The organism is Algoriphagus marinus (assembly GCF_001936475.1).
Taxonomy (GTDB): domain Bacteria; phylum Bacteroidota; class Bacteroidia; order Cytophagales; family Cyclobacteriaceae; genus Algoriphagus; species Algoriphagus marinus.
Genome location: NZ_MSPQ01000007.1, coordinates 57,672 through 173,014 on the forward strand (window position 1 = coordinate 57,672; position 115,343 = coordinate 173,014).

Genomic DNA, 115,343 nt, shown 5'->3' on the forward strand with positions numbered 1-115,343 from the left:
GAAGTGGTGTCGGTGAGCGCTTCTTTGGTGTCTAAATTCTGATAACCAAGGGCGTTGAGGTAAACCACTTTTCCATCTTTCACCAAGGCTACCGAAACACCCGGAAGCCTATATTCATTTATGGCTTGAAAAAGGATAGAATCAAGCTTTCCTTTCATCCCTTCCTCTGGAGCGAACTTCACAAGATTTACTTTAGGGAAACTATTCCACCACTCCCAAGCTAAAAACGCCGCCACCCAAAAGATCAAAATGAAAAGAAAAAATTTGATTTTTTTGGCCATCAGTTCATTTTAAGAATGATTCAGTTCCTTTTCTTGAGACTTTGCCACGACCATTTTAGACACGTAGTTTTTCGGCAATTGCTTTTTCAATTCTTTTACAAAAAGGTGAAAATCCACCGTAATGGTATGTCTTGGAGTATCAATTTGTTTGTAATGCGGGTTACTGACTTCTTTTTGACAAAGCTCCTGAATATTTTCCGGTCGCTTCCATTTTCCAATGATTTCCTGAGCCATCAATTTGCTCTGAAGCTCAGCGCCTGGCCAAATGCATCCCAGCGGCTGAAACATGCCGATAAAATAAACATTCGAAACAGTCGGATGAAACATCTTCAACCAAAGTGGAACCGGTCCTTCGGAATAATTGATAAAGTCACGATTGAAAAATGGATGACTCAACCAATACCCCGTGCAGGCAACAATGGAATCATATTCTTCCTCTTTTCCATCTTCAAAAACTACTTTCTTTCCTTCAAATCGTTTGATATCCAATCTCGGCTTGACTTTGCCATGTCGGATTTTAAGAAGTAATTCGTCGTTGATGGTGGGATGTGTAGATCCAAATGGCTCAGTGACGGGCCGAAGTCCATAGAGTTTATTGTCGCCGAGCATGATCTTCAAAAGCAGCTGATTAAAAAAAGACCTCACTTTCACAGGAAGCCATTTTGTTTGCTCTGCGACGACGTCCGAAGGCTTTCCGAAAAAGAATTTAGGGACAATCCGATATCCACGTCGCCAGGAAATCGCAGTAAGCTTTGAAACTCGGCTGGTCTCCACGGCCACATCACAAGCAGAGTTACCCCCTCCGATCACCAAAACTTTCTTTCCAGTGAAAGGCGCAGCTTTTTTAAAATTATGCGAATGAATAAACTCCCCTGAAAACTCTCCAGGATATTCCGGAAATCTGGGTTTCCAATGATGTCCATTACAAACTACCAAATGGGTGAAGGTTTCGGTTTGGGAGACTCCGCCTTTTTCAAAAGTCACTTCCCAAGCTTCTGGACCTTTCCATTCGCAATGGGTAATCAAGGTCTCAAATTGGATGAATGGATAAAGGTTGAATTTTCTTGCATAAGCCTGAAAATAACGGCGTAACTCAACATGAGAAGGGTAATCAGAAACAGCAGGATCAAAGTCATCAAAAGTAAAATCCTCGTATTGCGATAGCTTCTTGGAAGAAATAATATGAGTAGTCTCAAAAACACTGGAGTGACTTTCATTCTCTGAATAGATCCAATTTCCTCCCACTTCAGAGTTTCTATCAAAGGCTGTCACATCCAAACCTTGGTCAACGAGATTTTTTAATGCGGTTATTCCAGAGGGGCCCGCTCCGATTACAGCAATCTTTGGCTTCATTCAATAATTCATTTTTTCTGATCAAAATGCGAGAAATCGCAATCTAAACTCTCCCGATCCCAATTTCCAACCTTTGTTGCAGCTTCGTAAGTACTTTGCAGAAAAGATCGAAGTGTTTCTTCAGGATTTGAGGACTTCTGTACTACCTCATACGGAAGTAAAAACTCTCCCATGTCTGAACTCCAATAAGCTTCTTTTGGCTGGACAGTCTCTTCTTTAAATTCCGGGTGATTGGGGTAGCAATAGGCATAAAATGAGGGAGTTGGAAAAGACTCATTTCCCAGCCAAAAGCCAACGCTGAACACCTCATGGGAATAGGATTCCTGCATGACAGCCTTTGGGATATTAGGAACATCTGCTTCAAAAACAGGAGCTTTTTTACCCGAAAACCGTGTATATGCCAAATCAAAAGAGCCCCAAAAAAAGTGGACGGGGCTACTCTTTCCAGTGAATTTGGATCTAAATGAATTGAATTCCTTATTGACATAAACCAACGCTTTCCAGATTTTCTGAGCAGCATTTGCCTGGTAAATGAATTTCTTATTGTTTTTGGCAAAAGCGATTGGATCGGGCATTTCATTGGGAATCGGATGAATCTTAACCTGAATCCCAAGGAATTTCAGCTTTTCCATCAACTGCTGATAAAAACTAGCCACCGTCTGCCCTGCTAAAGAAAAACGATCCTGTGTACCGTTGGTGGTCTTAATCCTCAACTCATGGTGAATAAAATCCATTCTGATCTCGAAAGACCCGTTTTCATAGGGAATCAATCCAGTAGTCAATCCTTGAGATTCCACATAAAGTGTCACATGCCAGGAGTGATTTTGCCATGGAGACTTTTTCAGACGAACTTTCCCTACGATTTGAGTCCAATGATGTAAGAGATAAATCGTATCCTTCAGCTCATCAAACTGAAGTATAGGCCAAGTATTTTTCTTATTTGCCATAGCTAAAAATTAGAACTCCAATTTATGCTATTTATATGACGTGAAAAATATTATTGTAAGAATGTCGGGGATTGGGAGAATGGATATTAGGGAAAAGGGATTAGGAGAATAGAGATTAGGAGTTAAGGGATTTGGGGATTATTATTTTTAGATTCTATGTGGTAAAAAAATCTCAAAGGTTTCCCATCAATATCGCTTTCACTTTCTCCATTCCGGAAGTCGCATTTTCAGAAAAGACCTTCACGCTCCTTCGCATACTTAACGCTGCCCCGTTCGGGTCAATTAGGAATAATTTCGCCTGATTTGGCACATAATCCACCAATCCAGCTGCTGGGTATACTTGTAAGGAGGTCCCAATCACCAAAAAGAAATCAGCTTTTTTTGCCAGATTGATTGCAGGAATCATCATCGGAACTTCCTCTCCAAACCAAACTATATGTGGACGAAGCTGCGATCCTTTTTCGCACTTATCTCCTGCTTTGATCTCCCAATGATCCAACTCATACACAAGCTTTGGATCCATCGAACTTCGGGCTTTACTCAACTCTCCATGTAAGTGGAGTACTTTGGTGGAACCTGCACGCTCATGTAGATCATCGACATTTTGGGTGATGATATCTACCTCAAAAAACTCCTCCAAATCCGCTAGGGCGCGATGCGCAGCATTGGGAAGACATTCCCGAGCTTGCTTTCTCCGCTGATTGTAAAAGTCTTGAACTAGTGCCTGATTTCTCCGCCAGCCTTGAGGTGAAGCTACTTCCATCACATCATGCCCTTCCCAAAGTCCACCCGAATCCCGAAAGGTCTTGATCCCGCTTTCGGCAGAAACCCCCGCCCCGGATAATACGACTAGTCTTTTTTTAGAATTCATGGTTTTATAATGGGAATGGTGTAGGCATTATTCCTTTATCAATCGGATACCCGCGCCGACCTGAATGGCGGCATCGTCGAACCAGATGGTTTTTTCTTTAAAAAGGGAAACCAAAACCCTTCTTTTGGAAGGGAGACTCTCTCCAGATACATCAGCAGTTGCCCAAGTGCAAATCCCTTCACTAAAAGTAGAAGTCCCGAAAGCCGATCCATAGCCATTAGGCAATCCATCAAAGCCATATAAATTGGTGCCTCCTCCACTGCTTGTTAGCCATCCTGTCGCTGTTTTGAGTACGGCAGCTTCGTCGCCGGAATGCCCCTCACTTGCCAGGAATTTCTCCAATTCTCTAAAATCAGCTTCAGTCGGGATGCGCCAGCCTTTTGGAGCGAGTTTTCCACTTTCAATAGCAAAATGGTTATACATAGCCCCATAGTAATCAAAGGGCATCTCTTTGTCTACCACATTATTTAAATCTTGGGTTGCGGCCCATTGGTAAAAAGCTTCCTGGTTATTGATACTTCCCCAATTATTTCCATGTTTTTCTACCGTGTATAAGGTGATCGGGCTACCATCGTTGTATTTGGTGGTTTTTAGATTTTCAGCCATCCAAATCTGCTTACCCATTTTAATGGTCTGATAAACATTGCCATCCGCATCGATCAGCGTCAAGATCGAATCCTCATCCTGATCCTTTTCCCCACATCCAAAACTGGCTAGAAATAGAGAAAAAATAACAAATAGGCTAATCAGAGGATTGATTTGATGTTTGGGGTACAGATTCATTCGCTTTGGTTTTTCTAAAACTAAATCCAAAACTAGATTTTTACAAGGTTTGACGGCCTTTTCCAGATTTCCGAATATTTTGATTTTGAATCACTTATTTTTTTATATAAGCCATACACTCTATTTCCACTCGCGCATTCAATGCTAATCCATTTGTACCAAAGGCACTTCTTGCGGGTTTGTTATTTGGGAAGAATTTTAGGTATTCATTATTCAAAACCGGCCATTCACTCATATCAGCCAGCATGCAGGTGCATTTTATGACATTGTCCATCGACGAGCCATTTTCTTCTAAGATATTTTTAATATTCAACATGGTTTGCTGGGCCTCTGGAATGATCCCTCCTTCAACAAGTTTTAGACCTATGTTTCCAATTTGTCCTGACACATAAATAACATCACCGTAGATGACAGCTTGCGAAAATGGGAGATTGAGGGCTGAAAATTCCTCAGATGAAACATAGATTGCTTCTGATTTGGAGTTGTTTACCTGCGCAAAACCTAATGACACAGAAAAAAAAGCTACTGTTAATAATGTAATGAGTTTCATAAAATAGTCATGTTTTAAAAGAGGGAACTTAGGCAGAGAATCGATTCAAAAATAAGCTTTGAGTTTTTCTACCCCTGCTGATCTAAAGCTAAAATGGTATGCAAAAGCACATTCGCTCCATTCTCCATGTCTTCCCCTTTGGTGAATTCATTAGGCGAATGGCTGATTCCTCCGACGCTTGGGACGAAAATCATTCCTACTGGAGCAATCAGAGAAATTTGCTGGGTATCGTGGCCTGCCCCACTTTGCATGTATTTGGTTTTGAGTCCCAGAGCTTTGGCAGCCGCATTTATTTTTTCCTGAACTGCTGAATCGGTCAAGGCAGGAAGATTGAAACTCGGCTCTCGCCGGAAGTGAATACTCGTCTGAGTTTCGGCTGCGATAACTTGTGCACGCTTTTCAATTTCTCCCAAGAGCATTTCGATTTTTTCAAATGACAAATCTCGGATCTCCAAACCCATCATTACCTTGCCGGGAACAACATTGTAAGCTCCGGGAAAAGCTTCGATTTTTCCAACAGTTCCCACTTGGGTCCCTTGAACACTATTGATGACTTCATTGACGGCTACCGTCAGTTTGGATGCGGCCAGCAAGGCATCTTTCCGCAGTTTCATTGGGGTAGTTCCTGCATGATTGGCAAATCCCTCCACGGTAATTTCACAATCCAGAATCCCCACAATTCCTTCTACCACTCCAATTTGAAGGTTTTCGCTATCCAGAATTCCTCCCTGCTCAATATGCAATTCCAACCAGGCATGAAGGTCTCCTTTCTTGCGTTCCGCACTTCCTATGTCTTCTGGATTTCCTCCAATGGCTCGAATTCCTTCTCCCATGACCAAGCCACTTTGACTGATTTGTTTTAAACCATCCGAGCTGAGTTTCCCCACCATCGCCTTACTACCGATCAGTCCACCTTCTTCATTGCCAAAAACAATAACCTCCAAAGGATGCTCGGTCGTCATCTTGTTTTCATTCAGTATTTCGATGACTTCTAATGCAGCAAGTGAACCTAAAGTCCCATCGTAATTTCCCCCATCCGGAACCATATCGATATGTGAACCGAAGGCGATAGGCTTCAATGCCGAGTTGTTCCCTGCTCGTCTTCCTATGATATTTCCTCCTGCATCGATGCGGGGATTTAGTCCTGCCTTTTGCATCAGGTCCATAAACCATTTTCTACCTTCAATATCCCCTTGGGTGTAAGCTACCCGATACCCATGTCCATTTTCATCCTGCCCAAACTTCGCCAGCGCCTGAATCCGATCTTCAATCCGCTGGCGGCTTACTTTCGGAAGGCTTTGGGAAAAAGAAATTGCTTGGGAGTCCAGCCAACCAAATGCGGTCAATCCAAAACCGGTTAGTGCTGTTTTTTTAAGAAAGGATCTTCTGCTCATGTTGAATCAAGTATCGTTGTGGGATAAGTTAAAGATTTTTGGAGAAAAAGAGAATGTAGACTGTTTGTATTCTAATTCCTTTTTAAATGCATTATTGCTTGGTTAGGAAGGCATTTTTTTAACTACGTCAATGATTCGATTCTAAATTGCTTTTATTGAGGTTCTACGTTTAAGAAAGGATTACAATTACTACTACTCTTTATAAATCAGTTTTACCGCAGTATCAACATATAAATCTTTATCGTAGCCTATCGCACTTTCTTTTATTTCCATATCCAGCTTTAGTCCATTTCGCTGCACTCCTTCACCGGATGGGTAAAAGGCTCCAACTCCGGTAAAATCAATCGATGTACCATCGATGAGAGGTATAGGGTTTCTATTCATCACCGCACCAAAAGTCTTTTCCCCAATTGTCATACAATTGGGAGAAGCCTGAATAGCCATGCCAATCCACTCGGCCTTGCTGGCAGTTCCCCGATCCACAAGAAGAATGACTTTGCCCTTGAAATAGGATTTATTTCGTTTTCCGGCCTCGAATGGGTTGCTTATAAAACTTAACGCTGTACTCGTGATGAACTCTCCATAGGATGGTGCTAGTGAGGTAAGTGCATTCATGAAAATCTTTTTTTCTGGATAGAGGTATTTTGCGATATCATCTGCATCAATATTCCTTGGATAGTTTCTTAAGTCGACAATGATGCCTTTGAAATTCTCAAAATGACCGAATGCTTCCTCCAATTGCGACTTGTCAATATTATTCAAATTGATGTATCCGATTTCTGAATTTATTTCTTTCCATGCCTCCGTTTCTGGAGGCCACATGCGAGAATATTTTTCGGCAGGATATTGCAAGGGGTTTAATCGAATGAATTGCTTGAAGTTTCGACCGTCATTTTTCAAGACATTGACTTGAATAGAGTCTTCATTTGAAGCCAATAAATAGGTCTTTTCAATAGCATTTCTCAAATAATTTTGATTGGAGGCACTGATGACTTTCGAAAACTTGGCGGTATAATATTCTTCAAGAGCGGTATCATTCACCGCATAAATCACATCTCCTTTAGCCAAGGAATCCACTTCATAAAATTCCTGACGATATACCGAAGTAATCACCAAGGAGTCATTGATTATTCGCCCTCCGAAATTCGGGAAATGACTTATGGCATTGAGCGTATAACTGTCGCTATAATCTGAATGCGAATCATTCAAGTGGCTAAACAAATGCTCTTTGGATTGCTCAAAATTCACCTTCCCGCTTTCCATAAATTCTGGAATTAATTCAGTGATCACCTCATCCCAAGGAGTAGCTGTTAGGTAAGTATTGACATTCCAATAATTCATCGCATTCCAAAAGGATGCAAGAAATAAGAGTCGATGTGCTTCTAGCAAAGCATCAAAATCTAACAGAGGGAGTTCATTGCTGAAACCCACTGAGCTGCTTAACTTATTGGCTTTGGCGTAGTGATTTTGGTAGTTGCTGTTAGTAGTAAGTTGATGAAGTAGATCCGTAAGCGCTGGGCTAAATGTAGATTCATCGATCCATTCGTATCTAAAGTTTGAAGTAAAGCTATTGTCCGAGGCGTGCTTTTTCTTTGATTCGAGATGGTTTAATCCAAAACCCCCGATCCAGTCAAGCATTTCATTATCAAAAGCTTCGCTGGTTTCTAGTGTTTGCAGCTTTTGATATTCTTTTAAAAACACTTCATTAATATCATATTTCCCATCACTGATCTCAGGGTGATGATATTTCAATACTCCCCAAATCCGAATAAAGCGTTCATTTTTTTGAAACTCGTTTATTTGACTCGATGCATTGGTAAGGTGAAAACAGAGGACAAGAGAAAAAATATATTTCATGGATTGAACAAGATTACTGAAGTGCGTTTAGCGTTTGGATAATTTTTGATGAGCCGATTTATGACTTTTACTAGTCTTTCATCCTATCCGCAAGATCTCCTAAATCTCAATTCCCACCATAACTCCATCTGCTAATTTTTCATAAAAATGCTTTCTAGGAAATTCTGTTGAAACCATCTTTTTGTCCCAATATCATAAAACGAAAGCTTCCAAAAAGCGTAATTGAGTAAGCTCGATCAACTATTGAGATTTTACTTTATCAAATCCTACATTTATTCTTCTGACTTACTTCCCAATATTGCATATCTTTAGTTCGTTAGGTAAATCAATAAGCTTAATGCAATATTCGCCAAGGCATATAATCAAACGATCGCTCGATATGAAGCAAATTTTAATGGGTTTTATCGTTTCACTTCTTTGGGTGGGCTGTTCATCTGAAGAATACCTTCCACTAGGATATCAACTTATTGCGAATACTAATCTATCCTCAGCTGGAGGCTCAATACTTCCCTGGCAGATGGATCAATCAGGCGGTACAAACATGGGAGTTAGCAAGGGGATTTTTTTCACTGGAAACCAATCTCTATTTATAGAAAATCAGGATAGTACGATGAGTGGTACAGGCACTTGGACCCAAAAATATACCGGACCTATGCCAGCACCTGGAAGCAGCTTAGAGCTGACGGCTTTTCTCAAGGGGGAAGAAATCAGGAACTTTACGCCAGACCGTAATATTTTTATTTATTTTAAAGTATTTACAAAAAGCGATGCTAGTGGAGCCACCTATTCAGCCAGCAATCAGATTAAATTTGGAGGCAACTTTGATTGGACGCCATTAACTGCAAGGTTGGAGAGTTTCCCAAAGGATGCACAATCTGTACAAGTATATCTGTTTATGCCTTCGCTCCTTTATGGCAAAATATACTTTGATGAAATTCAGCTTAGAGTAAAGAAAAACTAACACTCCCCGTTCTCAAAATCCAATTTTCGTCGCTGTCTCGTTGTGAACTCTTGTATTCGGATTCCAGCTTTAATCTAGAAATTGAAAGTAAATCAGATTGAAAAGGACTTGTTTTTAATTGCATTTCAAAATTGATTTCTACAAAAACTCAATCGTCTCCACCTCTATCACGCAGGCTTGGTTTTCCACAATAATTGAGGTGACTATGAAAAGTTCCTCCAAGCGGGTTGGCGCAAAGCTGCTGAGCGGGATATCATAGATTTGCCACTCATTCGTCAACGTCAGCGGTACTTTGGTTTCGCTTCCATCCGTCGGATTGGATTTGTCTTTCAGGCTGATTGCTATTTTTTCTCCTCCTTTCACCCCTCTCAGCTTGAGCCGAAGGGTTTTGAATTTTGAATAATCTTTGACCCGATTGGGGTCCACTACCCCATTTCCCAAAAACCAGTAGGCAACAGCCCAGGGTTCCAAATCAAACTGAACAGCCATATGAGTTCCTAGGAACTGTATATTCACCCCCTGATTGTTATAAGCACTTGCTGCTGCATAATTATAGCTATCGGGGTTCACACCATTTCTCATGACTTTAGGATAAGGAGCTTCTCCGTATTCATCAAAAACCTGTTCCAGCTGCTGCTTGATCTCCTTGGAAAAGTCTTTTTCTCCTTTTACAAGCATCTCATGCAAGGCTTGCCCTTTGATCATGAGGTTTTCGTATTTCACAATGAGTTTATAAGGCCAAAAGTAAATAGGTCTTAAAGAAGGATGCTCAATTATCCCATCTACCATCGCCGGTAGCTGCCCTCCTAACTCTCGTTCCCATTCCCGAATACCTGGACTGAAAAAAGCATAGGTGCCAGGCAAGTCGGCATTGATAAATTGCTCAAAAGAATTCTGAAGGCCTGTATTGTAATTGTTCTCCAGGGTGGTGAGCTCTTCCAGTAAATTATAGTAATTGGAAAGCAGTTTCTCCAAGTCAGTGCCTTGAAGTTGACTCAGGAAACCGGAGTTTTTCAAGGACTCAAATCCGCTGAGGTCGGGGGTCAAATAGATATTGGTCCACGCATCATTGATGGCTCGGGACATAAAATCCAGGTTTTCTACACTGTAGCGGTACTCCGGGCTGATGTTTTGGCCATACACTTCGGACAGGATTTGATAATAGTCCGAAGCCATCCTTCGATTGATCAAAGTGATTCTGGGAAAAAGCTCAAGTCGTATTTCATTGATCTTTTGAGCTTTTTTCAGATCGCTGTCAATGTTCTGGGCAATACTGTTGAGGTAGCCTTCCAAAGCTTCACGATCTAGACGCTTTTGATTGGAATTATTGATTTGGATGGCAATCAGGATTCCAATTACCACCAGCAAAATCTCTCCAAAAGCATACTTCAGGTACCTACCTACCTGTGAGACGGGCTTCTCCAGTTTGTTTTTATTCATCAACTCAAAGCGAATTTTTCGAAATAAAGTAATCATGGCTTTTCTACCAATGCGGTGTATTGATCTTTTAAGCTAATCAAGATCAGTTAATTTCCATTGGCTTGAGGGGTTTTTTGGCTGAAAAAATATGGGCTGGATAGGAATCGTTTGAAATTTTAGGGAAGGTGAATGGATTGGAAATGAGATTGATTTGGGGGATTGGATAACACCTAGGCAAGCTAAAACTCCCAGAGCGGTACTACGCCCATGGATACGACCTGACTACACCGAGAAGTAGCACCTTTATTTTAATTCGACCAATATTGAATGGAGTACAGTATTACCTCTGTTATCGATTGAATGGGAAAGTGCCGGGGCTAGGAAGTTTTGTTCCTTTTTCAGCGACTCTGATGTTTTGTTTCCGTCAGGCCCAATTATTTCCACTTCCGCATCTTCCAGAAAGTACACATACATGGAGGGATGCTGATGCATTGGCTCAGTTTCGCCGGGATTTAATTTATGGTCAATTACTCGAATATGTTCGTTCTCAAATAAAACACTGTAGAATGGTGTAGGTAATTTCTCGAGTTTTTGTCCGCTTGTCTTAGTAAGGAGATTGAACAAAACTGTTAACACTACTCCTATCAGGAGTCCTATGGTCAAATAAAGTATTTTCTGTTTCATGCGATTTATTTTATTCAAATTCGAACTTCAGTCTCGTAATGGATTTTTTTTACGCTGAGATGGAGATTAGTTTTCTCAATAATTCTTAGCAAATTTTTCGAAATAAAGTAATCATGGCTTTTCTACCAATGCGGTGTATTGATCTTTTAAGCTAATCAAGATCAGTTAATTTCCATTGGCTTGAGGGGGATTGAACAAAACTGTTAACACTACTCCTATCAGGGCTTTGCGTTCGGGCGGGATTACGAAGCACCAAGTTTCAATTTATTACTAAGTTCATAAGAGGCACAAAGCTACAAGTTTACAATTCAGCCTGTATTACGCAAAACTCGTGATGGCTGCTGTTAGTCACCTAAAGCGATTTGTTTTATACTTGATTCAATTAATGCAAGTTTACTATAGTCGGGAAAAGCTTTCTTTATTTCTTCTTCTCTTGAGTTTGGTAAAATCTTCGCTCCTCTGTCTATCAAATCTGCTGTTGTTTCTAAGGATAATTTTAAGCGAGCGATTGTTTCTGGGTCTTTAATGTCATAGTGCTTTGAAGCAATTGCCTCTGCTTCTCCTTGAATTATATTTTGGAGTTGTCTTTTTTGCGCATCGACTAAAGCTGTTAAAACCTCATTTTTTAAATCCAAAGTTTTAACATGAGCTTCCAAAATACTTGCCTCCGCCATTTTCTTTCTAATTACAGCGGCCGCCCAACATATAGATGCAACTAAATTAACTGCAGCAAAAGTTCCTACAGAAACTATAATCCATATTGAGCCATTTTCTGCAGTTAGAATTTCTACATTACCGCCAGTGTTGCTGTCCAAAATTGGAAATTCAATTGCTTTTTTTAGGTCAATTGAAACCTTTGACAACTCATCAAAGCTATTTGTATCAGGTAGTTTAATTTCGATAACATTGTCTTTACCTATAATTGCAGAATTGTAATATTTGAGTAAAAAGGTAAGCCCAATTTTCAATTCTTCAACCATACGATTGATTTTTCCATTTTCTAATGAATTAAAGGCATCTTCGTCTCTGTAGTTTTTAAAAAGTGCAGAAGATTTGAGCGTGCCAATTTGCTGTCCAATAAAATCAATATCTGAAAGCTCGTTAACTGCGTCTTTTAATGTTATCAGATTTTTGGCAGTATAATTTAAATCTGAATTTTGGGTCGATACATATGAAGATGTATAGTTCAATTTACTAAGGTTCCTTTCAATTTTATCAAGTGTCTCTTTAATATTCATAAAATTTTATTAATTAAGTGCATCTTTAATGATAGCCAAGATTTTGCAGATTTGCGATGGCCTTCTTCTGTCGTCTGTCTGCATGTTAGATAGTTAAGAATTGTTCATACAGAATTTTCGCATAGTATTTCCCATATTTGTCTATAATGACTTTACTAAGTAAAATTGGTAAAAAGTAAATTGAGGTTAAAATCCAACCTAAACTCCTTGTTTCAATATCTCCTGTGTAATATGAAGAAATAAGAATAATTATTGAAATTACAAACCCCAGAAATGAACCACCAATTAGGTTTCTGAAAAATCCGTATTCAATGTTGTGTTGTAATAGTAAAGAATTGTCTCTAAGCACATTTCTAATCTGTGAAACAGTAGTCGCAATTAGTTTTCTTGCTCTTGGTTCGTCATCAGATTCTTCAATTTTGGTCAAAAGATTTATGTCAAACTTACTTTTTATTTTGTCTTCAATTTTTTGCTTTATACTCGTTTCAAGTTCGTTACTTGATTTCAGTAATAAGTTAGTTGTTGGCATATAAATTTCATCTTTGAAATAAAGTCTTTGAAATATCTCTTTGGAAAGGAAACGATTTATTTGAACAAGCAAAAACACAATGGCAGATGATAATATAATGTCAGTAACCGTTGGAAGTGCAGTGTATATGTTTGCCAGCTTGTCGTGATAGATAGATGATACAAACTTATTGTATAGTATTATCGCTGGTATTGATGTCAATACAGTTGGGAAAAGTCGTGCTTTTAAGTAATAACTATTTATTGCCATGATTTATTTTGCTGTTATTTGACATAAAAAATATGCTTGATGTATAGTATTAAATGTTGATATTTCCCATCCACGTTTAGCACGGAAATCTTTTGCAAAATCAACGTTTTTGACATATAGTTTTATGTGTTGGTCTGAAATGTCTAAAACTACATAACCTGCTTGATTGTTAGTAATTCTTGTCCCAGGATATTTTGCATAAGCTAAGTGCTTAGAATTAGCATTTCCAAAAAGAGTAATCGAAGGTGTTAGCGATTTTAGAAAATCAAAGTTTCTATCCGAATCTCTGCCATGATGAGGAGCAAATAGAATATCAATATTTTTAACTTTCTCTGAATGATTTTTAACTATATGTTCCCATGTCAAATCTTCGCTGTCCCCTGCAAATAAAATTTTCCAATGTCCTCCATTAGCTTTTGGTGGAGTATAAAGTAAAACATAAGATGAATCATTCCAATCTCCTTTTTCATTACATGATTTTATTATTGCAGGAGTTGGTGATAAAATTTCAATGTAATCTTCGTTAAAGTATTGGTTAGAGTTTCCTGAATAATATGTCAATCGTGTACTTGGTGTAATTTTTCCATCTCTAATACTTTTATAAAACTTCCAATCTTCTATGTTATATCCTCCAGAGTTAGCCTTATCAGATATTTCCTTTTTGTTGTTTGTATCCCAAATATTACCAACATTAAATTCTTCAAAAAGGTCTTTAATCCCATCCAGATGGTCCATGTCTGGATGTGAAACAATAAACCTAAAAATATTTTTTATCCCTTTTTGCTTAAGATAAAATATAGGATTATCAGGTTGTGCTTTTTGTTTATAGTCTTTTTTATCTGAAGGAACTTGTGTCCTTAAGTACATGTCTTTTCTAATATGTGAATTTTTAACAGCAATTTCTTCTGCTGTGTCATAGTCATTATAGCCATTACTTATGTCAATAACAGTAGTCCTGTTTGAGTCATGTTGAATAATATTACAGTCTCCTTCAAGTACGTTTAAGAAATGTATTGTCGCCATATTTTATATTTGTCGGTTTAATGTTGTGATATCGGTTTTAGGCTTTCGCATAACTTATTTATTGCCATACCTTTTGTTTATCTATTTCCTCAATTTGGTCAACTAAATGCACCTTTGGTAATTTTATATTTTCTTAAAAATCAGGTAAGGCTACCTTTTTTGACCCTGAAAAGTCTTTGAAAATAAGGAGGGATTAGTTTCCAAACAAGGGTTTTTAGGTAAATCGACGAAAAATGTCGGATTATTTTTTTTGAGAGGGCTTAGGAATTGATGATTAGGGATTAGGAGGGCTTAAAAAAGGAGCTCTCTTACAGTTTGATGCTTGTTCTGCTAAGCCATTTTTTGATCGATTGAGTCTTTGAGACCTTAGCTTATTCATAAGCACCTTAAGTTGAGTGTTGAAGACCTTATTTTAAATGATCAAGACCTGATCTTGAGTCTTGAACACCTTAAGTTGAATGAAAATCAATGAAACTTGAGTCATAATCACATGAACTTAAGTGTTGAACACCTAAAGTTGAGTGAAAAAGACTTAAACCTGAGTCCTAAACACCTAAAGTTGAGTGTTGAACACCTGAATTTGAGTGAAAATGACTTAAACCTGAGTCTTGAACACCTTATGTTAAGTGTTGAACATTTTATCTATGCTATTCGGTATTTTCAATGTCGAATTCCTATCCTCGGATTTTTAATCCGTAGAAAGAAATGTTTTCATCCTCCCGCACCAGCTGTCGTTTTCCAGATTGAAATTCTGCGCGGGAGGGGAATGAAATGGGGTTTTATTTTACCATGGGTTGCACCCATGGCTACCGAGCTTCAGCACCTACGGCGCTGGTGCTAGATCAGAATTGGAATAATTTTTCAATTCAAATTCCGCTGTGAAAACCTGTGTGGCCTCTGTGGCTTTGTGGTAAAAAAAAATAAAAAATAACGTTTCCATCCTCCCGTATCGGATGACGCTTTCCAGATTGAAATTCTGCGCGGGAGGGGAATATGGTGGGATTCCTGTTACTACGGGCTACGCCCATGGTCATGAATGGTTTGGTACCTTCGGCACTTGTTACCAGTTTCGATTGGAAGTAATTTTTCAATCCACCACAGCGGACAAGTATTTCAAATCTTCTAATCTTATTTCCTGTGAAACCTTTGTGTCCTCTGTGGCTTTGTGGTGAAAATAAAAAGACGTTTCCAACTGCTATTCGACAGTTGCAATGGCGAATTTCTATCCTGGGATTTTTAATTTGTGAAAAGAAACGTTTCCATCCTCCCGTATCGGATGACGCTTTCCAGATTGAAATTCTGCGCGGGAGGGGAAAATGATTTTACACCTAATACCCCGGGTTAAAACCCGGGGCTACCCATATCACGCTCCTATGGAGATGTTTTTTTTTTTTTGCAAGTGAGGAAGTAATTTTTCAATCCACCACAGCGCACAAGTATTTCAAATTTTTCAATTCAAACTTCGGATCAATTCCCCTCCAATTGAATCCAATATTTTTTCAAAGAATCCCCTCTACCCTATCAATCTATCCCCAATGACTGCCAAAATACCCGAGCTAAGGATTAAATAGAACAGGTAAGTCAAGCATGAACGGAGGATATTGACTGCTCGATTGCCGGTATCGAAAAACTGCCAAAATACCCAGAAGGCATATGTAATAGAAAGAAAGAGGGGTATTACTTCCAAAATATCACTGGTAATGAATATTTCTAGTGAAATAAAAATTGAATATAAAACTGCCTGCTGACCGGTGATGTAGGCATTGAGAACGATATGCTCGAGGTAATTTCTCCGAAACCCAAAAAATGCGAGCTGTGAAGCCAAGGAAAAAATCGGAATAAGCAGTAAGGTAGTGTAGGCGTAGTTTGCAGAAAACCATTGCAGTGACGCCGGCAATTCGGACCCCTCTGTTGCTTTATAGGCAAAGAAGCCCGAGATCACATCTTCGATTAGGGTGTTCTGCTCGGCAAGCTGAGATATCAGAAAATAAACAGTAGACAGCACCAATACAAAGGGAATCGGTTTGTAGTAATTTTTCCGCTTACCGTCCAGAAATTCCCGAATGGTATTTCCAGGTCTAAAAAATAAGGCCCAAATCGTGTGAAAAAAACCTCTGTTTACTTGAAAAATACTCTCAGAGAGTTCATTTAGAAAATTTGGAAGATTGATTTTAGTGACTTTTGAAGCTTGCCCGCAATTGCTGCAATAATTCCCTGTCACACTTGATCCACAATTCTTACAATCCATTCTTTGTTCAATTAATCTTTCCCTTTAGCCCTTGAGTTTAGGCCTCAGTAAAATTATTCCCTTTTAGGCGATATGGAATTCAAAATATCAAATAAATATAAAGAGGGAAAGGGAGATTTGGAGAATAGGGAAAGCGAGATTAAGAGAATGGGGATTGGGGAAAAGGTATTATACAAAGCGGCACTTCAGGTACTTGATCTTTTCGCCTTTGTCAGAAAACATCTTTTCGTAGCGGGTTTGAATCCCGAAGTGATCGTCCTTCCATTCGCTTTGGTAGAAATCATGAGTAAAGCCAATCAGGTCGATGTCTTCGCGACTTTGGAAGAGCTCCAAGGTATAGTCAAATAAGCCAGTATTGTCAGTCTTGAAATGAATAATACCCTCCTGCTTCAACAGGGGCTTGTACATCTCCAAAAAGCGCGGAGAAGTTAATCGGCGCTTCTCGTCTCCATCTCGGGGAAATGGATCGGGGAAGGTGATCCACAGTTCAGAGATCTCGTCCGGAGCGAAGGAAGCATCCAGCAACTCGATCTGCGTGCGAAGAAAGCCCACATTGCTGATGCCCTCTGCAGTGGCGATGGAGCTGCCTTTCCAGATTCGACTGCCTTTGATATCTACACCGATAAAGTTCTGATGAGGGAAATTCCGAGCCAAGCCGACGGTAAACTCTCCTCTGCCGCAGGCTAATTCGACGACTAGTGGATGATCATTTTGAAATTGGATTTCATTCCAATTGCCTTTGATCGTTTCAAAAATTGCTTTTCCGGGCTGTACAACATTGGGATTAGCCTCATTTTCCTTGAAGCGAACCAGTTTCTTTCTGCTCATTTAGATCTCGTCGATTTCTGCGACCACAAAAGTACTCCCTCCAATAAATATAAGGTCATCCGTACTCGCTTTTTTTCGGGCAAAAGCAATGGCTTCATTCACATCGGGGATGATTTTACCTTTTAACCCAAAACTAGCAGCGGTTTCAGCCAAAGTTTCGGCAGGCATTGCTCTCGGAATTTGTGCTTTTACAAATACATATTTAGCATTGGTCGGGAAAAGAGCCAGAATCTTTCGAATATCCTTATCCTGCACCATTCCGATAATCATCCAAAGTTGGCGGTAAGAATAGGTTTTCAGCTGTTTTAAAATCTCTACCATTCCGGGTTCATTATGCCCCGTATCTGCGATCATCAGCGGATTTTCCTGAAGAATCTGCCAGCGCCCTTTTAATTGAGTTAGCCCTGTGACATTAGAAAGACCTGCTTTCAGTTGCTCATCAGTGATTTCCCAACCCAGGCTGCGGAGGGTATCGATGGATTCCAAAATCCCCGGTAGGTTGTAGCGCTGATAGGCTCCGATCAGATCCAGTTGGATTTGATATTCCTTCTGCTTCTTTTTCGCGATAAAATTCGCTTTACCATTTAGCAATTGGGAGGCTGAAATAGACCAGATTTGATCAGCAAAACTGATGGGAGAAGCCGCATTTTTTGCTTTCTCCAAAAAAACTGCGCGAGTCTCCGGATGAGTTTCGGAGATGACTACATGAACTTTCGGCTTGATGATACCTGCTTTTTCCCCTGCGATCAGGGCTAGGGTATCCCCCAGAAACTGCATGTGATCGTAGCCGATATTGGTAATCAAGCTCAGTTCAGGTATAATGACATTGGTGCTGTCCAGTCTCCCTCCCATCCCCACTTCGATGACGGCAATATCTACTTTGGCTTTTGCAAAATACCAAAAGGACATGGCGACGGTCATCTCAAAGAAACTTGGCTTCAGCTCTTCCATGAAGGCCTTATTTTCGGCAACAAATAGAACCACTTCTTCTTCAGGAATATCGATCCCATTCACGCGGATGCGCTCCGTAAAAGACTTTAGGTGCGGAGAGGTGTAAAGTCCCGTTTTGTAGCCTGCCGACTGCAAAATCGCTGCGATGCTATGCGAAGAACTCCCTTTGCCATTTGTCCCGGCGACATGCACGGATTTGAATTGGCGTTCCGGATTCCCCAGATGCGCACAGAGGGCCAAGGTATTGTTGAGGTCATTTTTGTAGGCTGGAGCGCCAACTCGCTGGAAGTTGGGCAAAGAATTGAACAGGTACTCCAGAGTTTCCTGATAGTTCATATTGAGAAGCGAGATCGAGGATTAAAATTACTAACGTAAAGCTAAGGAATGATTCTTTAGGCTGAATCTTATAGGGAGAGAATTTAAGGGAAAAGGGATTGGGTAATAGGGATTAGGAGAATAAGAGAATAGAGAATGGGGATTAGGGAATGGGGATTTGGAGAGGAAGAGAATAAGAGAAAGGAGATTGGGAGCCGCCATTGCTACCGGGGGAATTTGAATTAAAACTATGTTTTCTATGATCTCTATGCGGTTAAAAAACCTTTTGCCCTTTGTGTTAACCTTCGTGTACCTTGTGGTTAAATACCTTTCGGGGTTTTGGAGAATAGAGAAATTAAAATGGCGATTAGGAGAGTAAGAGAATGGAGAATGGGAACCGCCATCGTTATCGCGGGGATTTGAATTAAAACTATGTTCTCTATAACCTCTATGTGGTTAAAAAACCTTAGTGCCCTTTGTGTAAACCTTCGTATACTTTGTGGTTAAAAAAACCTTTAAAAAGCCACTGAAAAAAAAATCAATCGATCTTAATCACAAAAGTGATTTTGCCTGAGGAAAAATCCGCTGCGGCCCCACCTTGCTTTTTGAAATTGATCTGATTGACTACTTGTCTGTAGTAAGCCAAGACTTCATTGGAGACATTGTATTCCAAAGGAACTGCCTGAACAATCTTTCCAGCATCGTCAACGGTAATCTTAAATACGATCTTTCCATTTCGAGTTGATACCCGATCATTGATCGCAGGTTTGGAAGCGAAGTCCCATCCTGCCAGATCCAAACTGTATCCAGCACCTGAGGCCACTCCTTTTCCTGAACCTTCGCCCATAATCGCTCTGCCATCTACAGTCCCTTTTGGATCTCCGGCATCACCTTTTTCGGTAGAAGATCCCTCTGCCCCACCGGAAGCTGCTTTTGTTCCTTTTCCGGAAGTTCCCCCCGCTCCAAAGATCGCTCGTTGATCCACTTTAGGTTTTTCAGGAGCTTTTTGAACTGTCTCCTCAGCTTCTGCTTTAGCAGGAGTGGTTACAGTTTTGGCAGGTTCAGTTTTCACTGGCTCTGGCTTTTTGGTGTTTTCAGTTGCTTTTTCTTCTCCTCTGATTGGGGAAGGTTTCGTAGTTACAGCTTGATTTACAGTAGGTTTTGAAGCCGTTTTTGGTTTCGCTGTTTCTGTTTTTGGACTTGGTGCAGGAGTTGCCGGTTTGGTCACTGCTTCAGCAATCTCACCCGGAGCAGCGGCTTCTGTCACTGGAGTCTGTACCTCAGAAGGGGCATTGGGACTATTTCGATCTCCAGAACCAGTTGGGGTAAAGCCTAGGTTTAATTCTAAACCAAATGTCGGCAAAGGTGGGATTTGTTCTTTCCAAACAACGATGAAGTAAAAAGCCAAAAGCAAAGCCACATTGAGGATAATGGTTATTATCCAAGACTTTTTCTTGCTTTCACTCTCTATTTTATCTGAATCCCAATACTGCATTTTAGTACGGTTTTGTTGCTATGGAAACATTGGCTTCAAGCCCGGCAGCAATACCACCGATCTCTACTAAATATTCAACAGGCACTTCCTTATCAATATGAAGTACCACCTGACCTTTTTTACCAGTCAACAAGGAAGTAAGCTCAGCTTTGATTTGTTCCCGAGAGACAATCTTATCATTCACTGAGTACTTGAAATCTTTGGTAATCGTCACCGTCACTTCCTGCATCACAATATCTGAAGTCTCACTGGAAGGTAAATTGACCGGTAATCCTGAAGGCGTGATAAATGATGAAGTAAGCATGAAGAAAATCAAAAGCAAGAAGATAATGTCCGTCATGGAGGACATGCTGAATGCTGGATCTACTTTGTTTTTCGCTTGAAGTCCCATCTTATTTATCTTGAAGTAAGTCGATAAATTCTATGGAAGAGTATTCCATATTATGCACCAATTTGGAAACTTGAGCTACCAAATAATTGTAGCCTAGGTAAGCTAAAATACCCACTACCAATCCTGCAGAAGTGGTGATCATAGCTTCGTAAATACCGGTGGAGAGCAATTTCGGAGAAACCATTCCCTCCTCTTGTGCCACTGCAATAAAGGCCTGAATCATACCTGTCACTGTACCCAAAAATCCGATCATCGGCGCTGCTCCGGATACGGTGGCTAATAAGTTTAGGTTTTTCTCCAGTTTGTAGATTTCGATTTTTCCTACATTCTCAATCGATACCTCAATGTTTTTTAAAGGGGAACCTATTCGTTCGATTCCTTTTGCGATCATATTTGCCACTGGGGTATTCTCGCTTGCGCAGAGAATCCTAGCTTTTTCGGTATTTCCACTTTGCACGAGCACCTTAACCTGATCCATCAAATGTGAAGAAGTCGTAGACGCTTTCTTTAAAGTCAAAAGTCGCTCAAAGAAGATGAAAATGGCAAGAATAAATAATAGGTAAAGCGGGATCATCATGTAGCCACCTTTGATCAAAAGGTCTAGCAAACCAATGCTTTCCGCTGTTGCGCCCATTGAAAGGCTATCTGCTGCTGATAAAGGATCAGCAGAGAGGGTTTGAAGTAGAATCATATTAGTATTTCAAAATCCATAAAGCTTCTGTGTAGTCTCCTTTGATTCGTTCCAATTCTTCGTTTGCTTTTGTAAAGCTTGAAAAAGAACCAATTGCTAAACGATAGTTTTTGACATCATCGTATGGCAGAATCAAATAAACAGTAGATGCTCTATTGCTGTATTGCGGATATTCTTCCAGTGCCAGTCTTTCATTTGGCAAACTTCCAACCACAATAAAATAAGTAGGGCGATCTGCTTTTGATTCGATTCGAACCAAAGTTCCTTCTCCCTTATAATCAATAGTTGTACCAGTTTCGGGCTTTTCTAAAGTTACTGTAGCGGAATTCGTAGAATCCACAATAGGATCTTGATTTTCAACCTCTTGGATTCCTGTATTTGTATTATTATTTATAGGATTTTCTTCTACTACAGTTGGCATTTGATTGGACGCTTTAGCAACCACCTCAGCGGGTTCACTAACAGTAGAAGACATTTGCCAAATGATGACCAATATGATTCCAACCGCAATAGTTAAAACCACCCAAATCCAACTGGAAGAGCTCTTTTTAGCAGCTTCTGATGGTTTGTTCGGAATTGTTTTAGGGCTTTTATCCTCGGCTATCGGAATAATTATAGGTTCTATCGGAACTTGATGTGTTACAATAGTTTCTAATTCTTCAGAAACTATGTGTTCTTCAGTTTCTTCAGGCCCCTTGCTTTCCACAGGAGCTCCGGATTTCAAAGGTGAGATCTCCACATAAGGGAGGCCATAGTCTTTTGGATCGGACCAATTTTTATCAGGATTGTCTTTACTGCTCATTTGATATCTAGGAAACCTACGAAACTAACCGAATTGACTGTAAACCCCAACCACTATTCCAGAAACCTTAGAATTTAAAGGAAGCTCCACCCACCAATTGAATACCTCTGACAGGATAATTGAGCCATCGGGTATTTTGTCCATTCAACAGGTTATTGCCTTCGGCAAAAATAGATATCCGCTCAGTGATTCCGTAATCAGCTTTTAACTGAAGGTCTGCAATAGATTTGAGTTTGACTACTTGATAAGTTTCTGGACCTCCTATCTCAACACCCAGTGAAGCTCCTCTTGCTTTGATTCCGCCCATGAAATTTAAATTTGCCTGAACAATCAGTCGCTCAATCGGTGTCACCTGATTATTGACTCTAAACTCCCAAGTAGGTCGATGCCAAGCCTCTGCCTGCTGATTCAGGTCATATTGATACAAATCCAATCTTGATCCTAGAGTGTAAATATCTGACATCTTGAATCCAAGTTCTGCATTGATGTTGAATACGGCTACTTTATCATCATAGACCAAATTGAATCGTTCTTCATCCGAAAAATCTATGACTTTAATCCTGTAATTATTGACGAAGAAATACAGCTGATTATATCGGCTGACATCTATTCCTGCTCGATAATGAAAGGACTCCTGAAACTGTCCTTCAATTCCTGCTTGAATTTTGTAATTATTGACCGTATTTAACAATCTATTTGTCGGACCCAGGAATGGATTCTCCATCACGAAACTATAGTAAGTATTTCGATTGACATCGCCCGTGAAAGAACCATAAAATCCGAACTCAGGTGCGAATTGATAGGAAGCTTTCAACACAGGGAAAACCCTTAAATTGCTTGACTTATCAGCGATTGAATCATTTTCTGAAACTACATTCAGTCCCGCGGTAAAGTTGAATTCGCCGTAGTTATAAGAAACAGTAGGTTTGATTCCAAAATAGGTTCTGGTTTCAGCGTAGTTGAAATCTTCGGGACTGGTACTGTAAAAGTCCAGATCCACTTTTCCGGACCAGTCCTCATTTGCCCTAAATTTCCCACTTCCTTTTATTCCAAATTCATTTTCAACAGCCAGATAACTGTCTTTGAAATTTCTAAAACTCAGTTCTCCTTCGTAATAAAAAGGACCTACTTTCTCTATTTCCCGAATTCCAGCTTTCACTTCTACAGTATTCAATACGTTACCGGGAATTTGCGTCAAATCAATATCCATATTGGAGGCTAGTGTAGTATCAAAGCCATAAAACTGATAGGAATCTTGCTTCCATTTCAAACCTCCATACACTTCAAAAAGATCTGCGAAATAACTTCCATCAACTCCAAGGTTGGTGTGCGACTCCTTGGATTGCTCCGCTAAAACAGGACCTTGTCCAAAGCTCTGATGATTGAGTTGAACTGAATAATTGAAATCTTCAACCTGTGTTCCCATATACCTCACCTCTAAAAGTGGTGAAACAAAGTTCCCGTATCCAGCCCGGATAAATCCGGGATACAAGTCCATTCGAGGCGCTTGATAGTTTTTTTGAGCGGGCGTAGCTGCAAGTTGTAAAGGCTGAAGATTCAAATTATATCTTGAAACCATATAATTAAAATCAGTCAAACCCTTAGGCTGCGGAAGTACCGGAAGTTTTTCAAAAATCCGCGGCTGTGCCGGTAATGTCAAGACCCGGTCTTTACGAATCACAAACTCCTGATCCTGAACCTCACCTCTTGATTGCGTCTGAGCAGTAGACAACATTGGAAGTAATCCAAACGATCCGCCCAAAAGAATTGGAAATAGTAGCTTCTTCATGGATTATTTAATGGTTTGAAGTTTGGATTGTGCCATTGCTTTAATTTCTGCATTGGTAGATCGCTCTACGATTGATTCCAGTGTCGCTTTTGCTTGGAAGTCCTCCCCTGTTTTCAAATAGTTGTCGGAAAGCAAAAGAAACATTCTTCCATACCAGTAGTCGAAGTCCACAAAAGGTCCTGAATAATCAAATATAGCATCATTCGATCGGTTGATATCCCCGTTTTCTTGATAGGCTAATGCCAGCAGATAAAGCCCTTCAGCTCCTTGAACGGTCTTATATTCATTTACCAAAGCCAAAAGCGTTGTTTCAGATTCCGGTTTTCGATTCATTTCCTTCTGTGATTTTGCTTTGGTCAAAATTGCATTAGGAGTAGATTCAGGGATGATTCCATCCAGAGTCAATAAGCGATCTGCCTGAGTTATCGCATCCATGAATTTCTTGGTCTGGAAATTTGCGATCATCAGGCCTTGAACCGCTTCAGCTTCCTCCACTTTATTTCTTGAATTCTCCACCGATGTCTGCAAGTAAGGAATTGCCTGAGCAAAGTTCCCTTTTTCCAATTCCATAGCGCCTATTCGTTGAATTGCTCGAATTCGCTGCGGAGAAGCAGGCTCTTTTTCCAAAAGCCTGAATTGTGCCAGCGCTTGATCTTTGTCTCCAAGTTGGGAATAACTATCTCCTAAGAAATATAATACATCAGCTCGCTGAGCAGCATCCGGATAGCTTCTTAGGTAGTTTTCAAAAAGCCGAGTTGCCTGTGCATAGTTTTTATCAAAATAAGTTCCTTTTGCAGCTTCGTATTCAAGCGTTTGCACACTGCCACTGCTAGGATTAGCTCCTTTGTAGTTTGACAAGTAAGAAGCAAACTCAGCAGATCTTCCCTGTAAAGCCAAGGTCTCCTGAAGTCCCTTTAAGGCAGTTTCAGAGTTTTCTGAATTTGGATATTGGTCTAAAATGGTTTTGTAATCTGCAATGGTCTGATCGTAGCTTTGCAGTGAAAAATTAGCCACTGCACGTCCTTCCAAGGCATAAGGAACAAATGGACTGTTTGGCTTGGAGCTGATCAAATCAGAAAAACTAACTGCAGCAGTTCGATATTGGGTTTCCTCCATATTGATCTGACCACGCTGAAACAGTGCATCTTCGATGTAAAGACTATTGGGATATCTGGAGATCAAAACATCGAGCTGTCCGAGTGCTTGCTGGTTTTTCGATTGAAAATTCTGAACTACAGCCAATCGGTAATAGGCGTAATCGATTCCTTTATTGCTTTCATTAATCGCACGTTGGAAAGTAGCCTCAGCTTCTGAAAACCGTTTTTGGACATAATAGCAGTCTCCCAATCGAAGAAGCGCATCGTCATAATTTTCCTTGTTCTCTCTTGTTCTGAGACGGTCGGTATAAGTTTTAAATTCCTGCTCCGCCTTTCCATACTGTTGCGAATTAAAATAGGCATATCCCAAGCCATAGAGACTTTTGGTCAAGTAGGCACTGGAAGTTTTTTTACCCATTGCAATCGCAGCATCATAGGATTTGATGGCCTGAGCCAGATTCCCGGATGAGGAATTGATTTCTCCTTTCCAGAAATGTGTTTCTAAAGCTATGCTTGGATCTTCAGGGTATTGCAGCGATTTGTCCAAATAAGCTAAGGCGGGATTATACTTTTGATCCCGGTAATAGACCATTCCCTGGTAGAAAGCTACTTTCTGATAAGCTGCTCTGATTCTTGGAGATTTGGTGGAGAGCTTGTCCATTTGCTCTATCGCTCGTAGGTAATCATTGGTATTGACTAAAGCCTCAGAGAGTAAGTTTTCTGCCTCAACCTTATTTTTTCCGGAAGGGTAAGTGTCCAAATACTCATCCAGCGCTGAGATAGCAGCTTGAAAACTACCTTTCTGCAAATTGACTTTCGCAAAGTTGAAAAGTGCATCCTCCTTGATTTGAGGGTTGAAGTCAGTTTTGGAAGCTGCACTGAAACTGGTGGATGCGAATTGGAAATTTTCGACTTTCAAATAAGAATGGCCCAGGTAATAACTAGATGCTTGTCCGAGCTCATCAGTAGCTGAAGCAGATACCTTAAGGTAATCCGTAGCTCGCTGGTAGTTTTGAATTTCAAATTGAGCGATTCCCGCCTTGTAGATTTCCGGTCTCGATAGCTCCCCCTTTTTTGAATTTATAAATGCATCGTAATTCTTTGCTGCATTTTGGAAATCTTTCTTGGCATAATATGCTTCCGCCAAATACAAATAGATGACTTCCTTTTTCTCCAGGTTTTGGCCCGAACTTACCAAAGGCTCGGCATAAGAAATTAATTGCTCATAGCTGCCTTGCTGGTAGTACATCGCAGCCAAGAGGTATGGAACCTTGTTGGCATAATACGGAGAAGTCGCCGCCAACTGTAGATCTGAAATTGCCTTTTGAGTATTGCCATTTTCGAGCGCAATAAAGCCGCTGTAATAATAAGCATCTGCACTGATCGGCTGATTCATTGTTTTAGCCTGATCAAAAAATGGAGCAGCCTGTCCGTAATTTTTTAATTGAAAATGAGCATAGCCCTGCTTGAAAAGCACGTCTGCCTGATTTGCCGGCGAGAGTTTTCTAGCGTCTACCAGCTGATATCCTTCCAGCGCTTCCCGATAATTTCTTTTGTAAAAAAAATGATCTCCGAGATATAAACCTGCCGTAGCTACAGAGGGATGATTTCCATTTTCCAGAATATAACTCTTCATCAAACCTGGCCCATCAGGGCTTTCGAGCTGAAGTGCCGACATAGCTCGATGGAGATCGGCTGATTTGTATTGTTCAGAATTGATGTTTTGGTTGAGCAATCTGGAATTGTCAAACAAACTTGCTGAAAAAAGCTGTTTGTCAAAAAGCTCCAGATTATGATCCAGCGATTGCTGCGGACTGGTTTGATAAAGGGTTGACTGTGCAAAAGTCCCAGTACCAAGTCCAATGCTCAATAAGAGCAATAAGGGGTATCTCATAGATTTAGCTCCATTTTTAGCCAATTGGAAGAGACTATCCCAGGTGGAAAACCACCGAGCACAGCCACTATTATTATTCCAAAATGGCCGGATTCATAGTTTGGCTTAGGTAATCAATGTAAGATCTTGTAAACGAGCTCCCGGAGAATCTCAGCATGAGACATGTCTCCGGAATCAACTCCTTTATAACGAAGATCGGCTTCTTTTATGTGTTCAAATACATCAATTACCTTGCCCAAATTGTAGTTCCTGGCAGCGATCACATATTCTTTTACCACAAAAGGAGGCAGTCCAAGCACGCTCGCGAGTTGCTGATCACTGGCTCCCTTTTTCCGCTCTTGGTGGATGATCATGATTTTTGAAAAGTAATTATACATCAGTGAAAAAAGAGGAATCACCGGATGTGCTTTGGAATTTAACCCAAAGTATTGGATGATCTTGTTTGCTTTGAGTACGTCTCGGAATCCGATAGCTTTCAAAAACTCGAAATTGTTATAATCCTTATTAATCCCAATGTATTTGGAAATATCATCGGTGGTGAATCTGGTAGACTCCTTAAAATTAATCAGCATCTTCCCCACCTCATTGGTCAGCACTTCCAGATTATTCCCAATCGAATCCGCCAATAATTGTCCGGCACGTGGATCAATACTGTGTCCCAAATCCTTAAAGTAACCTTCGATCCACTTCAAAAGGTTGTATTCCGTAACTTTGTCTGACTTGACATGGATGGTCCGCTTTTCGATTTCTTTTCCTAAAGCCAAGCGACCATCAATTTTTTTATACTTATGAGCCAACACCAAAATGGTACTGGGAAGGGGGTTGACCAGATAGCTAATCAGCAATTGCTGGGCTTCTTCTTTTCCCAGATCAAGAATACTTTGCGCTTCTTTAACAATAACTACCTGGCGCTCGGCCATCATGGGGAATTTCCGGGCATTATTGAGAATCGCCCCAACAGTCACATCCTTTCCATAGAGAATAATCTGATTAAAACTTTTCTCGTGCTCTGCAATCGCATGCTTTTCAATAAAGTCAGTAATCTGATCGATAAAGAAAGGTTCATCGCCGGATAAAAAATAAATCGGAGCAAACTTTTTCTCTTTCAGGTCCTTGAGGACAGCTTGGGGTGTATGGGGCATGGAAATCTGGATTCTTCAGCCTTAAAGATAGTAAACCCAAACTTTCACCTGCAAAAAGCCACAGAAGATTATTTGTTAAACTATTCTGGGGTTAATTTTGTCTTGTAAATAAAAAATCAGTGATGAGTTTCGAGCAGGCAATAGAATTTTACAAAGCAGGAAAGTTTCAGGAGGCATTAACCCTTTTTAATGACTTGATCAGCTCCAATCCCAATCAAGCCCAACTCCATTTACATAGGGGAAGAGTTCTTTCAAGATTGGGGAAGACTGAATTAGCAATTTCCGATTTTGATTTAATAGTCGAATTAGAACCCTATAATACCGATTTTATCAGTGATCGAGCGGTAGTACTCCATTTGCTAAAGCGAAATGAAGAAGCGCTATCAGAATTTGATCGTGCAGCGAATTTGGATCCTGGGAATCCCTATCGCTACAGCAGCAGAGCCTATTTCAAGGATCGGATTGGGGATTTGGAAGGTGCAATTGAAGATTATGATAAGGCCATTGAACTGGATCCTGAGGATGCCGTGGCTTATAATAACCGGGGTCTGGTTGAAGAGAAAGTTGGCTATCAAGCAAGAGCAAAGAAAAGCTTCAAAAAAGCAGATGATCTTGTAGGGTACAAAGCTCCTGAACCTAAGCCTACCACTCCAAAAGAAGAGGTCAAAATTGAAGCTACTCAAGAGGTTGAAAAGAAAATGACTTTTTCACATTTTGTCCAAATTCTAAAATCGGTTGCAAGCAATCCGAAAACTCAAAAGGAGTTTTCTACTTATCTGAAAAATCTTTTCTCGGGTAAGAAAAAGTGATCCTTTACCAAACGGTTGCTTTTCCTAATAAATTTAAGGGAAGTTATAAACCCGGATTATTAATTAAAATTCGGAAAGAAGAATTAAAATGTCTTAATCACCCAAAGTGGCTTATTGATAAAATAGGCCATTTTTTTTGAGAGGTTATTGGAAAAAATCTTATCGAAAAAACTCTTCTTCTTACTCAGCGTGATCAACATATCTCCCTTGGCCACATTCAAATAATTCTCCAATCCTAAAGCCAAATCATTCCGAAAGGATTTCAATACAAAATTGACTTTATCGTATTTGATAAATGGCTGCATCTCCTCAATAGTGACAAGGTGAAGGGATTTATCAATTGCCTTTTGAGTAGAACTGATATGTACCATATCAATTTCCGAATCAAAGAAACGGGCCATTTCAACAATTTTCTGAATAGCCAACTTATCCTCCTCCATGTAATCTGTAGCATAGACCATCTTTCTCGGAGGTTTAAAAAACACCCTTCTTGGCACCACAAGTACATCCCGGTCGGAAGACTCCACGATTCGACTGGCCCGTGAACCGATGATATTTTCACGAAGATCATTCATCCCCTCAGTCCCAATGACAATCAGATCAGCTTTGATTTCTTGGGAGAAGCTGACCGTTTCATTTACGATCTTCCCTTCTATAAAATGATAGCTACAGCTTTTTAATCCCTTTTCAAGACTCTCTGTCTGAACGGCTTTCTGGAGATTCTGAAGCTTCTCTTCTACAAATGTTCGTTGATTTGTACCTGAATAGTCCGAAGGAGAAAGCTTAGCATAGTCTGTTTTATTGAGCACATGAAACAATATTAAATCAGCATTATATTTTTCACCAAGCTTTGCAGCGTATTCGATCGCATTCAGCGAACACTCGGAAAAATCAGTCGGACAAAGAATAGTGAAAGCAGTTTTCATATGATTATAATTTCATTTTCAATTGTCATAAAGCCTGCCCCGTCCCGATAAATCGGGATTGATTCGGGGGAATCTCGCTGGTTTGTCCCGAAATCTTTCGGGACAAACCAGTGTGTATCGCTTGCGTCATGCTCGATTTCATATCATTTTAGTAACCTCTATTTCGATCTACGAGATTTAACAACTCCCTGTTTGATTTAATCCGCTCGATGTTTTCGATTAATTGAGGTGCAGCCGCCCGCGGATTGGTTACGCTTGCAATATGCGGAGTCATAGTTATCCGATCTTCTTCCCAAAACGGATGGTCCTTTGGCAATGGTTCTTCCCGGTACACATCCAACATAGCTCCGGAAAGGTATCCCTTTTCAAACGCTATAATCAGATCTTCGTCAACCAAATGCTTTCCTCTTGCCACATTAATGAGGTAAGTTCCAGGATTACATTTTTCAAAAAGATCCAAATTGAGAATATTTTCTGTCTCTTTGGTGAGGGGAAGCAAACAAACCAACACATTGATTTCCTTGAGAAATTGATCCAAATGATCTTTTGAAAAATAAGGGAATTGGAAATCCTCTTTTTCTGAAAACCCATATCCAAAAACAGGTATATCCATCATAGAGAGCTTTTCCAATACATCTGAACCCAGTGCTCCCACTCCCATCACTCCTACTTTCACCTCAATTTCAGGATTACTCATATCCCAAACTTTCCGCTTTTGGTCCGCCTGATATCGCGTAATCTGACGATGAAAATTCAAAACGGCCATGATCACATAATTAGTCATGGACCAAGTCAATTTTTCATCTACAATCCTTACAATAGGAATATCAGGAGAAATGGTTTTGTCTCGAAGGATATGATCCACACCAGCTCCCATGGAACTGATTAATTTGAGATTGGGAAAGCTGGAAAGCAAGCCCTCAGGATGCTGCCACAGAAAAGCAACTTCCACTTCTTCAGGATCTGAGATGTCGGGATAGACCTGAATCTTCAAATCTGGATTCAATTGATTAATTACTTTAATCCAAGCATTTGGATTCTTGCCAGGACTGATTATTGCTAAACTCATGATATTTTAAAAATATATTTAGAATCAAAGTTGAATGAAAAACCAGGATTTCACTTCTATCCTTCGATTAAAAAAGCCAATTACTACTGTAAAAATGCATTAAAATATCCCAAATTGCAGGCGATTTTGAAATAATCTTCATTATCTAAAAGTTATCAATTACTTCAAACAGCATATTTATCTATCAAATGAAACAAAAATCAGGATTTCTAATTTTGGCTTTTCTTATTTTTGGAACAGTCGCATTCGCGCAGCAAATCCAAATGCCACAAGCCTCTCCTTCAGCTAAAATCGCACAAAAAGTGGGGCTGACAGATGTCACTGTGGACTACAGCAGACCCAGTACAAAAGGAAGAAAAATCTTTGGGGAACTAGTTCCCTTTGGTCAAGTATGGAGAACAGGTGCCAATGGAGCAACGGTTCTGACCTTCTCCACAGATGTGATAATTGACGGAAAAAATGTACCAGCAGGTCAATATGCTTTGTATGCTATCCCAGATAAATCAGAATGGACCATCATACTATCCAAAAACACAAAACTTTGGGGAGCGATTGGTTACAATGCTGAAGAAGACTTGATGCGTTTCAAGGCTACTCCTGCGAAACTGAGCAGAAAGTATGAAACCATGGAAATCACTTTCGCAGATATGACCGATACGGGTGCAGATCTCTCGATCAAATGGGAAAACACACGGGTAAATTTCCGTATCGAAACAGATGTAGATCCGATCGTGATGGCTCAAATCAAAGAATTAGTCATTGAGGCAGAAACTGACAATCCGGGTTTACTTTACTCCGCTGCCAATTACTACTACACTAATCAGAAGGACATGCAACAAGCTTATCGTTGGATCAGTCAATCTGTAGAAAGTGACAGTAAGTATTGGACAATGCACTTGAAAGCTAAAATTGAAGCTACTCTTGGCATGAAGTCAGAAGCAATTGAATCTGCAAACCAATCTATGAAAATGGCTAAAGAAGCAGGGAATCCAGATTACGTTGGCTTGAATGAGCGATTGATCAAATCATTGAAGTAAACTTGTTTGATTAAACCTTGATTTATTTTTGAGCAAAAAAGGTCTGTGCATGCGCAGACCTTTTTTAGTTCACAATAAATGGAGTGATTCTAAATTGATTTCCACTTAAATCAAATGGTTATTTTTCTCTTTTTTTGGTTGGTTATTTAATATTCAACTTCTGAATAATCATTCCAATCAGCATCACAGCAATACATCCGATCGCATTATACCAAAGGAATCCTATATCCCAAACAAAGCCAAAAAGCCCAACGCCATTCCTAAAATGGATAAAAAGAATTAATAATTCAGAAAGTAAAGCTGCAATGAAAACTGCTCTTCCTTTGACCCATTTTATAAAAAATCCAACCATAAAAATCCCCAATATAGTGCCATAAAATAAGGACCCGAGAAGATTTACCGCTTGAATAAGGTTTTCAAAAAGTGAAGCATAGGTCGCAAAGAGAATTGCCCCGAGTCCCCAGAAAGCAGTGAATAATTTTGAGGAAATTAAATAATGATGATCACTCCCCTCTTTTTTAATGGATCGTTTATACAAATCCACAGTAGTAGTTGAGCCTAAGGCATTCAATTCGGAGGCAGTAGAAGACATCGCCGCTGAAAAAATCACAGCAAACAATAAACCGATGATTCCCTCCGGAAGGTTATCCATCACAAAACGCATAAAAACGTAATCTGTATCTCGGGTTTCTGCAACAGGGTCGTTTGCCACAATCAGTGATTTCACTTCGTCACGTATTTCATTTTGCTCGGACTTCAGGGTTTTGATTTGCTGCTGAAGCTGGGTTTCCCTTGGCTCATCTTTTTTATCTATGGCATCCAAAAGCTCCAAATAGGAACTTTTACTTGATTCAAAATTCGCTTCGTATTTCTTTTCTAAGTCTTCAAACTCACCTGCATATTCACTTTGGCGTAAATTATCTGTCTGTACTTTATTGAATACCACAGGAGGCAAAAAGAACTGGTAAAACACAAAGACCATCACACCGATGAATAGAATCACAAACTGCATTGGGATTTTCAAAAATCCATTCATAATCAACCCCATCCGACTTTGGGAGAGTGTTTGACCTGATAGGTAGCGTTGTACTTGGCTTTGATCCGTTCCAAAATAGGAAAGAAACAAAAACACCGCTGCGGTCATTCCAGACCAGACATTGTATCGATCGGCGAGGTCAAACTCAAAATTTACCATGTTGAGCTTATCCATTTTGCCGGCTACGTGAAGTGCTTCCTGAAAAGAGATCGGAAGCATTTGAATCACGATAATTCCAGCTAGGATCATCCCGCCCATCATCACTGCCATTTGTTGCTTTTGCGTAATGGAAACAGCCTCAGTACCGCCTGAAACTGTGTAAATAATCACAACAGCTCCGATCACAATATTCGTCAGCGTGAGATTCCATCCCAATAAGGTAGATAGAATAATCGCGGGTGCATAAATCGTAATCCCTGCTGCCAATCCTCTTTGGGTGATGAAAAGTAAAGCTGCCAGTGTTCGGGTTTTTAGATCAAATCGATTTTCGAGAAACTCGTACGCCGTGTAAACTTTGAGTTTATAATAAATTGGAATAAAGCTGACAGAAATAATAATCATTGCCAGTGGAAGTCCAAAATAGAACTGAATGAATCGCATTCCATCCTCATAGGCCTGACCCGGAGTACTAAGAAATGTAATAGCTGAAGCTTGGGTTGCCATGATAGACAAGCCGATCGTCCACCAGTTCATGGAGTTTTTGCCCCTGAGATAAGAGTCTAAGTCTTTCGGCCCGTAGGTTTTATAAACTCCATAAGCCGCAATAGTAATGAGTGTACCAAACAGTACAATCCAATCTAAATTGCTCATGAATAAGCTACTTTAAGCCAATAAAATAAAGCAATCAAAACCACCAAAGTCAGTAATAAACCTATATAGAAATACTTCCAACGAATTTGTTTTTCCTCCATGATTATTGTTCAATCAGATTGATGAATAATTTAATCGCTCCCGGAACTCCCGCCGGCAATTGCCTAAAAAATGAAATTCCAGTGTAAGTATAAGTTCCTTCTCCGTATTTGGTATAAATCAGCGCACCCTTGCTTGGATCTTCTTCAGGATCATTCATGGTAAATGGCGTTTGATATTTCTCATCCATTTGACCAACAAAGTATAGACCTCGCTCCTGTACCCAGCCCTCAAAATCCGACTCTTCAATTTTGTTGGGAGTAGTTAGAATCGGAGAATCCCAGTCAGATGTTATTGGAGCTTCCTGCACGGCCACTCTTGTTCGGCTGAGTACAAATGGATAAGGTCCAAGTTGATTAGTAAGCAAAGGCGAACTGGTATTATATTGAACCACTAGATTACCTCCTGATCTAACATACCCCATCAAGACTTGTTGATTAGAAGCTAGCGTCTCATTGGTATTGTAAGCACGAATACCGACCACAATAGCCTTGTATTGATTGAGCTTTTCTACAGAATAGTCCGCTTCTCCTATCTCCTCTACCTGATAACCCAGCGAAGTCAAAACTCCGGGAATATCGTCACCCGCGCCTGGAATATAACCCACTTTTGCTCCTGAAACTTTCCAGTCCTCCTGAATCAGTCGAATTGTGGCAGGTTGAAAATAAGTCAAATTTGGAATGTGTTTATAGAGAATTCGGTTGGTGATCTGATCAAAAGTTTTGCCTTGGCTTGTCACATATCGAGCGGTGATTTCTTTTAATCCATTTCCATTGGGAACAAACTCCACCTCATATACTCGCTCTTTCAAAAACGCATTATCCGTAATAGTCAAAATCTTATATTGATCTGCTGGCAGATTTATAAAATCCAAGCCTCCATCGATAAATTGGTTTTTGAAATGAACAGTCACTTTCAACTTAGGATCTGATCCAGGAATAAGAAAAACAGTTTCCTTTGATAGGGTTAAATCAACTTCTGGTACTATTGTAAAAGGTTGTTTTATTTCTCCATCTACCTGATCATTGTATTTAAACAAAAGGGGAATAACTGTTTTGAATTCCTGCCCATCAATCTTAAAACTCAAGTCTCCTCCAAATTTTAAATCATTGAAAGGCTTACCAATCATCGTTTGATCTCGTACATCGTAAATGGCGTCTTCATTAGGATTAACTAGCCAATATGGCTGCGACAAGGGAGTAGCTTCAGCTAATTGAAATTCAACTGGAATCTGGATTGGTTCATTATTCGAGGCTTCCTTGTTCGAAGCTGTGAAATAAGTATCATGAAGCTGTAGTGAAATATCCCTCAGCAAAACTGGAGAAGGATTATTTACGAGCAGCGTTGCTTTTATTTGTTCTCCCGAAAAGCCTAGCTCCTGCCTAGTTACAAACTCTATTTCCAATCCCAACACTTCATAAATCAACTCGTCGATTTTCTGTATTTTTTCAGCAATCCAGACAGCTTTGGAATTAAGTGCTGAAAGTTCAGATCGGATTTGCATCAGCGATTTCAGATTAATTACTGGGTTTATAAAATCGAATTTTTCAATTAAACTTTGAATCATTGCTTCAATTTCCTTCCCACCTTCCACTTCCGACCATCTATCTTTTACTCCATCAAAGGCAGAGTTTTGAAACGGCTCTCCCTTAATAAATTGAATATGATCCTGTGCTGCACCGATTCCGGCAGTAGCTCCAAAACCCTGTGACTTATGCATCGTTCGGCTATCCGCAGCGATTTGACTATAAGTTTCACCCAAAAGAGGATTGAATTCTCCAGTTTCAAAAACATCATAGACTTCATTTGGATCTTCCTTAAACTCTCCCCCAAAATTGTATGAATTCCAAAAGATCCGCTTTGGCTGCCATGCGGTTACATATTTCAATTGGTCCGGGAAAGCTGTAGGGTCTCCGGCCAAATCGAACGCTTCACCAGCTAAAATTGCAGAGGTAGTGTGATGTCCGTGTGTGACACCGGGTATCGTATTAAATCTGGTAATGATTATATCAGGCTGAAACTTTCGAATCACCCAAACCACATCACTCAAAACTTTTTCCTTATCCCAGTTTTGTAGTGTTTCATCAGGGTTTTTGGAATAACCAAAATCCTTTGCACGGGTAAAATATTGCCTGCCTCCATCGGTTTCCCTGGCTTTTAGCAATTCTTGAGTACGAATTTGACCCAAACCGATACCCAATTCTTTTCCAATGAGATTTTGTCCCCCATCTCCTCTGGTAAGGCTCAAATAGGCCACTTCGCTGTGAAGGCCATTTGCTAGGTAAGCTATTAATCTGGTGTTTTCGTCATCAGGATGTGCCGCAACATATAAAATCCTTTTCGTCTCCTGAAGTCTCAAAAGTCTATGATAAAGCTCCGAAGAAGGAATGGACTGACTGAACGAAAGGAAGTTTACAAAGAGTAAGCAAACGGTAAGAAAGCTTAGGAATTGAATATTTTTAGTCATAAAAGGGCCAAAATTGAAGAGCAAGCTAGTATTTGCATCCAGTAAAAAAAAATATAATTTGATTAATGGATTACTTACCTATTTGGGGTAGTGTATTTTACTTTTCCGAGAATAGTATAGCCTAGCGTAAATTCAAAAAAATCTGCCTTTGCTTTATGTGCTTTTATTTGGAGGCCAGCAGAAAACTGGTTCATGAACCGATATCGGAATCCTATTCGCTCATAAAAGCCAGAAACCTCTTGGTTAGCTTCATTCCGATAAAGGTAAACACCCACGCCCATTGGCATAAAAAGTTTATCAGTCAGTTTCCATTCTCCCGAGGCAACTACAGCAACTGAAGTTTTGTCCTTGAAGTTGAAATCACCTTCCGGAAAACGGTCGGCCATACCAGATGCGTAAAAAAAGTCTGCACCAAGTCCTATTCTGAATTTATAATTGAGTTCCCACAAGTAATTGAAACCTAAACCTCCTCTGAAATAGGCTGATTTTCCGATATCGTAATTTTTAAAACCCGTATAAAGTGCAAAATTCCAAAATCCTCTTTTTTCCAGATCAGGATAAAATGGTGTGTCCGATGGGATTTTTTGGATTTCTCCAAGATTAGTTCGGATACCAATAGCTAACGGAGCTAGATTGATACCGGCATTTGGCTTCTTTGTAGAGCCATTTGAATAATGCTTCAACCCGCCCGAGGCAAACAGTTGTACTCGATCACTCAAGCGATAATCCGCCTTAATTCCAAAATGGATAAATGCATTCAGATTAGACCCTATGTATTGATTTAGTGGATTGGAAATTGAATCGTATGGATTAAGATTATAGCCAATTCCGATTTGTGAAAAATATCCCATTTGAAATTTTCGCAGGTTTCCTTTATGGGAAAAAGGTATTTCAAAAAAGCCGTAAAAAGCCTGAGGACGGCCAATTTCAGGAAAATAATAAACCGAGGAAGTAAAACCCAATCCAAAAGTGGGATATCGGTGAAGATGATTTATGTGGTTGTTGGAGAGATTTCTCCATCCCAAACGGACATCAATTCCTCTGTATGCTACACTATTCTTAATCTCGTCAGCCCAATCTTTGCCATTACTTATCAATGGACCAGTTTCGAAAGAAACACTCAGAGATTTTTGAAATCTGACTTGTGCATTTGCATTTAGACTGAGGCATGCTACAAAAAGAGATATAATAAAACAAACTCTACAGCGATACATGGATTACTTTCTAAGTTCTTGTAAAAATAGAAAAAGCTAAGAAGAAGACTTAATAATTGAACATAAAGTGGGTATAAAATAAAGAAAGCCGCTTCGGAAGCGGCTTTCTTTATTTTTTTATAGTGAAGATTACTCTCCGTCTTCCATCCAATTTGGACCTTTTAACTCGATTAGCATCTTGTTGTATTTTTCAGCTTCTGCTGTATTTTTAAGACGAGTGTTAATCTGGAAAAGGATCGCCATGATTTCAGTATTATCAGGTCTAATTTCCAATGCCTTCTCAAAATACTTTACAGCTTCTTTATAATTCTCATCTGCTTTCTTTCCTACTATAGGAGATTGAACTTCCCATTCAGCATCTGAAAGATCATTAAGCGTATTAAGCATTTTAACTGATTCCTCTAGTAAAAGTGCTCCAGTGTAATAATTTCCTTCGAAATAATCCGGATCAACTTCAACCGCTTTTTTATAATCAGCCAAACCTCCCTCAATATCTCCAGACTGCTCTTTCAAGTAACCAGATCTCAATAAGATCGATGCGTTATTTGGATCATTCTTTAGTGCTTCTTGGATTTGGGCCATTGCCTCATCCATTTTATTCAACTGAAGCAATAATTGAATTTCATATTCTGCAAGAATTTTATCTTCAGGATAATCTTTTCTACCAGCCATTATAGTTTCATAAGCTGCTTCTGGATCTTTATCCTGTCCACTTTGGATTTGCACAAGAGAGTAATAAGCATTAAGCTTATTATATCCATCAATTTCTAGAAGATATTTGTAATGACGTTTCGCTTCCTCATACATCCCTAGATCGTTGGCCAAAAAGCCTGCATTATAATGAATTGTTGTATCTGTCAAATCAACTTCCCCAGCAAGATCAAAAAAGCTATAAGCCATTTCAAGATCATTCTCATTGTATCGATCGATCGCTTTATCAAAAGCGGTATTTTTCAAAGTTTCGATAGAGTATGGTCTCAAGTTATCAGGAACGCCAACCATGTCGGCTTCATATACTTCTTCACCTACTCCAGCTGTTTTATCTGATCCTGCCATTTCAAATGCTTCCAGATAAGTTCCTAAGGCAGCTTTACCTACTTCAAGAGTTTTCTCAGTATTCGTGGAATCAGAGCCAAACATCTTGGTTTGGATTTTTGCTTTCAAAAGGTAAGTTGCAGGATCTGAACTTGTCTCAGGATCAGCAGTTGCTGCTTCAATATCGCTCATAGCAGCAGCCAAGTCTCCTGATTTGAAGTTCTTCTCAGCAGATCGAACCACTTTTTTTTGTCCAAAAGCCAGAGTCGTTGCACCGATCAAGGCCATTGATAGAATTAGCTTCTTCATTTTTTAGATTTTTCTTTTTTTGGTTATTCGTTTGTTTCTATTGATTGATCATCTGAAGAGTCATTGCTTTCCTCGGTGTTTTGATCTGTGATCTCTTCATCGATAACTTCTTCCTCCTCTTCTTTGGATATTTTTGCTACAGATGATATCTCATCATTTTCTCCAATTTTAATAAGTCGAACTCCTTGAGTTGCTCTACCCATCACACGAAGGGTATCTACAGCCATTCTGATTGTGATTCCTGACTTATTGATAATCATCAAATCATCTGAATCAATCACTTCTTTAATTGCTACAAGTTTACCGGTTTTTTCGGTGACGCTCATTGCTTTTACGCCTTTCCCTCCTCTGTTGGTGATTCGATATTCATCGAGGTTGGACCGCTTTCCATATCCTTTTTCTGATACTACTAGTAGGGTTGCATTTTCCTCAGATGCACATACCATGCCAATCACATAGTCGTTATCATCATTTAACTTAATTGCTTTCACACCAGTTGCAGTTCTTCCCATCGGCCTTACAGCAGATTCATGGAAGTGGATTGCTCTACCTGATTTAGCCGCGATAACAATATGCTGATCCCCATTTGTCATACTCACGTTCACCAACTGATCATCTTCACGAATATTCAAGGCGATGATACCATTCGTTCGAGGTCTACTATATTGCTCAAGCGTAGTCTTTTTGATAATTCCCTGCTTAGTAACCATTACCAAGAAGTGATTATTCAAGTAGTCCACATCATTGAAATTTTCTACCTGAATAATTGCTCTGATTCGGTCCTCTTGCTCTATACTGATAAGATTTTGAATTGGCCTTCCCTTGGAAGTTTTTCCTCCCTCTGGAATCGCATAAGTTTTCAGCCAGAATAATTTCCCCTTATCTGTGAAAATTAAGAGGTAATTGTGTGTAGAGGCAGTAAATAAATACTCAGTAAAATCATCTTGCTTGGTACTTACTCCTTTTGAACCAACTCCTCCTCTACCTTGAGTTTTGTATTCAGTTAAAGCTGTACGCTTCACATATCCTTCGTTAGAAACGGTAATTACCACTTCTTCATTTGGAATCATATCCTCGTAGCTGAAATCTTCTGCATTGTGCTCAATTTCAGTTCTTCGATCATCTGCGTACCGATCTCTCATTTCGGCGAGTTCAGTCTTAATGATCTCCATTCGCTTGTCCTCGCTGGCCAGAATTTCTTTCAATTCGTCGATTAAAGCCATAATCTCTTTAAACTCCTGAAGGATTTTGTCTCGCTCCATTCCAGTCAATCGCTGCAATCTCATATCGAGAATCGCTCTAGCTTGGATTTCACTAAGTTCAAATCGCTCAATTAATCCGTTTCTGGCGGTTTCTGGATCAGCAGAACTTCTGATCAAAGAAATCACCTCATCCAAATGATCTAAAGCAATCAGGTAACCCTGTAATATATGAGCTCTTTTTTCAGCTTCCTTCAGTTCATATTCAGTTCTCCGGACAACTACCTCATGTCTATGGCTGACGTAGTGAACAATCAGATCCTTAAGGTTGAGTGTATAAGGTCTGCCTTTTACCAAGGCTACATTATTCACTGAGAAAGAAGTTTGAAGGGCAGTATGTTTATAGAGGTTATTCAGAACCACACTTGATATTGCATCACGCTTCAGCTCATAAACCACTCGCATTCCCGATCGATCTGATTCATCACGAATAGCGGAAATTCCTTCTATCTTTTTCTCATTGATCAACTGCGCAGTCTTTTCGACCATGTTGGCTTTGTTGACCATATATGGAATTTCAGTGATGACAATCATCTCCTTATTTCCACCATCTTTGGTTTCGATGTTTGCTTTTCCTCGAATGACAACTCTACCGCGACCAGTTTCGAAAGCAGCTTTTACACCATTATAACCATATATAATACCACCTGTTGGGAAATCTGGAGCAATGATATGTTCCATCAACTCAGGAATAGTAATATCTCTATTTTCGATATAAGCTATGATTCCATTAATTACCTCCCCAAGATTATGAGGAGCCATGTTGGTAGCCATACCTACTGCAATACCAGAAGCTCCATTCAAGAGCAAAGCAGGTACCTTAGCTGGTAAAACTACTGGCTCTTTTAACGAATCATCAAAATTAAATTGGAAATCAACAGTTTCTTTATTGATATCTATCAAAAGCTCCTCGGCAATTCGCTTGAGTCTGGCTTCTGTATAACGCATTGCTGCAGGATTATCTCCATCGACTGAGCCAAAGTTACCCTGCCCATCCACCAAAGGATATCTCAGTGACCAAGGCTGCGCCATTCGAACCATTGTGTCGTAAACGGCCGAGTCACCATGCGGGTGATACTTACCAAGTACTTCACCGACTATTCTGGCAGACTTTTTATGAGGTTTGTTATGTAATACACCCAATTCTTGCATTCCAAACAGGATTCTGCGGTGAACTGGTTTTAGTCCGTCTCGGACATCAGGAAGAGCTCTTGAAACAATAACTGACATCGAATAATCGATGTAAGCTCCTCGCATTTCGTCTTCAATATTTATTAGGATAATATTCTCGTTTTCTCCTTGAGCCATATAATGCTATTCACGGGGATGATTAAGGCTGCAAGATAGTAAAAACAGACTGGTTTTGAAAAGAGAATCAAATCACTAAAAACAGATTGAAGATCTTAATACCACTGGCCGATTTTTCGATTCTGAAGTCTAAAAATTGAACTTCCCCGAACCTCTATCCCATTATGGGAATGTTTCATCACTACCCCACAACCGGCAATCTTGCATCGCTTAGTGCCCGGCAAACGAATAGCAAATCCAACTTGCATAGCGTAGAGTGTCTGGTCAACGTTTTGAAATTCAGAGAAGTCGGATGCTGCATAGGTGAATTTCCTAAACTCTGCGCCTCCTTTTATAAACAGCTTAGTATACTCTGAAAAATCCCTTTCTATCCGCAAAGCCAAACCATAATAAGGCTCATCTGCTACAGCCAATCTTGGGCTGTATGGGGGTTGATTGGAAATATCTAAGGCTGGATCGTAGGATTTTTTTAAATTTAATTGACCAAATTCTCCTTCCAAAATAAATCTCCAAGGGTAAATTTGTTTTGCTCGTTGCTTCATTTCTGACTGCATATAAAAGTTCGAAGACGCATATCTTCTATACTTCCACTTTAAAAAACTCCTTCTTCGATTAGCATCATAAAGCACTAAACCAACAGTCCCATAAAGTTTACTTATTTGATATGAACTACCCTCAAAAGGAAATTCAAAATCCCCTCCAGTCATGTTTTGATAATTCCCCCACTCTTGTCCATAACCTCCTCCGATAGTCAATAGATTAAAAAGATTGATTCTTACCCCTGCATTGAAAACTGGAAACGTCCAATCTTCACCTTTCATTTTCAAAGGACTTTCCTCAGTAATTTCCAAAGGAGTATCAAAATTCTGAATTTGATTCAATGGATACAGTGACGGATTTTCTGAGTAAAAACTTGTTCCAAATTGATGATATCCTGCTCCGGTGGAAAGCTCAATCGCAAACATCTCCACTATATTTCGAGCTGCATTTCCTATTCCTGATTCGCTTTTTGGGTTTTTCGCTTTATTTGAGATGCCAAAAATATCTTCCTCTTGAGCCTGAGCTACCAAAATGATAAATGAAAAAAGAACACTGGTGAATATTTTTTTAGCAGTCATATTTTTCTAACGAAGCAGTAAAATGTTTTGGTGTGTAAATATAAAAAAAGCCTCCCGACTAGGAGGCTTTCATATAAAATTCAATTTGAGTTTACTTTCCATCTTCAGCTTTCTCAGCAGCTTCTTTAGCTTTCTGAGCATCAATCATTGCATCAAGCTTTGCTTTTAGTGCAGGATCTTCCTTGATGGCACCATTGACTTTATTGTAAGTACCAGCACCAAGAATGGTATCATCCATGATCAGCTCAGTTTTATATTCTTTTACACTTTCCTGAAGGGAATCCTGAAAATCCTGAACCGCTTGATATGCTGCTTTTTCAGCATCAGTAATATTTGCTTCAGCCATTTTTGCTTCATCTCCCCAAGCAGCTTTGATCTCATTATATCTAGCGCCTCCATCAATATTTTCATTATTAAGAATCATATTTCTTAATTCCTCTGTTTTTGCATCCACATAGTTAGATGTCATTACTTCAACGTTAGCAAACTTTGCAAGTTCTTCATCTGTAACAGCATCATCTTGTGCATAAGCTACCAATCCCATCATGGAAAAAAACATTCCGAAAAGCATCAATTTTTTCATATTCTTCTATTTATAGTTGATTATCAATTTGCAATAAAAAAACCAAACCCCGAAAAATCAAGGATTCTTCGGGGTTATTAAGTTAATTTATGATAAATGGCAACCGATATTAGTCTTTTGTCCGGATTGACTTCAAATCAGCAATTGTTTTAATTGGATCATCCGAATTAAAAACAAAGCTGCCGGCTACTAAAATATCTGCTCCTCGTTCGATCAATTTCGGAGCATTTTGAGCATTCACTCCTCCATCGATTTCGATTTGTGCCTTCGAGTTTTTTGAAAGTATCAATTCCTTAAGACGATCGATTTTAGAATAGGTGTTTTCTATAAATTTTTGTCCTCCAAATCCAGGGTTTACAGACATCACACAAACCACATCGATATCTGCAATCACTTCGCTAAGCAATTCAATTGGTGTGTGGGGATTGATTGCTACACCAGCCTTTGCACCAAGTAAATGGATCGCTTGAAGGGTTCGATGTAAATGTGGACAGGCCTCATAATGAACTGAAATCACTTCTGCTCCTGCTTTTCGAAATGCTTCCAAATACTTATCTGGCTCCACAATCATTAAGTGTACGTCCAATGGCTTTTGGGCATGTTTGTAAATTGCCTCAGTGACTGGAATCCCAAAAGAAATATTTGGAACAAACACCCCATCCATAATATCCACATGAATAAAGTCTGCTTTGGAGTTATTTAGCATTTTTACTTCAGACTGTAAATTGGCAAAATCTGCAGCTAAAATAGAAGGAGCAATCGATGGGTACATGGTTAATTATGGATTAAATAAAATTAGGTAAATAGATTAATGTCGATAAAGCTTGGCATGTTTGATTTGCTGACCATCCTGCATTTGAATCAAATAAATCCCTTGATTTATGCCTTCAAGTGTAATTTGATAAGGATCCTTTATACTGTATCGGTTTAAATTAGACTTTATCAATTGACGACCATTCATATCAAGCAGAGTGAATTCACTGGATGTACTTGTACCAAAGAAAATCTGAAGCTGATCACTTACCAATGGATTTGGATAGACTTTCCAGAGAGTTTCTTCTCGGTTTTCTTCGACTGAAAGGATTTCTCCATATAGGGCATCCCTAAAATTTGGAATTCCAAAACCAATTAAATTATCTGGGTTATCAGCTTGGGTTCCACTCTCCAATAATCTCTGTATCAATTTGTCTTTAGTCCATTTAGGTTCCGCCTGCCAAAGTCCGGCTGCTAATGCCGTAATTTGAGGGGCTGAAAACGAAGTTCCGTTTGCAAAACCTACGCTTCCGTTGAAACGGACTAATGCCACCCCATTCCCGAAGGTTGCCAAATCCGGCTTGATTCTCCCGTCTCCAGTCGGTCCTCGAGAGCTGAAAGCTGAAACTGAAAGATCTTTATTAACAGCGCCAATGGCTAATATTCCTCGGGCATCCGCGGGAGCAACAAGTGAAGACTCTCCTGATCCATAGTTTCCAGAACTGTTTATTACCAATATTCCTTTTGAAGCAGCGATTGTAGCACCCTTGGTTATCACAGTGGTCTCACCATCCAAATCTGCCACAGTATAATTCATGGCAGAATCATCAAAATCCCAATAACCTACAGAACTGGAAATTATATCCACCCCAAGACTATCAGCAAACTCGGCACCTCTGACCCAATTAAATTCCTCCACACGATATTCTGTTGCTACTTCTTCAGTCATCACCAGGATATAATTTGCATCAGGAGCACCGGCTAGAAGTACGTTCGGATCTTTGGAGGCAATAAGAGAAAGTACATTTGTCCCATGTTGGTTGTTCTGATATACATCAGTATTCCATGGTCTTACGAAATCTCTCTTTGCAAGAATCTGATTATTTGTCTCCAAATGTGACAATGCAGAAGAAGTATTAACGCCAGGAAAACCAGCATCAAAAACAGCTATTGTAATTCCTTCGCCGCTGTAGCCTTCTTCCAGCATTTGATTGATTCCCAAAAGTTCATTCTGGAAATCATAAGAATTTTCCTGTGCCGCAAGACTACGTTGATTTTCTCCAATAGGAGGATCAAACTTATGACGGATCGAGACAGAAGGATTTTTTTGAAGCCGTGCATTTGGACTTGGGATGAAACTTCTTCCGACTAGCTCTACTTTTTCCACAAAAGGCAGACTTGCCATTTCTATTGCTCCAGCTTCATCGGTGACCGCGATAGTGGCATTAAACCATTTGCTGGAGTATAATATATAATTAGAGAGCCCTAGTATCTTATCCTCGTATTTTTTAGCTACAGGTAAATCCAAACTATCTGCCTGAACCCCTTCTTTAGCTCTTCTGTTTAGTGCCTTTTGAGACAAAAACTCCTCAGGTCGTTCCAAGGAAAGACTTGTCTGCGGTTTAAATTTGTAAAATACAGCATACCTGTCCTGAGCAAATAAATTAAGCCCAAGACTACAAAAAAACAGTAAAAATAATGTTCGCTTAATCATTGCCATATTCAATCAGATTCATCTGAATTTTATATCCAGAATCAATTATTTCATCTCCAAGACAATCATTTCTGGAGCAATATGTTAAAACTTCAGAGAAGTATTCTGTCATGCCAATGCCTTTTGCATAGTACTCATAGCGTATATCTCTGAATGTAATTTTATCATCACTATCTTCCTGCAGAACCCTATATCCAATTTCAAAATCTATCCCATTAGCAGGTCCACTTTGCTCTGTATCTATCTCAAAGTCATCTCTAATTTCATTTCTGTAAATATTACCATTCCAAACTCTCCCAATTTTTGGGGGGAAAACAAAGGAAACCAGCGGTTGATTATCTACCGTTTTGATTAGAGTTAAATCCCTTAGAATAAGGGTATACTCTTTTTCTAACACCCACGTTTGTTTATCGCTGGATTTAAAGCGCTCCACTATAAATACCTGCTCCTTTGCTTCATTCAGATATAAAGTTCTAATGTGATCGCGGTAAAAGAAAAATTCCTGCTCAGAATCATTCTCCCCAAAATAAATTGTCTGATCTACTTCATAGATCCAAAAATTACCAACACCCAAGGGTTGGAAATCATATCCTATGTCAATAATGGATTCCTCTACTTCTCGCTCACAAGAAGAAAAAAAGATTAGAGCAACGAATGAAATAAAGCCCAAATGCTTTCTCATAAATCTATAATATGCCCAAAAATACTAGTTTTTGATTAATAAATCTTTTGACTGTTCATTGATATAGTGCTTTCACTTTTTTCTATTAAATCATCTTGGCTACCTTCGTATCTCCAAAAATTAAGAACCCATGGCTTTAAGTACTTTTGTAAAAATAAGCGGAATTACCAATCTCAGTGACGCAAGATATTGTGCAGGGATGTATGTAGACTTATTAGGTTTTTCCCTAGAAAAAGATGCCGATCGATATGTAAGCCCTACCCAATTCAAGGAAATAACAGGCTGGATTTCAGGAGTTGAATTTGTCGGGGAATTTGAAACCTATACTGAATCTCAGATTTTAGATACTCTCAAAGAATATCCGGAAATCAAATGGATAGAACATGATAGATTAGATCCTTTGCTTTCGTTTGAAGGAAGAGGCTTTAGATTAATCTACAAAATGAATTTGGAAGAGGTCTATCGAATGGAGCAGGATGTTGCGGAGAAGCTTTCTGAATCAGGAATTATTTTTCATGTCACCTCAAAGGATCAACATTTAAGTAAAGATGATCTAGAAGCTGTGAAAAAATTAAGCACTTATTGCAAAGTCATTTTAGGAGCAGACATTTCTGCTAAAAATGTCAGTACCCTTGTAAAAGAATTGAATCTAAAAGGAATTGCTCTGACTGGAGGGGATGAAATAAAACCAGGTTTGAAAGACTTCAACGAACTGGCCGATATCCTTGAGGCTTTAGAAGTAGAGGAATGAAAAATGGCTGTTGGAATACTCCAACAGCCATTTTTTTAACTATCCCATAGATCAGATAACTTATAGGGACTATTTGTGCCGGTAAAAAATGTACCATCTACAAATCGATGGCTCACTCCTATATCCCGTAGTTCCATCATATCATGATCATCAAGCTGAATTTTTGAAGCCTCAAAATTCTCCTTAATTCTTCCTTCATTGGTGGACTTTGGAATTACTGCTATTTCTCTGGCAATAGACCAAGCAATAAGAACTTGACCTTCGGTGACACCGTGTTTTGATGCAACTTCCTTCACGATAGGATTAGTCAAAAGTTTTGGATCTTCGACATGCTTTTCGTTTCGAGAATCAGGTGATCCCAATGGAGAATAAGCCGTCATCAATATTCCATGCTCCAAACAAAAATTAACCAAACCTTCTTGTGGTAAGAATGGATGCATCTCCACTTGGTTCATTTCCGGGTGCTGCCCTCCTATTCCCATAATTTCTTTCAACTTATTTTGATTGAAATTAGAAACTCCGATGTGCTTCGCTAATCCTTTGACTTTAAGGTCTTGCATTGCTTCCCAAGTTTGAGTCAAAGGCACATCTAAATAAGTAAAGAATTCCTCCCTTTTTTGGGCAAAGGAAACCCCTGACTTAAAAGCCAAAGGCCAATGGATCAAATAAAGATCCAGGTAATCTAATCTCAAATCTGAAAGTGTCTTTTGGATTGCTGGCAAAACGTCCTCGTGACGATGGGCATTGTTCCAAAGTTTGGAGGTGATAAAAAGATCCTTGCGCTTTACAAGCCCCGCTTCAATTGCATCAGCGATCCCCTGGCCAACTTCTTTTTCATTTTGATAGATTGCCGCGCAATCAATATGTCTATATCCGGCCTCAATCGCCCAAACTATTGCTTTTCTAACTTCTCCAGGATTACTTTTCCAAGTTCCCAATCCAAGGATTGGAATCTGATCTCCGTTTTTAAATGTTAAATGTTTCATTTTGGTAAAGTTTATTTAGGTAAAGCCTCAAAAGTTAAATATGTCCTAATCATTTCTTTTTCTTAAATAAGAATTGAAACGATTCATTACCCAAAGATGCAACCTAGCTTGCGTATTGACATAAATAAACCACGGTAATCTCGGAACAAATTCATGAATGGCTGAAATCATGTATCGGTTGTCCAAAACTCCTCTGAACTCGAGCCAACCATAGTCAAACCGTCGAACCAACCAGCCTCCTGTAATATAAAATAGCTGGCGATCCTCATCACTTCGATCAGGAATCATGGTGAGTTGGAGCATTGGTTTATTCCCGTTCAAAAGGTGAAAACCGATATCTCCGTTTTCATTCTTTTTACCATTGATCAGGAATTTAAAAAAACTGGGCAACCAAAGGTTGTATCTATTGGCAACCCAAATAGCTGAATTCCCATTTTGATTCCGCATTCGTTGAATACTTCTGACCGTATTTTTTACACCCTTTTTCTCATAGAATGTAGGCATTTTGGGACTTTCCTTGGAATTCAAAGCTTCATCAACCGATTCTTCATAACTCAGGTAGCTTATTTCTTTTTCTTTAAAAGCCAATTCCGGTGATACAGTCAGCGTATGTTTTAGACTTTCGACCAAGGGCGAAACCAGCTGTGGCGGACTATCTCCAAATAAACCCACCCAAAATTTTGATAGCCCCAATGAAAAAACCGGTACCGAAAAAACCAATCGTTTTTTCCCCATCACTTCTGCAGTTCTCTCCAGCATTTTTCGATAAGACATCACTTCTGGACTTCCGATTTCAATGGGTTTATTATAGACAGAAGGATTCCCGATACAGGTATCCATAATCTCCAAAGTATCCTTGAGGGAAATAGGCTGTGTAAGGGATTCAGTCCATTTGGGACACATCAACACTGGAAGTCTCCTCACCAGATTTTTGATCATATCAAAGGAGGAACCTCCCGGTCCTACAATAATTGATGCTCGAAGTGCAGTTAGTTTTGCGCTTCGAGAACCCAGAGTCATTTCCACTTCCAACCTACTCTTCAAATGTCTTGAGAGTTTTTCTTCTGGCTCTTTTGGCAAAAGCCCTCCCAAATAAATTATTTGTTTGACTCCATTGATGTCAGCTGCTCGGCTAAAATTATCTGCCAAAAGCAAATCCGTATCCTCAAAACTCCCCTGATTTAATCGAGTTGAAGCATTCATGGAATGCACCAAATATATTGCTACATCCACGCCTCGTAATGCTTCGATCGTACTCGAAATAGAGTACAACTCTACCTGTCTCCATTCTACTTGAGGGTTGGGATTGGACTTTAACTTCTTTCTGCTAAGTGCAACAATATTATACTTATCCTTAAATCGATGAATAAACCAGCGGCCGATATATCCCCCCGCTCCTGCTATTGCAATCGTGAGTTTTTTTGGAGCTATTGTAGTTGATTGATTCATAAAAAGGGTTTCCTATTCAACCCATTTGAATAGGGTAAGTTCAATAAAGCTAATTATTTCTCCATAGCTTTCTCCAGCGCTTGTGTAGTTGTAAAATATTTGACGATCATGTTAGGCACTTCCCAATCGGGCATTTTACCTGCCTTCATGTATTCCAAAAAACGCTCTGTTACTTGAGCAAAATGAGCCTCGTGACCTACATGATAGCTTTCTGGAATATTTATCAAATATTCCCCACTACTTTGTTCAGTAATTGTAAGTCCTGGGAATTTACTTTGAAGTGTTTGCTGAATAGCTTTTTCCAAGCTTTCGAATTGGGCTTCATGTAGTTTGACATAAAGACTCGGTTTGTAATTTTCCTCTTTCCCCTGACGGATAATCAAATCTGCTTTTGTACCACGCATCATGCTGTAGTGAGTATCTCCTGTCCCTTCAGGAGCCTGATAGTTCCAAATAACACTGATTTTCGCATGCTTCCCTTTCAAAGTGTAATTCATTTCACCATTTGAAAAAACCTGCAACTTGTCATTTTTCAAATCTTTTTGAAGAAAGTCCGGAAACTCGCTTTTACCGGTTACTTCTTTGAATTGATTCAAATCCAATTCTGTAGCCCATCTTTTAGCTGAAAGCATTTGAACCTGAGTGGTATCAAGAATTTCTTCTGGAAATACTTCCCATTGAATCAGATCAACCAAATGAGTGGTCACATCGACGATTCCATCTCCCTCTTGCTCCACATCAAAAAACCAGTCTGGGCGAATCAAAGCTTGACCGGAAACATATTTAAAAAAATGATGCACAGACTCTTTGGTGATTGCAGGATTTTCTAAAGTCCCATCCTCCAGCGTACCAAATACTTCTGGGATCAGAGATAACTCTCGCTGCAAAATCGTACTAATCTCGTAGCGCTCGGTCATGATATCGTAAAGCATCAGATTTTTTTGCTTTGCTGATGCAAAAGCATTTATAAGTTTCTTGAACCCTTGCGAATTAATAACCAAGGGCTTATCAGCATAGACGTTAATCCCATTTTCTATGGCTGCCGTGATGTAATCAATCTTCAAATCATTCTTTCCTGCAACCATCATCACATTTCCGGGCTTTGATTTGATCATCTTATCCAGATAATCCGGTCCAATTTCAAGATTGATATTCCATGCGGTAGGATTTTCGTTCCGTTCATTGTAGCCCGCAATACGATTGAGGTAATCCTTCAATTCAGGACCCTCGGGTGCGAATACATAAATGGTAGAATCGATTTCCGGATACATGGTCTTATGAATCAACCCGGCATGAAAATGCCCCGGATCCAAAGCCATGATTTTTATCTTGGATTCTGAAGGTGGCGTTGAGTTTTCCAAATTTTTCGTTTCACATCCAATGATTGAACTCATCAATAGAATTCCCAGGATTGGTTTAAATATTTTCATTTTCAGTTTAGACTTTTATATTATTTGTGCCGTACGGCGCACGCTGCGGGCGACTCAAATGTGAATTTGCTTCCGAATCATTAACAAATGTTTCTGATTTGGCGTCCCATTCCAGCTTTCTTCCAAGTTTCATCGCGATGTGACTCACTAAGCAAACTGAGCAAGAACGATGACCAATCTCAGCCGGAGAAAGCAATTCATTCTGGCCCTGAATTGCACCCAACCAATTGCCATGATGCTCATTACTTCTTAACAATTGAATCTCATCTGGCCCAATGACTGAATCCAAAATCTTAGGGTCAGATGCATCAAGTGCTTTGCTACTCGCTTCTTTGGAAACTGGATCTGATGCAGAAGCAGTATAACTTCCCCGAGAAACCCATATCCAGCCCTCAGTCCCCTCATATCGAATTCCATTTGGATAGCCTCCACTGGTAAACATGTTTATTCCATTTTCATATTCTGCTTTCACCATAAAGTCACCATGAACATTCCAAAGTCCTGATCTAGGGAATTCTGCAACTGCCTCGATGAATCGTGGACCGGTTAATTCGGTATCCATTCCCCAAGCTGCTGAGTCAAAATGATGCTGTCCCCAACCGGTAATCATTCCTGCACCGTATTGCTCTAATCTCAACCATCCCGGCCGATCATAGCCAACTTGCGGATGAACTCCAATCTCTGTGTAAGGAACCTCTGGGGTTGAGCCTAACCACATATCGTAATTCAAATTTTTGGGAATTGGCATCGCTGGCGCATCTGGACCTGATGGATCACCAGGAAGTCCAATTCGTACCGTATGCAGCTTTCCAATTCTCCCATTTCTCACCAATTCGGCAGCTTTTCTAAACTGCTCACTGGAGCGTTGCTGTGTGCCCAACTGGAGTACAATTCCGGTTTTATTCACCATTTCCACAAGCTGCCTTCCCTCTTTAATAGTCAGCGAAGTAGGTTTCTGGACATACACATGCTTCCCTGCCAAGGCAGCTTCCATAGCTGGTTGAGAGTGCCAATGATCCGGCGTACTAATCACTACCGCATCAATATCTTTATCAGCAAGCATATCATGGTAATCTGCATATTGCTTCACGTCCAAATAAGGGGAACCCATCTTTTTGGTGTAATAACTCTCTACATGTTTTTTACCATCTGCCATTCGGTTAGAATCCAGATCAGAAACAGCTACTATTCGAGCCACATCATGCTGCCAGACTCCCGGCATATCATGATCTCTGGCGATACGTCCACAGCCGATTTGTCCAATATTAATCTTGTTGCTAGGTGCGTTTTTTCCAAAAACGGATGAGGGAACGATCGTTGGAAATCCAATGGCAGCACTAGCTAAGGCTGTATTTTTGATAAAGTTTCTTCGTTTCATGATTTTTGGGTTATTGTTATTTTACAAATGCCTTCCAATAGGCCTCAGCCTCTTGAGGACTGAGTTCTCCATCAAAGACAATCATTCGATATTTCAAGGTGTAATTTTGATCTTTTTGTAAGGCCCAGGACTCATGGCGAATGGGGCAAAACTCAATGAATACATTTCCTTGACCATCATATTGGCCCACAGGCCAAACTCGCAAAGGCTCAGGGTGAGCTTTATTCGTGTTATGACTTAGAAAAAGAATTCCACTTTTTCCGGACTTATCTTTTGTTTCGCCCTGCACGATTATCCACTTGGCAGCCGTGCCGTCTGCAGTTTTTCGATCATTCCCTTCGGAAGTAAGAATAGTACTATTTCCATCTCCCCAGACTTCGGTCGCCCGAAATCCAATTCCTCCACCATAACGGTAATCATCCAAAAGAATCCCTCCTTCCAATGAAGTGCTTATGGTGCTTGTATAATCTACACTATATCGACCTTGATCAGCAGGCTTTACTTTGATTCGTAAGTCTTCTTTGATTGCCAATCGCTCACTTTCTGGAGCTGTAAGGTCCAGATGATTTTGTCTTACATTCAATTCCGCCGCTCCACCAGCTTCTTTCATCGAAAGAATTTCTCCAAAATCCACTCTACCTTTTCCGTCGCCCAAATTCCAAAAATCTACTTCTCGCCCACCAATGGTAGCACGGGTCCAAGGTCCCCAAATGCCATAATGATGGTAATGATCTTTGGGCTGGATCCTACTCAATACTTGACCGGAGGGAGAAGTGATAGGATGTATAAACCCAGACTTTTCATAGTCTTTTTTCACGCCATCAGGAACTTTAGCTATTGCTGTCTGATAGGTTAAAATCACTCGATCCCCAAGCTTAAAATCTACCCCATTTTCATTTTGAGTCAAACTGACAGATTGCGCGAACGATTCCGTAGAAAGTAAAAGCAAAATGCCAATGAGACAACTATATGTTTTGCGAATCATAGAAATTTCAGGTTATTGGGTGTTGAATTTTAAAGTTATTGAAATTCTAAAAAGATTACTGACCATTCAACAATCAAACCCAATGAAGACCCTAGTTTTCTACGCAATCGTTTTCTTTTCTTTTTCTGGAATCACCTTAGGCCAAAACCTAGATGAAGTCTCTTTAAATGAAAACTGGAAAGGAAAAATCAGGTCTTTAGCACCTGAAGAGACTTCTTTTGATTTTAAGAAAAAGAAAAAAATCCTGGTCTTTTCCCTCCACACAGGATTCAACCATTGGGTAATCCCTCATACTGAAGAGATGCTAAAAATAATCAGTGAGAAAGCTGAAGTTTTTGAAGTCACTGGCAGCAAAGATATTGCTTGGTTTGAGCCGGAGAATTTAGCTCAGTTCGATGCGATTGTTTTGAATAATACCTGCTCTAAGCCAGACCATCGTAATTTGTTTTGGGATAAACTACGAGAAACTTCAGATGCGGATTCAGCCGTTTTGATGACAAAAGCATTAGAATTGGAAGGGAATATTAGCAGATATGTCAAAAATGGAGGGGGATTACTTCTTATTCATGGAGCCATTACCACCCAAAATAATTCTGATGAATTCAGTCGATTAGTTGGTGGAAGTTTTGATTACCATCCCAAGCAACAAAAATTCCAAGTGCGTCTCGAAGATTCATCTCACCCCTTGGTTCAGGCATTTCCTGTAGAGGGCTTCAGTCATATTGATGAGCCTTATTTCTATAAAAATGCCTATGCAAATCTTGATTTCACACCGCTACTATACTTCAACAATGCTGAAATCGATGGCCAAAGAAAAGGTCAAGAGTTGAAAGAAGGAAAGACTTATGTGTCATGGATAAGATCAGAGGAAAAAGGGAGGGTGATGTACATTTCCCCGTCTCACAATGCCCAGAGCTTTGATGACCCTCGATTACTTCGGTTTTATTTGGATGGTTTACAATATGTCGCCGGAGATGTTCCCTTAAAATAATTTCAACTTCCAGATTAGTGAGTTGCTGTAAAACTATGGCTAACTGCTTCTGCGGCTAGTCTTCCTGAGGTCATTGCTGCGTTGATCGAACCATTGAGCAGGTAGTCACCAGCCAAGAATACATTTTCAGTAATCTTGGTTTCTGTAAAAGCAATTTCATATTTCATATCATCCAAAGTAGGCAATGCATATGGAATCTCGTAAGTTTTCAAATGCTTGAAATATTCCCCTTTGATCCTTGAGATTCTTTCCAGCTCAGCCTGAACTGCTTTGATCAACTCTTTTTCAGAAAATGAGTGATCCAGCACTGTTACTGACAATAGGGATCGATTTTCTGCACTATACTCCTCAGATACATCATCCATAAAAACAATATTGTTTACCAAATGCCCATCACCCGGAATCAATCCAATCATAGGGCGAGCCATAAAAGACTTCTGGGTTGTGAAATACAGATTAGTTACATGCTTGGGTTTAGCAAACTGACCTTGCATTTGAGGCAATACCCTATCCGGTTGTGTAGCTATTATAATTCGATCAGCAGTTAGTATTTCCCCGTTTTCAAGATGAATCTCCTGACTTTTGATTTGCTTAACGGGGGTATTAAAATAGATTTGGGTTTTACTCAACTGACTTCGAAGCATCTGTGGTATTTCCCCCATTCCTTTTGCAGGGACAGCTGCATTTCCTATGGAAAACATCTTAAAAACAAACTCAAACATTCTGGAGGAGGTATTTAGATGGGGCTCAAGAAAGATGCCTCTAAAGAATGGCTTGAAAAAATAGGCGATGATTTGATCCGAAAAACCATATTCCTTCAAGTATTGAAGAGTTGGTTTCGATTCTGAATTGAAAATTTCAGCAACAGTTTTCTTTTTCAGGCTTTGAGTCAAGCTGAACATTTTGACTTTATCCAGAAAAGAACCCACCTTGGAAAACGCCATTCCTACAATTTGAAGAGGGTTTCTTAGCGGATCAGTGATTATAAAAGATTCATTCTCATCAAAAATCACCGCTCCAGGTTCAAAATTTTTCAGATTCAAAGCCTGATAATCCAAGTATTTCTTAGCCTCAGGATAGGCCGTAAGCAAAACCTGAAAACCCTGATCCAGTCGGAAACCATCTACCAAATCGGTTTTAACTCTTCCACCAATCGACTGACTGCCTTCCAAGATAAAGGGAGAAAATCCATTTTTCTCCAACTCAATCGCTGCCACAAGGCCAGAAATTCCAGCTCCGATGATATAGATTTTAGGGTCAAGTTTTGCTTCAATCATAATTAAACTAAGAATAGGTTCGAATTTTATACTCATTGGATAACTGATCCAATGAGGAAGGGTTTGATAAGCATCTACAAAGAAAACCAGAATTATTGACTTAAAAGAGCTTTTGATGAATGGCGGATTATGAATGATAAAAAATAGTAAACTCGCAACAAAGTTGAAATCCATGAAAATCTTCCTTACCACACTTCTGACCTTCCTGTTTTTAAGTCAAATCACTGTTGCGCAGCAATATTTCCCTCCGAAAGGAGACTGGAAAAAAGTGAAGCCCAGCGAACTCGGCATAAACGAATCCAAACTAAATGAGGCTCTTGAGTTTGCAAAAGCACACGAAAGTACAGCGAATCCAAATCTGAAAGTCGCTCATTACGAAAGTGCTTTTGGACGCGAACCGTTTGGATATCCAGTGGGTCCGATGAAAATCAGAGGTTCGGCCACTGGCTTGATAATATACAAAGGAATGGTTGTAGGAGAATGGGGTGATCCAGCGCGTGTAGATTTGACTTTCAGTGTTGCAAAAAGCTTTTTATCCACGACTGCAGGGCTTGCCATTGAGGCAGGTTTGATTAAAGATGAAATGGATTTAGTATATCCATACATGGCTCCCATTTATCCTTATGATCCAGTGAAGGCTATGATGAATAAATCAGATCATTTATTCGAAGAGGATGTTTTTGAGCTTTTTGATACAGAGCACAATAGAAAAATACGATGGGATGATCTGCTTCGTCAGACTTCGGACTGGGAAGGAACCCTCTGGGGAAAACCCGACTGGGGAGATCGACCTTCCGAAGGAGTAAAACAAAAACGAGAAAGACCTCAAAATGAGCCAGGTTCAGCCTATGAATACAATGATACACGTGTAAATGTGCTCGCATTAGCCTTGCTGAACGTCTGGAGAAAACCGCTACCACAGGTTTTGAAATCTGAAATTATGGATCCAATCGGTGCAAGCGATACTTGGAGATGGACAGGTTATGAAAACTCTTTTGTGATACTGGATGGCCAGATTATTCAATCGGTAAGCGGAGGTTCCCATTGGGGTGGTGGAATGATGCTTTCGGCATGGGATCAGGCAAGGTTTGGATATTTGACTCTTCGAAATGGAAATTGGGATGGAAAACAACTAATAGCAGAAAACTGGATAGCCAAATCACGGACCCCTACCCCTGCTAATCCAGGCTATGGCTTCATGAATTACTTCTTGAATGAAGACCTCAAGGAAATTCCAGATGGACCAAAAAGCGCTTTTCTACACATCGGAGCAGGAACAAATATGATCTATGTAGATCAGGAAAATGATCTGGTGATCGTGGCCAGGTGGATCCCAAATAGCGATAAGGCAGAACTGGTAAGACTAATTCTGGAAAGTTTAAAATAAATCGATTTCACTTCTACTACTTCCAGGAGTATTGGAAATCCCTAAAGGAAAGATCAAATCTGCTTTTCCCAAAAGCGTAATCTCCCCTTGTGGCTTTGTTGAACCAATCGGTAGCTTTCTGGGATTTCAGATGCTTCGCCACAGTAAGTGACTATTCTGGTTTTAATAGGTAAAGCATCAAACTTCTCCCTCAGGGCATTGATATAGTTCTCATGTTGGATTGAACTCAAGGTGCTTTGCCTGTCCAAAGAATCTTTTGAGTTGATATTTTCTTCGAAGGAATTGAAAAAGTAGAAGCCGTCGAAATCACTTAAATCAAGAGAAATCAAATCTCCATGGATAAATTCCAAGTTAGACAGCTGATGATTGACAGCAATCTTTCTTGCCAGTTGGACTAAATTTTCCCGTTGCTCTATCCCCGAAATCCTGATACTCGAGCTATCGGCTGCAATCAAGCAGAATTTCCCTACGCCTGAACCTAAATCTAAAACGGAATTACATCCTGAATTTTCGAAAAAAGAAATGGCTTTCATTGCAATTCCCACAGGAGTCCAATGTGTCCCGGATAGCTTTCTCATTTTGAGAGGGTATAGCGCATCAAAATCCTTATCCGAATAAGATCCTAAAACCATTCTGTTGCGAATTTAAACATGAATTAGATGGGCATACTTTCAAAACTTATAAGATCCGTGATTCAGAGTACAGATCATAAGCTGCAACAAGGGTTTGTCTTTGGGAGGAATGTCCAAATGGCTCGTAGTCCTGAATTTGGTCGCGATTTTCTACAAAAACCGGAAAATAGGTAGCCTCTAGCTCATCCCAAACGATCAAAATGTAGGCAAAGGAAATTTTACTGCTTCGCCCTTTTTCAAGCCATGAATCAAAAACTGATTCCTCTAACGCTTTGGGGTAATCTGGACTTTCAAACATAAACAAGGGAGAGTTCTAATAGGTCTGCAAAATAGAAAGGTCCACTATCTACTCCAAATTCGAATTTGTAATGAATGCAGCGTTAAGAAGCGCAAGCTGAAACTCAAGAACTAAGAGTTCAAAAACTTCGCTAACAATCCTTGAAAATGATGAACTCCCTTTTCCATTTTAGGGGAAAACCGACCCGTTTTATAGACTCTGGAAGACATTCCTTTGAAAACACCTTCTACCACAAATTCATCTTCCCGTTCTACTTTATCCAGCGCTGCACCTGCACCGGTGTCAAGTTTAGTCTCATCAAGTACATAAGTGATGAAACTTACCTTAGTCCTGTTTAGTGAAATAGGTTTAACAATATTGATTGAGCAGCCCCAAGGATAAAAATTGAACATCATATTTGGGAAAATCCAGAAATAGTAGGCAGAGATCTGTTGCCCATAATCTTCATGCGCTTTTGGTAAGTCAAACACATGCTCTCCTCCTACTGCATGTCCAAATTGCAGATTACAATATGGAAAGAGTTGCGTCTCGTATTTCTTGTAATCCAAAACTGCATTGAGGCTATCATGCACAAAGGGAATATGAAATCCCTCCAGGTAATTATCGCAATACAAGGCCCAATGCGTATTTACTAGATAATCTTTATTACGACTTTTATCTTCTTTGAATTCCTGAAGCGGAAGAAAACCAACCTTTCGATCCATAGCATCAATCACTGATTGGAAATCCAAAGAATCCTCCAAAGCAGTAAATAGCCAAGGTCCCCATTGCTTCAGTGGAAAGCGATGCAGATTATCTTCTTTTCTTGGAAAACCCTTAGCTTCCTTAAATTCAGGCATGTGCTGGAATTCACCCTTCAAATCAAATCTACGTCCGTGATATGCACAGGTGATCTGTCGGGATTTGCAAGGGTCATGACAAAGAATATTGCCGCGATGTGTGCAGACATTAGAAATACAGGTAATAGATCCATTATCATTGGTCAGCATCATTGGTTCCTCAAGCCCAAATTCTAAAAAAGTAAACGGGTTTATTTGCTGATTCAAAGAGATTAATCCAGTATCTCCGACAAATTGCCAGGTTTTGGCAAATACCTTTTCGATTAGCTCCTCAAATACCATCTTAGAGCGGTAAAAAGAAGAAGGTAAAGTCTCTGCCTGAGTAATATCGGGGTGAATATGGAAAGCTTTCAATTATCTAATTATCTTGTTTGCTTCCAAAATAAGTATTTCCACCCAATTCAGTTTTTCTTTTGAATAAAACTTCTTCCCCTAGACAGCTTGGATTAATTACAGTCATCGCATTGGTTGCCGGAGGAATGATCGGCTCAGGGATTTTCACCCTTCCTTCTGCCCTAGCTCAATTTGGAGGGATCAGTATTTTAGGTTGGGTTGTAGCTGCCATAGGAGCAATGGTTTTAGCACATATGATGGGAAGGCTCAGCAAAGTGATTCCTGAAAGTGGAGGATCTTATGCCTATACCAAAAGAGCCTTTGGAGATTTCCCTGCCTTTTTGGTTGCTTGGGGTTTTTGGCTTTCTCTCTGGAGTACCAATGTGGCCATTGCATTAACTTTCACAGGTTATCTGAGTGTTTTCTTCCCGGAAATAGGCCAATCCAATTATTTATCTCCCCTCATCAGTTTAGTGGTAATTTGGACACTCACGGCCATCAATAGTCAGTCAATTCGAACAGGAGGAAACTTACAAGTGCTTACAACAGCTTTGAAAGTAATCCCTGTTTTGGTGGTAGCAGTTGGTGGAATCTTCTTTTTCAATCCAGATCATTTCGTTCCTTTTAACCTTTCAGGAACTTCTTCTGCTCAGGCAGTTTTAGGTGCTTCTGTACTTTGCTTTTATGCATTCTTAGGTATCGAAGCAGCAACCATCCCTGCAGATAACATCAAAAACCCCGAGAAAAATATTTCAAAAGGCACACTGATCGGAGTTGGCTTGGTAGTATTTCTATACATGTTCAGTTCCATCTCTTTATTTGGTGTATTGCCTCCGGGAGAAGTGGCTTCAAGCCTTGCCCCACTTAGTGATGCTGCGACCAAAATTTTTGGAGGCGGAGCAAAATACTGGGTTGCAGCTGGAGCTTGCATTTCGACATTTGGGGCATTGAATGGTTGGATTTTGATCCAAGGACAAATTGCTCAATCAATGGCAAAAGATGGTTTGCTACCAAAAGCCCTTGCTTTTAAAAACAAAAATAATTCACCAAGTACAGGAATTATCGTTTCCAGTGTATTCGTGACTATTCTTTTGATTTTAAATATGACCAAGGGATTTGCCAGCCTCTATTCCTTTATGGTTTTGCTTAGTACGATTACTTCTTTATTTTTCTATTTATCCGCAGCTTTGGTCTATACCTATTTTTCATACGGAGAAAAGTTAGGCTTTACCTGGACCTTCAAAAGCAAAATCATTTCTTTGCTTGGACTAGGTTTTAGTATTTGGGTATTCTTTGGTTCAGGAACAGAAGCCATTATTTGGGGAACTGTTGGAATGCTACTAGGAGTACCAGTTTATATCTACAATAAAAAACAACGAAAATGAAAACTTGCCACTCCGACTACGGATTGATTAAAAGTGTTATCCTGAAACCAGCAAAATCTGCTTTTGAATCAGCCGAAAAAATAGCCACAGAATGGGAAGAATTGAACTATCTCTCTGCTGTGGATTTCCCAAAATCAAAAACAGAATATTCAGAGTTCCAAAAATACTTCGAAGATCTAGGCGCAGAAGTCCATTTGCTTCCTGCATCCAAGACGAGCATGGATTCGATTTATTGCCGGGATGCTGCTTTGGCTACAGACTTTGGATTGATTCTTTGCAATATGGGAAAAGCGGCAAGGAAATCTGAACCAAAGTCAATAGAGGTTTTTTGCCAAGAAAATGGAATAAAAGTTTTGGGCAAAGTGGAAGCTCCAGGAACCTGCGAAGGTGGGGATATGTGTTGGTTGGATGAAAAGACTCTGGCTATTGGCCATACTTATCGAACCAATCTGGAAGGAATCCGACAACTTCGTCAATTTTTAGAACCTTATGGAATTGAAGTATTCCAAGTGGAACTTCCACACTATAAAGGTCCTTCTGATGTTTTTCATTTGATGTCAATAATCAGCCCTTTGGACAAAGATTTGGCAATGGTTTATTCCCCTTTGATGCCGATTTATTTCAGGGAGGAGTTAATCAAAAGAGGGTTTACTTTAGTCGAATGTCCTGAAGAAGAATTCGATTCCATGGGTTGCAATGTATTGGCTTTGGCACCAAGGAAGTGCTTGATAGTAAAAGGAAACCCGATAAGTGTAGCTCGCTTGAAAGCCGCCGGATGCGAAGTCATCGAATATGAAGGAGCTGAAATCAGTCAAAAAGGCTGCGGCGGTCCTACTTGTCTAAGCAGACCTTTATCAAGAATAATCCAATCGGATTAAGATTGCAGAGTATTTTGTCCTGATTTCAAGCGAGATTCTCTTCTATTTCTGGAACAATGGAGGATGCTGCTCCTCAAATTCTGTGGCAGCTTGATAGGCTTTAGCCAAAGCTAAAATACTCCCCTCATCGTAAAGATTCCCAATTAGTGTAAAGCTCGTAGGTCTGCCTTTTTTATCCAAGCCGTTTGGAACACAGACTACTGGATGTCCAGTAAGATTAGTCCCCATCAATTGGTTCATATTCGATGTTGGAGAAATAATCACATCATATTGACTAAAAAGTGCATTTACCTCTTCAATTAGCATTCTTCGCTGACGATTAGCCTGAAGATATTCCACCGCAGGGATAAATCGCGATTGCCTAAGCGAGTTCGCCCTTGAGTTTTTTTGCTGCTCCACCATCGTATCAACAGCCCCTGAACGAACCAATTCATCAAAGAATGCTCCCGCCTCTGCTCTCAAAATAATGTCAAAAACAGGATATGGATAATCAGCTGGAAAAGCGATTGAATCCAGTTGAACTCCTAAATTTTGAAACACCTCCAAAGTCGCCTGGAGATTCCTTCCAACATCGGTGGTATCCTTATCTATATCTCCCTTTAAATAGGCGACTCTTAGTTGGCTGGCAGTCTTTGAGGATCGGTTGAAAGGGACATCATTTGTACTAGGGTCTTTTACATCTTTCCCATAAATAGCCTCAAATACAATCTCACAATCTTCAGCTGATCTTGCAATTGGGCCGATTTTATCCATTGACCAACTCAAACTCATCACTCCATGACGACTAACTCTACCATAGGTTGGTCGAAGTCCTGTCACGCCATTTCTGCTGGAAGGACCTACAATGGAACCCAAAGTTTCAGTTCCAAGCGCAAAAGCAACTAAACCTGCAGAAGTTGCTGAACCAGAACCTGCAGATGAACCGCTTGCTCCCTGTGTAAGATCCCAAGGGTTTTTGGTTTTTCCACCAAACCAGACATCTCCTCTTGCCAAGGCTCCAGAGACTAATTTGGCAATTAGTACGGCACCTTCAGCTTCCAGTTTTTGAACTACTGTGGATGTGTAGTCAATTACTTGATCCTCGTATGGTTTTGCTCCCCAAGTAGTCGGATAGCCTTCCACAGCCATCAGATCCTTAACGCCGTAAGGAATCCCGTGCAAGATACCTTTGTAATTTCCAGCTGCGATTTCCCGATCGGCTCTCTTTGCCTGCGCCAAAGCCAAACTATCGGTCAGAGTAATTACACTCAGCAATTGTCCGTCAAAACGTTTAATTCGATCGATGTAAAGTAAAGTAAGTTGCTCAGAGGTTATTTTTCTATTCTTGATTAGTGAGGCAAGTTGGGGAATGGAGAAAAACGCGACTTCCTGCAAATCTTCAGGCAGCTCCACTCCTTCTGGAATCAGAAACTTAGGGTTTTCTTTTTTCTGGGGAAATTGAAAACCTAAAGGATGTGGGTCAAACATCATTGCCGGAAAAGTCTCTGCGGAGGTTTTGTATAGGCGAAGACTGTCATAACCAAGTTTATTCTCCACCAAATAATCATACATGGTATCAATTGCCTGATTTGAAAAATCAAGGCCAATTAGCTTTTGACTTGCTTTGATATCCTTTTTTGTAAACGGAGCTTGATTGCTTTTGCAAGCAAAGACAAATAATGAAATCAGTAAAAACTGAAAAACTCGAAGTGTGATCGTATTCATAAAAGCGTTTGGGTAGATAAATCGATTTGATTTGGACCAAGATAACCGAACATTTGCGAAGAAAAAATTGAATTAAACTGACAAAGAACACCCTAATTTTTTCATTGTTTATATTCCTTTTTTTCAGCTTGATAAAATTCAATCCCCTATGATTAGTATCTTTATTATTTGAAAACAAGCCAACCCAACAGCGCATGAAAACTTACCACCATTTCCTAGCCTTGGCCTTTCTGGCCGTTATATCCTGCACTTCTCGATCTTCTCGTGAGAGACAAGAATCAGGCGAAAATGTCACTGAGGAACGAAAGCTTAGCGGTATATCTCAAGTTAAAATTTCCGGGATCCTCAACGTTTATCTCAGCCAAGGAGATGATGAATCTATTCGTGTAGAAGGTGATGAAAAGGCAGTTTCGCTACTTGAAATTATAGAGAATGGTGAGGTTCTGGAGATTGGATATAAAGATGAAGATAATGTCAAAAATATTTTTGAGGATTTCACACCAGATATCTATGTGACTGTCTCAGATCTAAGTAAGTTGAGTTTTGAAGGTGTAGGAAATATTCAGACTGAAAGTGCATTCCAAGTAGATGGAATCGTTATTTCCGGTGATGGGATTGGCAAGATTGATTTGGAAATTGAGGCAAATACTATCGAAGCAACTTTTAATATGATGGGAAATATTGTCCTGAAGGGAAGTGTCGAAACAATCAATCTTTCCAATGAAGGCATGGGTAAAATCGATGCATCCAAACTTATTTCCCAAAAAATGACTCTTAATTCCTCTGGAATTGGAATGGTCGATGTGTACTGCGAAGAAGAATTATCAATCACAGTAAATGGCATCGGATCAGTAAATTATAGTGGTAACCCTAAAGTAGTAAAGCGGGACATCAACGGGATCGGAAAAGTAAACGAAAACTAATCTTTAGGTGCTTACCACAATTTTCAAAAAGTAGTTTTATATGAAGTATCATATTGAATCCTCCGATCTCAGGATCCAAGTCAATTCAATTGGTATGGAGCTTTCCTCCATCCAATCAAAAAATTCGAATCAAGAATACTTATGGCAAGGAAACCCAGCGTTCTGGGCAGGACAAGCTCCAGTATTATTCCCCATCATTGGAGCCCTGAAAAATGGTGAGATGATTTATAAAGGGACTACCTATTCCATGGAGAAGCATGGATTAGTTAGGAATTCTTTAAAGCCAAAACTCATATCTTCCGGGAATAATTTCCTTCGGTTTGCCTTGTCATGGGATAAAGAGTCTTTGATCGCTTATCCTTTTAAATTTAGATTAGAAATTGAATTTTTATTGGAAGGAAAAACACTTCTGATTAAGCATCATATTTCTAATGAAGGCGACGATTTTATGCTTTATTCCATTGGAGGGCATCCGGCTTTTAACTGTCCTCTGCATTCAGATGAGAAATACGAGGATTATTATTTACAATTTCCCAAAGAAGAGACTGACGCTACCTGTCAGATTGAACCAAATGGATTAATAGGTTTAGGTCGGATTCCCATGCTGAATCAAAGCAAAACCATCCCCCTTCACTCCCATCTTTTCGATCATGATGCCCTTGTTTTTAAAAATTTGAAATCCAGAAAAGTATCTCTTGAGCATCAAACGCGAGGACCGATACTAGCAGTAGAATACCAAGATTTTAACTATTTGGGAATTTGGGCAAAACCATCTGCTCCCTTTGTTTGCATCGAGCCTTGGTTAGGAATTGCAGATTCAGTGGATACAAATCAAAATTTTGAAGAGAAGGAAGGGCTCTTGAAGTTAGCTCCAGGTGAATCAGATCAAAAAAGTTATTCAATTACTATTTTAGAATAACTCCCAAGTAAATTTTATTTCTCAGACCGTACATTCAAATCCGGTTCCTCTCCAAATGATGACCTCATCTTTGATTTCGGTCGGGTCGATCCCAGCTCCGTCTCTACCCAAAAAACCTAAGACCTCTCCATCACAAGCATAAACTGAGATAATTGTATTACAATTTGGACAGCAGTTTCGAATCAGAAAGACTTCTTCATTTTGGTATTTGCCAGCAGTAACATAAAAATAAACTCCAAAATACGAGTCATTTAATTCATCAGTGAGGGTGTTTAGCCAAGTCAAACTTTCAGCAGGATTTTCTACCCCACAGTATGTAATGGGTTCTTCTTCCTCTTTGCAAGCAGTGATTAAGAAAAAAAGAACGAATAGAGATAGAAGGGACTTTTTCATTTTTAAAGAGATTTTTTAATCTTTTACGGAGGAAAACAGAAACAGATTACAATGCTCGAAGATCAAATTAAGCAATAAATAGAAATTAATAAGATAATCTGAAATGATGTCAGTAGTTTTATTTCATTGATATTCAAGATAGAATACCGGGCATTTAAATAAGAATTATAGTGAATGTCTTCAGAAAGTTCGCATTCAAGAAATTCAAAGCGCATCAACCTTATAAACATATTTTAATCGGTAGCTTTATTAGCTTTGGACGTCTTCTTAATTCTGATCTCATAATTTTAAAGCTATCTGCTGGACATGGACCCAACTTCACCTCTCGATTCAATCCGGATAAATTTCTCTACCAGCGATCTACTTTTATTGAATCTTGCGCTTGCACTGATCATGTACGGGGTTTCACTTGATCTGAGGTTCGAAGATTTCAAATACCTCTTTAAAAACCCTAAGGCTTTTTTTCTAGGTGTATTTTCTCAGTTTCTCCTATTACCTTTTTTGACTTGGTGTCTAGTGCTGGTCATGAAGCCACCACCTTCTGTAGCACTTGGGATGTTTTTAGTTGCAGCCTGCCCCGGAGGAAACGTCTCTAATTTCTTGAGCAACCTTGCTGGCGGAAATACTGCTCTTTCAGTGAGTCTGACAGGATTTTCGAGTATTTTATCGATCGTGACTACTCCTTTGAATTTTGGGATTTGGGCTAGCTTCTATGCTCCTACCTCCAATCTGTTGCGAGATATAAGTTTAGATTATTCAGAGGTTTTTCTTACAGTTGGTTTAATTCTTGGAGTTCCATTGATTTTAGGAATTTTGACACATCAATACCTCCCTAAATTTGCTGAGCGCGCTTCTGCAATATTGAAACCGCTGAGTATTCTGATTTTTGCAGCATTTGTGGTTATTGCCTTTCTAGGCAATTTAGACATTTTCCAAAAGTACATTTCATTGATTTTCTTCTGGGTTTTAGCCCATAATCTGGTGGCCTTGGGAGCTGGTTTCTTTACAGGAAAAGCATTTAAGATGCCCATCGCAGATGTCAAATCACTTACTATTGAAACAGGAATTCAAAATTCAGGCTTGGGGCTCGTCTTGATTTTCACTTATTTTGATGGGTTGGGAGGAATGGCAATCATCACTGCCTGGTGGGGAATCTGGCATTTGATCTCAGGAATGACTATTGCCAGTATCTGGAAACAAAAAAAGCTTCCTGTAAAAGTTGAATTTGAGTAAATGAAATACTTGCTAAATGCATTTCTTCGTCTGATCGTGAAAATTGCCCTTCATGGGTATTTCAAAAAAATCAAGGTAGAAGGAACAGAAAACATCCCAAAAAATGTCCCCATCATCTTGGTGGCCAATCATCAAAATGCTTTGGTTGACCCTTTGCTTTTGGCCACACACACTTCGCTCAACCCATATTTTTTGACTCGAGCCTCAGTTTTTAAAAATCCAATTGCTGCTAAACTACTGGATTTAATCCGGATGCTTCCGGTATACCGAGTGAGAGATGGTTTTTCTACAATTCAGCAAAATCAAAAAACCTTCGATCAAACTTTTGAAGTTCTTCGCAAAAATGGCACTGTAATCATTTTTGCCGAAGGTAGTCATAGTCTTATCCGAAATCTTCGGCCTCTCAGCAAAGGCTTTACCCGAATGGCATTTGGGCTGAAAGAAAAATATCCCGACAAAAACCCGGTCATTCTACCCGTAGCAATGGATTACAGTGCACATCGAAGGTCCGGCAGCAAAGTAAGAATCACTTTTGACCGACCTATTCCCGTGGACATGCCGGCATCTAAATCTGGCCTTCTCACCAAATCTGTCGAAAAAGCACTCAGTGAACTAGTGGTAACAATTCCAATCGGAAATTATGAATCTGATTTAGAAAGGCTAATCGAGAATGAAGTAGACCTTACCTCCAAAAAAGAAGTAGAACTATTTCTGAAAACTGGAGAGGTTCCAAATCCAGTCAGAACCCATGGAGGATTAAAAAATAAGCTGATGAAAATCTTTCATTTCCCGCTCTATTTTCTCTGGCTTTGGAAAAGTCCAAGTGTCAAGGATAAAGTTTTTGATAGCACTTGGAAGTTTTTGATCGGATTTGTTTTTGCACCAATTTGGTACTTTTCGCTGTTCTGGCTTGCATTGGACACTCCCCTTGGCAGTTGGGCTCTTGCTTTTTTGATCATGGCCTGGATAAGTCTTTGGGGAAATAAAAACCCTCAGGAATAATTCACAAACACCAAATAATATTTGGCAGGATTTTCTACCTTTGAGGTAGATTTTAACCCAAAAATAACGAAATCATGTCTGAAGATTTTCTTCCTCTTAATGGTACCGACTACGTAGAATTGTATGTCGGAAATGCCAAACAATCTGCATTGTATTATCAATATGCATTTGGATACGAACTGATAGCTTATGCGGGTCCTGAAACAGGTATTCGAGATCGTGCATCTTATGTATTGAAGCAGGGAAAAATCAGATTGGTCTTAACCTCTCCTCTCCAAACAGGTGGAATAATTTCAGATCACATCCTCAAGCATGGAGACGGAGTAAAAGTACTGGCTCTTTGGGTAGATGACGCCGAAAAATCATGGCAGGAAACTACTTCAAGAGGTGCCGAATCTGAATCAGAGCCAAAAGTCCTTACTGATCAATTCGGAGAAGTTAAGGTAGCTTCGATCAAAACCTATGGAGATACAATTCATACTTTTGTAGAGCGAAAGAATTATACCGGTGTTTTCCTTCCAGGATATATGCCTCGCAAAAGCACCTATACTCCTACTCCAATCGGGTTGATGTATATAGATCACTGCGTCGGAAATGTAGCCCTGGGAGAAATGAACAAATGGGTAGAATTCTATGAAAATGTGATGGGATTCAAGCTTCTGATCACATTTGATGACAAAGACATATCCACTGAATATTCCGCATTGATGTCAAAAGTTGTTTCAAATGGAAATGGCTATGTGAAATTCCCAATCAATGAACCTGCAGAAGGCAAGAAAAAATCTCAGATTGAAGAATACCTTGATTTCTATAACGGACCTGGGGTACAGCATATGGCAATTGCTACTGATGATATTATTCATACGGTAGGTGAACTTCGAAAGAGAGGAGTTGAGTTTTTAGAGGTTCCAGCTTCATATTATGATGATTTATTGGACCGAGTAGGTAAAATTGACGAAGATTTGCAACCGCTTAAAGATCTCAACATTCTAGTTGACCGAGACGAAGAAGGTTATTTATTGCAAATATTTACCAAACCGGTACAAGACCGACCGACCTTGTTTTTTGAGATCATCCAACGAAAAGGGGCCAAATCTTTTGGAAAAGGTAACTTCAAAGCGCTTTTCGAGGCTATCGAACGAGAGCAAGAGCTCAGAGGAAATTTATAATTACAAAAGCCGGTCTAAGACCGGTTTTTTTTTGCTCAATAATCTCTTAATTTTTAGACTCAAAGAAGAAATCTATGAAGTCAATTCTGTCATTTGCGTCAAAGACCATCAAAGGAGGAATATTTTTCCTTTTACCAATCCTTCTTGTATTATTTTTTGTAAAAAAAGGAATAGAACTGATTAAGCCAGTGGCAGAAGCGATTAGCAATGAGCTTCAAATCAATAGCTCAATTCTAAATGTGCCCTATATTTTTGCCATTCTGATCATTGTATTGATTTGCTTTTTAGCAGGTTGGATTGCTAGCTTAGGATTAGGAAAAGTAATGGTTAAATGGATTGAAGAAAATGTCCTTTCTCTTTTCCCTGGGTATTTATTGATGAAATCTAGCTTGGAGAGTAAGGCTGGTTTAAAATCGGATAAAGAGTTTCCGGTAGTTCTCGTTCCAATTGACGGGTTAATGTTTGGCTTTTTAGTGGATGAATTTGAAAATGGAGACTGCGTAGTTTTCGTGCCTTCTGCTCCAAGCACATGGGAAGGAAATGTAGTAATTTTCAAAAAGGATCAAGTCACACGAACTAAATACAAACAAGGAGACATTTCCTCGGTCATGCGAAAATTAGGGATAGGAACTGTGGAACTTCTTGCAAAGGGAAAACACTAGAAAAGTCCGGAATGGATGTTTTTCAAAAACTTCTCATCAAACTTAAAGACCTTCCGGTCATAAGTCATCAAACCATTGGTCTCGACTTCTACATCTGTGGTCTGAGTATAAATGGCCGCTGCCAAGCCACGCGGAATAAGCTTTTTCAAATCCACCATTAATCTTTCATAGCGAGTCTGAAGATCCGCTTTCGTTGTAAAAGACTGATAGCCCCAATTATCTTTGTTCAACCAAGTATGCCCTTCTATCGGTAATCCTAATCCACCAAACTCTCCCAAAACCATCAAATCATATTTTCCAAAAGTACTTGGGTCAGGCATGACTGGGTCTGGATAATTATGAAGATCCAGAATATCTCCCACCACATCTGTTCCTTCCATTTCAAAATTTCCCCCACTGGCTGAATTGATAAGCCTTGTAGGATCCAATTTCCTGGTCAAATTCACGATCTCAGTAGTTTTGAATTGTCCCCAAGCTTCATTGAAAGGAACCCACACCACAATCGATGGGAAAAACTTGAATTCATTCATGATTTCTGTCCACTCGGTTTTGAAAATCCGCTCACTTTCTGCAGTTCGATCTTTATTCATTCCTTCCCTGATAATTCCCGGGCGAACTTCCCATCGATTCCCCATATCTCCGCTAGGCATATCTTGCCAGACAAGCATTCCTAATTTATCGGCATGGTAATACCATCTAGCCGGTTCTACCTTCACATGCTTACGAATCATATTAAAACCCATCTCCTTGGTCTTAAGTATATCAAATGCTAAAGCTTCATCAGTCGGCGCTGTATATAAGCCATCTGGCCACCAACCTTGATCAAGAGGGCCATATTGGAAGAGTGGTTTCCCATTCAAAAACATCCGTTGGAAACCGTCTTCATCTTTGGACATTCGGATATCTCGGTAAGCCGCATAGGATGTAATTTCGTCAACCACTTTTTTTCCTTGCAACAAACTCACTTTTACATCATATAGAAATGGACTATCAGGAGACCATGTTTTTGGATCGGTCAAGATGATCTTTCGAGAATCCGATGCGGGTGCCAGACTTGAATAAATCTCTCTTCCTTCTTCCATGAGCGTTATCTGAAGCTGCATCCCCTCGAAATTGCCGATGATTTCCTGAGAAAAAATCAGTGCTGAATTTTCCCAGTCAGTCACCGTGTAAACCGATTTAAGATAAGTTTCTGGAACGGATTCCAACCAGACGGTCTGCCAGATTCCGGTTACAGGTGTATACCAAATTCCCTTTGGGTCTTTGACTTGTTTTCCACGAGGCTGAGGGCCCGAATCGCTCGGATCCCAGACTCTCAATTTGATATTCTGGGTTTTCCCTTTTTCCAAAAATGGCGTCACATCAAAGCTAAAACCATCAAATCCACCTTGATGCATTCCTACACGCTTATCATTTACCCAAACTTCAGATTCCCAATCAACCGCTCCAAAATGCAGTAAAATCCTGTTTTTCCCTCTTTCTAAAGAAAGATCAAATGATCGCTCATACCAAAGTTCTGCCTCAGGCCCAACGGTTTTATGCACTCCGGACAGTAGGGATTCTGCTGCAAAAGGAACAGTGATTTTTCCCTGATCAATCGTCGCTGGAGTTACTCCTTTTGCTTGAATCGCAAAATTCCATGGACCATTGAGGTTCTGCCAATTATCCCGAACAAGTTGAGGTCTTGGGTAATCCGGCAAGGGTGAATCAGGATTCACCTCGTCGGTCCAATCGGTTTTGAGAATCGGCCCCTGTGCAAAACTCTGAATAGAAAAAACACAAAAACAGAAGGCTAAAATTAGTTTACTCATCATTGTTTTTTGGGTTTAGGTAATTTCATTTAAAATCAAACCAAAGAATCATTGAATAGCCGATATCTCCTGACCGAGAAACCCCAAAAGCCTTTTGCCCCTGTGGTCCCATCTCATCTGCCAGATGAAACTTGGTACCAATAGGTGATATTTTATATAAGAATGATAAATCACCTTTTGGTAAAACTGGTCTTGTACCTGGAGTTGAAAGGGTTGGGATTTCAGGATTAAAAAGCCCTAGAAATAGACCTTGTGTTTCAGTTCGAATCTCAATCTCTCCTTCTTCAGTCTTTAAGTTAAGCGCATGAAAATTAGAATGAAAGCCTTTGAACTCCGGATAAATCAAATTCTCGAAACTGAAACCAGTCATGGTGTTATTATACTCCTTTTCCCAAAGCCCAAATTCAACACCCTTCAATCTGTTTTGCCAGACTCGATAAGGACCATTTCCAATCCATTGGGCACTGATGACTTTTTCCTCAGGATAAGAAAAACCAAGTCCAAGGATCTCCATATTCTTACCGTTAAAGTTCGGAGCAGATGATTCCATTTTCAATCTGCCATCAGTCAACACGGTCCAGGTAATCTTTGCTGGATATGGTTTAAATTCGGATTGTATCTGAATTGAACCGTCCTTATTTCGCATCCAAGACACTTCTGATACAGTTGACTCTACTCCCTCAATCTCCTCACGCTGTTCCAGCGAAATTAAATCCCTACCTATTCTGACCAATTGAAGGTTTCCAAATTTCTTTCCGAAGAAATAAATTTTTTCACCAACCGCTATCTGTAAATCAGTTGATGTCTCCCTGACCACAATGTTTTGAGTTTCTGTGGAAGGATCATTGCGGAAGTAATTTTGATTTCCTTTTGCGGGATTACGAATTGCCTTAGCCCAAGTGTAAAGCTCCTCACCGTTGATCCCAAAAGCAGTAATCTTAAGCACATCACCGCTAGTCCATGAGCTGGGGAGATCTAAATTAACAATCCTCGTTTCTCCTGGCTTACCTTCTGGAAGACTTTGGGAGCCAGAGTATAATTTGCTGGAATTCTTCCAACCATCAAATGATTCGATAGTCCAGTTTATTCTGGTTTGATTCAAATTGGAATAAAGGTATTTATTCGTAACCCTGATATTTCCATCAAAATCGGGAGAAAGAACAAAAGGTTCTATTTGCACTGGAGACCAAATGGATTTGATGGTATAAAAACTTCCTTCCTTTTCCCGATATGGGCCTACTATCCCATCTGGAGCATGATTTCCATCCACATCATGGATATACCCCAAGTCTTTTCTCAATATCGCTTCGTCTGCAAAAACCCATAAAAACCCTCCAGCTCCGAGGGGATTTGAAGTATAACTTTGCCAAAAATCTTCTAAACCAGCGCCCAAACCACCATCATAAAGTCCATGAAGTAGTTCGGTAGGTAAAAAAACATCTTGCCCATTGCTCAGTCTATTGATTCCAGCATCATATCTAGGATAATGGTGAGTATCAAAGCCATTTCGCTGTAACCAAGGATAAAGAATAGGGCGTTTTTGAATATCTAATTCATGGAAACCTTTTTCATTGGCAAAATTCCATCCCCCCTCATTTCCATGATCCCAAATTACCACCGAAGGATAATTGGCATCTTTGAGTACCGTTTCCTTTACCAACTTGGGGCCCACGATTGTATCATAAGCATCTTGCCATCCTGTCACCTCATCCAAAACAAACAATCCCAACGAATCCGTCAATTCTAAAAATCGCTCATCAGGAACATAATGAGACATTCGTACGGCATTCATATTCATTTCTTTCATCAAAGCAATATCCTCCATATGATTGGCTTCTGACAAAGCTCTTCCAGTAGTCGGGTAAGATGAATGTCGATTAACACCTTTGAATATGACTTTCACACCATTGACATAGAAACCATCATTTTTGCGAAGCTCCACTGTCCTGAAACCAATTCGCTCAGTTTTTTCATATAGCGTTTTTCCATTTTGAATAATCGAGTAGCGAGCATCATAAAGGAAAGGGGTCTCAGGATTCCAGGATTTAATTTGATCGAATTGGCTACTGATCCAAATCGAATCAGAACTGATATCCTGCAATTGCGACCCGATAACCAATTCAGATCCTTGCTCGAATAGTTCTATTTTAACTTGAGCAGCTTTTGGAACCTTACTTAATGTGAGTAAAGAAGTAAGTTTCCCTCCTGCTTGTGGATCAACTGCAATTCTGGTAAAGTGTATTTCGGGTAAAACCTCTAAGAATACTGGTCTAAAAATACCGCCGAAAATCCAAAAATCAGCCTGTCGCTCAGCTTTGTTAACAGACTCATTTTCAGAATGTTTTTTAACTATTACTTCAAGTAGATTTTCTTTTTTAAAATTCAAAAAATCAGAGATGTCATATGAGAATCTATAAAAGCCACCTTGGTGGACTGGACCAACAAGTTCTCCATTGATCTTCACCTCAGTATCCGTCATTACCCCATCGAAAACCAATCGAATCACTTTGCCTTTCCAATCTGGATTTCCTGAAAAACGATGTTTGTAGTATCCAACTTCTTTACCTAACACCCGATCAGATTCTCGATGATCATGACCATAATTGAATGTGCCAAAGCCTTCCATTTCCCAATTGGAAGGAACTTTGATTCTAGACCATTGACCGCTATTTCTTCCATCTGATACTTTGAAATCCCAAAGCACTGCTTGAGAATGATCTTTCCCACTAAGATAAACTCGCAGGTAGGAATTGGCTTGCTGCTGCGCAAAGCCAAAATTGATACTTATCGAAAAAGTGAAAGCAAAAAGGAAAATCCGAAGTAGATGATTCTTCATAATGGCTATTTTGATGATATGCTAATATTAAAAATAGGTCAAAGTCAATGGGATAAAAACTTTTTCTGCTTTTAATGACCAATTTCTTCAAACAAATATTTCTTAATTCATTTCCTTATCAGAATGGCATTTTTTAACAAATTACATATCTTAGACCCATATAGAAATTTTTAAAATATGAATGCAATAGACCCTTCAATCCTAGCGAAAGCCGAGTCTTGGCTTGCTGGAAATGTAGATGAGCAAACCAAATCTACCATCAGAACACTCATCAAGGAAAATCCCAAAGAACTGACTGACTCTTTTTATCAAGACCTGGAATTTGGAACAGGTGGACTGAGAGGACTTATGGGAGTAGGTACTAACCGGATGAATGTCTACACAATCGGAATGGCGACACAAGGCTTAGCAAACTACCTTTTGAAATGCTTTCCAAATCAGGAAATCCGAGTAGCTATCACTCATGACAGCCGAATCAACAATACGCTTTTTGCAACTACTACTGCAAACGTATTGACTGCCAACGGAATCCATGTACTCTATTTCAGAGATATGCGTCCGACTCCGATGTTATCATTTGCAGTTCGCCATTTCGGATGTAAAAGTGGCGTCATGATTACTGCATCCCACAATCCTAAGGAATACAACGGCTACAAAGCCTACTGGGAAGATGGTGCTCAAGTAGTTGCTCCACATGATAAAAATATCATCACTGAAGTGCAAAAAATTACCTCTTTTGATCAGGTGAATTTTGATAAAAATGATGCACTTTTCTCCTATATAGAAGAAGACTTTGATGCGATCTATCTGGAGAAAGTTAAGGAGCTTAGTCTTTCCAAGGAAGCGATTCAAGCTCAAAAAGATATGCCGATAGTCTTCTCACCGATTCATGGTGCTTCAGGCAAAATGGTGCCTGCCGCGCTTCGTGGCTTCGGGTTTGAAAATATCAATATCGTTAAAGAGCAGGCTGAACCAGATGGGAATTTCCCAACCGTGATTTATCCAAACCCGGAGGAAGCTGAAGCCTTAACCCTTTCACTCAAACTTGCTAAAGAAATTGGTGCAGAGTTGGTTTTGGCTTGTGATCCTGACGGGGATCGATATGCTGCTGCTGTTCCTAATGGAAGTGGAGAGTTCGAACTTTTGAATGGTAATCAGACTGGTTCACTTTTGACTTATTACCTTTTGAGCAGATGGAAAGAAGCCGGAAAGCTAGACGGTAATCAATTTATAGTGAACACAATTGTGACTACCGAGCTGATCGATGAAATCGCAAAAGGGTTTAATGTAACCTGTTTTTCGGTTCTGACTGGATTTAAAAATATTGCATCCATAATTTTAGAACTCGAGGGGAAAAAGAAATTCATCTGTGGTGGAGAGGAATCTTACGGTTATCTGGTTGGGGATTTTGTGAGGGATAAGGATGGCGTTTCTGCTTGTGCTATGGTAGCGGAAATAATCGCCTACTACAAAACACAGGGCAAAACAGTCTTTGATGTATTGGCTGAGATCTATACCCAATATGGTTTCTACAAAGAATCTCTTATCTCTGTCACTAAGAAAGGAAAAGATGGAGCTGAACAAATCCAGGCATTGATGAATGGATTCCGAACAAATCCTCCTACAGAAATGAATGGAATCCCTGTAGAACGAATCGTGGATGTCAAGGAAAGTACTATAACCTATGTCAAAACGGGGAAAACAGAAAAGCTTAATATGGACAAGTCAAACGTGATGCAGTTCTATTTGGAAGACGGAAGTAAGATATCTGCAAGACCATCTGGAACCGAGCCAAAGATCAAGTATTATTTCTCTGTAAATAGACCTCTTGAAAATGCAGCTGATTATAGAAAGAAAGAAGCTGAACTTGCCGAAAAACTTGAAGGCTTGAAAGCCTATTTTAGCTAATAAAAGGAAGCCAAAAAAGCGACATTGAGTTTCAATGTCGCTTTTTTTTTACTTTTTCTGCCAAAGGCAATCTGCAAAATAGGTTTCCGGATCTGTGAAGTTTTGAATTACCTTGAAACCGCTTCGCTCAGCCAATTCACCTATCTCAATTAAGTTGTATTTTTTACTTACTTCCATAAAAATAGATTCAAATGCTTCAAAATGAATTGTTTCCTGATTCGAGGAAAAATACACCTGTTGCCTTTTAGTGGAAACAAGATAGCTCCTACACTCACCAGAAATCGGATCGTATGAAGGCCAATGAATAAATGAATCCAAGTCAAAATTCGCTCCCAGTTCCTTATTGATTCGGGCCAGTAAGTTTAAGTTAAATGCTCTTGTCACTCCTGTAGGGTCATTGTAAGCATTCAGGGTGATTTGAGGATGTTTTTTTAAGTCAAACCCAATTATTACCCAATCCGAATGATTGGTTCCGATCATCAAATGATCTAAGATCTCATAGGCTTCTTTTAATTGGAAATTACCCAAATTGGAACCTAAAAATAGAATGAGGCTTCTTTTTCCATTATCCCAGGCTCTTTCTTTCAAAGCCCCGCGATAGGTATTTTCAATTGTTGTGACTTTCAAATCAGGCATTTCTTGAACCAGGCTTTCTTTTAATTCTTTCAAAACTGATCCTGAAAAATCAATTGGAAAGTAAGAAAAATCAACCTGGTTGTCCCTTAAATATCGAAGCAAGATTTTGGTTTTCAGACCATCTCCAGCTCCGAGTTCGACAAGATTAAAAGGTTCGCCAGATTCTAAAACAGGTCTGAGAATTTGCTCATGTTGACTTTCCAAAATCTCAAACTCTTTTCTTGTCAGATAATACTCAGGCAAAGCCATGATGTCCTGAAAGAGTTTATCTCCTTTTTCATCGTAAAAATATTTGGACGAAAGAGTTTTTGGATTTGAACTTAGCCCTAAAAGAACGTCTTGGGCGAAGCTTCCAAAGTCAGAATTTTTTGCATTCATAATTTATAGGGATTTCGCAAGACGTATTCCCATGAATTGCCATCGAAAATGCGGGTGAAAAAAATTTCTATAAGTGGATCTTGAGTGATTTGCAGATGTTGCAACTGACGCTCCCCGGAGAACCATTTGATTGACCATAAATTTGCCATTGTATTCACCGAGAGCCCCTGGAGCAACTTTAAATCCCGGATAAGGCAAATAGGAAGAGTTAGTCCACTCCCATCGCCTACCCCAGCTGAAATTTAGATTTGCCACTTCCCATTCAAATTCGGTTGGAAGTCTCAATCCTTTCCAATTTGCATAGGCCGATGCTTCATAAAAATTTACATGCGCCACAGCTGCAGTTTCATCTAGATTTTTTCTGCCATTTAAGGTGTAATAAGTCCAATCTGAATTCTTTTTTTCCCAATAGAGCGGGGCTTTAATCTCCAGACTTTTTACCCAAGTCCAGCCTTCATCGTGCCAAAAAATAGGATTTTCATAGCCACCCTGATTCATGAATTCTAAATATTCCGAATTGGTCACCAAGCGATTTGAAATCGCAAAATCATTTAAATAAGCCTTGTGACGATTGAGTTCATTATCAAAGCAGAAGTCATTTCCTGAATGTCCAACTTCATAAATTCCCTCCTTGACTTCCGTCCAGCCCTTCCCTTCTTCTGCCTCATATTCTCCGATTTCCATTACCTCTGGGTCAAGTGGATTATGCCAAAGGTTAAATTTGAGATCCGTGATCAACAATTCTTGATGCTGCTGCTCGTGATTAAGACCAAGAATAACTAGCTCAAGGATCTCCGAATCACCGACATTAATAAGTCTTTCCATTGCATTATCAACATAGGTACGGTATTCCAAAACCGCAGATACCGGAGGCCTGGACATCAGTCCTCGCTGATTTCTTGCTGTCCTCGAACCAAGTGTGTTGTAATAAGAATTGAAAAGGAAATTGAATTGGGGATGCTTTACTTGATATGTATGATTCTTCGGGACAAGAATAAATTGCTCAAAAAACCAAGTCGTATGTGCAAGATGCCATTTAGGAGGGCTGACTTCTTCGGAAGCCTGTAGGGAAAAATCCTCTATAATCAGGTTTTTGCAAAGGTCCAAGGAACGTTTGCGCACACTACGAAAAGATTCTAAAACAGTCATTGAACTTAGATATTTTCGGCGATTATGCCAATTTTTCAAAACTTCTATTCGTTTCCGATATGCACCAAAGCATCTCCTACATTGATTACGGGAAGATTATTCAGGCCGAGGACATATCCATTTGAGGGAGATTTTACAGGCTCTTTGATTTGACCATAAGGGTCTGATATTCTGGCAAGAATCTGTCCTTTTTTAATTGAATCCCCCAGTTTCACAGAAGCATTAAATATTCCCGAAGCCCTAGCTCTAACCCAATTGCTCTCTTTCAGAAAAATAGAGTCTTGTGGAGTTGCATTGTAATCTATCATTTCCAAGCTTGATAGTAATCTCTTAGTCCCTTGTACGCCCTCTTCAATTGCATAGTCATCCAATCGCATGGATTCTCCGCCTTCATAAACTAAAATCCGCTTATTAGCTTTAAACGCTGCTTTTCGGAAGGATTTTTCAATGTATTTTGAATTCAAAATATAATGAGTTCCAAAGGCTTTTGCCAATTCCATTGCTTTTTTATCCGAATAGTCCACTCGGATTTGAGGATAATTACTCAACATTCTCCCTCCCGTATGAAAATCAATTCCATAATCTATCTGAGGGATAATTTGCTCATTAAGAATAAAGGCAATGCGTCCTGCAAGAGAGCCTTTTTTACTCCCTGGAAAACTTCTATTCAGATCTCTTCCATCTGGGAATGTGCGTGAATTAGATAGGAAACCATAAATATTTACTAGTGGAATGAAGATAAGAGTTCCTTTTAGTAATGTTAGTCCTTCATCCACCTCCTCTAAAAGTCTTTTGGCAGTGACTACCCCATTGATTTCATCGCCATGCACACCACCGCTGATCAAAACAACAGGGCCTTCCTCTTTTGCAGATCTAATAAATATGGGTAAATCAATTAATGTATGCGTGGGGAGTTTAGCAATAGGTAACTCGATATTCATGGATTGTCCTTGACGAATCCGTACCCCATTGATTAAAAGTTCTTTCATTAAATCTAGTTTTGGATGATCCTTTGATTTTCTATTGGTTCAAAATCTTACTTATTTCGCATCACAAGGATTCATTCATGAATATACTAGAAAACATTTCGCTGAAGGCTTATAACACATTTGGAATCGACAAAAAGGCCAAATATTTTTCCATTGCCCATAATCTGGAGGATCTAATAGCGCTTTTGAAATGGGCGAAATCCTATGAAGAAAAAGTATTGATTTTGGGTGGTGGAAGCAATATTCTTCTAACTCAGGATCTTAATTGCCTAGTGATTAAAATTGAAATCATGGGGATCACCTTGCTTGAGGAAACACCAGATGAAGTTCTTATTGAGGTCGGAGCGGGAGTTATTTGGCATGATTTAGTCCTTTATACCATCGATCAAAATTGGGGTGGACTTGAAAACTTATCGCTGATCCCAGGTACAGTTGGAGCCTCGCCAATGCAAAACATCGGTGCATATGGAGTTGAGATCAAAGAAGTTTTTGAAAACTTAAAAGCTGTGGATCGAAATGATTTTTCGGTTCGGAAATTTGAAAGTGCAGATTGTAATTTTGGTTACAGAGAGAGCATATTTAAGCATGAGTTTAAAAATCAATTCGTGATTTGCTCAGTAACTTTTAGACTTCGAAAATCCCCTGATTTTAAAATTACTTATGGAGCTATTCAGCAAACACTGCAGGAAAAAGGTGTGAATGAATTAAGCTTAAAAGCAATATCCGATGCCGTTATTTCAATTCGTAAGTCCAAGCTTCCCGACCCAAAAGAAATTGGAAACAGTGGTTCGTTTTTTAAAAACCCTACCATTCCTAATTCAGAATTTGAAAAATTGAAAGAAAATTACCCAGATATTCCAGGGTATAAAAACGAAGAAGGAACCAAAGTACCAGCCGCATGGCTGATTGAGCAGGCGGGATGGAAAGGGAAACGTTTTGGTGATGTAGGAGTACATCAAAACCAGCCTCTTGTTTTAGTCAATTATGGAAATGGTTCAGGAGAGGATATTGTAGCGCTTTCCAAAAAAATACAAATGTCTGTTTTTGATAAATTTCAAATAGAACTCAGCCCAGAAGTTAACTTCCTTTAAACAAGCGCATCATTTACTTCAAAGGATTTGTCATATTTCTCCACTTTCACACCAAATTTTCGAAGAAAATCAACTCCTTCGTCACTTCCGATCCCTTTATATTCTGCATACGAAAAGAGGAAAATTACTTTTGAAATCCCCATTGAAAAGATGATCCTTGCACAAGCAAGGCAGGGAGAAAGTGTCACATAAAGAGTTGATCCTTCGACGGTTGTATTATTTTTTACAGCGTATAGGATAGCATTTTGCTCCGCATGAAGAGCCAAAGAACAACTTCCTTTGCTATCTCGGGCACATCCTTTTTCTGGAAATTCCACATCACAATTGTGGGTACCTGCAGGAGGTCCATTATATCCAATTGAGATTATTCGAGTGTCTTTGGTTAGGACAGCTCCCACATGTTTTTTGATACAGTGTGATTTTTTGGCAAGGTTAACTGCCAATTCCATGAAAATATCGTCGAAATCCGGTTTATTCATTTTCAATAATTTGTCCAAAAATAGTATTTGAAGAGGAAGAATCATGTACATATCGATACTTGTTTTTCGTTTAAATTTTAAATTTTAACTTTCAAGGACCTTATTCGTTTTTGAAGAAAAAGAACAAAAAATGACAAAACCATCCACAATCACCTCACTTTTTTTCTCTTTTGGTTTGATTTTTATAAGCGCATGTAGCTCAATAGAAGTTTTCAAAGAAAACTCTGAAATCCCTATAAATAAACCCTACAAGAGTTTTGTACTAATAAACCAAGAAATCGGTATGCGCGGATTTTCATCCCAGTTCATAGATGCTCAGGTGCAAATACATCTTCAGGAAGCACTAGAGGCGGAAGGCTTGGTTTACGATAAGATTCAACCCGACCTTGTCATTAGATATACCTCCAATGAAGATCCCAGAAAGCGCGAAATAAATAATAATTTAAATCCATATCCTTTTTGGGGATATCGAGTATGGGACCCTTGGATGTATAATCCTTACGTAGATAATTACAACAGGAGTACAACCTCAAGCTACGAGCTGGTACAATTGATTGTCGACTTCATTGACCCAAAACAAGATAAGTTCCTAATGACACTCACGGGTGTAACTGAGGTTTCGAGTCAAAAAACAAAGGATAACAAAATCCTAAAAACAACAGATAAAATTGTTGAAAGATTTATTTCAGAAATTCAATCTTACAAAAACCCTAATTGATGATGGAAACTAGAATGAAAACCTTGAAGGAGTTTTATCCTTATTACTTGTCAGAACACCAAAATTATACGTGCAGGATGCTTCATTTCGTAGGTACAGGCCTTCTGTTTATGATTTTAGTTTCCGCATTGGTTACCCAGAACTATGTTTGGTTATTCTCCATTCCAGTTGTTGGATATGGATTTGCTTGGGTAGGACATTTCTTTTTTGAAAAGAATAAGCCGGCAACTTTTAAATACCCCTTATTCAGCTTAGCATCTGACTTTATTCTTTTTTTTGATCTTTTAAGAGGAAAAGAAAAATTCCGAATTATCAAAAAATGAAAATTTGAAGAAAGTTTGGATTATTTCTGGCAACATATTTGTTAAATCGTTAGTACCTGCTACTTTTGTATTAGGATATTTGTATTTCAAGCTTGAGTTTTTGGATTTGATGTTAACCATAGTACTTATCGATGATGACCCAATCAGCACATTTGTGACTGAGAAACTTATATCCAAAAATGTAAGTGAGCCTTGTAAATTTTTTAAATATCAAAGTGCAAAACAAGCACTCAAAGAAATCTATTCAATTCGCCCTAATTATTTGTTTTTGGATCTTAATATGCCTGAAATGAACGGATGGGATTTTTTAGATTCTTTTAATTCTTCTCAAAATCAAGCTCAAATCTATATTTTAAGTAGTTCTGTTGATGATAGAGATATTACAAAAGCAAGAACTTACAGTATAGTAAAAGATTATCTCTCAAAGCCATTAATCAAAAAATACATAAAATCGATTTTTAGTTGATCTATGTGAGGCCTTTTTTAGAGGTCTTTTTTTTGGATTTTACTTTTTTGCCAAACCCTTGGATACGATATTGGTTATGTTTATGAATCAAAATTTAACCATATGGCTATTGCAAACCCAGAATTAATTTCTGCATTAGAAAAGACCATTTTTAAGCTTTCCAATGGATCTCCATATCAATGGGGTCATATGGGAGCTTGCAACTGCGGAAATCTTGCCCAAGAATTAACAAAGCTAGAAAAGTCGGAAATCCATCGGTATGCGATGGGGAGATATGGCGACTGGAATCAACAACTTGTAGACTTTTGCCCCACAAGTGGATACCCAATGGATCTTATGATCAGTAAGATGCTAGAGTTTGGATTAACTATTGAGGATTTATCTCATTTGGAAAGGCTTTCTGACCCCAAAATTTTATCAGCTATGCCCTTTGAGAGAAGGAGATCAATTTCCAAAAACTCAAAAGAAGATGTAATCTATTACATGAAGACCTGGTCGGAACTACTTAGAAAAGCTTGGGTGAAAGAAAATGTAGAATCTGAAATAGCAATTGAAGAAAAAAAATTAGCTGTTGCTTTATTGTAGGCAAAGAAAAAATATTTTAATTAGCATCAATATTTAATAAAACCTCTTTCTAATTAAACTATGGCTGATTTTGACGACGATTTTGACGATGTTGAAGACATCGAAGATGGTGATGATTTCGACAGTGATTTTGAAGATGAGTATGACTTGGATGATGACAATGAGTTCTTGGATGACAACATTGTAGATTTTGACGAGGATGAACTTGACGAAGACATCGATGAGGATTTTGATGACGAAATAGACTAATTAACCCTTAGACTGTAGTTTATTTTGTTAATACCAATTGTAAAAATTATCTTCGGGCTTCCGTTTTAACACAACCAAAAAGACATGATACTACTAGATATTTTCAGTTCTCCAATCGCATCAGGTGCGCAGACTTTCATTTTGATTGTTTGTATTCTAATTGGATTAGGAGCAGGATTATCAGCAATTGATGCTAGAAGTACTTTTTCTAAAAAGAAGTCTGATCATTAATTCATATCATACCGACATAGAAAGGAGGCTTTGCCTCCTTTTTTTATGTCCAAAATCTAGAGTTAAAATTACTTTTAAAAGATGCTACTAGGTTTAATTTTGCAGTGGAAGCATAGTCAGGTTTAGAAAAATCGAGATTTGGCAATCTGATAATTAAGTCAAAATCATCCTCAATTAGATCGTCACCTCCTGTTATTAATGCGATTTTTTTTCCTTGATTTTTAGCTAGTTGAAGCAATTCAAATGAAGCTTTACCTCCTTTTGATTGAGTATCATATTTCCCCTCCCCTGTAATAATTAGGTCTGCCCAATCTACATACTCGGGCAATTTTACCTTTTTAAAAAAATAACTTGAACCCATTTTTATTTCACAAGGAAAAAAAGCTGATAAACCAGCAGCTATTCCACCGGCAGCTCCAAAACCTTCCTCCTCAATAAATTCCTTCTTTGATTTATTATAGAATTTAAGAAGAACTTCCTCGCAAGTTTTCTCAAAAGAATCAGCCTCCTCTGGATTAAGACCTTTCTGAGGACCGAATACCTGAATAGCACCATTTTTCCCAAAAAAGAAATTCCTAACGTCACACAAAAGAGTAAATTCAATTTTTGGTAGCCTCGGGGAAAATTGAATATGCTTGATTTTTGAAAGGTAATTGGGGCTAAAGGGAGTCAGCTCCCTTCCCTTTTCATCCAACATTAGAATTCCCAAAGCAGCCAAGATCCCAGTCCCCAGATCAATACTGGCACTCCCTCCTAAACCCAAAACAATATGCTGTGCTCCTCTTTCAATTGCTTTTTGAAGAATCATACCTGTCCCAAAAGTGGAAGCAACAAAAGGATCTAAATGCTGATTTTGAAGTGATCCCAAACCTGAAGCAACTGAAATATCTATATAGGCAGTTTTATCTTTGTCATTCCAACCAAAAGCTCCTCTAATAGGTCTTCCATAAGCATTTAATGTCCAAAACTCTTCATATTCAAGATTCAAAACCTTAGTAAGAAGACTACAAGTACCATCCCCCCCATCAGCTAGAGGGACTATTTTAGTCTGATACTCTGGATACCTTTCTTTGATACAAGATTGAATAATCTCACCAACTTTGTCAGCAGTTATAGTTCCCTTAAATGCATTTGGAGAGATTAATACATTCATCCTAGTTTGACTTCATCCTTTTGAAATAGTCCTTTGAGGCAGCTTTAACTTTTGGAGCCAGATAAAATGTTGAAATCATAGTAGGAATTGCCATTACAGCATACATCCCATCTACTAAGCTAACTACTACCTGTAAAGAGGCTACTGCTCCAGCTACGATAGTGATCAGGTAGAAATAATTATAATAATCTGCCTTATCTGCTCCAAATAGATAATTGAAGCACTTATGCCCATAATAGGAATAGGTGAACATAGTCGAAAGCGCAAAAATCAAAACAGCCACCATCAACAAATATCTTCCCACGCCAGGCAATGCAGTATCGAATGCTGCCAAAGTTAGTCTTACACCATCTGACTCAGTGGTCTGCCAAACCCCCGTTAACATAATCACAAGTGCGGTAAGTGTACAAACTACAATCGTGTCGATAAATGGTCCTAGCATTGCAATTAAACCTTCACGAATTGGTTCATTATTTTTGGAAGCACCATGTACCATCGGAGCTGTTCCGATTCCCGCCTCATTTGAAAAAGCAGCCCTTCTGGCTCCTATAATAATTACGGCTCCTACCGCCCCGCCAGCGGCAGCTTCTCCTGAAAATGCATCTGTAACAATTTTGACAAGCATATCAGGGACATCACCTATATATTTGAAAACGATGATTAGAACTGTAATAAAATAGAGTCCAACCATAAAAGGAACAAGCTTTGAAGCCACGTTGGCAATTCGCTTGATTCCACCTAGAATTACAATTGCTACTATGATCATCATGGTGATTCCGATAATCCATTTGGTTTTTTCTCCTTCATCTAATCCAGCAGGCTCCAAAATAACTGTTCGGAAAACTGCCGTTAATTGATTTGCCTGAAAAATTGCCAGCAAACCCATCACCCCTGCAATACAGAAAATATAAGAGAGAAATTTCCATTTTTTTCCCATCCCTTCTTCAATTACGTACATCGGACCACCTTGAACCTCTCCTCTTGAGTCTTTGCCTCGATACATTATCGCTAGACTACAGGTATAAAATTTAGTTGCCATTCCTACAAAAGCAGAAACCCACATCCAAAATATAGCTCCCGGCCCTCCCATGGTAATCGCAATTGCAACTCCACTAATATTTCCCAAACCAACTGTAGCTGCAATAGCTGATGATAAAGCTTGGAAAGAAGTGATTTGTCCGGGAATATTACTGTCATCGTATTTTCCTCTTAGGAGACTAATAGCATGTCCTATTTTCCTAAATGGAACAAAACCAGAATGAAAAAGTAAAATACTTCCACCCCCCATTAAAACTACTAGCATTGGCGTGCCCCAAATCCAATCCGCAAACGCTATAATAAAATCTCCCATTGAGTTATTTAATTTCAACTATTGAATTATTTCACTACCAAGTCTGATGTGAATTTAGTTTCCATATTAGGTCGATTTTTATCAAAAACAAAGAACCCATAGCCTGAAAACCATAAAAAAACCTGAGAAAACTCAGGTTTTGATTATTTCTTATAACTTACCAATTCACCTGTGGCGAGCGGTAGAAACCTATCTTATTGATATCCCATCGCTTACCTTGAATTGCTATCCTTCTTTGGAAATCTTCCCAAGAACGTAGATTGCTAGGACTCCATGCCACCTCCGCTATTGCAGCCAAACGAGGATAAGTCATATACTCAATATCGGCTCGATTGGTAACTGTCTCTGTCCAAAGAGGAGCTTCAACTCCTAAAATATCAAATTTATTTATTCCTTCGGTATAGGTAGATGGATCCCAAGAATATGAATCTTTTAAGTCAATATATGCTGCCCAATGTAACCCAATCCTTGTTGTGGAATCATACTGCATATCTAAATAAGCTCGTTTAGCCGGAGACATCAGTATTTTATTCCCTTGCTCTTTCGTCAACTTTGCATTTTCTTCTTCGGCCCAAAATTGAGCGATGGTTCCCGGAAGAAGCTTACTTGTAGCAATTTCATCCCATCCCACATTTATTTTCCCATACTTCTGGACTAATTCCTGAACGCGCTCTACGAAATAAATATAATCTGGCTTCTCAGTCACGTGGGATTCATCGCCTCCTATATGAAAATATGGGCCAGGCGTAATCTCTGAAATCTCACGGATTACATCCTCCACAAATTGATAAGTTTGCTCTTTATTCGTCGCTAGTGTACTGAATCCTACCTCAATTCCAGAATATAGCTCAGCGGGGACTGGATTTCTATCCAGAATGTCAAAGTCTATTTTACCCTCAACCATTGTAGAAACATCACCATCTGGCAAGTTTACACCTGGGTTTAATTCTCCATAAGAAGCCAAAGCTGCATTGGTATGACCAGGCATATCCACTTCTGGCACGACAGTAATGAAATGCTCTGCCGCATAAACAACGATCTCCTTGTATTCTTCTTGAGTATAGAATCCTCCTTTGCCACCTCCCACTTCTGTACTACCTCCAATTTCGGTCAATTTCGGCCACGATTTAATCTCAATTCTCCATCCTTGATCATCAGTCAGGTGCAAATGAAGGTAGTTAAACTTGAATTTGGCCATCTGATCTATATAGTGTTTGACATCTTCTATGCTAATAAAATGTCTGGCTACATCAAGCATTGATCCCCTATATTCAAATTCAGGTTCATCCTGAATGGATCCTGTTGGTACAACCCAATCAACTGATTCAACCGATGAGCTTTCTATTTCAGTTGGGAATAGCTGAAGAAAAGTCTGAACACCATAAAAAATCCCAGCTTCTGTTGTTGAAGTAATTTTCACCTCATTTTCATCTACTTTTAATTGATAAGCTTCTGAAGCTTCTCCACTCGTTTGTTCTAAAATAATATTACCGAAATTTTGAGAAACTGGCATCTCAAAACCTGTTGCGGGAGAAATTCTGCTAGCTAAATAATTAGCAATAGTTTCAAGTTTGTTACCATTGCCCTTGTATTGTATTGCGGCTTCTGAATTCAATAAGAATCCTTTTCCAGTCGAACTTATAGATTTTGGGATAGGAATCAAACCAGCTTCATCAATAGGCACTTCAGGCATAGGCGCTTGACAAGAACTCACAATAACAGTCGCAACTAATATTGCGGACCAAAGTAAACTTTTCATAAGATTAGAATTTGGGTAAACTTAATTCAAAATTTTAAAAATCTCACCCATTTAAATAGAAAATATCAAGGAATGAAAAACAAGTGTTTATCAAGTCATGGAGAAAAAAAAATTAAAAAAAATATCAGATTTTGTGTTTTTAAATCAAGCCTGATTAAATCCTTTTTGATAAATTATGCCCTCTAATCATTCAAAACTCAAACATTAAACCCATTTTGAACCTAACTACAACCAAATGAAAAATAAGAAATCAAATACCAATAACTCCAGAAGAAGTTTTCTAAAAGGCTCTGCATTGGCTGCTGCTGGGTTTTATATTGTTCCAAGACATGTATTGGGTGGTACGGGTTTTATAGCTCCAAGCGATAAGCTTAGAGTTGCAGGAATTGGAATTGGAGGAATGGGGTTCAGTGATGTAAGTGGCGTTTTCAATAGTGGAAAAGCAGACATTGTTGCACTTTGTGATGTCGATGATACCAGAGCAAAACGGACAGTCGATGCGCATCCTAAAGCTCCATACTACAAGGATTTTCGCATTATGCTTGAAAAAGAAGCAAATAACATCGATGCGGTTACTGTTTCCACTCCCGATCATCAGCATGCTGTAGCCGCGATGATGGCTATGAAGATGGGCAAACATGTCTATGTACAAAAGCCTCTTTCTCATGATATCTATGAGGCTAGAATGCTCACTGAAGCTGCAGAAAAATATAAAGTGGTCACTCAAATGGGAAATCAGGGATCATCTGGAGAGGGCGTCCGCAAAATGGTTGAATGGTACAAAGCTGGATTAATAGGAGAAGCCACTAAAGTATATTCCTGGACCAATCGTCCGGTTTGGCCACAAGGCATTGAATGGTCGAAAAACCCAATTGCACCACCTTCAGATTTGGATTGGGATTTATGGCTTGGAACAGCCCCATACAAAGATTATGTAGGAAACTTGGTGCCATTCAACTGGAGAGGTTGGTGGGATTATGGAACGGGTGCCTTAGGGGATATGGCCTGTCATATCATGGAGCCTCCGTTTAGAGTATTAGAATTAGGATATCCAAAGTCAGCGGAATGTTCTGTAGGTTCAGTTTATGTTGGGGAATTCAACCGAGGTTATTTTCCTGAAAGTTGTCCTCCTTCTTCTCATATCACGCTTCGCTTTGATCGTCCTGGAAAAGAGGACTTAGAATTCCACTGGATGGATGGAGGAATTCAACCAACCAGACCTGAAGAATTAGAACCCAATGAACAAATGGGAGATGGTGGAAATGGTGTAATAATAGAAGGCACAAAAGGTAAAATGATGTGCTCAACCTACGGCATTAACCCTCAGCTCTTGCCTACTTCCAAAACAAAGGACATAAACGTTCCAGAAACCTTGTATCGTGTACCTGATGGAGATAGAGGCCATTATAGAAATTGGGTTGAAGCTTGCATTGCAGGACATGGATCTCAAGAATTCAAAAACCTGAGTTCTCCATTTTCTGTTGCAGGACCTTTGACTGAATCTGTATTGATGGGGAATCTAGCTATTCGCAGCTATGATTACCGCACCCCAAGAGCTGATGGAAATGCCAATCAATTCGACTATCCTGGACGTGGTATCAAGTTACTTTGGGATGGTCCTAATATGAAGATTACCAACTTTGATCCAGCGAATCAATTTGTGAAGCGGGAATACCGAGAAGGATTCTCTCTTTAAAATTTAAAAGGCTTTGAGTGATGATTACTCAAAGCCTTTTTTCAACGTTCCACTTCCAATTCTACTCTCCGGTTTTTAGACCTTCCACTTTCTGTGGTATTAGATGCTACAGGTCGAGTTCCTCCCCAACCTGAAATTCGAAGACTTTCAAATTCGATACCTTTCCCAATCAAATAATCTCTTACCGACTTAGCTCTTTCTAGCGAAAGCTGCTTATTTAACCCAGGATCACCTGCACTATCCGTATGTCCGTGAATCCGAATTTTCAATTCAGGATTTTCCAAAAGAAATTCTGCAATCTCATTTAGTCCGGCAAAAGTTTCTACACCCTCTAATTCGGCAGTTCCTCTTTTGAAATTTACATCCTTAAGTACCACCAAGTTTCCTGACTCAGCTTTAGTCATTAGGATTACATTAGGTTCTTCGGCCTTCAAGTCTGATACTTGAATCATCTGAGGAAAATAGCCTAATGACGTGATTTTTATTTCGATCACTCCAGAATTAATCAATTGAGAAATTTTAATATCTGAATTCTTATCAGCTGCAAAAGATTTGTCTCCAGTTTTCCAAAGAAGTGAAAATGGAACTTCTATCTTGTTTTTAGCATCTATCACAAACCAACTAACTGATTTCTCAGACTCTTCTTCAACTGAAAGCATTTTCACTTCTGGAATCCCAACTGCCGAAAGTGGATAAATTGGGGCGATTTTTACCGAGGTTTGAGAACTTGAAGTCGGCTGCGTTACCTCTGTAATTTTTTCCTTAGGTAATTCAAAATCATCTGGAATCACCAACTCAACCGGATCTGCAAAAGACAATAAGTCTGCGAAGCCATCACTATTTTGAGTGCTAGTCCAAATCACCTCTTTAGGAGAAATAAAGGTGACTGAAATATCAGAACCATTAGAACTTAGTTGAGTCCACTTTACTGGAATACTCCAGGTATCCCAGGTTTCCCCAAGTCTCTTTGAAATATAAATATCTTTTCCATTTGCTCCTGGAAGCATGTTTGAAGAGAAAAAAAGGCGGTTAGAACTCGGATCGAAAAAAGGGCTCATCTCCTGCCCTTCAGTATTCAATACCAAACCCAGATTAATCGGCTCAGACCAAGTAATCACTCCGGATTTTTGGCTAAAATAAAGGTCTTCATTGCCTCTTGAGTCCTTTCCATTCCCAGAAAGAAAAATCTGATTTCCTCCTGAAACTACTCTGCCAGACAACTGACCTTTCAAATCTTCCAGTCCTGGCATAGTTACCTTTCTAAGAAAATTCCAATCTTTTCCGAATTTAGAATATTGATATAAGCCTACATTTGATCCTTCTTGATGATAAACCAAAAGGGTTAAAACATTTTCTAATCCTAGTGCATAATCATATCCTGATCGACTTAAGTCGGTACGATGAATTGCTTCAGACCAATTCCCATCTTCCCCTTTTATGGTCATCCAAATATCCCCTGGATCTGTAACTCCTCCGATGTTATCAGGATGAAAAGCACGAGTAAACAAGAGCGTATTATCACCGATCCAAACAGGATTCATATCATCCTGTGGGCTATTTGCTCCCGAAAGAGATTGGATCTGCTGGGAAAATAAAACTAAAGGAAAACAAAAGGCAAGCAGTAAAACGCTGCTTGCCTTGAAAATCCATTGCGAGATTTTTATCATAATTTATTGATCAAGGACTATAGCAAATATCAATGGCGCTACAATCGTTGCATCTGACTCGATAATATATTTAGGAGTATTAATCCCTAGTTTACCCCAAGTGATTTTTTCATTTGGAACAGCTCCGGAGTAGGATCCATAGGAAGTTGTCGAATCTGAGATTTGACAGAAATACCCCCATAGTGGAACACTATCCCGCTGCAAGTCTTGATGCAACATTGGCACTACACAGATAGGGAAATCTCCTGCAATTCCCCCGCCAATTTGAAAAAAGCCTACTTTACTATCTTCCGTAGCGTTATGAGTATACCATTCTGCAAGAAACATCATGTATTCGATACCAGTCCTTACAGTATGCACATTTTTCACATCTCCACTAATAACATGGCCTGCAAACATATTTCCAAGGGTAGAATCTTCCCATCCTGGAACGATGATCGGAAGATTTTTCTTAGCGGCTTCTAGCAACCAGCTATTTTTAGGATCAATCTGGTAGGAACCTTCTAGTTTTCCCGAAAGAAGGATTTTATAGAAAAACTCATGTGGGAAGAAAGCTTCTCCAGCTTGGTCGGCTTTAACCCATTCTTCCAAAATCACATTTTCTATACGTCTCATTGCTTCCATTTCCGGAATACAAGTATCTGTCACCCGATTCATATGTCGCTCAAGCAAATCTTGCTCCTGGGCAGGTGTTAGCTCTCTGTAATTTGGGATTCGCTCATAATAATCATGTGCGACAAGGTTGAAAACATCCTCTTCTAGATTTGCTCCCGTACAAGTGATGATTTGGACTTTATCCTGTCTGATCATTTCGGCTAAAGAAATTCCCAACTCCGCTGTTGACATCGCTCCTGCCAAAGTCACCATCATTTTGCCACCATTATCCAAGTGAGTTTTATACCCTTCTGCTGCATCTATAAGGGCGGCAGCATTAAAATGTCTATAGTTATGCTTTAAAAATTCTGTAATTTTCATATTTGGAAGTTTCGATTTAAGAGTTGCAAAAATATTGATTTTTACCCTACAAAAAAACCCGGCTTAACCGGGTTTCAATGTTTTAAAATAAGTTTAACACTTATTTTGCAGTATCAGCTGGTGCAGCATTATACTCTTTATTCAATTCTTCGATGACAGTTGCAGTAATATCAATGGCATCATTTGCATACCAAACTGCTCCTCCTCTTGTATAGCTAAGAATCACATCTATGTTATTTTTTTCAGCGTGAGCTTTCAAATACTTCTGCACTCGGTCATAAACCTCAGAATATAGTGTTGACTCATCTACTGATAATTCTTGCATCAGATTATCTCTATAAGTCATTAAATTTTGCTCTTTCTTAACAAGCTCTTCTTGCTTTGCACGCTGCTGATTAGGAGTCATATTCCCTCCTGTCTGCTGAAAATTGGCTACTTCCTGCTCAAATCCTCTCGCTCTCCCCTGAAGGTCACCTTCGAATTTTTTACCTTTTTCAGTAATCTCACCTGATCTTTTAATGAAGTAATCAAATTTATTGATCACACTATCGGTGTAGACGAAAGCAATTTTCATATCACCTGCAGCGATCGATTCTGATGTTGCAGATTCTGAAGTAGTGGAAGTTCCTGCTTTATCACAGCTGTAGAAAAGCACTGAGGCTAAACTTAATAATCCTAGTAATTTTAATCCCTTTTTCACTTTTTTATTTTTATAGATGACAAGGGCGCAAATATAAAGAAAGAATTCAGTTTACAAATGATGAAGTACCCTTGGCTTTACTAAATTGAGTTAACTTCAAAAAAACAGCTCCATTGCTAGTCGATAGACTTGTGTATGAGCATCTACAATTTTTGAAATTTGGGGAGAATATCCTCCTCCCATACAGCACATAATAGGTGCATTCCACTTTTTCCCAAATTCCAGAACCATTTTATCCCGATTTTTTATACCTGGAATAGTCATTCCCAGTCGCCCCAGTTTGTCAGTTGATAATACATCTACACCGCATTGATAGATGACAAAGTCGGGTATAAATAGCGTTTCAATCAAAGCTAGATTGCTGCTAAGAAGGCTCAAGTAAATTTCATCATCAACGCCATCCTCCAATCCTATATCCAGATCAGAAGTCTCTTTCCGATGAGGATAGTTTTTTTTACCATGCATACTAAAAGTAAAAACCTGATCATTGCTACCAAAAAGAGAAGCTGTTCCATTTCCTTGGTGAACATCAAGGTCAATTACCAAAACCTTCTTCGCAAGGTTTTTCTCCAGCAGGTAATTTGCAGTAATACCTATATCATTGAGTAGACAAAAACCCTCCCCTCGATCTGCAAAAGCATGATGAGTACCTCCTGCGATATTCATTGCAATCCCAAATTCTAGAGCATAAAGAGCTGCTTGAACTGATCCCCCGGCAATTTGTATCTCTCGATTTACAAGTTCTTTCGAAAGCGGAAACCCCGTAGCTCTGATTTCTGATTTAGAAAGGGATAGATTTTTCAATTTTTCCCAATATTCTAAGGTATGTGTGGAAAGGATCCAATCTTCAGAAATTGCTTCTGGCACAAAAAAACTTTCCTTTGAAATCAGGCCCTCATATAATAATTGCTCCGGAAGCAACTCGTATTTTTCCATTGGGAACCTGTGACCTTTTGGCAAGGGATGTGAATAAGTAGATGCGTAAGCTATTTTGAGCATAAAAAAACACTTGTCCAAAGAACAAGTGTCAAGCATAATTGTTAAATCTTTTAATCGTCAAATTCTTCTTCCTCAGATTGGAAAGAATACATCGTATCATCAAGAACTAGTGTATCATCATTAAATTCTTTGACGAATTTCGCGATAGTCTTTTCATCAATAAAATCCACGTTGAGACTAGCATCTACACCAATCCCATAATCATGATTGGTATCTATATCGACAAACTCTTGAACCTTGACGCTTTCTTCCTCCTCAATTTCCATGATGATTTCAGTAATGAACCAACCAATCTCTTCCTCTTCTTGTGTCAGGGGGATCATATTTCCATTCTCATCCTCTTCATAAGAGATCCCTTTAAAATTAGGGAATTTCTGAGCGGCTTTATGCTCTGCCAATTCATATACTTCACTTGCATGATGAAGTCGTAGCGTATAAAGTGCAGCATCATATATGACCTCTTTGCCTTCATACATTCCCAAGAAGTAAAAGTTTACAAACTCATCCGTATTTTCTTCATCGGGTATGATTTTAAAACTTTTACCTAGGCTTGCAAGCTCCTCTCTTAACTTAAGGATTTGCTGAGGATCAAATCCAGGATTGGTGAATTTCATGGTTCAAAAATTACAATTTCATGTCGTTTAGTAATGCTATTTTCGACTACTTTATGTCAATATAGTTTCAAAATCTAAACCAATAAAATTAATTCCACAATGGTTGATGAAGATTTTATCAAAAAACTTATAAAAGATCGAGAAAATCTGACTTTAGATCTAAAATTAAAAATCACCTCCAAACGAAAGATTGCAAAAACTATTTCTGCTTTTGCAAATACCGAGGGGGGAATAATTTTGATAGGAGTATCGGATAAAGGTAATCTTGTAGGTATTGATATTGAAGAAGAAAAGTACATGATCAACTCTGCTAACGAAGAGTACTGCGTGCCTCAAGCACAGATTAGTTTTGAAGAATTTACAGTTTGGATTGATAAAAAAAATCAAACCGACGAAAACGAAATAAATTTATTACTGGCTATCATCAAAAAATCGAAACCCATAAAAATATTTGTAAAAGAAAACGGAAAAACGCAGGCTTACTTTCGGAAAAAAGATCAAACATTATCTGAATCAAACTACTTATAACCAAAGTAATGACAGCCCTTACAAACTTAATTTCTGATAAATATCATCAAATTATAATGTAGGAATTCGGGACTGGTTTTGAGTTCTTAAGCTGTCAAGTCTTATATTTACGACAACAACAAAATAACCCTCGAGTGATTATCATTATCTTCTTCCTTTTGCATTGGTATTTCTCCCTGTTTTGCCAAAGTTTCTTTTTGCATCGTTATGCAGCTCATCAGATGTTCTATATGAACAAGTATTGGGAAAAGTTCTTTTACTTTTTCACGTGGATGTGGCAAGGAAGCTCTTATTTATCCCCAAGAGCATACGCGATCCTGCACCGAATGCACCACGCTTATAGTGACACCCCAAAAGACCCCCATAGTCCCCATCATACAGAGAATCTTTTTACCATGATGTGGAAGACGAAAAATATTTATAATGAGTACTTTTCTTTCCGTCTAAAGCCTGAAGAGCGATTTTCTAAAGACATTCCAGATTGGAATAAATTTGACAAATTCGCAGATACGATGCTTGTCAGAGTAAGTTGGGGCTTATTTTATGTTGCAATCTATGTGTTATGTATTTCAGTTTTTGAATTACCCGGCACGCATTGGTGGATGTATTTCTTACTTCCTATTCATTTCTTGATGGGCCCAGTTCACGGAGCTATTGTCAATTGGAGTGGCCATAAATATGGTTATGCAAACTTTGACAATAATGACAAATCCAAAAACAGTCTTCTCTTAGACGTACTAATGCTTGGAGAATTGTTTCAAAACAATCACCATAAGCTTCCAAATCGACCGAATTTTGCTGTTAAATGGTATGAATTTGACCCAACCTACCCAATAGTCAAACTATTACATGCTACTGGGATAATCAAATTAAGAGCGACATAAAAAAAAGCCTCCAAATGGAGGCTTTTTTTTTGATCTTTAATTAACAGAAAACCAGTGATTTAAAATTTTTATAAACTAAATAGTAAAACTAATTGGGAAATTTGTTGCTTTTTAGAAACTAAACGAATAATTTTCTGACGATTTAAAACTTAACACCTTATTTATGAAACCATTAACAAGAGCAGAAGAGGAGATCATGCAAATCCTCTGGGAAATCGAAAGAGGATTCGTCAAAGACATCCTTACACCTATGACTGATCCGAAGCCGGCTTACAACACCGTTTCGACAATTGTGAGAATTCTTGAGAGAAAAGGATTCGTTAGTCATAAGTCTTATGGTAAAAGCCATGAGTACTTTCCAATCGTTTCAAAAGATGAGTACAGATCGTTTATCATCAAAAAAATGCTTGGTGGATACTTCGACAACTCATTTGCAAAGCTTCACGAATTCTTCAAGAATGACGAAACTTTGAACACAAAAAGTTTTCAGTAAAAAAACTTAATCAAAAAAAGCCCGGAAATTCCGGGCTTTTTTTTTGACCAAATATTTCAGAATCACTTTACATCTTTTAGAAGTTCCTGCACTGCAACTTCCAGCTGCTGATCAATTCCTTTATCTATTTTACCTGGCATATTTTTCACCTCAAACTGAGGCTTAGTCTCGTTATTTTCTAACCATTCTCCAGCTTTGTTTTTCGCAGAAATTGGTACAGCTCCCCATCTCACTCCATTTGGCAAACCTTCCCAACCCGCAAAAGAACAGGTCCCCGGAGTTGGCATACCTACTGTTTTACCGATATTCAAATCTGTGTAACCACAAGCAAAACAATGCCCATCGGAATAATTTGCTTCATTAAACATGGCAAGAGTTGGTTTGGTCCATCTGGCAGTAGGCTCATAGCCTACAACTTTTGCTTCAGTAGCGTAGGTTAAAAACTTCTCACCGGTGAAAAACATTGCCAAATCAGCTACCAAGTCCCCTCCTCCGTTAAAGCGAGTATCAACAATCACAGCTTCCTTATCGTGGTATTTTCCGAGCATTTCATCATAAACGTTTCTGTATGGACCATCGCTCATACCTGGAATATGAACATACCCAAGTTTGCCATCACTCAATCGCTCTACCTCAGCCTGATTCTTTTTTACCCATCTTTTATAAAGTAGTCTTCCTTCCTCACCTAGCGAGATCGGCTTGATGGTCCATTGCTTTTTTGTCCCAGTTTTAGGTTCCAATACCTCAATCAAGGTGAACTTATTTGCCTTTCGATTTAATAATTTGGCATGGTCAAAATCCAAAGTAAGTAATTCTCCGTCAATACTTTCTATGATCATTCCAGGCTCTATTTCTATACCTGATTTATCCAGAGGTCCTTCTGCAATCACTTCAGCTATTTTGATTCCATTGCCTTCATATTTATAGTCTATAAATACTCCTAATGAGGCTGTCGCATCTGCTAAGTCAATGGATCTGGAATAACGCGCACCCGCATGAGATACATTCAACTCACCGATCATCTCAGAAAGTAATTCTGCAAATTCATATTCATTGCCAATATGTGGAATGTACTTTTCATAATTAACCCGAGCGGCTTCCCAATCCACACCATGCATATCCGGGGTATAGAATATTCCCTTTGTTCTAAGCCAAACATGATCAAATAAGTGAGCTCTCTCCGCATCTTTGTCATAAGTCATTTCCCCGGAGATTTTGATTGACTCTCGTTTCATTGTTTCCGGATTAATTTTGGAAATGGATCCATTGGACATCAAAAAGAGATTTTTCTGATCTTTATCCCACATTAAGCTAGCAGAATTTGCATCTAAAGCGATTTCCTGCTTGGTCTCTTTTGTTCGTAGGTTTGTACTCCAAAGATTCATCCCTTTCTCAAATGAGGTAAGGTAGAAAAGCTTTTCCCCATCTTTTGACAATACTGCATCTCCCAAATCTGAAGAATGAATTGTCAATCTTGCCTTTCTGTCTTCTATTCCATCAAAGTCAAATTTTAGCGGCTTTACTTCTTTTTCAGCTTCTTTCTTGGTCTTATCTTTCTCTGTTTCATCTTCTTTTTTCTTCGACTTTTCAATCTCTTTCATCAAGTCAAAATCTTCTTTCGAAAGGCGAAACTTATCCCAGCTTTCCTGATCAAAAAACAGCGTATAAACATCGTTTTGATTTTGTCCGCTTGTCGCATAGCTTCTCAATCCATCTCTATTGGAAAACCATAACATCTGTTTTCCTCCATTCACCCACTTAGCCTCATCGTCTCCGTAGCCGCTTTTTGTCAGATTACGCATAGGCTCTTTGCCAGCTGCATCCAATAAAACGACTTCTGAGTTTACCATAGTCGGTCTAAAAGAAGCTAGCAGCCATTTACTATCAGGACTCCAGGTGAAATATTGATCTCCATCTCTCATGTGAAATAATTCATCTTCATCTAAGAGAGTCACTTCGGCATTCGATGCCAAATCACGGACTTTCAATACTCTTCTATTTTCCACGAAAGCTATTTTCTTACCATCAGGTGAAAACTTTGGCAAATAGGCATCGGTTGCTACACTCACTAATGGCTCTTCTTTAATCAAAGTAGAAGCGAAGAAAAAAGGCTCATCAGCTCTTACTATTTTACTTTGGAAGATCTGCCACTTCCCTCCTCTTTCACTTGAATAAACAACGGATTTTCTATCCGGAGCAAACTCTACAAATCTTTCCTGCTCTGGCGTATTTGTAATCCTCTTAGTCATTGCACCGTCAACCGAAGTCACGAATACTTCTCCTCTTGCGATAAATGCAATCTCTTTTCCATCAGGAGATATAGCCATTTCCCTTACTCCTCCATTGATCGATATGTAATTATCAGCATTACTGATCGATTGAGTTTGAAGATTGACTTGAAGCTTTTGAGGTTGTGCACCTTTGTTTAAAGTGTAAAGCTCACCATCATAGCTAAATGACATCAAGCCTTCATTGGAAATAGACAAAAAACGAACTGGGTAAGTTTTTAGATCCGTAAGAGCTGTGGTCGAAGTCGGATTGGCAATACTCATGGCATAGACATTGAAATTGCCATTCGTTTCACTGAGGTAATAGATTTCTGATTCATCAGGAGAAAAAACTGGGTTTCTATCCTCTCCATAAAAACTGGTAAGCATCTTATGGGAGTTTGTTTTAGCATCATAAAGCCAGATGTCTCTTGCTACTCCTGATTGATGATGCTTCCTCCACTCGTTTTCACCACCTTTTTTATCATGGTAAATCATCTTATCTCCAGCCTTATTGGACTGAACATATTCAGCTGGAATCGTCCAAACCTGATCTACTCGACCACCTTTTTTAGGAACTTCATAAAGCTCTGGCTGAGATCCCGTAGGATATTGACGATGTTCTGCCTGATCCAGTCTTGTTGTTCCAAAGATTATTTTTTCATTATCTGAGGAAAACTCAAACGGCTGTTCGTCATTCGAATGGTAAGTCAAGCGTGATGCTGGACCTCCCGAAGCGCTCATTATGAAAATGTCAAAATTCCCATAACGATCAGATGCAAAAGCAATTTGGCTTCCATCCTTGCTCCAAACAGGTTTGTAATCGTGTGCCTCATGGAAAGTAATCTGCTTTGCATCCCCTCCTTTACTAGGTACAAGATAAAGATCCCCTTTATATGTGAAAACGATCTGAGAACCGTCAGGAGAAATTGCCGGATAGCGCATCCATTGAGGAGCTACCTGGGCTATACTTATGTTGACGTAAAAAAAGGCCAAACAGGCCATCAATAAATATTTTTTCAAATTCATATTTAATCAGTTTGACGCTAAAATAAGAGAATTTTCAATCCCAACTTACTATCTTTTTTATGGGAAATGTTTTTAAGGATATATGCGGAAATTCAGAAAGCTCCATTTATTCCTTTAATCCTTCGGCTGACCAAGCTATATTTGCGGCTTGAAAAAAAATCAAACACCCATGAATTCATTTATAGAAGAACTTCGCTGGAGAGGAATGCTTCAGGACATGACTCCTGATATTGAGGAACATCTTAGTAAAGGAATGGCCTCGGCTTATTTAGGCTTTGATCCTACAGCAGACTCGCTTCATATTGGTCACCTAGTGGGTGTAATGACACTATTACATTTCCAAAGATCAGGACATAAGCCATTTGCCTTAGTTGGAGGTGCTACGGGGATGATTGGTGATCCTTCCTTCAAGTCAGATGAACGAAATCTACTCAATAAAAGCACCTTAGATCATAACGTGAATTGCCTTCAGGCACAGCTTTCAAAATTCCTGGACTTTTCGGGAAAAGCAGAAAATAAAGCTGAGCTGGTAAATAACTACGACTGGATTTCAAAATTTAGTTTTTTAGAATTTATCCGTGACGTTGGAAAGCACATCACAGTAAACTACATGATGTCGAAAGATTCTGTAAAAAGAAGACTTGAGGATGGAAATGGTTTGTCTTTTACCGAGTTTTCTTACCAGCTGATCCAAGGCTACGATTTCTATCATTTATGGAAAAATGAAAATTGTACCGTTCAACTTGGAGGTTCGGATCAGTGGGGGAATATCGTGACAGGTACTGAGCTCATCCGAAGAATGGGTGGTGGAAGTGCTTATGCATTGACTGTCCCATTGATCACCAAAGCAGATGGGACTAAATTTGGTAAAACCGAAAGTGGATCGGTTTGGCTGGACCCGGAGAAAACTTCACCTTATGCCTTTTATCAGTTTTGGCTGAATGTATCCGATGAAGACGCATCTAAATACATCCGGATTTTTACCGTTTTGGATCAAAAAACGATTGAAGCTTTGGAAGTTGAACATGCCGAAGCTCCGCACCTAAGAATCTTGCAAAAAGAAATCGGGAAGCAACTCACTAAAATGGTCCATGGGGAAGCTGAGTTTGAGATGGCTTTAAAAGCCTCTGAAATACTTTTCGGAAAATCCTCAACAGAAGATCTTGCTGCTTTAGATGAGCGAACTTTCCTGCAGGTTTTTGAAGGTGTACCTCAGGTCCAAATTTCAAAATCTGAACTTGATCAGCTCACCTCGATCCTTGACCTTTTTGGCGAGGTAACTCAAGGAGTTGTTTTTGCCTCAAAGGGCGAAGCTCGAAAAATGATTCAGGGTGGTGGAGTCAGCATCAATAAGGAAAAGCTAAATGATCCAAACGAAGCTCCTTCCTTTCATTTGCTGCAAGACAAATATCTATTGGTACAAAAAGGAAAGAAAAACTACTTTATCATAGAAATAAAGTAAGATTTTGATGCTCAAGATCTAAGTGCTTTGAATTAAATTCAAAGCACTTTTTTTGAAAATTGACGGTATTTAAACAACATTAAACCGAACTTTTTGACCCAGGTTTAATAACTTTGTTCTCAACTTTTAGAAAAATCAAAATTCAATGGCAGGCGAAAAGAATAAAGAAAAAGTTATTTTAGATTCAGCGGTTGCTTTATTTACGAGTAAAGGATTTCAGTCAACCCGGATGGAGGATGTGGCAAAAAATGCTGGAATCAGTAAAGGGCTTACTTACTTTTATTATAAGAATAAAGAAGACTTGTTCATGGCTTTAACCAAGAAAGCTTTTGATCAGTTCAAGGACGAATTTAGAGACGTCTACAGAAGCAAAGGAAAAACTGGTTTGGAAATGCTATCTGACCTTTTGATTAGAATCACTGCTTTTGCCAAAAAAAACCAGGTTTACTACGATTCCATTCTCAATTTTCTGGACTTAGTTAAGAAATATAACAATCCGGAAACCCGAGCACTCATTAACCCATTGATTTTAGAAAGCAGTCACTTTCAGAAGCTTTTAGAAATCCATCATGACCCAGCCAAAATCGGAATCATGATCGTGAGCCAGGGTCAAAAAGATGGGAGTATCAGGCCTGAATTACAGCCGGAAATAACATTTTACACCGTTTGGAGCATGATCATTGGCTATGAAAAAATGTTGGGACCAATCGAATATGAAGGAAAAGACATGAAAGTTCATCCTGAAAATTGGGAACCTGGATTTCTCAGATTAATGAACGAAATGCTGAAAGGTACCATTCAAGCCACAAAGCCAGTAACTGTTCAGGGAAGCTTATTCTAATCGCAAGTTTATATTCCACCGTTATTCCTGAGTATTTTATAATCCAAGCCAATTTGAGGTGGCTTGGATGAGATCATAAATAGGCGATTCCGCTAGACAGTTACCACATTTTTGAAAGGTGAAAATGCAATCCACATAATCCGTGAACATGTGGAACAATAAGCCAATTCCAATGATTTTGAATGGTTTTGGTAGAAAGAGAAAAATCACATAAACCACCATCGCATAACTCGTATGAAGCGGGTGAAACTGTATACTGCATCGGTTTGCTTGAAAAATAGGAGTCGAGAAAAGATGATCTAAATCAACGAGCATAGTAGCCAGGAGAATCAAATAGACCTTTTTCCATTCTTTTCTAAAGAATAAAAATGCAATAAAAAAAGGAAATCCTAAATGCAAAAAGTAATGTACAATTGCCTGCATATGGGATTTCCTTTTTTTTGACTAATTGGATCTAACTCTAATAGCCTTCAAATCAATGAACCTCACCCATCATTTTTCGGATGATTGGCTTGAGTAAAAAGAGTAGCGCAGCAGATCCAAGAACAGTGTAAACGATCAACATATATTGATCTGGCATCTGAGCTAAAGCTTCTTCAGATCCACCACTTGCCTCGCCCGCAATCAATCCTGCAATCAAATTACCTAAAGCAACAGACAAGAACCAGATTCCCATCATTTGTCCACCATAACTTTTCGGAGCAAGCTTGGTAACCAAAGACAATCCCACTGGCGATAAACTTAACTCCCCAAAGGTATGGAGCATATAAGTCATGATTAGCCAAGTTGGTGCGGCCAAGTCACCTGAAGCGGCAATTTTAGCAGCAAAATACATTACCAAAAAGCCCATCCCCAACGCAAATAATCCGAAAGCAAACTTCAAAGGAGAACTAGGCTCCATATTTCTTCGCCCTAGCCAAACCCACATAGCACCGAAAATCGGAGCAAAAATGATGATAAACATGGAGTTGATAGATTGAAAATATCCAGTAGGAATTTCCCATCCAAAAACGGTACGATCGGTAAATCGCTCTGCAAAAAGATTTAAAGTAGAACCCGCTTGCTCAAAACCAGACCAAAACATGGCAGAAAACAGGAAAAGGATTGCTATTACCCCAACCTTATTTCGATCACCTTTATCCAATCCTCCAAAAGCAATAACATAACCAAGATAGCCAAAAGCCACCACTGCTATGATTGTACCTGAAGCCCCCGCAATAGCAGAAACATCGATGGGAATTATTCCGGTAAAAAGAACAGCGATTATTGCAATCAATGCTCCAATCACATAGGTGGTTCCTTTTTTAAGCTTATTAAAACTGATTTTTTCCTCTGGAGTCTCAACTATTGGTTGATCGCCTAAACCATCCAATGCTTGGCTGGTAAGTTTATACTGAATTAAGCCTATCACCATTCCCAATCCAGCTACACCAAAACCAAGGTGCCAATCGTAAGTAGCTAAAGTGCTACAAACTATGGGAGCGATCAGAGCTCCCAAATTGATACCCATATAAAAAATTGAAAAACCAGCATCACGCTTCGAACTTCCAGCCGGGTACAATTGGCCTACGATTGAACTGATGTTTGGCTTCAAAAGGCCGGTTCCAAACACAATTAAAACCAAACCCAAGAAAAACGAATTTGTATCAAATGCCGAAAGTGCTACTTTTTCCACCTCAGCAGTACCGAACAAGTTAACCAGACCAGGAAGAGCCATTGTAAAGTGCCCCAAAGCAATGATAATTCCTCCATACCAAACTGATTTCTTCAGACCAAAAAGCCGATCAGCGAGCCATCCACCGGGTAAAGCTAATAAATACACTCCCATGGTATAAAGACCATAGATAGCACCTGAGGTTTTATCATCAAATCCCAATCCACCATCTATTACTGCGGTGGTCATAAAAAGGATAAGTAAAGCCCGCATTCCATAATAGCTGAATCTTTCCCACATTTCTGTGAAAAATAGGGTCATCAGACCTTTGGGATGACCGAAAACAGTTGGCCCTGCGAATTCTGAATTGAGTTGTTTTTCCAAGGATAGTTTTATTTGGGTGAAATCAATTTTACAATGATAATCTATTTTCCTACTTGTTTCCAAAGTTAACCCGGAGGAAATATCCTTTTGAAACAAAATTTTCTGATGTTTGAAATAAGCTTTTACTAGAGATTCCAAGACATTGATACTTGCCACAGAATTTTCATTGGTTTTTCTTTCGTAATCGATTGAAAAGCTAAAAAATGCAGTTTTTTGATAAGTATTTTACAGAAATGATTATTTTTGTGAAGACAATTTTCAGTTTGTAAAACCCAAATATTATGCAGGAACAAGTTCTGGAAACCCAGATCGATCCCCTGTCTTTTCTAGACTTGAAGACAAGCGGAAAAGTACACTACAACCTTCCTCCTGCCGCCTTAGTAGAACATGCTTTGGCCAGGAAGGAAGGTTTTCTTACTTCCACCGGCGCCTTGATGGCAGACACAGGCAAGTTCACAGGAAGATCTCCAAAGGATCGCTACATCGTCTTGGATGAAAAAACCAAAGACGCTGTTTGGTGGGGAGATATCAATATTCCTTTCGACTCGGATAAATTCGATGCTCTTTTGGAAAAAATGAAAGTCTTCCTTCAAGACCGGGATTTATTTATCCGGGATGCGTATGCAGGAGCGGATCCAAATCACCGTTTAAATCTTAAGATAGTCAATACCTGGGCATGGCATAATCTCTTTTGCAACAACATGTTTTTAAGACCATCCAACCAAGAATTGGAAAACTTTGAACATGACTTTACTATTATCTGCGCCCCCGGTTTTGAAGCGAATCCTGAAACTGACGGAACTAAAAACCCAAATTTCGCCATCTTAAATCTTTCCAAAAGAATGATTCTAATTGGTGGTACCGGTTATGCTGGTGAGATGAAAAAGGGGATATTTTCTGTTCTCAATTTCCTACTTCCACATGAAAAACAAGTGCTTTCAATGCATTGCTCTGCAAATGTGGGGAAAGATCAGGATACTGCGATCTTTTTTGGACTTTCAGGAACTGGTAAAACCACCCTATCTGCAGACCCAAATCGAAGCTTGATTGGTGATGATGAACATGGATGGACAGAATCGGGAATTTTCAATTTCGAAGGTGGCTGCTACGCAAAAGTAATTGACTTAACCCGTGAAAAAGAACCTGAGATTTGGGATGCCATTCGTTTTGGTGCGATCGTAGAGAATACCAGATTCAAGCCAGATTCTCGAGATGTTGATTTTGAAAATAAATCAGTCACTGAGAACACCCGAACTGCCTACCCAATTGATTTTATTCCAAACGCCCTTAACCCCTCCATTTCAGGAATTCCACAGAATATTTTCTTTTTGACTGCGGATGCATTTGGAGTGATCCCCCCCATTTCCAAACTTAATAAAAGCCAGGCGATGTACCATTTCATTTCAGGATATACCGCCAAAGTTGCCGGAACCGAAATGGGAATCACTGAGCCGAAACTTACCTTCTCAGCTTGTTTTGGTGCTGCGTTCTTACCTTTACACCCCACTGAATATGCAACACTATTTGGGGAGAAAATGGAGAAACACGAAACTAATGTTTGGCTAATCAATACTGGATGGACTGGTGGTGCTTATGGAACAGGATCAAGAATGAAACTCTCCTACACCAGAGCTATGATCACCGCAGCACTCGAAGGAAAACTTGATAAAGTAGAATATAAGAGTCACCCAATCTTTGGGTTCCAAGTACCACAAACTTGTCCAAATGTCCCTTCCGAAGTATTAAACCCAAGAAATACTTGGGCAAATACTGAGGATTATGATAGACAGGCAACGGTGCTTGCGAAAGCTTTCCGTGATAACTTCAAGAGATTCGAAGATTTTGCAACAGCAGATATTTTGGAAGGATCACCGCTAGGTTAAAACCTATTTGAAATGAAAAAAATCCCACAATTTGAACTGTGGGATTTTTTTTTGAATGATGTTTAGATTTTAAATTTCTCGTAAAAATCGATCTATTTATTGAAATATTACTATATAAGTTTAATGACTATGCTTTATTCAAATATTTAAAAAAAAGAAGTAAACAAAATTCGCTTTAGGTACTTCGCTTTAAAACTCTATTTTTGCAATTCTAAATCGAAAAAGAAATAAACATTCTAACAAGATATTACAACTCATGAAAACAGCAGAGATCAAAACAGCCAAAGGAACTATGAAAGTAGATTTTTATGAAAAAGATGCTCCAAACACTGTTAAAAATTTTGTGGATTTAGCGAATAAAGGCTTCTATGATGGTCTGACCTTTCACAGGGTTATTCCAAACTTCGTAATTCAAGGTGGCTGCCCTATTGGAAATGGTGCAGGTGGACCTGGATATAAAATTGATTGCGAATTGACAGGAGAAAATCAATATCATGATCGTGGTGTATTATCCATGGCTCATGCAGGAAGAAATACCGGAGGATCTCAGTTTTTCATTTGTCATAGCCGCGACAATACCGCTCATTTAGACCGGAACCATACTTGCTTCGGTAAAGTAGTTGAAGGTCTAGAGGTAATCGATGCGATCAAAGCTGGAGATGTAATTGAAAAGATCACGATCTCAGAATCCTAAAATCAAAAGGCTAAGAACCAAAAGGCTCCAATATTTCAATATTGGAGCCTTTTTTTATTTGAGTTCTTTCAAAATTTTTAAAACCGATGAATGAATTTTCGGTGCAGTTTCCGGGCCAAGGGAATTGATTTCTCCGTATGGCCTGTTTTTATTCTTGTAGGTGAAAGGAGGCTCAACATCCCATTGACTTTTTGGAATGATATAACCAACCATATCATTTGACATCCCTGCAAAAAACTTAAACTGACCAGGTATTTGGGTTTGAAGGGCAGGAACTTCCAAAGGCTGGATTCCAAAATCACCTCCTGCGGGACTTTCTATGCCCCCATGCAAGATCTCAGGATAAAGCTCTCCAGGTACATGCACAAAAGTAGCAGGACCGAGTTTCCATGCAGAAACTTCCGATCGAATATGTTTCCATTTGGTAAACCCCCGATCAAAAATCCCCAGATAAGCAGCCAGATGAAATAGCTTATTATCCATTTTCAATTCGATAGTCTCAGCTCTGACGGCTAAATTGGATTTCCCCACCTCCAGGTAAGAGCTATCACGAAGTGTCTCCAAGGTAACTTTGGCCAAAGCCCGACCCTGAGCGATTATTTTTTCCGGATTTTGTTTTTGAAATTTTTCTTTTGAAAAAGGATCTATCACTTCCATCGATGGATGTGTGGTCATCAATCCACCAATTGCACCATTTAGGAAAATTGCCACTCCTCCTACTCCTTCCACAAAAACACTATCCTTTTCCACAATTCCATTTTCCACAATTTCCCTCCAGTGATGTGCAAAATCTGAGCTTACCTCAATATTTTCTAACCAAAGTGTCTCAGGATGATTTCCCCAGTTCATGATCGTACCAAGTGTCTCATTGGTTTCGGCATCCAACACTTGCATTAACTTCAGACCTGCATCTAATACTTGTGGATCTCGGGTATCTCCTACCAATGGTTTCAACTTTTCCTGCTCTTCTGAAAATCGAAATACCGCCTTTCTTTTATTTTCTGAAGCTTGACTAACTGCTTTTTGAATCCCTTTTTGGACTTGATAAAGGTAAGCCGGATCAACTCCTCTTTCATATTGGGAAGCTCCCCACATCCCCATCAAGTCTGGGGAAGAATGTACATGGGTACTCGTGATGATCACATAATCCAACTCCGGATTTGTTTCCTGAATCAATTTGCGGCTGGCAATCACCTCATCATTTCCAAACCCGATCATATCAATTACTACCAAAGCTATTTGCACATCACCTGCATCCAAGACCATTGCTCTTGCCCAAAGCGGATCTAGAACTGCTTGAGCAGCTCTTCCAGTATGAAAACCTGCCAACCATACTCCGTCAAACTTCCCGTTACCATTCGCATCAGAATAGGTATCTCCATCTTCCGAATTATATCTGGCATCGCCATTGGCATCGATCCAAGTTTCAGGAATTTCCGGACTGATTTCTACTTTTGAAAAACCTGAAAGAATATCATTCTGGCTGGATTGAAGATTTAGATCGATCCAATAACCTTTGTGGCGATCCCTGAATTGATACAGTGAAAAAAGCCAAGCTGCTAAAACCAGAATTGCAATTAGGCTGAAAAGAAATAGAAGGATTTTCTTCATTGGGTTTAAGGAATAAATGAGGAAGAAATTCAAATTAATGGAAATATTCCCAAACTCTAAAAACCTCTAATATTGAAGCTGCTATAAATTTCTTGGAATGGTTCTTGTCTAAATGGTTGAACAATTTCTCAACTATGACTAAATCCATTTTATTCATCAGTATCATTCTAATTTCGGCTTTTTCAGAAGCCGATGCCCAGCGATACGGAACAACATTAGGTATTCGGATGGGGAATAATCAAATCAGCAGAACTTTTGGTATTTCTGCTCAACAACGAATTGCTGATCATGCTAGTTTGGAGGCGATTCTTCAATCTGATTTTAACCTCAACAGTACCTTTTCGATTTTAGCTAAAAAACATCACCCAATTATTTCTAAGCGCTTCAATTACTACTATGGCGCCGGTCTTTCACTGGGTAAAGAAGAGAGTTTTGTGAAAAATGAAAGTGATCAAACCATAATTAGAACCTATGGAAATAATACCACCGGAGTCGATTTGATTGGGGGAATAGAAATGACTCTTTTAAATACAGTCATATCCCTGGACTACAAACCAAATGTGAATTTGGTAGGAAGATCTGAGTTTTATCGTGGGCAAATAGGCTTATCCGCACGCATGGTTTTGGTCAAAAGTAAAGAACAAAAAAAGAATCAACGTCAGCGTCAAAGGGCTAGAAATAAGCAAAACAGACCTAGCTTTAACGAAAAACTGAATGGTATCTTTAAAAAATAAACTTAGGAATTAATGCTTTTAAGGTAAGCTTTTTCATGTAAATCAGCACGCTTGACCACCGATTGATACCATTTCATTCGGAGCGTATTTTTTTCACCTTCTGATAAAAAATAGTTTTCTAGCTCCGCTTGCTTGGCCTTATTTGTCAATTCATAAAGAAATATTGAGGCGGAAACCGAGATGTTAAAGCTCTCTGTAAACCCCATCATTGGAATATGCACAAGTCCATCCGCCTGATCCTTTACTTCTTGACTGATTCCTTCATGCTCATTACCAAAGACCAATGCTATTTTCTCCGAAGGATCCAAGTCATGAATACTCATTGATCCAGGAGCGGGGCTAGTACCATAAATCTTATATCCATTTGACTTCAGCTTTCCGAAGCAATCCAAAACGGGAGAATCCTCCTCTGAATAATATTTGTAAAGATCTATCCAATGTGAAGCCCCACGGGTCACATAGGGGTTAATTTTATACTGATTGCTTCGCTCTATGACATGTACATCCTGAAGACCGAAACAATCACAGGTACGAAGAACAGCACTGGCATTATGTGGCTTATAGATATCCTCCAAGACAACTGTAAAATGTCTGGTTCGCTGCGCTAAAACGGACTCAATAATAGACTTTCTACTTTCTGAAAGATAAGTTTTCAAGTAATCCAAAAATCCTTGATCGTAATGCTCCATTCGTTTAAAACGAAGAATCAGGACTAATTAAAACAGTCCCAACTGCTCCTCATCATCTTTTTTAAGTGATAAATCTATTGTAGTCCCGACATCCAATTGGTCATCTGACTCATCTTCAACAGCTTCTTTTAAAATAATTATTATCCCAAAGGATTGAATAAATCCTTTGGGATAAACTACTCAATACCAAATTCAGTATTGTATTTTAAATACCTTAAGATAAATTCCTGTTTGAATTTTTCATATAACAAACTATCCTCAAGGGCATCGAAATATGAAAGATTAAAATTGATCCGATTAAGTTGAATAGTTTCTTGTGAACCGCTCAGGAATAAAGTTGAATCATTTTTTTTATTAACTCTCCACTTTCGTTGAGAAGTTTTATCGTAGCTGTAGAAAATCAAAGAATCTCCTTCAAGTACGTATGTATATGGGATTGGTCCAAGGTACCCAATGAGATTATCCCATTCATTCTCATTTACATATGCCTCAGAGTAAGTTGAATCACTTTGAATATACCACCAATTCCCAATGACTAAATTTGAAGATGTCTTTTCAGAACACCCTACAAAAAGAAGGATTGTAATAGCAATATAAAAAGGTGATTTCATGGTTCTTAATTACAAAAAAACTCTAGTTTTATATTGTTTAAATTAAATCAAAATCAGTCATTATCTCCATTAAACAGAGCGAACTAGGGAAACAATTTAAAACAGTCCCAACTGCTCCTCATCATCTTTTTTAGGTGATAAATCTATTGTAGTCCCGACATCCAATTGGTCATCTGACTCATCTTCAACAGCCTCTTCTTCAGAGTCATCGGATTTTTTATCAGACTTTTTCGGTGCTATTAGAGACACTTCCTTTACTTGGTAGGTACTCAACTTATTCCCCAAAGCTTTCCAACCTTTGACATCGATTAACATGTCTAGATCAAAGTCCACCTGTTCTTCTTCTTTTCCTTTGATCAGAATAGCCGAAACCTGAGGTTGTTTTTCGCTAGAAATCAATTTCAAGTAAGACTGTTTATGATCTGAGATGAAATTGAATTTCTTATTTAGAGTAGTGGTTTCGATCTGGAATCTCTTGATGTAATAGGTTTTACTAGCGCCATCAAAATATACTGCAGAAAGGACTTTATCCTGATCAAACTTTTCGATCAAAACCACATCATCCGCCTGATATCGATTCGTTAATTCAAAACTAGTCAGTTCGTAATCTCCGCTCTTGTAGCAGACCAGAATTTTGTCTTCACCCAAGAAGTTTCCAATCAATTTACCACGCTCATCAGTATTCAATCTACCGACTGTAGGATCATAGTATATATTCAGACCACCCAAAGTGGAAACGCCTTCCATTTTGAGTTGGATCTTCCGAACAGGATGACGGGTAAGAATATTTCCACCTGCTCCCCTGCCTTTGATCTCAATCGAGGCAAAATCAAAATCAAAAACCTTTACTCGGGCTTTGGCTCCTTGAGTTAAAAATATGGTTACGATTTCCGCTTCTCCATTAGCATTGGCAGTCAGATAAAGTGTCTTCGAGCCCTTAGTACCTTTGGTCAAGTTATACTCCTTGTCTCGGGTTACTGCCAATACCTGAAAACGCTTTACCATGGCTCGACCGGTGATTCCGTCCAGATAAATGTAATTGTAAACCATTCGTTCATCTCCTTTCCGGAAGACGGCTACATGGAGAATATCCTTGCCCATGAAATTCTTCTCCTGAATCTTGGACACCATGCAGATCCCATCTTTTCGAATGACGATAATGTCATCCAAATCAGAACAATCACATACAAACTCGTCTTTTTTCAATCCATACCCAACAAACCCATCTGCACGGTTGACATAGAGTTTAGCATTATTTGCAGCCACTACATTGGCTTGGATGGTATCAAATGTCCGGATTTCTGTCTTTCGCTCTCTGCCTTTTCCGTATTTTTCAAGAAGGTTTTGGTAGTAGTTGATCGAGTACTCTGTTAAGTTTCGGAGGTTATGGTTCACTTCCTTCAGTTCTTCCTGAAGTCGCCTCATCAACTCATCAGCTTTAAAAGCATCGAATTTCGAAATACGTTTGATTTTGATTTCGGTCAGTCGAATCAAATCATCCTGAACTATTTCCCGGTAAAAATCAGGCTTATAAGGCTCTAAGCCTTTGTCAATTGCCTCCAAAACTGCATCCCAAGTCGTACATTCCTCAATATCCCGGTAAATACGATTTTCGATAAAGATTTTTTCCAAGGAAGAGAAAAGCAATTTTTCAAGTAATTCCGCTTTTCTGATTTCCAATTCTCGCTTTAGGAGCGCCTTAGTCTGTTTAGTATTGTATTCTAATATGTCGTTGACTGTAAGGAAAACAGGAGAATCCTTGATGATCACACAGGCATTTGGAGAAATCGACACCTCGCAATCGGTGAAAGCATAGAGCGCATCAATCGTCACATCGGGTGAAACTCCAGGTGCCAACTGAATAGCGATCTCAACATCTTTAGCTGTATTGTCTACAACTTTTTTGATTTTGATTTTCCCTTTGTCATTTGCTTTAAGGATGGAATCAATCAAAGAATCCGTGGTCGTACCATAAGGAATCTCCTTGATAAGCAACGTTTTACTATCTTCCTCTTCGATTCGAGCTCTGAGCTTGACCTTTCCTCCTCTGAGGCCTTCATTATATTCTGAAAAATCCGCCAGACCTCCTGTAATAAAATCAGGAAGAACATTCGTTTTGTTTCCCTTTAAAATTTCAATTGACCCTTCGATCAATTCGATAAAGTTGTGTGGAAGGATTTTGGTGGAAAGACCTACGGCTATTCCCTCTACTCCTTGTGCCAATAAAAGTGGGAATTTAACCGGCAAAGTGACCGGCTCACGCTTTCTACCATCATAAGATAGCTGCCATTCGGTAGTCTGAGCGTTGAAAACAACTTCAAGTGCAAATTTTGAAAGTCTGGCTTCAATGTATCGAGCTGCCGCAGCCCGATCACCTGTTCGCACATCACCCCAGTTACCTTGGGTTTCTATCAATAATTCCTTTTGACCAATATTTACGATCGCATCTCCAATTGAGGCGTCTCCGTGCGGATGATACTGCATGGATTGCCCAATGATGTTGGCGACTTTGTTAAATCTACCATCATCCATTTCCTTCATTGCATGGAGAATTCTTCGCTGAACCGGCTTCAAACCATCTTCGATGGCAGGAACCGCCCGCTCTAGAATTACATAAGACGCATAATCCAAAAACCAATCTTTGTACATCCCAGTGACTGGAACAGAGGTATGAAGGGTCTCTTCCGGATTTACTGGCTTTTCTTGTTCTTCACTCATGTATTAAAATTCGATTTTAGTCTAATCAAGCAAGTTGATCTTCACTCGATTTACCTTAGTGTATTTTGATTCTTGGTAGATTTTTTTTCTAAGCTGCCTCGTTTTCCTCTTCTACTTCTTTGGTTTTTGGATCTTCCAAAGCAAGGTCTTTTTCTACCTTCAGATTTTTGATAATGAATGTTTGTCTATCGGGTGTGTTTTTCCCCATATAGAAATTCAAAAGATCAGGAATCTTGGTCTCTTTATTCAAAATAATTGGTTCCAGACGAATGTCCTCACCGATAAAGGTCCCAAATTCTTCTGGTGAAATCTCTCCCAAACCTTTGAATCGAGTGATTTCAGGCTTGTTACCAAGTTTATGAATAGCACGCTGACGTTCTTCATCGGAATAGCAATAAATCGTCTCTTTCTTATTTCTAACCCGGAAAAGTGGCGTGTCCAGTATAAACAAATGACCGTTTTTCACCAAGTCAGGAAAGAACTGAAGGAAATAAGTCATTATCAGCAAACGAATGTGCATGCCATCGACATCGGCATCAGTAGCTATCACAATCTTTCGATAACGAAGATTTTCAATTCCATCTTCAATATTTAAGGCATGCTGAAGCAAGTTGAATTCCTCATTCTCATAAACCACTTTTTTGGTCATCCCAAAGCAGTTCAATGGCTTACCTCGAAGAGAAAATACCGCTTGAGTTTGCACATCCCGTGATTTAGTAATGGAGCCGGATGCTGAGTCACCTTCAGTCAAAAACAACATGGTATTGTTTTTTGCATCTTCGTTGGCTTTCGGATCATCGTAGTGCACTCTACAATCACGAAGCTTCTTGTTGTGAAGATTTGCTTTTTTTGCCCGCTCGTTTGCAAGCTTCTTGATTCCGGATATTTCCTTTCGCTCCCTTTCTGATTGCAAAATCCGCTTCAAAAGCGCATCAGCTACCGCCGGGTTTTTGTGGAGATAGTTATCCAGTTCCGTCTTCACAAAATCATTGACAAAGGTTCTCAATGTCGGCCCATCAGGTCCAACTGATTGGGAACCCAATTTGGTTTTGGTCTGAGATTCAAAAACTGGCTCCTGAACTCGCACTGCAATCGCAGCTACAACACTTTGTCTGATATCTGAGGAATCGTAATCCTTCTTATAGAATTCTCGGATCGTCTTTACGATCGCTTCTCGAAATGCTGCCAGGTGTGTTCCACCTTGCGTAGTATATTGACCATTCACAAAGGAATAATATTCCTCTCCATATTGACCAGAGTGTGTGATTGCCAGTTCGATATCATTTCCTTTCAGGTGAATAATCGGATATCGAATCGCTTCTTCATCCACTTTATTAGAAAGAAGATCATAAAGACCTTTGTCCGAAAAATACTTTTTACCGTTGTAATTGATTGTCAGACCCGCATTCAAATAGGCATAATTCCAAATCTGATTTTCGAGATACTCTGGAATGAAGTGGTAATTTTTGAAAATACTACCATCTGGAGAAAACACGATTTTTGTACCATTTCGATCAGAGGATTTATCTATTTTCTGATCATTTGTCAAAATCCCCTTTTCAAATTCCGCAACTTTCGTCTCTCCATCACGGAAAGATTGGACTTTGAAGAAATCTGAAAGCGCATTTACGGCTTTGGTACCTACTCCGTTTAGACCAACTGATTTTTGAAATGCTCCTGAATCGTATTTACCTCCAGTATTTATTTTAGATACACAGTCAATAACTTTTCCTAGTGGTATACCACGTCCATAATCTCTGACTTCTACCTTTTGATCAGTGATTTTAACCTCTATGGTCCGACCAAATCCCATCATATGTTCATCGATCGAGTTGTCAAGGATTTCTTTCACCATCACATAGATACCGTCATCCTGTGCGCTTCCATCTCCGAGTTTCCCGATATACATTCCGGGTCTGAGTCTGATATGCTCTCTCCAGTCCAGGGACTTGATACTATCTTCGTTATATTTTCCTATTTCTGCCATTTACTTATTTGTGTCTACTTAGGAATTATATTGAATCTGTCTGAATTTACCAGCAAAAATCGCGAATAGTCCTATTACCCAAAGGACTAAAAGTGAAGGAATCAGATAGAAAAAGAAATTGAATTCACTTGCTGCGATTTCATTTTGGTTATTGATCGAATGGGTATAAAAAACCATCATGATTAGGCTAAGATTTAAAATTCCTCCAAAAGAATAAAACCATCCCAGGTAATAATCCCGAAATATGTCCCCTACCGGGAATATCTTTGTAAGACCTTTGTGAATTTTGGTCTCTACTAATTTTGGTGGAATCATTACAACCAAATTCGAAACCACAAAAATCGAAATCATGACATAGAAGAAATTGCTTTTAGGAATCCGGTCCACAATAGACCCCGCTTCATCCATTCCATACCCAATCGACTCAGGCATTGCGGAATAGAAATAAAGCAAGAGGAAAACAAAGCCAAAGAGGGTTAGGAAATAGAACGCTTTTCCAAATCGATATAACATATTCTAGGGAGATTGAAGGTGCTAATATAACCGATTTCACGAAACAGAATCCCTTTAATGGTTGTTCCCTTTATGATTATATTTGACAATTACTTTCTGAAAAATCCCCAAATAAATGAAAATCAAGGCTATTTGAAGTATTCTTGGTTTTGCTTTACTCAAAAAATACAGATCGCTCCGAATTAAGTCGATGTTTGATTTCACCAAACAGAGATTCCCAAAATTTCACAAACCTTACTTTCTATGAATAATTCCATTGGTTACCTGTTTTCCATTCTTCTCCTTTTATTTTTCAGTGCTTGCAGCAGCAAGTTGGACACAGGGAACATAAATATCGAAAATTGGAAATCTGACCGATACGGTTGCAAGGGACTGAGAATGCAGGATCTTGAAGAGTTGGAGCGAATCAAAAACTCCTTCTTAGGTGCTGACAATCAAGAACTTATTAAAACATTTGGAAGACCAGATCGGGTAGAACTTGTGGATAAAAGCCAAAGCTTTTTCTTTTATTTTCTAGAACCAAGTGATAAATGCGATGGTATAGAAATAGAAAAAGAACCTCTAAGGGTTCTTTTTCGAATGAA

At 39.2% G+C, this 115,343-nt stretch carries 102 protein-coding genes (2 of these 102 cut by a window edge); 33 read left to right on the plus strand and 69 right to left on the minus strand.

Going from position 1 to position 115,343, the window contains the following annotated elements; all coding sequences use genetic code 11:
• From BVC88_RS12325 to BVC88_RS12360, 8 genes are all read right to left on the minus strand, one after another.
• Positions 1–281, minus strand: the start of a protein-coding gene (locus BVC88_RS12325) for a serine hydrolase domain-containing protein (RefSeq protein ID WP_075351008.1). Its footprint begins 826 nt before the window's first position; only the first 281 of its 1,107 coding nucleotides appear in the window; the start codon lies at positions 279–281; its stop codon lies off the left edge, out of view.
• 9 nt (positions 282–290) lie between these two features.
• Complete coding sequence (locus BVC88_RS12330) at positions 291–1,634, minus strand: flavin-containing monooxygenase (protein WP_075351009.1); 1,344 nt, start codon at positions 1,632–1,634, stop codon at positions 291–293.
• A gap of 8 nt (positions 1,635–1,642) precedes the next feature.
• Positions 1,643–2,581, minus strand: a complete 939-nt coding sequence (locus tag BVC88_RS12335; protein WP_075351010.1) for a DUF5996 family protein — start codon at positions 2,579–2,581, stop codon at positions 1,643–1,645.
• Positions 2,582–2,753: 172 nt separating this feature from the next.
• Positions 2,754–3,452, minus strand: coding sequence for an SIR2 family NAD-dependent protein deacylase (locus BVC88_RS12340; RefSeq protein WP_075351011.1), 699 nt, complete (start codon positions 3,450–3,452; stop codon positions 2,754–2,756).
• 27 nt (positions 3,453–3,479) lie between these two features.
• Positions 3,480–4,235 carry a fibrobacter succinogenes major paralogous domain-containing protein gene (locus BVC88_RS12345; protein ID WP_075351012.1) on the minus strand — a complete coding sequence of 252 codons (756 nt, stop codon included), beginning with the start codon at positions 4,233–4,235 and terminating at the stop codon, positions 3,480–3,482.
• A gap of 94 nt (positions 4,236–4,329) precedes the next feature.
• A complete protein-coding gene (locus BVC88_RS12350) occupies positions 4,330–4,785 on the minus strand; it encodes a RidA family protein (protein ID WP_075351013.1) in 456 nt (151 codons plus the stop codon).
• A gap of 68 nt (positions 4,786–4,853) precedes the next feature.
• Positions 4,854–6,179, minus strand: a complete 1,326-nt coding sequence (locus BVC88_RS12355) for a Zn-dependent hydrolase (RefSeq protein WP_075351014.1) — start codon at positions 6,177–6,179, stop codon at positions 4,854–4,856.
• A gap of 192 nt (positions 6,180–6,371) precedes the next feature.
• Positions 6,372–8,036, minus strand: a complete 1,665-nt coding sequence (locus BVC88_RS12360; protein WP_075351015.1) for a S41 family peptidase — start codon at positions 8,034–8,036, stop codon at positions 6,372–6,374.
• A 379-nt stretch (positions 8,037–8,415) separates the two neighbouring features.
• Here BVC88_RS12360 and BVC88_RS12365 point away from each other — a divergent pair, with 379 nt between their 5' ends.
• Complete coding sequence (locus BVC88_RS12365; protein WP_139316567.1) at positions 8,416–8,997, plus strand: hypothetical protein; 582 nt, start codon at positions 8,416–8,418, stop codon at positions 8,995–8,997.
• 138 nt (positions 8,998–9,135) lie between these two features.
• Here BVC88_RS12365 and BVC88_RS12370 read toward each other — a convergent pair whose 3' ends face one another.
• The 5 genes from BVC88_RS12370 to BVC88_RS12390 all read right to left on the minus strand — a co-directional run bounded on the left by BVC88_RS12370 (position 9,136) and on the right by BVC88_RS12390 (position 14,139).
• Positions 9,136–10,473, minus strand: a complete 1,338-nt coding sequence (locus BVC88_RS12370) for a DUF6090 family protein (RefSeq protein WP_075351017.1) — start codon at positions 10,471–10,473, stop codon at positions 9,136–9,138.
• A gap of 246 nt (positions 10,474–10,719) precedes the next feature.
• Positions 10,720–11,100 carry a cupin domain-containing protein gene (locus tag BVC88_RS12375; protein ID WP_075351018.1) on the minus strand — a complete coding sequence of 127 codons (381 nt, stop codon included), beginning with the start codon at positions 11,098–11,100 and terminating at the stop codon, positions 10,720–10,722.
• A gap of 344 nt (positions 11,101–11,444) precedes the next feature.
• Entirely contained in the window at positions 11,445–12,338 is an 894-nt protein-coding gene (locus BVC88_RS12380; RefSeq protein ID WP_075351019.1) for a hypothetical protein, read from the minus strand.
• 85 nt (positions 12,339–12,423) lie between these two features.
• Positions 12,424–13,116: a hypothetical protein gene (locus BVC88_RS12385; RefSeq protein WP_075351020.1), complete on the minus strand. Its 693-nt coding sequence runs from the start codon at positions 13,114–13,116 to the stop codon at positions 12,424–12,426.
• Between the two features lie 3 nt (positions 13,117–13,119).
• Complete coding sequence (locus tag BVC88_RS12390; RefSeq protein ID WP_075351021.1) at positions 13,120–14,139, minus strand: ComEC/Rec2 family competence protein; 1,020 nt, start codon at positions 14,137–14,139, stop codon at positions 13,120–13,122.
• A gap of 953 nt (positions 14,140–15,092) precedes the next feature.
• Between BVC88_RS12390 and BVC88_RS12395 the strand changes: the two genes are divergently transcribed.
• Positions 15,093–15,311, plus strand: coding sequence for a hypothetical protein (locus tag BVC88_RS12395; RefSeq protein ID WP_075351022.1), 219 nt, complete (start codon positions 15,093–15,095; stop codon positions 15,309–15,311).
• Between the two features lie 341 nt (positions 15,312–15,652).
• On the opposite strand, the gene BVC88_RS12400 is transcribed toward BVC88_RS12395, so the two are convergent.
• The 10 genes from BVC88_RS12400 to holA all read right to left on the minus strand — a co-directional run bounded on the left by BVC88_RS12400 (position 15,653) and on the right by holA (position 27,782).
• Complete coding sequence (locus BVC88_RS12400; RefSeq protein WP_075351023.1) at positions 15,653–16,387, minus strand: DUF3667 domain-containing protein; 735 nt, start codon at positions 16,385–16,387, stop codon at positions 15,653–15,655.
• 168 nt (positions 16,388–16,555) lie between these two features.
• Positions 16,556–17,215, minus strand: a complete 660-nt coding sequence (gene trmB, locus BVC88_RS12405) for a tRNA (guanosine(46)-N7)-methyltransferase TrmB (RefSeq protein ID WP_075351024.1) — start codon at positions 17,213–17,215, stop codon at positions 16,556–16,558.
• Positions 17,216–18,502: a bifunctional folylpolyglutamate synthase/dihydrofolate synthase gene (locus BVC88_RS12410; RefSeq protein WP_075351025.1), complete on the minus strand. Its 1,287-nt coding sequence runs from the start codon at positions 18,500–18,502 to the stop codon at positions 17,216–17,218. It abuts the gene before it with no gap.
• Positions 18,503–19,019: 517 nt separating this feature from the next.
• The gene (locus BVC88_RS12415; protein ID WP_075351026.1) at positions 19,020–19,976 is read right to left on the minus strand and encodes an energy transducer TonB; all 957 of its coding nucleotides are present in this window, start codon (positions 19,974–19,976) and stop codon (positions 19,020–19,022) included.
• A 1-nt stretch (position 19,977) separates the two neighbouring features.
• Entirely contained in the window at positions 19,978–20,367 is a 390-nt protein-coding gene (locus BVC88_RS12420) for an ExbD/TolR family protein (RefSeq protein ID WP_075351027.1), read from the minus strand.
• Position 20,368: 1 nt separating this feature from the next.
• On the minus strand, positions 20,369–21,058 hold the full coding sequence (locus BVC88_RS12425) for a MotA/TolQ/ExbB proton channel family protein (RefSeq protein ID WP_075351028.1): 690 nt from the start codon (positions 21,056–21,058) through the stop codon (positions 20,369–20,371).
• Between the two features lies 1 nt (position 21,059).
• Positions 21,060–21,860, minus strand: a complete 801-nt coding sequence (locus tag BVC88_RS12430; protein WP_075351029.1) for an SPOR domain-containing protein — start codon at positions 21,858–21,860, stop codon at positions 21,060–21,062.
• 67 nt (positions 21,861–21,927) lie between these two features.
• Positions 21,928–23,649 carry a hypothetical protein gene (locus BVC88_RS12435; protein ID WP_075351030.1) on the minus strand — a complete coding sequence of 574 codons (1,722 nt, stop codon included), beginning with the start codon at positions 23,647–23,649 and terminating at the stop codon, positions 21,928–21,930.
• Between the two features lie 3 nt (positions 23,650–23,652).
• Positions 23,653–26,640, minus strand: coding sequence for a tetratricopeptide repeat protein (locus tag BVC88_RS12440; RefSeq protein WP_075351210.1), 2,988 nt, complete (start codon positions 26,638–26,640; stop codon positions 23,653–23,655).
• Positions 26,641–26,753: 113 nt separating this feature from the next.
• A complete protein-coding gene (gene holA, locus BVC88_RS12445) occupies positions 26,754–27,782 on the minus strand; it encodes a DNA polymerase III subunit delta (RefSeq protein WP_075351031.1) in 1,029 nt (342 codons plus the stop codon).
• A 122-nt stretch (positions 27,783–27,904) separates the two neighbouring features.
• Here holA and BVC88_RS12450 point away from each other — a divergent pair, with 122 nt between their 5' ends.
• The gene (locus tag BVC88_RS12450) at positions 27,905–28,591 is read left to right on the plus strand and encodes a tetratricopeptide repeat protein (RefSeq protein ID WP_075351032.1); all 687 of its coding nucleotides are present in this window, start codon (positions 27,905–27,907) and stop codon (positions 28,589–28,591) included.
• An 83-nt stretch (positions 28,592–28,674) separates the two neighbouring features.
• Here BVC88_RS12450 and BVC88_RS12455 read toward each other — a convergent pair whose 3' ends face one another.
• Both BVC88_RS12455 and BVC88_RS12460 read right to left on the minus strand, forming a co-directional pair.
• Complete coding sequence (locus tag BVC88_RS12455; protein WP_075351033.1) at positions 28,675–29,517, minus strand: universal stress protein; 843 nt, start codon at positions 29,515–29,517, stop codon at positions 28,675–28,677.
• 148 nt (positions 29,518–29,665) lie between these two features.
• A complete protein-coding gene (locus BVC88_RS12460; RefSeq protein WP_075351034.1) occupies positions 29,666–30,586 on the minus strand; it encodes a 2-hydroxyacid dehydrogenase in 921 nt (306 codons plus the stop codon).
• 188 nt (positions 30,587–30,774) lie between these two features.
• Between BVC88_RS12460 and BVC88_RS12465 the strand changes: the two genes are divergently transcribed.
• Positions 30,775–31,623: a DUF2911 domain-containing protein gene (locus tag BVC88_RS12465; RefSeq protein WP_075351035.1), complete on the plus strand. Its 849-nt coding sequence runs from the start codon at positions 30,775–30,777 to the stop codon at positions 31,621–31,623.
• Positions 31,624–31,765: 142 nt separating this feature from the next.
• Here the strand turns inward: BVC88_RS12465 and BVC88_RS12470 are convergent, their stop codons facing one another.
• The 10 genes from BVC88_RS12470 to BVC88_RS12515 all read right to left on the minus strand — a co-directional run bounded on the left by BVC88_RS12470 (position 31,766) and on the right by BVC88_RS12515 (position 46,010).
• Positions 31,766–33,469, minus strand: coding sequence for a sodium:solute symporter (locus tag BVC88_RS12470; RefSeq protein ID WP_075351036.1), 1,704 nt, complete (start codon positions 33,467–33,469; stop codon positions 31,766–31,768).
• Between the two features lie 103 nt (positions 33,470–33,572).
• Complete coding sequence (locus BVC88_RS12475) at positions 33,573–36,035, minus strand: PIG-L family deacetylase (RefSeq protein WP_075351037.1); 2,463 nt, start codon at positions 36,033–36,035, stop codon at positions 33,573–33,575.
• A 74-nt stretch (positions 36,036–36,109) separates the two neighbouring features.
• Entirely contained in the window at positions 36,110–37,249 is a 1,140-nt protein-coding gene (locus BVC88_RS12480) for an acyloxyacyl hydrolase (RefSeq protein ID WP_075351038.1), read from the minus strand.
• Positions 37,250–37,378: 129 nt separating this feature from the next.
• Positions 37,379–38,593: a tetratricopeptide repeat protein gene (locus BVC88_RS12485; RefSeq protein ID WP_075351039.1), complete on the minus strand. Its 1,215-nt coding sequence runs from the start codon at positions 38,591–38,593 to the stop codon at positions 37,379–37,381.
• A gap of 23 nt (positions 38,594–38,616) precedes the next feature.
• Positions 38,617–41,160, minus strand: coding sequence for a DNA gyrase subunit A (gene gyrA, locus BVC88_RS12490; protein WP_075351040.1), 2,544 nt, complete (start codon positions 41,158–41,160; stop codon positions 38,617–38,619).
• A 95-nt stretch (positions 41,161–41,255) separates the two neighbouring features.
• Positions 41,256–42,278 (minus strand): hypothetical protein, encoded by a 1,023-nt coding sequence (locus tag BVC88_RS12495; RefSeq protein ID WP_075351041.1) that lies wholly within the window; start codon positions 42,276–42,278, stop codon positions 41,256–41,258.
• A gap of 91 nt (positions 42,279–42,369) precedes the next feature.
• Positions 42,370–42,861: a hypothetical protein gene (locus BVC88_RS12500; RefSeq protein ID WP_075351042.1), complete on the minus strand. Its 492-nt coding sequence runs from the start codon at positions 42,859–42,861 to the stop codon at positions 42,370–42,372.
• Positions 42,862–42,970: 109 nt separating this feature from the next.
• Positions 42,971–43,633 (minus strand): ribulose-phosphate 3-epimerase, encoded by a 663-nt coding sequence (rpe, locus tag BVC88_RS12505; RefSeq protein ID WP_075351043.1) that lies wholly within the window; start codon positions 43,631–43,633, stop codon positions 42,971–42,973.
• Positions 43,634–43,669: 36 nt separating this feature from the next.
• A complete protein-coding gene (locus tag BVC88_RS12510; RefSeq protein WP_075351044.1) occupies positions 43,670–45,334 on the minus strand; it encodes a S8 family serine peptidase in 1,665 nt (554 codons plus the stop codon).
• Positions 45,321–46,010: a hypothetical protein gene (locus BVC88_RS12515; RefSeq protein WP_075351045.1), complete on the minus strand. Its 690-nt coding sequence runs from the start codon at positions 46,008–46,010 to the stop codon at positions 45,321–45,323. Before BVC88_RS12515 ends, BVC88_RS12510 begins: the two co-directional genes overlap by 14 nt.
• A gap of 130 nt (positions 46,011–46,140) precedes the next feature.
• Between BVC88_RS12515 and trpF the strand changes: the two genes are divergently transcribed.
• On the plus strand, positions 46,141–46,761 hold the full coding sequence (gene trpF / locus BVC88_RS12520; protein WP_075351046.1) for a phosphoribosylanthranilate isomerase: 621 nt from the start codon (positions 46,141–46,143) through the stop codon (positions 46,759–46,761).
• Between the two features lie 35 nt (positions 46,762–46,796).
• Here trpF and BVC88_RS12525 read toward each other — a convergent pair whose 3' ends face one another.
• From BVC88_RS12525 to BVC88_RS12545, 5 genes are read right to left on the minus strand one after another with little or no spacing between them, the layout of a single operon-like run.
• Entirely contained in the window at positions 46,797–47,747 is a 951-nt protein-coding gene (locus BVC88_RS12525) for an aldo/keto reductase (RefSeq protein WP_075351047.1), read from the minus strand.
• 45 nt (positions 47,748–47,792) lie between these two features.
• On the minus strand, positions 47,793–49,196 hold the full coding sequence (locus tag BVC88_RS12530; protein WP_075351048.1) for an NAD(P)H-binding protein: 1,404 nt from the start codon (positions 49,194–49,196) through the stop codon (positions 47,793–47,795).
• Positions 49,197–49,249: 53 nt separating this feature from the next.
• Entirely contained in the window at positions 49,250–50,626 is a 1,377-nt protein-coding gene (locus BVC88_RS12535; RefSeq protein ID WP_075351049.1) for a putative oxidoreductase C-terminal domain-containing protein, read from the minus strand.
• Positions 50,627–50,633: 7 nt separating this feature from the next.
• Positions 50,634–52,004: a Gfo/Idh/MocA family protein gene (locus BVC88_RS12540; RefSeq protein WP_075351050.1), complete on the minus strand. Its 1,371-nt coding sequence runs from the start codon at positions 52,002–52,004 to the stop codon at positions 50,634–50,636.
• 16 nt (positions 52,005–52,020) lie between these two features.
• Positions 52,021–52,989: a DUF6807 domain-containing protein gene (locus tag BVC88_RS12545; protein ID WP_075351051.1), complete on the minus strand. Its 969-nt coding sequence runs from the start codon at positions 52,987–52,989 to the stop codon at positions 52,021–52,023.
• 82 nt (positions 52,990–53,071) lie between these two features.
• Here BVC88_RS12545 and BVC88_RS12550 point away from each other — a divergent pair, with 82 nt between their 5' ends.
• The gene (locus tag BVC88_RS12550; protein ID WP_075351211.1) at positions 53,072–53,980 is read left to right on the plus strand and encodes a ThuA domain-containing protein; all 909 of its coding nucleotides are present in this window, start codon (positions 53,072–53,074) and stop codon (positions 53,978–53,980) included.
• 14 nt (positions 53,981–53,994) lie between these two features.
• Here BVC88_RS12550 and BVC88_RS12555 read toward each other — a convergent pair whose 3' ends face one another.
• Positions 53,995–55,431 carry an NAD(P)/FAD-dependent oxidoreductase gene (locus BVC88_RS12555; protein ID WP_317044972.1) on the minus strand — a complete coding sequence of 479 codons (1,437 nt, stop codon included), beginning with the start codon at positions 55,429–55,431 and terminating at the stop codon, positions 53,995–53,997.
• Here BVC88_RS12555 and BVC88_RS12560 point away from each other — a divergent pair.
• Positions 55,430–56,644 carry a serine hydrolase domain-containing protein gene (locus BVC88_RS12560; protein ID WP_075351213.1) on the plus strand — a complete coding sequence of 405 codons (1,215 nt, stop codon included), beginning with the start codon at positions 55,430–55,432 and terminating at the stop codon, positions 56,642–56,644. The genes BVC88_RS12555 and BVC88_RS12560 overlap by 2 nt on opposite strands.
• Before the next feature lie 53 nt (positions 56,645–56,697).
• On the opposite strand, the gene BVC88_RS12565 is transcribed toward BVC88_RS12560, so the two are convergent.
• From BVC88_RS12565 to BVC88_RS12575, 3 genes are all read right to left on the minus strand, one after another.
• Entirely contained in the window at positions 56,698–57,222 is a 525-nt protein-coding gene (locus tag BVC88_RS12565; protein ID WP_245803641.1) for a methyltransferase domain-containing protein, read from the minus strand.
• Positions 57,223–57,322: 100 nt separating this feature from the next.
• Positions 57,323–57,574: a hypothetical protein gene (locus BVC88_RS12570; RefSeq protein WP_075351053.1), complete on the minus strand. Its 252-nt coding sequence runs from the start codon at positions 57,572–57,574 to the stop codon at positions 57,323–57,325.
• A 110-nt stretch (positions 57,575–57,684) separates the two neighbouring features.
• Positions 57,685–58,767 carry an aromatic ring-hydroxylating oxygenase subunit alpha gene (locus BVC88_RS12575; protein ID WP_075351054.1) on the minus strand — a complete coding sequence of 361 codons (1,083 nt, stop codon included), beginning with the start codon at positions 58,765–58,767 and terminating at the stop codon, positions 57,685–57,687.
• 59 nt (positions 58,768–58,826) lie between these two features.
• Here BVC88_RS12575 and BVC88_RS12580 point away from each other — a divergent pair, with 59 nt between their 5' ends.
• Together BVC88_RS12580 and BVC88_RS12585 are read left to right on the plus strand one after the other, a co-directional pair.
• Entirely contained in the window at positions 58,827–60,131 is a 1,305-nt protein-coding gene (locus BVC88_RS12580) for an APC family permease (protein WP_075351055.1), read from the plus strand.
• On the plus strand, positions 60,128–61,009 hold the full coding sequence (locus BVC88_RS12585) for a dimethylarginine dimethylaminohydrolase family protein (protein WP_075351056.1): 882 nt from the start codon (positions 60,128–60,130) through the stop codon (positions 61,007–61,009). Before BVC88_RS12580 ends, BVC88_RS12585 begins: the two co-directional genes overlap by 4 nt.
• Before the next feature lie 42 nt (positions 61,010–61,051).
• Here the strand turns inward: BVC88_RS12585 and BVC88_RS12590 are convergent, their stop codons facing one another.
• A complete protein-coding gene (locus tag BVC88_RS12590; protein ID WP_075351057.1) occupies positions 61,052–62,713 on the minus strand; it encodes an amidase in 1,662 nt (553 codons plus the stop codon).
• Positions 62,714–62,907: 194 nt separating this feature from the next.
• On the opposite strand from BVC88_RS12590, the gene BVC88_RS12595 reads away from it, so the two are divergent.
• Together BVC88_RS12595 and BVC88_RS12600 are read left to right on the plus strand one after the other, a co-directional pair.
• Positions 62,908–63,636 carry a head GIN domain-containing protein gene (locus BVC88_RS12595; RefSeq protein ID WP_075351058.1) on the plus strand — a complete coding sequence of 243 codons (729 nt, stop codon included), beginning with the start codon at positions 62,908–62,910 and terminating at the stop codon, positions 63,634–63,636.
• 40 nt (positions 63,637–63,676) lie between these two features.
• Positions 63,677–64,555: an aldose 1-epimerase family protein gene (locus BVC88_RS12600; RefSeq protein ID WP_075351059.1), complete on the plus strand. Its 879-nt coding sequence runs from the start codon at positions 63,677–63,679 to the stop codon at positions 64,553–64,555.
• Between the two features lie 21 nt (positions 64,556–64,576).
• Here the strand turns inward: BVC88_RS12600 and BVC88_RS12605 are convergent, their stop codons facing one another.
• Entirely contained in the window at positions 64,577–64,948 is a 372-nt protein-coding gene (locus BVC88_RS12605) for a hypothetical protein (RefSeq protein WP_075351060.1), read from the minus strand.
• 306 nt (positions 64,949–65,254) lie between these two features.
• Here BVC88_RS12605 and BVC88_RS12610 point away from each other — a divergent pair, with 306 nt between their 5' ends.
• From BVC88_RS12610 to BVC88_RS12625, 4 genes are all read left to right on the plus strand, one after another.
• On the plus strand, positions 65,255–66,181 hold the full coding sequence (locus tag BVC88_RS12610) for a bile acid:sodium symporter family protein (RefSeq protein WP_075351061.1): 927 nt from the start codon (positions 65,255–65,257) through the stop codon (positions 66,179–66,181).
• Positions 66,182–67,183 (plus strand): 1-acyl-sn-glycerol-3-phosphate acyltransferase, encoded by a 1,002-nt coding sequence (locus BVC88_RS12615; protein WP_075351062.1) that lies wholly within the window; start codon positions 66,182–66,184, stop codon positions 67,181–67,183.
• 74 nt (positions 67,184–67,257) lie between these two features.
• Positions 67,258–68,352 carry a 4-hydroxyphenylpyruvate dioxygenase gene (hppD, locus tag BVC88_RS12620; protein WP_075351063.1) on the plus strand — a complete coding sequence of 365 codons (1,095 nt, stop codon included), beginning with the start codon at positions 67,258–67,260 and terminating at the stop codon, positions 68,350–68,352.
• A 74-nt stretch (positions 68,353–68,426) separates the two neighbouring features.
• A complete protein-coding gene (locus BVC88_RS12625) occupies positions 68,427–69,014 on the plus strand; it encodes a DUF502 domain-containing protein (protein ID WP_075351064.1) in 588 nt (195 codons plus the stop codon).
• Here the strand turns inward: BVC88_RS12625 and BVC88_RS12630 are convergent.
• Together BVC88_RS12630 and BVC88_RS12635 are read right to left on the minus strand one after the other, a co-directional pair.
• Positions 69,011–70,828 carry a glycoside hydrolase family 2 protein gene (locus BVC88_RS12630; protein WP_075351065.1) on the minus strand — a complete coding sequence of 606 codons (1,818 nt, stop codon included), beginning with the start codon at positions 70,826–70,828 and terminating at the stop codon, positions 69,011–69,013. The genes BVC88_RS12625 and BVC88_RS12630 overlap by 4 nt on opposite strands.
• A 22-nt stretch (positions 70,829–70,850) precedes the next feature.
• Positions 70,851–73,661 (minus strand): glycoside hydrolase family 2 protein, encoded by a 2,811-nt coding sequence (locus BVC88_RS12635; protein WP_075351066.1) that lies wholly within the window; start codon positions 73,659–73,661, stop codon positions 70,851–70,853.
• A 177-nt stretch (positions 73,662–73,838) separates the two neighbouring features.
• Here BVC88_RS12635 and BVC88_RS12640 point away from each other — a divergent pair, with 177 nt between their 5' ends.
• Positions 73,839–75,569 (plus strand): phospho-sugar mutase, encoded by a 1,731-nt coding sequence (locus tag BVC88_RS12640; protein ID WP_075351067.1) that lies wholly within the window; start codon positions 73,839–73,841, stop codon positions 75,567–75,569.
• 48 nt (positions 75,570–75,617) lie between these two features.
• Here BVC88_RS12640 and BVC88_RS12645 read toward each other — a convergent pair whose 3' ends face one another.
• The 3 genes from BVC88_RS12645 to BVC88_RS12655 are packed head-to-tail and all read right to left on the minus strand — an operon-like array spanning position 75,618 to position 78,721.
• Entirely contained in the window at positions 75,618–76,583 is a 966-nt protein-coding gene (locus BVC88_RS12645; protein ID WP_075351068.1) for an L-histidine N(alpha)-methyltransferase, read from the minus strand.
• A gap of 3 nt (positions 76,584–76,586) precedes the next feature.
• Positions 76,587–77,732: an ergothioneine biosynthesis protein EgtB gene (gene egtB / locus BVC88_RS12650; protein WP_075351069.1), complete on the minus strand. Its 1,146-nt coding sequence runs from the start codon at positions 77,730–77,732 to the stop codon at positions 76,587–76,589.
• A gap of 44 nt (positions 77,733–77,776) precedes the next feature.
• Positions 77,777–78,721: a succinylglutamate desuccinylase/aspartoacylase family protein gene (locus BVC88_RS12655; RefSeq protein ID WP_075351070.1), complete on the minus strand. Its 945-nt coding sequence runs from the start codon at positions 78,719–78,721 to the stop codon at positions 77,777–77,779.
• Positions 78,722–78,798: 77 nt separating this feature from the next.
• Between BVC88_RS12655 and murB the strand changes: the two genes are divergently transcribed.
• Positions 78,799–79,812, plus strand: a complete 1,014-nt coding sequence (gene murB, locus BVC88_RS12660; RefSeq protein WP_075351214.1) for a UDP-N-acetylmuramate dehydrogenase — start codon at positions 78,799–78,801, stop codon at positions 79,810–79,812.
• Here the strand turns inward: murB and BVC88_RS12665 are convergent.
• Positions 79,809–80,291 carry a deoxycytidylate deaminase gene (locus BVC88_RS12665; RefSeq protein ID WP_075351215.1) on the minus strand — a complete coding sequence of 161 codons (483 nt, stop codon included), beginning with the start codon at positions 80,289–80,291 and terminating at the stop codon, positions 79,809–79,811. The two genes, murB and BVC88_RS12665, sit on opposite strands and share 4 nt — an antisense overlap.
• A 130-nt stretch (positions 80,292–80,421) precedes the next feature.
• Here BVC88_RS12665 and BVC88_RS12670 point away from each other — a divergent pair, with 130 nt between their 5' ends.
• The 6 genes from BVC88_RS12670 to BVC88_RS21350 all read left to right on the plus strand — a co-directional run bounded on the left by BVC88_RS12670 (position 80,422) and on the right by BVC88_RS21350 (position 82,863).
• Complete coding sequence (locus tag BVC88_RS12670) at positions 80,422–81,009, plus strand: DUF4136 domain-containing protein (RefSeq protein ID WP_075351071.1); 588 nt, start codon at positions 80,422–80,424, stop codon at positions 81,007–81,009.
• On the plus strand, positions 81,009–81,332 hold the full coding sequence (locus BVC88_RS12675; protein WP_245803643.1) for a DUF962 domain-containing protein: 324 nt from the start codon (positions 81,009–81,011) through the stop codon (positions 81,330–81,332). Before BVC88_RS12670 ends, BVC88_RS12675 begins: the two co-directional genes overlap by 1 nt.
• Before the next feature lie 109 nt (positions 81,333–81,441).
• Positions 81,442–81,798 carry a response regulator gene (locus BVC88_RS12680; RefSeq protein ID WP_075351217.1) on the plus strand — a complete coding sequence of 119 codons (357 nt, stop codon included), beginning with the start codon at positions 81,442–81,444 and terminating at the stop codon, positions 81,796–81,798.
• Between the two features lie 102 nt (positions 81,799–81,900).
• Positions 81,901–82,383, plus strand: coding sequence for a hypothetical protein (locus BVC88_RS12685; RefSeq protein ID WP_075351072.1), 483 nt, complete (start codon positions 81,901–81,903; stop codon positions 82,381–82,383).
• Between the two features lie 60 nt (positions 82,384–82,443).
• The gene (locus BVC88_RS12690; protein ID WP_075351073.1) at positions 82,444–82,632 is read left to right on the plus strand and encodes a hypothetical protein; all 189 of its coding nucleotides are present in this window, start codon (positions 82,444–82,446) and stop codon (positions 82,630–82,632) included.
• An 84-nt stretch (positions 82,633–82,716) separates the two neighbouring features.
• The gene (locus BVC88_RS21350; RefSeq protein WP_175574418.1) at positions 82,717–82,863 is read left to right on the plus strand and encodes a hypothetical protein; all 147 of its coding nucleotides are present in this window, start codon (positions 82,717–82,719) and stop codon (positions 82,861–82,863) included.
• A gap of 43 nt (positions 82,864–82,906) precedes the next feature.
• On the opposite strand, the gene BVC88_RS12695 is transcribed toward BVC88_RS21350, so the two are convergent.
• From BVC88_RS12695 to BVC88_RS12705, 3 genes are all read right to left on the minus strand, one after another.
• Positions 82,907–84,016 (minus strand): glycerate kinase family protein, encoded by a 1,110-nt coding sequence (locus BVC88_RS12695; protein WP_075351074.1) that lies wholly within the window; start codon positions 84,014–84,016, stop codon positions 82,907–82,909.
• A gap of 1 nt (position 84,017) precedes the next feature.
• The gene (locus BVC88_RS12700) at positions 84,018–85,367 is read right to left on the minus strand and encodes an alanine/glycine:cation symporter family protein (protein WP_075351075.1); all 1,350 of its coding nucleotides are present in this window, start codon (positions 85,365–85,367) and stop codon (positions 84,018–84,020) included.
• 157 nt (positions 85,368–85,524) lie between these two features.
• Positions 85,525–87,126 (minus strand): beta-N-acetylhexosaminidase, encoded by a 1,602-nt coding sequence (locus BVC88_RS12705; protein ID WP_075351076.1) that lies wholly within the window; start codon positions 87,124–87,126, stop codon positions 85,525–85,527.
• A gap of 235 nt (positions 87,127–87,361) precedes the next feature.
• On the opposite strand from BVC88_RS12705, the gene BVC88_RS12710 reads away from it, so the two are divergent.
• Complete coding sequence (locus tag BVC88_RS12710) at positions 87,362–88,822, plus strand: Gfo/Idh/MocA family oxidoreductase (protein WP_075351077.1); 1,461 nt, start codon at positions 87,362–87,364, stop codon at positions 88,820–88,822.
• Between the two features lie 41 nt (positions 88,823–88,863).
• Here BVC88_RS12710 and BVC88_RS12715 read toward each other — a convergent pair whose 3' ends face one another.
• The 5 genes from BVC88_RS12715 to BVC88_RS12735 form a co-directional block, all read right to left on the minus strand.
• Positions 88,864–90,489: an OmpA family protein gene (locus tag BVC88_RS12715; protein ID WP_075351078.1), complete on the minus strand. Its 1,626-nt coding sequence runs from the start codon at positions 90,487–90,489 to the stop codon at positions 88,864–88,866.
• Positions 90,490–90,492: 3 nt separating this feature from the next.
• Entirely contained in the window at positions 90,493–91,464 is a 972-nt protein-coding gene (locus tag BVC88_RS12720) for a deoxyhypusine synthase family protein (RefSeq protein WP_075351079.1), read from the minus strand.
• Between the two features lie 100 nt (positions 91,465–91,564).
• Positions 91,565–92,164, minus strand: a complete 600-nt coding sequence (locus tag BVC88_RS12725) for an OmpH family outer membrane protein (protein ID WP_075351080.1) — start codon at positions 92,162–92,164, stop codon at positions 91,565–91,567.
• Between the two features lie 96 nt (positions 92,165–92,260).
• A complete protein-coding gene (locus BVC88_RS12730) occupies positions 92,261–93,163 on the minus strand; it encodes a histone deacetylase family protein (RefSeq protein WP_075351218.1) in 903 nt (300 codons plus the stop codon).
• A gap of 50 nt (positions 93,164–93,213) precedes the next feature.
• Positions 93,214–93,777, minus strand: coding sequence for a hypothetical protein (locus BVC88_RS12735; RefSeq protein ID WP_075351081.1), 564 nt, complete (start codon positions 93,775–93,777; stop codon positions 93,214–93,216).
• Between the two features lie 99 nt (positions 93,778–93,876).
• Between BVC88_RS12735 and BVC88_RS12740 the strand changes: the two genes are divergently transcribed.
• The 3 genes from BVC88_RS12740 (at position 93,877) to BVC88_RS12750 (ending at position 95,682) form a co-directional block, all read left to right on the plus strand.
• Positions 93,877–94,305, plus strand: a complete 429-nt coding sequence (locus BVC88_RS12740) for an AlbA family DNA-binding domain-containing protein (RefSeq protein ID WP_075351082.1) — start codon at positions 93,877–93,879, stop codon at positions 94,303–94,305.
• Positions 94,306–94,439: 134 nt separating this feature from the next.
• On the plus strand, positions 94,440–95,189 hold the full coding sequence (locus tag BVC88_RS12745) for an acyl-CoA desaturase (protein ID WP_075351083.1): 750 nt from the start codon (positions 94,440–94,442) through the stop codon (positions 95,187–95,189).
• Positions 95,190–95,352: 163 nt separating this feature from the next.
• Positions 95,353–95,682: a BlaI/MecI/CopY family transcriptional regulator gene (locus tag BVC88_RS12750; RefSeq protein ID WP_075351084.1), complete on the plus strand. Its 330-nt coding sequence runs from the start codon at positions 95,353–95,355 to the stop codon at positions 95,680–95,682.
• Positions 95,683–95,744: 62 nt separating this feature from the next.
• Here BVC88_RS12750 and BVC88_RS12755 read toward each other — a convergent pair whose 3' ends face one another.
• Complete coding sequence (locus tag BVC88_RS12755) at positions 95,745–98,978, minus strand: S41 family peptidase (RefSeq protein WP_075351085.1); 3,234 nt, start codon at positions 98,976–98,978, stop codon at positions 95,745–95,747.
• Positions 98,979–99,147: 169 nt separating this feature from the next.
• Here BVC88_RS12755 and tyrS point away from each other — a divergent pair, with 169 nt between their 5' ends.
• Positions 99,148–100,440 (plus strand): tyrosine--tRNA ligase, encoded by a 1,293-nt coding sequence (tyrS, locus tag BVC88_RS12760; protein WP_075351219.1) that lies wholly within the window; start codon positions 99,148–99,150, stop codon positions 100,438–100,440.
• A 145-nt stretch (positions 100,441–100,585) separates the two neighbouring features.
• Positions 100,586–101,281 (plus strand): TetR/AcrR family transcriptional regulator, encoded by a 696-nt coding sequence (locus BVC88_RS12765; RefSeq protein ID WP_075351086.1) that lies wholly within the window; start codon positions 100,586–100,588, stop codon positions 101,279–101,281.
• Positions 101,282–101,317: 36 nt separating this feature from the next.
• Here BVC88_RS12765 and BVC88_RS12770 read toward each other — a convergent pair whose 3' ends face one another.
• Together BVC88_RS12770 and BVC88_RS12775 are read right to left on the minus strand one after the other, a co-directional pair.
• Positions 101,318–101,704 carry a DUF6122 family protein gene (locus tag BVC88_RS12770; protein WP_075351087.1) on the minus strand — a complete coding sequence of 129 codons (387 nt, stop codon included), beginning with the start codon at positions 101,702–101,704 and terminating at the stop codon, positions 101,318–101,320.
• 52 nt (positions 101,705–101,756) lie between these two features.
• Positions 101,757–103,256, minus strand: a complete 1,500-nt coding sequence (locus tag BVC88_RS12775) for a peptide MFS transporter (protein WP_245803645.1) — start codon at positions 103,254–103,256, stop codon at positions 101,757–101,759.
• A 344-nt stretch (positions 103,257–103,600) separates the two neighbouring features.
• On the opposite strand from BVC88_RS12775, the gene pckA reads away from it, so the two are divergent.
• Both pckA and BVC88_RS12785 read left to right on the plus strand, forming a co-directional pair.
• Positions 103,601–105,202, plus strand: a complete 1,602-nt coding sequence (gene pckA / locus BVC88_RS12780) for a phosphoenolpyruvate carboxykinase (ATP) (protein WP_075351088.1) — start codon at positions 103,601–103,603, stop codon at positions 105,200–105,202.
• A gap of 256 nt (positions 105,203–105,458) precedes the next feature.
• Positions 105,459–105,896 carry a peptidylprolyl isomerase gene (locus BVC88_RS12785; RefSeq protein ID WP_075351089.1) on the plus strand — a complete coding sequence of 146 codons (438 nt, stop codon included), beginning with the start codon at positions 105,459–105,461 and terminating at the stop codon, positions 105,894–105,896.
• A 54-nt stretch (positions 105,897–105,950) separates the two neighbouring features.
• Here BVC88_RS12785 and BVC88_RS12790 read toward each other — a convergent pair whose 3' ends face one another.
• Positions 105,951–107,507, minus strand: a complete 1,557-nt coding sequence (locus tag BVC88_RS12790; protein WP_075351090.1) for a hypothetical protein — start codon at positions 107,505–107,507, stop codon at positions 105,951–105,953.
• A 134-nt stretch (positions 107,508–107,641) separates the two neighbouring features.
• Between BVC88_RS12790 and BVC88_RS12795 the strand changes: the two genes are divergently transcribed.
• Complete coding sequence (locus BVC88_RS12795) at positions 107,642–108,241, plus strand: hypothetical protein (RefSeq protein ID WP_075351091.1); 600 nt, start codon at positions 107,642–107,644, stop codon at positions 108,239–108,241.
• A 2-nt stretch (positions 108,242–108,243) separates the two neighbouring features.
• Here the strand turns inward: BVC88_RS12795 and BVC88_RS12800 are convergent, their stop codons facing one another.
• The 5 genes from BVC88_RS12800 to BVC88_RS12820 form a co-directional block, all read right to left on the minus strand.
• Complete coding sequence (locus BVC88_RS12800; RefSeq protein WP_075351092.1) at positions 108,244–108,930, minus strand: TrmH family RNA methyltransferase; 687 nt, start codon at positions 108,928–108,930, stop codon at positions 108,244–108,246.
• A 176-nt stretch (positions 108,931–109,106) separates the two neighbouring features.
• Entirely contained in the window at positions 109,107–109,541 is a 435-nt protein-coding gene (locus tag BVC88_RS12805) for a hypothetical protein (protein ID WP_075351093.1), read from the minus strand.
• Between the two features lie 96 nt (positions 109,542–109,637).
• Entirely contained in the window at positions 109,638–112,259 is a 2,622-nt protein-coding gene (locus tag BVC88_RS12810; RefSeq protein WP_075351094.1) for a DNA gyrase/topoisomerase IV subunit A, read from the minus strand.
• Between the two features lie 88 nt (positions 112,260–112,347).
• Positions 112,348–114,246 (minus strand): DNA topoisomerase IV subunit B, encoded by a 1,899-nt coding sequence (locus BVC88_RS12815; RefSeq protein WP_075351095.1) that lies wholly within the window; start codon positions 114,244–114,246, stop codon positions 112,348–112,350.
• Positions 114,247–114,264: 18 nt separating this feature from the next.
• Positions 114,265–114,759, minus strand: a complete 495-nt coding sequence (locus BVC88_RS12820) for a DNA topoisomerase IV (protein WP_075351096.1) — start codon at positions 114,757–114,759, stop codon at positions 114,265–114,267.
• Positions 114,760–115,002: 243 nt separating this feature from the next.
• Between BVC88_RS12820 and BVC88_RS12825 the strand changes: the two genes are divergently transcribed.
• Positions 115,003–115,343, plus strand: partial view of a hypothetical protein gene (locus BVC88_RS12825; RefSeq protein WP_075351097.1) — the 5' portion only. 49 nt of this gene lie beyond the right edge of the window; the window shows 341 of its 390 coding nt (coding positions 1–341); its start codon is at positions 115,003–115,005; the stop codon falls past the right edge of the window.

Bases quoted from the DNA above. Each gene is read 5' to 3' on its own strand.
- BVC88_RS12805 (WP_075351093.1), bottom strand. From the start codon at position 109,541: ATGAAATCACCTTTTTATATTGCTATTACAATCCTTCTTTTTGTAGGG.
- BVC88_RS12715 (WP_075351078.1), bottom strand. From the start codon at position 90,489: ATGATAAAAATCTCGCAATGGATTTTCAAGGCAAGCAGCGTTTTACTG.
- BVC88_RS12790 (WP_075351090.1), bottom strand. From the start codon at position 107,507: ATGAAGAAAATCCTTCTATTTCTTTTCAGCCTAATTGCAATTCTGGTT.
- BVC88_RS12820 (WP_075351096.1), bottom strand. From the start codon at position 114,759: ATGTTATATCGATTTGGAAAAGCGTTCTATTTCCTAACCCTCTTTGGC.
- BVC88_RS12785 (WP_075351089.1), top strand. From the start codon at position 105,459: ATGAAAACAGCAGAGATCAAAACAGCCAAAGGAACTATGAAAGTAGAT.
- BVC88_RS12535 (WP_075351049.1), bottom strand. From the start codon at position 50,626: ATGAAAATATTTAAACCAATCCTGGGAATTCTATTGATGAGTTCAATC.
- BVC88_RS12510 (WP_075351044.1), bottom strand. From the start codon at position 45,334: ATGGCAATGATTAAGCGAACATTATTTTTACTGTTTTTTTGTAGTCTT.
- BVC88_RS12665 (WP_075351215.1), bottom strand. From the start codon at position 80,291: ATGAATAAACCGGATTTCGACGATATTTTCATGGAATTGGCAGTTAAC.
- BVC88_RS12695 (WP_075351074.1), bottom strand. From the start codon at position 84,016: ATGAATGTATTAATCTCTCCAAATGCATTTAAGGGAACTATAACTGCT.
- BVC88_RS12440 (WP_075351210.1), bottom strand. From the start codon at position 26,640: ATGAGATACCCCTTATTGCTCTTATTGAGCATTGGACTTGGTACTGGG.
- BVC88_RS12525 (WP_075351047.1), bottom strand. From the start codon at position 47,747: ATGAAACATTTAACATTTAAAAACGGAGATCAGATTCCAATCCTTGGA.
- BVC88_RS12565 (WP_245803641.1), bottom strand. From the start codon at position 57,222: ATGAGAAAGCTATCCGGGACACATTGGACTCCTGTGGGAATTGCAATG.
- BVC88_RS12455 (WP_075351033.1), bottom strand. From the start codon at position 29,517: ATGAAAACTGCTTTCACTATTCTTTGTCCGACTGATTTTTCCGAGTGT.
- BVC88_RS12375 (WP_075351018.1), bottom strand. From the start codon at position 11,100: ATGAAACAGAAAATACTTTATTTGACCATAGGACTCCTGATAGGAGTA.
- BVC88_RS12425 (WP_075351028.1), bottom strand. From the start codon at position 21,058: ATGATTCTACTTCAAACCCTCTCTGCTGATCCTTTATCAGCAGCAGAT.
- BVC88_RS12625 (WP_075351064.1), top strand. From the start codon at position 68,427: ATGAAGTCAATTCTGTCATTTGCGTCAAAGACCATCAAAGGAGGAATA.
- BVC88_RS12630 (WP_075351065.1), bottom strand. From the start codon at position 70,828: ATGATGAGTAAACTAATTTTAGCCTTCTGTTTTTGTGTTTTTTCTATT.
- BVC88_RS12545 (WP_075351051.1), bottom strand. From the start codon at position 52,989: ATGATTCGCAAAACATATAGTTGTCTCATTGGCATTTTGCTTTTACTT.
- BVC88_RS12385 (WP_075351020.1), bottom strand. From the start codon at position 13,116: ATGGCAATAAATAGTTATTACTTAAAAGCACGACTTTTCCCAACTGTA.
- BVC88_RS12560 (WP_075351213.1), top strand. From the start codon at position 55,430: ATGAAAATCTTCCTTACCACACTTCTGACCTTCCTGTTTTTAAGTCAA.
- BVC88_RS12655 (WP_075351070.1), bottom strand. From the start codon at position 78,721: ATGAAAGAACTTTTAATCAATGGGGTACGGATTCGTCAAGGACAATCC.
- BVC88_RS12795 (WP_075351091.1), top strand. From the start codon at position 107,642: ATGACTAAATCCATTTTATTCATCAGTATCATTCTAATTTCGGCTTTT.
- BVC88_RS12570 (WP_075351053.1), bottom strand. From the start codon at position 57,574: ATGTTTGAAAGTCCAGATTACCCCAAAGCGTTAGAGGAATCAGTTTTT.
- BVC88_RS12470 (WP_075351036.1), bottom strand. From the start codon at position 33,469: ATGAGCAATTTAGATTGGATTGTACTGTTTGGTACACTCATTACTATT.
- BVC88_RS12690 (WP_075351073.1), top strand. From the start codon at position 82,444: ATGGCTGATTTTGACGACGATTTTGACGATGTTGAAGACATCGAAGAT.
- BVC88_RS12550 (WP_075351211.1), top strand. From the start codon at position 53,072: ATGAAGACCCTAGTTTTCTACGCAATCGTTTTCTTTTCTTTTTCTGGA.
- BVC88_RS12680 (WP_075351217.1), top strand. From the start codon at position 81,442: ATGTTAACCATAGTACTTATCGATGATGACCCAATCAGCACATTTGTG.
- rpe (WP_075351043.1), bottom strand. From the start codon at position 43,633: ATGTACCCATCGATTGCTCCTTCTATTTTAGCTGCAGATTTTGCCAAT.
- BVC88_RS12705 (WP_075351076.1), bottom strand. From the start codon at position 87,126: ATGAAAAGTTTACTTTGGTCCGCAATATTAGTTGCGACTGTTATTGTG.
- BVC88_RS12600 (WP_075351059.1), top strand. From the start codon at position 63,677: ATGAAGTATCATATTGAATCCTCCGATCTCAGGATCCAAGTCAATTCA.
- trpF (WP_075351046.1), top strand. From the start codon at position 46,141: ATGGCTTTAAGTACTTTTGTAAAAATAAGCGGAATTACCAATCTCAGT.
- BVC88_RS12735 (WP_075351081.1), bottom strand. From the start codon at position 93,777: ATGAAATTCACCAATCCTGGATTTGATCCTCAGCAAATCCTTAAGTTA.
- BVC88_RS12410 (WP_075351025.1), bottom strand. From the start codon at position 18,502: ATGAACTATCAGGAAACTCTGGAGTACCTGTTCAATTCTTTGCCCAAC.
- BVC88_RS12340 (WP_075351011.1), bottom strand. From the start codon at position 3,452: ATGAATTCTAAAAAAAGACTAGTCGTATTATCCGGGGCGGGGGTTTCT.
- BVC88_RS12610 (WP_075351061.1), top strand. From the start codon at position 65,255: ATGGACCCAACTTCACCTCTCGATTCAATCCGGATAAATTTCTCTACC.
- BVC88_RS12595 (WP_075351058.1), top strand. From the start codon at position 62,908: ATGAAAACTTACCACCATTTCCTAGCCTTGGCCTTTCTGGCCGTTATA.
- BVC88_RS12390 (WP_075351021.1), bottom strand. From the start codon at position 14,139: ATGGCGACAATACATTTCTTAAACGTACTTGAAGGAGACTGTAATATT.
- egtB (WP_075351069.1), bottom strand. From the start codon at position 77,732: ATGACTGTTTTAGAATCTTTTCGTAGTGTGCGCAAACGTTCCTTGGAC.
- BVC88_RS12750 (WP_075351084.1), top strand. From the start codon at position 95,353: ATGAAACCATTAACAAGAGCAGAAGAGGAGATCATGCAAATCCTCTGG.
- BVC88_RS12495 (WP_075351041.1), bottom strand. From the start codon at position 42,278: ATGACTGCTAAAAAAATATTCACCAGTGTTCTTTTTTCATTTATCATT.
- BVC88_RS12755 (WP_075351085.1), bottom strand. From the start codon at position 98,978: ATGAATTTGAAAAAATATTTATTGATGGCCTGTTTGGCCTTTTTTTAC.
- BVC88_RS12585 (WP_075351056.1), top strand. From the start codon at position 60,128: ATGAAAACTTGCCACTCCGACTACGGATTGATTAAAAGTGTTATCCTG.
- BVC88_RS12635 (WP_075351066.1), bottom strand. From the start codon at position 73,661: ATGAAGAATCATCTACTTCGGATTTTCCTTTTTGCTTTCACTTTTTCG.
- BVC88_RS12435 (WP_075351030.1), bottom strand. From the start codon at position 23,649: ATGAAGAAGCTACTATTTCCAATTCTTTTGGGCGGATCGTTTGGATTA.
- BVC88_RS12485 (WP_075351039.1), bottom strand. From the start codon at position 38,593: ATGAAGAAGCTAATTCTATCAATGGCCTTGATCGGTGCAACGACTCTG.
- BVC88_RS12365 (WP_139316567.1), top strand. From the start codon at position 8,416: ATGAAGCAAATTTTAATGGGTTTTATCGTTTCACTTCTTTGGGTGGGC.
- BVC88_RS12645 (WP_075351068.1), bottom strand. From the start codon at position 76,583: ATGAATGCAAAAAATTCTGACTTTGGAAGCTTCGCCCAAGACGTTCTT.
- BVC88_RS12815 (WP_075351095.1), bottom strand. From the start codon at position 114,246: ATGGCAGAAATAGGAAAATATAACGAAGATAGTATCAAGTCCCTGGAC.
- BVC88_RS12800 (WP_075351092.1), bottom strand. From the start codon at position 108,930: ATGGAGCATTACGATCAAGGATTTTTGGATTACTTGAAAACTTATCTT.
- BVC88_RS12540 (WP_075351050.1), bottom strand. From the start codon at position 52,004: ATGAAACGAAGAAACTTTATCAAAAATACAGCCTTAGCTAGTGCTGCC.
- BVC88_RS12640 (WP_075351067.1), top strand. From the start codon at position 73,839: ATGAATGCAATAGACCCTTCAATCCTAGCGAAAGCCGAGTCTTGGCTT.
- BVC88_RS12675 (WP_245803643.1), top strand. From the start codon at position 81,009: ATGATGGAAACTAGAATGAAAACCTTGAAGGAGTTTTATCCTTATTAC.
- BVC88_RS12765 (WP_075351086.1), top strand. From the start codon at position 100,586: ATGGCAGGCGAAAAGAATAAAGAAAAAGTTATTTTAGATTCAGCGGTT.
- BVC88_RS12430 (WP_075351029.1), bottom strand. From the start codon at position 21,860: ATGAGCAGTAAAGACAATCCTGATAAAAATTGGTCCGATCCAAAAGAC.
- BVC88_RS12395 (WP_075351022.1), top strand. From the start codon at position 15,093: ATGACGCTTTCCAGATTGAAATTCTGCGCGGGAGGGGAATATGGTGGG.
- murB (WP_075351214.1), top strand. From the start codon at position 78,799: ATGAATATACTAGAAAACATTTCGCTGAAGGCTTATAACACATTTGGA.
- BVC88_RS12460 (WP_075351034.1), bottom strand. From the start codon at position 30,586: ATGAGTTTAGCAATAATCAGTCCTGGCAAGAATCCAAATGCTTGGATT.
- BVC88_RS12415 (WP_075351026.1), bottom strand. From the start codon at position 19,976: ATGCAGTATTGGGATTCAGATAAAATAGAGAGTGAAAGCAAGAAAAAG.
- holA (WP_075351031.1), bottom strand. From the start codon at position 27,782: ATGCCCCATACACCCCAAGCTGTCCTCAAGGACCTGAAAGAGAAAAAG.
- BVC88_RS12685 (WP_075351072.1), top strand. From the start codon at position 81,901: ATGGCTATTGCAAACCCAGAATTAATTTCTGCATTAGAAAAGACCATT.
- BVC88_RS12710 (WP_075351077.1), top strand. From the start codon at position 87,362: ATGAAAAATAAGAAATCAAATACCAATAACTCCAGAAGAAGTTTTCTA.
- BVC88_RS12810 (WP_075351094.1), bottom strand. From the start codon at position 112,259: ATGAGTGAAGAACAAGAAAAGCCAGTAAATCCGGAAGAGACCCTTCAT.
- BVC88_RS12500 (WP_075351042.1), bottom strand. From the start codon at position 42,861: ATGAAAAAATTGATGCTTTTCGGAATGTTTTTTTCCATGATGGGATTG.
- BVC88_RS12420 (WP_075351027.1), bottom strand. From the start codon at position 20,367: ATGGGACTTCAAGCGAAAAACAAAGTAGATCCAGCATTCAGCATGTCC.
- BVC88_RS12770 (WP_075351087.1), bottom strand. From the start codon at position 101,704: ATGCAGGCAATTGTACATTACTTTTTGCATTTAGGATTTCCTTTTTTT.
- BVC88_RS12465 (WP_075351035.1), top strand. From the start codon at position 30,775: ATGAAACAAAAATCAGGATTTCTAATTTTGGCTTTTCTTATTTTTGGA.
- BVC88_RS21350 (WP_175574418.1), top strand. From the start codon at position 82,717: ATGATACTACTAGATATTTTCAGTTCTCCAATCGCATCAGGTGCGCAG.
- BVC88_RS12530 (WP_075351048.1), bottom strand. From the start codon at position 49,196: ATGAATCAATCAACTACAATAGCTCCAAAAAAACTCACGATTGCAATA.
- BVC88_RS12360 (WP_075351015.1), bottom strand. From the start codon at position 8,036: ATGAAATATATTTTTTCTCTTGTCCTCTGTTTTCACCTTACCAATGCA.
- BVC88_RS12720 (WP_075351079.1), bottom strand. From the start codon at position 91,464: ATGAAAATTACAGAATTTTTAAAGCATAACTATAGACATTTTAATGCT.
- BVC88_RS12480 (WP_075351038.1), bottom strand. From the start codon at position 37,249: ATGTATCGCTGTAGAGTTTGTTTTATTATATCTCTTTTTGTAGCATGC.
- hppD (WP_075351063.1), top strand. From the start codon at position 67,258: ATGTCTGAAGATTTTCTTCCTCTTAATGGTACCGACTACGTAGAATTG.
- BVC88_RS12380 (WP_075351019.1), bottom strand. From the start codon at position 12,338: ATGAATATTAAAGAGACACTTGATAAAATTGAAAGGAACCTTAGTAAA.
- BVC88_RS12515 (WP_075351045.1), bottom strand. From the start codon at position 46,010: ATGAGAAAGCATTTGGGCTTTATTTCATTCGTTGCTCTAATCTTTTTT.
- BVC88_RS12730 (WP_075351218.1), bottom strand. From the start codon at position 93,163: ATGCTCAAAATAGCTTACGCATCTACTTATTCACATCCCTTGCCAAAA.
- BVC88_RS12605 (WP_075351060.1), bottom strand. From the start codon at position 64,948: ATGAAAAAGTCCCTTCTATCTCTATTCGTTCTTTTTTTCTTAATCACT.
- BVC88_RS12775 (WP_245803645.1), bottom strand. From the start codon at position 103,256: ATGACCCTATTTTTCACAGAAATGTGGGAAAGATTCAGCTATTATGGA.
- BVC88_RS12740 (WP_075351082.1), top strand. From the start codon at position 93,877: ATGGTTGATGAAGATTTTATCAAAAAACTTATAAAAGATCGAGAAAAT.
- BVC88_RS12475 (WP_075351037.1), bottom strand. From the start codon at position 36,035: ATGACTAAAAATATTCAATTCCTAAGCTTTCTTACCGTTTGCTTACTC.
- BVC88_RS12590 (WP_075351057.1), bottom strand. From the start codon at position 62,713: ATGAATACGATCACACTTCGAGTTTTTCAGTTTTTACTGATTTCATTA.
- BVC88_RS12355 (WP_075351014.1), bottom strand. From the start codon at position 6,179: ATGAGCAGAAGATCCTTTCTTAAAAAAACAGCACTAACCGGTTTTGGA.
- trmB (WP_075351024.1), bottom strand. From the start codon at position 17,215: ATGAGCAGAAAGAAACTGGTTCGCTTCAAGGAAAATGAGGCTAATCCC.
- gyrA (WP_075351040.1), bottom strand. From the start codon at position 41,160: ATGGCTCAAGGAGAAAACGAGAATATTATCCTAATAAATATTGAAGAC.
- BVC88_RS12450 (WP_075351032.1), top strand. From the start codon at position 27,905: ATGAGTTTCGAGCAGGCAATAGAATTTTACAAAGCAGGAAAGTTTCAG.
- BVC88_RS12700 (WP_075351075.1), bottom strand. From the start codon at position 85,367: ATGGGAGATTTTATTATAGCGTTTGCGGATTGGATTTGGGGCACGCCA.
- BVC88_RS12370 (WP_075351017.1), bottom strand. From the start codon at position 10,473: ATGATTACTTTATTTCGAAAAATTCGCTTTGAGTTGATGAATAAAAAC.
- BVC88_RS12670 (WP_075351071.1), top strand. From the start codon at position 80,422: ATGACAAAACCATCCACAATCACCTCACTTTTTTTCTCTTTTGGTTTG.
- BVC88_RS12615 (WP_075351062.1), top strand. From the start codon at position 66,182: ATGAAATACTTGCTAAATGCATTTCTTCGTCTGATCGTGAAAATTGCC.
- BVC88_RS12350 (WP_075351013.1), bottom strand. From the start codon at position 4,785: ATGAAACTCATTACATTATTAACAGTAGCTTTTTTTTCTGTGTCATTA.
- tyrS (WP_075351219.1), top strand. From the start codon at position 99,148: ATGAATTCATTTATAGAAGAACTTCGCTGGAGAGGAATGCTTCAGGAC.
- BVC88_RS12335 (WP_075351010.1), bottom strand. From the start codon at position 2,581: ATGGCAAATAAGAAAAATACTTGGCCTATACTTCAGTTTGATGAGCTG.
- BVC88_RS12555 (WP_317044972.1), bottom strand. From the start codon at position 55,431: ATGGATTTCAACTTTGTTGCGAGTTTACTATTTTTTATCATTCATAAT.
- pckA (WP_075351088.1), top strand. From the start codon at position 103,601: ATGCAGGAACAAGTTCTGGAAACCCAGATCGATCCCCTGTCTTTTCTA.
- BVC88_RS12345 (WP_075351012.1), bottom strand. From the start codon at position 4,235: ATGAATCTGTACCCCAAACATCAAATCAATCCTCTGATTAGCCTATTT.
- BVC88_RS12400 (WP_075351023.1), bottom strand. From the start codon at position 16,387: ATGGATTGTAAGAATTGTGGATCAAGTGTGACAGGGAATTATTGCAGC.
- BVC88_RS12330 (WP_075351009.1), bottom strand. From the start codon at position 1,634: ATGAAGCCAAAGATTGCTGTAATCGGAGCGGGCCCCTCTGGAATAACC.